The organism is Hymenobacter glacieicola, from assembly GCF_014640315.1.
Taxonomy (GTDB): Bacteria; Bacteroidota; Bacteroidia; order Cytophagales; family Hymenobacteraceae; genus Hymenobacter; species Hymenobacter glacieicola.
The window spans coordinates 402463-515883 of the sequence record NZ_BMGS01000001.1 but is presented as its reverse complement, the minus strand read 5'-3'; the positions used below and the strand labels follow the sequence as shown (position 1 = coordinate 515883).

Genomic DNA, 113421 nt, shown 5'->3' with positions numbered 1-113421 from the left:
CCCGTGGGGGCGTGCGCGTGCGAGTTAGTGTAACGGCCGAGATGGAAGTACCCCAGCTGCGCTTTGCCGTGCAGGATACCGGCATTGGCATTGCCGCGGATAAGCTGGACGCCATTTTCGAGGATTTCTCCCAGGCCAACGCCAGCACTACCCGGCAGTATGGCGGCACGGGGCTGGGCCTGAGCATTGCCCGCAACCTAGTGCACCTGCACGGGGGCCGGGTGTGGGTGGAAAGTGCGGAAGGCCAGGGCTCCACCTTCTGGTTTGAAATTCCCTGCCTGCCCGCCGATGAAGCCAGCGTCCGACCCGAAGCGTCGGCTTCGCTGGCTCCCTTCGAGCCGGCCCTGCGGGTGTTGGTGGCCGAGGACAACGACCTGAACCAGCTGGTGGCCCGCAAAACCCTGGAAGCCTGGAACGTACGGGTAACCATTGCCGCCAATGGCCGCCTAGCCGTGGCCGCTGCCCAGCAGCAGCCCTTCGATGCCGTGCTGCTCGATGTGCAGATGCCGGAAATGGACGGTTACGAAGCGGCCCGCCAACTGCGCATGCTTTTCCCCAACGCCGAGCGCCTACCCCTTATTGGCCTTACGGCCTCGGCCCTACCCGAAGACCGGGCCCTGGCCCTGGCCGCCGGCATGAACGATACGCTGGCCAAGCCCTTCGACCCGGCCGTGCTTTACGCCCGCCTCGCCTACTTCACGGGCCGCACCGAAGTCCCCAACCCGGCCCCTACTTCCCTACCCCCCGCCCCAGCTTCAAGTTCGCGGCCCTCGGTGCCAGCTACCCAGCCGCCCGATTGGAGCTTGCTGGAAGAGCTAGCCGGCGGAAATGAGGCCTTCGTGCAGCAAATTGTTCGGACGTTTTTAACCCAGGCACCAGACCTGCTGGCGCAGCTGCATGTAGCGGCTTCGGGAGCAGAGGTAGCTGCGCTGGCGCACAAACTGCGGGGGCAGGTTGCGTATTTTGGTGTCGAGGGCCTAGCTCAACAGTTAGAGCAGCTGGAGCACCAAGGCCGGGCGGGCAGCGGGCCCGGTGTTCTGTCGGAGCCAGTGAAGGATATTGAGCAGCAGCTCACCAGCTTATATCCGCAGCTGCAGCGGCGTTTGTCACAAAGTATAGGGTAAGTTGCCTACACTTTTTCCGGGGCGCCTTGTACCTTTGACGTTATGGCCGAAACTGTTCCCCCTCTCCGCTGTCTGGTTGTTGACGACGACCCGCTTGCTCTGCAGATCGTTGAAAACTGCGTGGCAACTACGCCTTTCCTGGTGCACGCGGGCAGCTGTTCCAGCGCCATTGCCGCCGCCGAAGTGCTGCGCACGGAGCCCATCGACCTGGTATTTCTCGACGTGGAAATGCCCCTGATGTCGGGCCTGGATTTGCTGCGCACCCTGCAGCACCCGCCGCTGGTCATCCTCATCACCAGCAGCAAAAGCTACGCCGTGGAGGCGTTTGAGCACGAAGTGCTCGACTACGTAGTGAAGCCCATCAGCTACGCCCGTTTCCTGCAGGCCGCCCAGAAAGCCCTGGCCGCCCACGAAGCCCATCTGAACCCCGCCCTCGACGCCATTGCTGCGCCCACCAACACCCAGTTCACCTTTGTGAAGGTAGACAGCAAGCTGCTGAAGGTGTTGTTTGATGAGGTCCGCTACGTGGAGGCCCTGGGCGACTACGTGCACATCGTGACGGCCAAGAGCAAGCTGATTGTGTACAGCACGATGCGCGCAGTGGAGGAAAAATTTCCCGCTTCCCTGTTTGTGCGGGTTCACCGCTCCTTTATTGTCAACCTGAAGCGGGTGCAGACCATTGAAGATAATACGGTAGTCATCGACGAAAAGCATATTCCTATTGGCCAGACGTATCAGCGTGAAGTTTTTCAGCGTCTCAATAAGTTTTAGCCCGTTGGTGCTGCCGGCGCTCCACTTCTTGACCTCTTGCTCCCGAAGCCGCCGGTGGTTGCTACGCTGCTGCCTGCTGGTGTGTGGCGTGTTACTTGCGCTGCCAGCGGCCCGTGCTCAGCAGGCCGGCGACACGCTCAGTGCGGCCTGCCCCGCGCCCAGGGTAGTGGAGCTGTGCGTGGAGCTGGATGCCAGCCGAGCCGTGGACCCCGGCGCCGGCCCCCTAACGTTTCGCTGGGACATGGGCGACGGCACCCAGCTGACCGGCCCTATCGTGGCGCACTGCTACCAGGCCCGCAAGCAATACACCGTGCAGCTAGACGTAGTGGAGGAAGCCACCGGCGAAGTCCGGCGCGCCGAAAAGCTCATTCCCGTCGATTTTACCCAGGAAATTGTGCTCAACTTCCGCGCTGGCCCTACTGATACCGTACGGGTAGGCCAGCCCGTCGTGTTCGATGCTCTGGATTCACAGCTACCTCTGTGCCAGAACGTGGTAGTGCTCTGGGACTTTCGGGATGGATTCGTGACTAACGGGCGACGGGTGCAGCACGCCTTCCGGCGGCCGGGCCAGTACCCGGTCCGCATGAGCCTGCGCGGCAACGGCCCCGACTCCTGCCCCACCAGCCACTGCGTGAGCCGCACGCTGGTAGTAGTGCCGTAACGCCTTCTGTTAGCGTACTAATCACTACCTCTTTGTCCGTAGTGGGATTTCCGGGTTGCTTACAGAACCCGGCTCCGGTCGGCGTGTTCGGCAGCCGTTTGGTCAGCGGCTAGCTGCTTAAGAATGCCCAAGGTTAGCTCCCAGAGGTCTTCGTAGGGAATAATCTCAATTTCCCCGAAGGCCTCGCCGGGTTGCGGAGCCGCTTTCAGCCGCTCCAGCAGCGGCGCGGCTTTTTTCTGGCAGGTTTCCAGCGCGAAGTTTTCTTTCACCGTCATCAGCAGCATGCGGAAGAACAGCTGACTGCGCAGGGTAGCCGGGTCGCGGAGGTGGCGCTGTTCGTATTTGCGCAGTCCTTCTAGGCGAGCCAGCAGCCCTTCAATGTCGCGGCGGCGCAGAAAGTACAGGAACTGCAAAATCAGGATGGCCACGTTGTAGCCTTGCTTATCCCGGCTGTAGTCCGGGACGGTTTGCACGAACTGCGTGAAATGCCGCATTTTCAGGGGCGAAGGCTCCGGCCGGATGAATTGCAAGTAAGCCTCATACAGCTCCCAGCGCTGCTGAGCGGCGGAGCGCTGTTTGCGATGGTAAGGGTTTTTGCGGGCCTGCTGCAGCAGCTCGTAGGCTTGCCCGTACTGGCCGGCGTGCATGGCCAGCAGTAAGTACGTCTCAAGGTAATAAAACCAGTTGCCCGAGGAGTAGTGGAAATCCTTGAAATATTCTTCGGCCAGCACCAAGCCTTTTTTGGCTTGGCGGGTTTGCAAGTGCGCGTACACACTCATGTAGTTGTTAAAGCGCTTATCGAAGCGCATTTCATTGATTTTACCCTGCTTACGGGCCTTTTCCGTGGCGGCCGTGAGCCGGATAATTTCTTCGTAGTTGCCGCTCAGCTCCTCCTGCGACATTTTGGTCACGTACAGGTAGTGAAAGGTATTATAGCTTTTGGCCTTCTTGTGAAGGGCCTCCAACCGCTCTAACTGGGCCGGCAGCTGCTTGAGCAAGCCTTGCCGCCAGCGCACTTTGTGCTGTAAAAACACTTTCATCTCGTAGTACAGCTCCTCGGCCTCATCCTCCAGAGCCAGCAGTTTTTGTAGCTCCGCTAGCTTTTTGCTCATGGCCTTAAACCGCGGCTGGTTCCGGGTTTCCGCGTACAAAATGCGGAGCATACGGGCGCACACCACCGCGTACTGGGTAAGCTCGGCCTCGCAGGCGACGGTTAGCGCCTTGCGGTAAAGGCGCTCGGCCAGCTTGTATTCCGATTCGCCGCTGAGAATTTTGGCCTGATGTAGGAGCCCGAGGCAATGCTGCTCGTGGCGCCGGGACACAATGTGCCGGACATCGGTATGGTCCAGGAAGTACAGGTGGTTGAGCAGCTTCTGCTGCACCCGGGACTTGAGCTTACGAAAGGCCGTTTGATTTTTTTCTTCGGCGCCCCCATACAGGGATTTAACCAGTTTGTTCTGCGTCACGTTCGGATCGGCCTCCAGCAGCCGAACCAGTTGCAGGTCCTTATTTGACCCATTGCGGGCGGAAAAATCCAGAAAGGGCAGAACGGCTAGCCGTCTATCAGTCACAATCTTTACTAAAGTAACCAGTTCATCCATGAGTATATAGGTGCTAATGCGCTATTAACGCTAATTAACGCAATGTTTTTGACTAGAAATGCGCGTCACAAAAATTCCTGATTTAGCCTTTCCCCTATTACTCTTTGTCTAAACCTTTGTACGAGGTGTAGTAAATCTTTTTTATTTTAATTAAGTCACAGATAGATTACTAATGTCCCTAAAAAACTTCGATTAATCTTACCTAATCCTTCTTTCAGGCCTCATCGGAGGCCTTTATTATGCAGGCTGATGACGCGTTTTTCGCGTCACATTTACCGCTCATCTTTCCTTTACGCGGGCTGGTTTGGAGTCCACCTTTGTGTCATTCAATTACTTGAACCACAAATAATTCCAAATCATGTTGAAGTCTTTAGCCCTCGCCCTCCTGCAGATTTCCAGCCTCGCATTTGTAGCATCTGCGCCGGTTTCAACCCCTACCGTTAGCACCTGCGCCGTTGGGCATGGCACCGGCGGCTGGGGCGACGGCTACTTGGCCGCTGAACACGGCACTGGCGGCTGGGGCGACGGCTACCTGGCAGCAACTGTTCACGGCACTGGTGGCTGGGGTGATGGCTACTTAGCAGCAGTTGGACACGGTACCGGAGGCTGGGGTGATGGATACCTGGCTGTGGAACATGGCACCGGCGGCTGGGGCGACGGCTACTTGGCCGCTGAACACGGCACTGGTGGTTGGGGCGACGGCTACCTGGTACTAGAGCACGGCACCGGCGGCTGGGGTGATGGCTACAAGCATTTTGCTTCCGCAAACAGCGTGTGCTAATATCTCCTCTTAAAACGTGGTAACTTGCCGAGCCTAACACTCCGCGCGGTTATCCGTTCATGAAGCAACTTCTTCCCGGTCTGATTTTGCTGTTGTGGGCCAGCCTTTGCTCCTCCTGCTCCCCCACTCCCGCCGAGACCTCCTCTACTATCCGTATCCGCTGGGCCCGGGACCCCGAGAATCTAGATCCGCTTATCGTCGATAATCCCAGCGCTAACGAGACAATTAATCTTCTGCATTGCAGCTTATTACAAGCCAGCGAGGCAGCCCGCGGCTACACTCCCTGGCTGGCGGCCGCAATGCCTACTACCCAGGCCCTAAACGACTCTCTGCTGCTGATTACTTACCAGATACGGCCTGAGGCAACCTGGGATAATGGCTCGCCGGTACTAGCACGTGATGTTGCCTTCACCTTGAAGGTCATGAACTGCCCGGGGCTACCTATTGAAATAGCCCAGGCGCATTACGGAGTTATTCGCGACATTCGCCTGGACCCCCAGGATTCCCGCCGGTTTACGCTGGTATGCGTCGGTCAGGATGTAGGCACTTCCGGCGACTACGCCATTCTTCCTGAATACGCCCTTGATCCGCAGGGGAAACTGCGTACGGTTTCCGTGCCGGAGCTGCGCCGACAGCAGCAACCGGCGCTGGCCGCTGAGTTTGCGCGGCGGTACCAATCGTTGGAGCTAGCCCGCCATCCGGAACGCGCACCCGGCTGCGGCCCTTACCGGCTGGTAAAGTGGCAAAATGGCCGCTCCCTGACGTTGCAACGAAAAACCAGTTGGTGGGCCGATAAGCTCTCAGCTCCGCCCGCCGTGCTACAGGCTTTTCCCGAGCGCCTGACGTTTCAGGTAATCCCGGATGCGGCTACCGCTACCCTGGCCCTCCGGCGCGGAGAGCTGGATTTGTACTCGCTGATGCCGGCCGGCGAATTTGCCCGCTTGCAACAGTCGGCTACCGACACCCAGCGTTTGCAGTTTCACACCATCGACTCCTATCAATTCCTGACGGCCAGCTTTAACGTGCGCCGGCCCGCCCTCCAGAACCGGCTTACCCGGCAGGCTCTGACGCATCTTTTCAATGTTCCCGCTCTTATCCAGGCCTCTCAGCAGGGTGCTGCCTACCCCAGCGTGAGCCTTATCAGCCCGCGGCTGAAACCTTACTACAACGACAGCCTGCCCCTGCCCGATTTCAACCCGGCCCAGGCCGTTCAGCTACTGCAGCAAGCTGGCTGGCAGCGCTCGGCTACGGGCAGCTGGCTGCGCGGCACCACCGCGCAGCCCGTGCTGCTTAAGCTTAGCGTGAGCTACCGGGCCGGGGAGCCTAGTTTTGAAACTGCGGCCTTGCAATTCAGAGCCGCCGCTACTGCCTTAGGCATTCCTGTTGAGTTGCGCCCTACGGAACCTTCCCTGCTGAGCCGGCAAGTGCGGGCCGGCGAGACGGATATTCTTATCAATAACTTATCGGGGCAGCCGTTTTCCTACGACTTCACTTCCCTGCTGCATTCCTCGAGCGTAGGCGTGAGCAACTTCACAGGCTTTTCCAACCCCGCTGCCGATAACCTGATTGAGCAGTTGGTGGCAACGCAGCAGCCCGCGCGCAAAATCATTCTGTTGCGCCGGTTTCAGCGCCTGTTGGCTCAGGAGCGCCCATTCACGGTGCTTTATTTTCTGAAATACCGGATAGCAGCCACCCGGCGCCTGGGGCACATTCCCGTTACGGGTTTAAAGCCGGGCTACGAAGCCGCCCGCATCCGACCCCTACCCCTGCCGGTTCAGTAGAAGCGTTATGGCAGGGTGGCCTTTGCTGCGCTATACCGCCCGGACGCTGCTTGCGGCCTGGTTTATTCTATCCGGTTTGTTTCTGCTCAGCCGAGCCCATACGGACCGGAACACGTTCCTGCAAAATTCAACGGAAGGAAACGGCCGCCGGCTATCCGCCTCCGACCAAGCCCATACCACCCAACAGTTGCTGCAACGGTACGGACTGGATGTGCCCCTGTTCTACGTGACGCTGGGTTCAGCGGCGGCCACGGGCCACATATCCTGGCGCTGGCATGGCTCCCGCAATCAGTATCATCAGTGGTTTCGGCAGCTGCTGGCGGGCGACTTAGGCACGTCCTACCGCGACGGCGCCCCGGTAACGGAGGTGCTAAGCCAGTCCTTGTCGTACACCTTACCTCTGACGCTACTTGCGGCCCTGGGGAGCATGGGCCTTACCCTGGCGCTTGTGCTCTGGCTGAGCCACCGCCCCCGATGGCGTAGCGCCTGGCTGAGTGGACTGCATGTTCTGCGGGCGCTTCCGCTGTTTTTACTGGCTACGTGCTTGTTGTTGCTGCTGGCCAACCCCGACGTGCTGGCGTGGTTTCCTACCTTTGGGCTCGGGCTGGAAGTGGAAGAAGTGGCGTGGTGGCAGCAGCCGGGCCGTTTGCTGTACTTTTTAACACTGCCCACGCTTAGTCTGGTGCTGGTTACGGTGCCGGGGCTGGTGGTACAGCTAAACGGGGCCCTGCAGCACGAGCTTGAACAGCCTTACATTGCTACGGCCCGCGCCAAAGGAGCCAGTTCCATCCGAGTAGTCCGCCACCACGCCCTGCGCAATGCCCTGCTGCCTACCGTGGCCCTGCTGTCGGAGCTGCTTCCCAATTTGGTGGCGGGGGCTACCGTAGTGGAAGTGCTATTTGCCCTGCCAGGAATGGGCCGCTTGCTGGCTGAGTCCGCTGCCGCCCAGGATTACCCAGTGCTGCTAGGGGCCGTGGGCTTGGTTGCGCTGGTGCGGGTAGCCGCTCAGGTTTTAGCCGACGGGCTGTACCGGGTGCTTGACCCCCGAATCCGGACGCACGCATGAGCAGAGTTCGGGTTGCAGGATTCGGGAAACGAAAAGTGTTGGCCAGCGGCTGGTTGGCGGGCATTCTAGTTGCCGCCTTTCTGGCCCCCACCTCGATTCCCACCCCCGATTTACTGCATACTACCCAAGCGCCGTTCCAGGCGGGCCATTGGCTAGGAACCGATCCGCAGGGCCTCGATGTGGGCGTATCCCTATTGCAGGGCAGCCGCACCGTCGTACTCAGCAGTGTACCGGCCGCTATTCTTACCTTGTTGCTGGGAGCCGTGCTGGGTAGCGCCGCCGGCTTTTGGCGCAACCGAGCTCTAACCACCGTGGCTCGGGTAGCCGTGGCGGTTCTCGTGGCCGGGCTGGGTCTGCTTTTTTTACCCCAGCTATTGGCGTTTCCACTCTTGGGCAGTATGCTGCTGGTGGCGGCGGGCGCACTGATGTACTGGCCGCTGCGGCGTGCAGCCTGGGCGCAGCGCTCGGTTGCCGTGCCCCTTGACTCCCTGCTGATGGGGGCCGTCAATCTACTAGATTCTATTCCTATTCTGATTCTGGTGATTGGGGTAGCGGCCATGCAGCGCCCCTCGGCCACCGGAACAATAGCCTTACTGGCGCTAACCTGCTGGACCACGGCGGCTCGTATTATGCGGACGACTACGCTTCAAATAGCCGCTCGGCCCTACGTGGAAGCGGCTCGTATGGTGGGGCTTACCAATTTTCAGTTGCTCCGGCGTCACATTTGGCCTAACACGTGGCCACTGCTGGCCCTCCAGCTGCCGCTTACCGTTGCGGCACTGATTGGTTTGGAAACCACCTTGTCCTTTTTGGGTGTGGGCTTCTCCCCCGATATTCCGAGCTGGGGAAAGCTGTTATCTACTGTGCGCCAAGCACCTACGGCGTGGTGGCTGGCCTTGTGGCCCGGCTTGGCATTGGCCGGTACCATCGTCAGTCTGCATAGCTTGGCTGGGTTGGGGGCAAACCGATCCGATGTCACAAAATAGCTCATTAAAGCCAATCTATTAGCACCGGCTATCCGTTACTCATTTACTCAATTGCCTCTTTATCAGAGCGCATGCAACGTATCCAAAGGCTCCGATAGACGTTAGAACCTATTTTGTATTCCTTGAATACAAGTCACAGCTTGTACGGAAGTGTCCTTTACATACGCTAGTGTAGGCTATTAATATTGTCATGTGGAACAGGCGGAACGATAGGTACTGCTCGCTTTCATCCGCTAGAATAATCAGGACAGCATACCCAAAGTTGTGCGGGCCGCTACAGCTGGTAGCAGCACCGTTCCGGCGAAAACACGCGGTTACGGCCCTGTTTTTCGCTTTGGGTTACTAATAATTACAGTAGGCTGCGCTTACATCTGCTCGTGATGCGCGGCACTACTTCAGGTTGTTGCAATAGGTGTGTGAAAATCCCGCAGGCGTTGTCTGCGGGTTTTTTGCGTTTACAACGTCACTGATTCACCTCAACTGTGGCCAGCAGTCAATGCGCACCGGGTTGTAGGCCGGCTCGTCCCGCCTTTGCTTTCTATTAAGCAGCCGGTTCGGTCTGGCGTGCGAGCAAGGCAATACCTTCCCGGAAAGTATGCGGCCGGAACCCGAGCTGCTGCTCCGCCTTGGTGATGATAAACCCTGTGCGCAACGGCCGGGTAGCGGGTTGGGAAAACGTACTTGCGTCGACTTTTACCAGTAAACCGGCATCAAGCTGGTAAAAAGCGGCTACCTGCTGGGCCAGCTGATAGGGCGTGAACAGCTCGCGGCTGCTGATGTGGTAAATACCCGTGGCCCTTAGTTTAGCGGTCAGCCAGCAGCCCTGGGCCAAGTCCTCGGCCAGGGTGGGCGTCCGGAACTGGTCGTTTACCACCTTGATTTCTTTGCCCGCCCGCAGGGAGTCGCGCACCCAGAGCACAATGTTGGTGCGGCCATACTCATGGGCTACCCCGTACACGAGCGCCGTACGCAGGATAGCCCAGGGAGTGCGGCAGGCTTGCACGAGCTGCTCGGCGGCCAGCTTACTTTCCCCGTAGAAATTAACGGGCGCTGGCTCTGCATCCTCCGCCAACGGCCCCTCAGCCCCGCTGAAAACAAAGTCGGTGCTCACGTGCACCAAGTGAACTTGGTGTTGCTCGCAGGCCTCCACCAAGTGGGCTACAGCCGTCACGTTCAGCGCCCAGCACGCCGCCTGGTGTAGCTCACACTCATCCACATTGGTCAGGGCGGCCGTGTGAATGATGTGAGTTGGTTTTTCCCGCTCAAGCACTGTGAGCACCTGCTCCCGAACGGTTACATCCAGCGGGGCAAACCGAACCTGCGGGTACACCGTGGCCAGTTTGTTGGCCCCTCGTGAGGTAGCTATTACTTCTACTCCGGGCTGCTGCTGAAGCAACTCAACCAATTTTTGCCCCAGCAGCCCATTAGAGCCCGTAATCAGAATTTTCATTTGCGTGAGGAATTCGTTTTCAGGGCCTCGAGGCTAGATAAAGAGACAGAAAAAGCGGAAAAACTTTGGGCGCAGGCTTAGTACTGGTAGCCGTAGAGCTCCGTAATTTTCTTCTTTCTAAGTTTTTCCACCTTCACCGTCATTTTGATATCGGTGACGGGGCGGTTCCGGTCGGCGGTGGGCTGCTGGGCTATCTTATCCACAACGTCCTGTCCGCTAATCACTTGACCGAACACGGTGTACTGCCCGTTCAGGTGAGGCGTGCCCTGCGGGTTTTGCACAATGTAGAACTGGGAAGCGCTGCTCTGGCGCTGCGGGTTTACAAAGTCGGGGGTGCGGGCGGCGGCTACGGCTCCGCGCTTGTGCGTAAACTCCGGGCGGATTTCGGCCGGAATCATCTTCTCATCGGGCGCGCCGCTACCGTCGTTGGTTGGGTCTGAGTCTTTGGAGCTAGGGTCGCCGCCCTGCACCATAAAATTGGGAATGACGCGGTGAAACGTAGTGCCGTTGTAGAACCCGCTTTGGGCCAGCTTCAGGAAGTTGGTTTTGTGCAGGGGCGTCTCGTTGAAGAGAATCAGGCGGATGTCGCCCTGGGGCGTGCTGATGGTAACCACCTCATCCTTTTTGCTTTTGCGCGGGCCTTTGGCGGCCTTCACCACGGGAGCCCCCAGCCCAACTAGTAGGCCCACCAGAAGCGTGTAACGAAAAAAAGATTTCATAGCGAAAGACAGATGCAGAACATGGGAGCAAAACTACGGGGTTTACGCTAGCTCAACGACAAATTGTGGTGCCCACATTTCCGTACACGGCTGAATCAAGTAACTCGTTGTGGCCCCACCAACGTTGTGCCGCAAGCTACCGGCGGGCCCAAAAGGGCAAGCCGGCGGGCAAGATATAGTATCGGGCGAAACACAGCTAAAACCTGGCTGAGCCGTAAGGGTTGGCAAACTCGTCTTTCGCACCCCAGCTTTATGCACGCAACCCCTACCCCTCTGCCCTCGTCCTGGTTTCCAAAATTGCTGCTGGTTTTGTACCTGGTGGAGTTTGTAGCCCTGGGCCTCCAGCCGGCCGACCGGGCTACCTGGTGGGCCGAAAACCTCCCCATTTTCCTGATTGTGGTGGCCTTGGTAGTACTTTACGTGCGGGGCGTGCGGTTCTCGAATCTGGCGTACGGCCTGATGAGCGTGCTGATTTTTATGCACACCATAGGCGGCCATTACACCTTCGAGAAAGTGCCCTTCGCCTGGTTTAACGACCTGTTTGGCTTTAAGCGCAACATGTACGACCGGGTAGCGCACTTTTCGGTTGGATTCTACGCCTACGCCCTTCTGGAGTACACCGACCAGCGCGACCTTATCCGCAGCCGCGTGATTAGCTACCTGTTTCCGCTCTGCGTTATCGGGACGGTGGCCATGAGCTATGAGCTGATCGAGTGGGTGTACGCCGAGCTAGCCGGGGGCGACGCCGGGGCCGCGTTCCTGGGCAGCCAGGGCGACATTTGGGACGCCCAAAAGGACATGCTCGCCGATACCAGCGGCGCTATTCTGGCGCTGGTGCTCTACGCGCTGTTTGGCCGGGGCCAGCAAAGATCTAGCGCAGAAAAATATCAAGCGTAGCCCAGGAAAAAGGCCGCCCCACTACGGAGCGGCCTTTTTCCTGGACTAGCGGCGAAGGAAGCTGTTTACACCTCGCTCCGCTCCCGCCGGATGCTATCCAGAATTTGCCGGCCGCCGCGGGCGAGTACCGCTTCAGCCAGACGGATACCCAGTGCTTCTCCTTCCGCTACGGGGGCAGCCTGTATTTCATCAATAAACTCCTGCCCGTCGAGGCTGATAAGGCCGCCGTGCAGCTGCACCTGTTGCCCGTCGGCGGAGAGGGTAGCCAGGGCGAAGGACGGGATGCTGCAGCCGCCCTCCATGGTGCGCAGGAAGGCCCGCTCCGTGGCCAGGCAGGCGTGAGTAGCCGGGTGGTCGAGGCTCCGACGGAGCTCTGCTTTCAGTTCCGGGTCCAGGCTGCGGGCGCACTCAATGGCCACGCTGCCCTGACCGGTAGCCGGCACGTACTGGGTTTCGGGCAGCACGTAGCGAATCAAATTGTCGTACTCCATGCGGTGGACGCCGGCGTACGCCAGCACGAGGCCGTGGTACTGGCCTTCTTCCAGCTTCCGCAGGCGGGTTTGCAGGTTGCCGCGGGCCTCGGCGGTAGTAGCATGGGGCAGAAAGCGGCGCAACATAGCCTTGCGGCGGGTGCTGCTGGTGCCTAGTACCAGGTCGGGGCGCTGCAGGTCCAGGTCAGGGTCGAAGCTCACGATAACGTCATTGACCTGCTCCCGCTCCATAAAGGCCAGCAACTCCAGATCGGCCGGGATGCTGCTTTGCACGTCTTTGGCGCTGTGCACGGCAATATCAACGTAGCCCGTACGCAGGCCTTCCTCCAGCTCCTCCGTGAACACGCCTTTGGCCCCGATTTTATCCAGGGAGCGGTCCAGCACCACGTCACCTTTGGTCGTAATGATGACGATTTCCGGCGTCAGGCCGGCGGCGCTGAGTTGGTCGGCTACGTGGTGGGCCTGCCACAGGGCCAGCTTGCTGCCGCGGGTACCAATGCGAATGAACGTTTTCAAAATCAGAATACAGATAGTGCGGATGTACAACGCAAGTCCTTTCTTTGCCCGCCGCCGCTACCAATGCGGAAGCAGAACAAGACGTTGCGCTAGCCTAAAAGCCACCGGCAAAGATACGCCGACCAACAACGACAACGCTGGCTATAGCTCGTTTAACAGGTACTATAGCTTTTTAGCAAGCTGTATTTTCTGGGTTTACAGCTTGGAAAGGCCTTTTTTTAGTCACGGGCTTGTTCTTCGCTAAGCGGCCCGCAGTAGTTCGGCAACGCGCAGAGAAGCGTCCACGAAAACCATTCGGGGGTTAGCGTTGCGCTCCACGTGGTAGTGCGCCTCGTTGATTTCCTGCGCAATGGGCTCAGCGTTGCGCGCCGTCACGAAGCGGCTGAAGCCCTGCACGAACTGCTGCTCCTGAGCCGGCAGGTGGGGCACCAGTTGCGGGTCGAGGCCGAACAGCAGCACCTTGCGCAGGAGCGTGAGGGCATACTGCAGAAACTCCTTCTGGTTTTCGCGGCCCAGCTTCTGGAATTCGTCGGCCTTTTCCAGCATCTCCATCACCTTGTTGCCGTAGCAGGTGCGCATCCACTTGGCAAACAAGTCGAAGTAATCGGTGTCGGCGGGGCCAGCCGCCTGGGCCGCCAGCGCCGCCCCAATGTTGCCTTCGGTCAGCTGGGCCAGCTGCCGGGCCTTTACTTCGGGCACGTGCTGCTCATCGCGCAGCCAGGCCGTCAGCTCATCCTCGGCAAGCGCCCGCACGACTACCGGCTGCACCCGGCTGATGATGGTGGGCAGCAGCTGTTCGGGCGCGTAGCTGACCAGCAGAAACACGGTGGCGGGTGGCGGCTCCTCCAAGAGCTTCAGCACGGCGTTGGCCGCCGAGGGGTGCATCAGTTCTGGCAGCCAGATGATGACAAGCTTGAACTGAGCTTCAAAGGCTTTCAAAGAAACCAGCTTGAGCAGGTGCAGGCTTTCGTCCTTGGAAATGCTACCCTGCTTGTTTTCAGCCCCAATGTGCTGCATCCAGTCGTTGAGGCCCTGGTAGGGATTCTCCAGTACGAAGGCGCGCCACTCCGCCGCGAACTTGCTGCTGATGGCATCCTTGGTCACGGTTTTGGTGGTCGTGACGGGCAGGATGAAGTTCAGATCGGGGTGGATGAGCTTGTCGGTTTTCTGGCAGCTCGGGCAGCGCCCGCACGAGTCCTCGGCCTCGGGCGTGCGGTTTTCGCAGTTCAGGAAGGTAGCGTAAGCCAGCGCCAGCGCCAGTGCCGCCGAGCCCTCCGCCCCGCGAAACAGCTGGGCGTGGGCCACGTGGTTGCGCCGCACGCTCCGAACAAGCACCTCCTTTACCGGCTGCTGACCAGGAATTTCAGAAAAACGCATCTATATCTGTCGTGAATGAGGAATGGATAGCACAAAGGCACATACAGGAGCAGCTCGCGCTTATGCACCTGCTTTGAGCGGACGATGAAGTTTCCCCATTCCTCATTCCCAACTCCTCATTCCTAATTAGCCCGCTCCCACACCCGGTCCTGGCCCGTGGCATCGTACACGTGGCGCATGATGGCCTGCTCGGTTGCATCGTACTCCAGCTGACGGCGGGCCATGACGCGCTCGGCTACCTCGTTCACCTTTGGAAGCTTAAAGGTTTCAAAACCAGCCGCCCCGCCCCAGCTAAAGCTCGGAATGAAGGTGCGCGGGAAGCCGGCCCCGAAGATGTTGGCCCCTACCCCCACCACCGTGCCGGTGTTGAACATGGTGTTGATGCCACACTTGCTATGGTCACCCATCATCAGCCCGCAGAACTGCTGGCCGGTGTTCACGAACCGGCCCGCCGAGTGACTCCAGATTTTTACCGCAGCGTAGTTATTCTTCAGGTTCGAGGTGTTGGTATCGGCCCCGAGGTTGCACCACTCGCCAATGACGGAGTTGCCCAGGTAGCCGTCGTGGCCTTTGTTGCTGTAGCCCAGCAGGATGCTGTTGCCTACCTCGCCGCCAACCTTAGAATATGGCCCCACGGTATTGTCGCCGCGCATTTTGGCGCCCGCGTTGATGTGGCTGCCCTCGCACAAGGCTAAGGGCCCGCTGATAATGGCGCCTTCGTGCACCTGGGAGTTTTTGCCGAGGTAAATGGGCCCGTTCTCAGCGTTCAGAATGGCGGCCCGAATCTTCACGCCCGGCTCAATGAAGACGTTTTCCGGAGCGTACACGATGGTGTGCGCGTCGCCTACCGGCGCCGACTCCCTACCCTTGGTTAGCAGGTCAAAGTCGCGGCGGATTTCGGCGCCGTTGCGCAGAAACAAGTGCCACACTTCCTGAATGACCGTGACGGGCTCGGCTACTTCGCGGCTTTTCTGGAAGCCGTCCTGAATCAGCTCCGCTACCTGGCTGGCATCGGCCAGGTGGGCAGCAACGAGCATTTCCTCATCAAACAAGGCCTCGCCGGGGGCCAGGGCCTGCACCTGCTGGGCCAGCAAATCGTCGGGGCACACCGCGCCGTTGATTACCAGGGCCGGGCCCTGGGTATTGCCGGCCGGAAACTTGGCCTGCAGGTACTCTTGGGTGAGGTAGCCTACGCGGTCGGCCTGCAGGCGGTGCTGCCATTTTTCGGCCAGCGTCAGGATGCCGCAGCGCAGGGCCGCCACCGGGCGCGTGAAGGTGAAGGGCAGCAGATGGGGACGGATGGCCGGGTCGTCGAAGAGCAGAATATGCATGGCAGAAAGTAGCGAGTAAGAGAGGCGGTACCCCAGGGCGCCGGTGCAAAGAAGCGGGCCAGGTCAGCCCAACCGGATTGCAAAGAAAAACTCCTGCCGACGAATGCCAGCAGGAGCTTCTATTAAAAAGTATTTCAGTCCGGCGCCAGCGCAACGCTTGCGGCCAGAAAGCGAAATTACTTTTTCTTGTAGCGGTTCATGAACTTCTCTACGCGGCCAGCAGTGTCGAGCAGTACGTTTTTGCCGGTGTAGAAGGGGTGCGACTCCGAGCTAACTTCCACCTTGATAACAGGGTAGGTTTTGCCGTCTTCCATCGTGATGGTCTCGTTGGAGCCCATCGTCGAGCGGGTTACAAATTTGAAGCCGCTGGAAGTGTCCTGAAACACGACTTCGCGATACTCGGGGTGGATGTCTTTTTTCATGGTCTGATGCCGTTTGTACCTTGTTGCCTGCCGATTTTGCGGAAGGGACTGCAAAAGTACACGTTACGCCCGGATTTCAAAAGCTCTTTTTATCTTTTCGCCCCAGCTACGCCGGCTTGGCTGCCAGCCCCTTATGTTTCCCGCTAGCGTTGGTTATACTTACCCCGTCAATTTCTTTTTTGCCCCTGCTCTTACCTTACCCTTACCTTATGTTACGCATCATTAGCTTCTTATTTCTAGTCCTAATTGGCGTCGCGCTGGCCTATGGCACCTACCGGGCGCTACCTGAACCAGCCGCTCACCCGGGCCGCCCCCCGGGAGCCGCCGCCCACCCCGACCAGCCGGGCCGCCTGCTGGCGCACTCCTGGCAAACAGTTAAAACTATGTTCCGCTGAGTTGCGCCAACTCGTCTGCTTTCTCGCTGAGCAAAGTATTCTTCGGTTGTTTTGCCGCGCGCTGATTTGCTGCCTCCTGGTGGTTTAGCCGCTTTTTGTTTCACTGCTTACCTGACTACCTGCCCGCATGCGCCTTTGCTTCGCCTCCAATAATGCCCACAAACTGGATGAGATTCGTCCGCTTTTGCCAGCTTCCGTTGAGCTTCTGAGCCTGGCGGATATCGGCTGCCAGCAGGAGCTGCCCGAAACCCAGGCCACGCTCGAGGGCAACGCCCGCCAGAAGGCCCAGTACGTGTGGGACCATTTCGGGGTAGCCTGTTTTGCCGATGATACCGGCCTGGAAGTAGCAGCCCTTAACGGGGAGCCCGGCGTGTACTCTGCCCGCTACGCCGGCCCCCAGCGCCGGGCCGCCGACAACGTAGCCAAGTTGCTGCACGAGCTGCAAGGCCAGCCCAACCGCGCCGCGCAGTTCCGAACGGTGGTGGCCCTGGTACTACCCGGCGGTGAAGTACACGAGTTTGCCGGCGCCGTCGATGGCCTGATTACCGAGCAGGTGCGCGGCCAGGACGGGTTTGGCTACGACCCCGTCTTCCAGCCAACGGAAGGCGACGGCCGCACTTTCGCCCAGATGAGCCTCGCAGAAAAAAACGCCATCAGCCACCGTGCCCGCGCTGTTGCCGGGTTGGTGCAGTTTCTGAATGGTGAAACGGTGATTCGGTGAGCTAAAGAAGGTAGTGAGCTGTCCTAGCAAGAAGGCACGATGACATCGTCTTTCCTTTCTTCTGTGACCAGCCTATAAACCTGACAAGCCCCTACTTCCGTGGTGGAGGCAGGGGCTTGTCAGGCTTCAGAAGGGTAGCACTCGGTAAAGCACGCATGGCTTCGTTCTGCTTCCTAGTCGTGACAGCACGGGTAGAGAACCGGCAAGGCGAAATCGCGCAATCACTACCTTACCGAACCACCGTTTTACTATTTCACCGCCGCCCCTCCGCTACATTTCGTACTTTTGCAGGGTTGGCCCCGCCGGTACGGGCCTATTCCCACCTCCATGCAACACCCTTTCATCGTCGGAATTACGGGCGGCAGCGCCTCTGGCAAAACGACCTTTCTGCGCCGGCTGCTGGCCTCGTTTCCCGAAGAAGAAATCTGCCTGATTTCGCAGGACAACTACTACCATCCGCGGGAAAGTCAGCAAGTTGACGCCCAGGGCGTCACGAACTTCGACCTGCCCAGCAGCATCGACTCCCAGGCGTACGCGGCCGATGTGCTGCGCATCAGCCAGGGCCTGGAGGTGCGCCGCCAGGAGTACACCTTCAACAACCCCAATGTGGTGCCCGCCGAGCTGGTGTTCCGGCCCGCGCCGATTGTGGTGGTGGAAGGCATTTTCGTGTTTTACTTCGAAGAGGTAGCCAAGCTGCTCGACCTGAAAGTGTACATCGATGCCCGGGAGCATGTGAAGCTGCAGCGCCGCATTGTGCGCGACCGGGACGAGCGGGGCTATGATTTGGAGGACGTACTCTACCGCTACACCAACCACGTGGCGCCTACCTACGAGAAGTACATCAAGCCCTTCAAGCACGACGCCGACATCATCATTCCCAACAACCGCCACTTCGACAAGGGCCTGGACGTGCTAGTGTCCTTCCTGCGCAGCCGGGTAGTAGCCGGCCGCTCGGTGCAGTAACTCTTCCTACCCCCGCTCATGTACAGCAAAGCTGAAGCCGCCCACTTGCGCCACGCCTTCTGGACCACGTTTGGGCAGTACATGGCCCCGGTGCCCTCGGCTGAAGGCGAACCAGTGAACTGGATTAATTACCGCACCGGCCTGAAGCACGTGCAGCTGCGCATGCGCACCGAGGACCGCCGCGCCTCCGTGGGCCTGGAGCTGCTCCACCCCGACGCCGACATTCGGGCCCTGCAGTTTGAGCAGCTGCAGGCCTTGCACAAGCTATTGCCCGCCATTCCGGGCCAGGACTGGGAGTGGCAGGCAGAAGCCGAGGAAAACGCGCAGCCGCTGAGCCGGGTGCAGCAAGAGCTCCGGGGCGTGAGCCCCCTGAACCGGGAGGACTGGCCCGCCCTGATTTCCTTTTTCAAGCCCCGCCTCATTGCCCTCGACGAGTTCTGGAGCCAGGCCCGCTACCCCCTGGAAGACCTGCAATAATCACGGATTTAAACGGATTGGACGGATTACACGGATTCTGGGTGCGTCGCCGAAGACTGGTTGTTGAAGCCGCGTAGGAAACGTTGATCTGTTCCCCTGTCATCCTGAGCATTGCGCGCTCCGGTTTACTCGGCCCTGTAGTTGGTAGCAGATCTTTCTCCTGCGCTTTTCGGAGAAAGTCCACGCGTGCAGATACTTTTTGGGCTCCGGAGGCAAAAAGCTATATTTGTAGCTCTTACCCCGAACTCGTTGCTTTCCTTCTCCGCCCTTTTACCTCGTCTGCGTTTCGCCCTCATCACAGCCACCGTGCTGATGGTGCTGGGGCTGAACCACCAGGCTGTGGCTACGCTGCGGGTGCTGCCTACGGGCGGTACTACCCGGGTAGCGGCCGGCCCGCGGGCGGCGGTGGTCAAGCAGCGCGTTACACTCGAAGCAACTTCGCCGCTTGGGCTACTGGTAGCTCCGGCGGCCGATATGTGGCTGCCGCAGCCCCTGGAGCTCCCCGTAGCCCTGTGGTTGCCAGCCTGCCCCGCGGGGCCGCGCCCTTGCCCTAGCGCCGTGCCGGACTGGTTCCGGGTGCGGCTGTTGGTAGCGGCTCTCTCGCCCCAGGCTCCCTAGCGGCTGGGGCCCTTTGTGTTGTTGTAGTTGACGGGCTGGGTATGCTGTTGCTGATGCAGCCCTAGTCCTGGCAGGCCACCGAGCGGCTGTTTCCTCACTACTTTCTTCCGGGCCCAGCTTCCGGGCATCAGCCCTTTCCTTCCTAGGACATCAACTACTTATTTCATGCGTAATAAAGGACTCATCATTACGCTGACGCTTCTGGTGTCGGCGTTGTGCATCTACTTCCTCTCGCTGACCCTCGTGTCGCGCGGGGTGCAGAAGGATGCGGCGCGCTACGCCTCGCGTAGCGGCCAGATCAACGAAAAAGCCCGTCAGCACTACCTCGATTCGGTGTGGCGCGCGCCCGTATTTGGGCCGCTTACCTATAAAGACGTGCGCCAATCGGAGCTGGGCTTGGGCCTGGACTTGAACGGCGGCATGCACGTAACGCTGGAGGTTTCGCCGGTGGAAATTGTGCGCGCCATGAGCGGCAACTCCAAGGACCCCGTGTTCAACAAGGCCATCGACCAGGCCCAGGAACTGCGCAAGACCAACCCCTCGACGCCGTTCACCACCCTGTTTGCCCAGGCCTTCCGCGACGTAGCACCCAACGACAAGCTGGCCCGCGTGTTTGCCAACACCACGAACAAGAGCCGCGGCATCGACATCAACTCGACCAACGAGAAGGTAATCGGCGAAATCAACAAGGAAGTAGAGGAAGCCATTGACCGCTCCTTCAACATCCTGCGCACCCGCATCGACAAATTCGGCACCAGCCAGCCCAACATTCAGCGGGTGAAGGGCACGGGCCGCATCCAGATTGAGCTGCCCGGCGTGGACAACCCCGACCGGGTGCGTAAGCTGGTGCAGGGCCAGGCCAAGCTGGAGTTCTGGGAAGTATGGCGTCAGGACGAATTCGCGCCCTACCTCAACCAGCTCAACCAGGTGTTGAGCGCCAAGGAAACAGCCGCCGCCACCACGGCCGCCGCTACCCCTGCTACTGCCGCCAGCACTGATACTACCGCCACGGCCGCCGCTACCGTCCCCGGCGACACCACTTCGCTGGCCAGCCAACTGGCCAAGAAAAACACCGCCGCCACGGCTAAGGCCGACTCGGCTGCTCCCCAGAAAAACGTGCTGGGTAGCCTGTTTACCATGCCCGGCACCTTGGGCGCCAACATCCGCGACACGGCCCGCGTGAATGCCGTGCTGCGTAGCCCCGACACCCGCGCCGTACTACCTTCCAACCTCACTTTCATGTGGGGCGTGAAGCCCGACGTAATTGAGGGCCAGGAATACCTGCAACTCTACGCCATCCGCAAGAGCCGCGACGTGGAAGCCCCGATTGGCGGCGAGGTAATCAGCGACGCCCGCGGTGACTTCGACCAGATGAGCGGCCGCGCCGAGGTGTCGATGCAAATGAACCCCGGCGGGGCCCGCAAGTGGCAGCGCCTCACGGCGGCCAACATTGGCCGGCAGGTAGCCATTGTGCTCGACGATAACGTGTACTCGGCGCCGGTGGTGCAGGCGGAAATTGCCGGTGGCAACTCCAGCATTTCGGGCAACTTCACCATTGAAGAAGCGCAGGACCTGGCTAACATTCTGAAGGCTGGTAAGCTGCCTGCTCCTACCCGCATCGTGGAAGAAGCTATTGTAGGTCCTTCCTTGGGCCGCGAAGCTACCAACCAAGGGTTGTTCTCGGTGATTGGCGGCCTGGCTATTATCATGCTGTTCATGGCTGTGTACTATGGCCGGGCCGGTCTGGTAGCCGATGCCGTGCTGCTGTTCAACCTGTTCCTGATTATGGGTGTGCTGGCCCAGTTGTCCTTTGCCCTGACCCTGCCGGGCATTGCGGGCCTGCTGCTGGTAATTGCCGCCTCCGTGGATGCCAACGTACTGATTTTCGAGCGAATCCGGGAAGAGCTGGACCACGGTTTGCAGCCCACGGACGCCATCAACAAAGGCTACTCGCGCGCTACTACCGCCATCTTCGACTCCAACGTAACCCAGCTGATTATTGCCCTGATTCTGGGCTTCTTCGGCACGGGTCCGGTCCAGAACTTCGCCATTACCCTGGGTATCGGCGTGTTTACTTCCTTCCTGGCGGCCGTGTACGTGTCGCGCCTCATTATTGAGCGCATGGTGAAGAACGGCAACACCAGCCTAAGCTTCAGCACCTCCATTTCGCGCAACCTGTTCAAGAACATCAACTTCGACATCGTAGGTAAGCGCAAGATTGCCTACGCCTTCTCGACGGTGTTTATCATCATCGGCTTTGTGCTGATGTATCTGCAGGGTGGCCCCAACCTGGGCGTTGACTTCCGCGGTGGCCGCGAATACATTGTTGATTTCAACAAGCCGGTAGTAGCTTCTGATGTGCGTGACTTGCTCACTAACCAGTACTTTGGGGGCGCGGGCACGGAAGCCAAAACATTTGGCTCAGAAAGCCGCCTGCGCATCACGACGGGCTACCTGGCCAGCGACGAAAGCGTGGAGGCTGATAACAAGGTGCAGTCGGCGCTGCTGACGGGCCTAAAGGCTAAGTACGGCGCCGAAAACCCGACTATCAAGAGTTCCTCGAAGGTAGGCGCTACCATTGCCGACGACATCAAGCGCACTTCGGTACTGAGCCTGGGCCTGACCCTGCTGGCCATTTTCGTGTACGTGCTGTTGCGCTTTGAGAAGTGGCAGTACTCGATGGCAGCCGTGGTGGCCCTGTTCCACGACGCCCTGATTGTCATTGCCTCCTTCCCGATTGCGCGGGCCCTGGGCTTGAACTACGAGATGGACCAGGTGTTCGTGGCGGCCGTGCTAACTACCATCGGTTTCTCCATGAACGACACCATCGTTATCTACGACCGAATCAGGGAATACCTGCGCGAAAACAAGCACCTCACCTTCGCCCAGGTGGTAAACCCGGCCCTGAACAGCACGTTCTCCCGCACCATGATTACGTTCACGACGGTATTCCTGGTAATGGTGGTACTCTACATCTTCGGCGGCGAAACGCTTCGTTCGTTCTCCTTCGCCATGATTATCGGTATCATCTTCGGTACGTATTCCTCGCTGTTCATTGCCGCGCCGCTTATCCTGGACACCTACGGCCGCAAGGAAAAGGAGCGCCTGAACACCTCCACCGACGCCGACGCACCCAAGCTGAGCACGGCGCAGGTGTAGTTTCATTAGCTGTTGGCCAGTGGCTGACAGTTTCTCTACCCACAAAAAAGCCCGACCATGTGGTCGGGCTTTTTTGTGGGTAATTAAGCAGAGGCCGCCCAGCCCCCAACGGCCCGCAAGTTTTGGCCTAGAGTGGAGGTAGTAAAGAAGAACGTCATTCCGAGCGGAGCGAGGAATCTGGCGTGCTGATGTTGCAATGGTAATCCAACATCAGCACGCCAGATTCCTCGCTCCGCTCGGAATGACGTTTGTTTTTTGTTATCTGTCCACCCAGCCTAGCGCAGTGCGTGCGCTTGCTGGGTGGACTATTAGACGCACAAAAGCCCCACCAGATGGCGGGGCTTTTGTGTATGGAATCGACTGCAACAATTCGTGCAAGCCGCTGCAGCCGTGATGTTAGAAGCTAGCGGTTACGCCCTCGGCAACTACCTCTTTCACCTCGGGTACCATGCGCTTGAGCAGGTTTTCGATGCCGGACTTCAGGGTAACGGTGGCGGAGGGGCAGCCGGAGCACGAACCTTGCAGGTTCACGGTCACGATGCCCTCGTGGTAGCTTTTGAAGGTGATGTTACCCCCATCCTGCTCCACGGCGGGGCGCACGTAGTTATCAAGCAGGTCGATGATTTTCTGGCTGGTTTGCTGGTCAGCCTCCGAAGCGTCGCCGGTGTTGGCGGCGGCCTGCTGGGCAGCGCGCTGCTCAGCGGCGGGGTCCACGGTGAAAATGGGTCCGCCAGCCTCTACGTACGACTTCAGGAAGGTGCGCAGCTCCGGGATTAGCTGGGCCCACTGGTGCTCCGTGGTTTTGGTGATGGTCACGAAGTTCTGGGCGATAAACACCCGGCCCACGTAATCGAAGTTGAATAGCTCCTGGGCCAGCGGCGAGTTGGCGGCGGCTTCCAGGTTCGGATAGTCCACGCTCACCCCATCTGCCAGCAGCTGGGTATTGAGCACGAACTTCATGGATTCGGGGTTGGGGCTGGCTTCGGCGTAGATAGAAACCGGCGCAGCGGGGGCAGTGAGTTGTTCAGCCATGTTTGAAAGACTTGGAGACAAGCGAAGGGAAAGTCGGCCGAATATGATCGACCGGACCAGATAAACCGCCTTGGGCGGCAATGGTTACAAAGGTAACCGAATGTAGGAACAAGAGTTGCCAGTTAGAAGTGCCGTTTTCGGATGCCCACTTGGCTTTGGCAAATCTCGCGCGGGGTAGGCGCGGCGGCCAGTAACCTACGTACTGCTGCTCGGAGTGTGCTAAACTGCCAGATGCTACTGCGGCACCAAACGCCGGTTGCCCGTAGATTTACCCGCGCCTATGACCTATCCATTCCTGCTGCTTACTGCTGCCACGCCGCCTGCCTGGCCCCTACTCCTGCCTTTTTTTGGTTTGCTGGCCCTAATTGCCGCCGGGCCGCTGCTGTTTCCGCACTTTTGGGAGCGGTGGTACGCCCACGTGGCCGTGGGGCTGGGCCTGCTGATGCTGGGCTACTACGGCTTGGTCCGGCACGACTGGCACACGGCCGTAGAAACCCTGGCGGAGTACACTTCTTTCGTGGTGCTGCTCGCGGCGCTGTTTGTGGTGGGTGGCACCTTGTACCTGAACCTCAACGTACCGGGCACGCCGACCCGCAACGTGCTGCTGCTGGCCGGGGGGGCCGTGCTGGCATCGGTGGTGGGCACTACGGGGGCTTCTCTGATGCTGATTCGGCCCTTTATCCGGCTGAACGACCAGCGGATTCGGCCCTACCACATCGTGTTCTTTATCTTTATTGTAAGCAACGCGGGCGGCCTGCTCACGCCCCTCGGCGACCCCCCTTTGTTTATCGGTTACCTGCGCGGGGTGCCTTTTTTCTGGACTGCCCAGCATCTGTTTGCTCCGTGGCTGCTGGCTAATGGACTGTTGCTGCTGCTGTTCTGGCTGCTGGATCGGCGCACGGCTTACCCCGCGCCGTTGTCCCGCAGTGAGCGACGCCGGGCCCACGCTAAAAAAGGCTTACCCCTCTACGATTTCAATGGCCGCTACAATTTGCTGTGGCTGCTGCTGGTGCTGGGCGCCGTTTTTCTGAGTCCGAGCCAACTGCCCTGGTTGCCCACGCTGCCCGTAGCCGGGCTGAAAATTTCCTTTGTGCGCGAAGCCATTCAGCTGCTGGCGGCCTGGGGCTGCTACCGCACGGCTCACCCGAAGGCGTTGGCGGCAAATCACTTCACCTTTGGCCCTATTCGGGAGGTAGCGTTTCTTTTCTTCGGCATCTTCCTGACCATGATACCGGCCCTGCAAACGGCGGCCCACGTAGCCGCCGATCCGGCCGTGGCAAGTCGGCTTACCCCGGCCGCGCTGTACTGGCTGACGGGCGTGCTTTCGGCCTTTCTGGATAATGCGCCCACCTACGCCTCCTTTCTGGGGCTGAGCTTGGCGGGGCACCAGCTCGACTTCGCCCAGACCAGCGCCGTGCAGCACTTTGCCGCCAACGCAACAACCCAGCCGTTGCTACGGGCCATTTCCAGCGGCGCCGTGCTGTTCGGGGCACTAACCTACATCGGCAACGGGCCTAACTTTCTGGTGCGCGCCATTGCCGAAAAGGAAGGCGTGCCCATGCCCAGCTTCTTCGGTTACATAGGCTGCTACGCCTTGCCTTATCTGCTGCCGGTGCTCGGCATTATCAGCGGCTGGCTGCTGTGGGGCTCGTAAGGAGAGCAATCCGCAGCCGTGGAACGCGCGTATGGCAGGTGCTATGGTTGCTCGCTTGAAATCTGCCCTTTTTCGGCCCGTTGATATTGCTTGGCTGGTGTACTTCCGGTTGGGCGCTGGCTTCCTGATGGCCCTGGAGCACGCCGGCGGCTTGGTCATTGGCCGGGTACGCAACTACACCGAGCCGCAGTTCCACTTCCGCTATATCGGCTGGGAATGGCTGCCCGCTCCGCCCCCGGCGGGCATATACGCCGTGTACGGGCTGGTACTAGGGGCCGGGCTGGCCGTGGCTGCCGGCTGGCACTACCGCCTGATGGCCGGGCTGCTGAGCCTGGGCTACGGGGCCTTGCTGCTGCTGGAGGAAACGGAGTACATCAACCACTTCTACCTCTACGCCCTGCTGGCGGCCGTGCTGGTCTGCCTCCCGGCCCACCACGCGGCCTCCGCCGATGTGCGCGCCGGGCGGGTACGGCCGGCCGCCACTACCCCCGCCTGGACGCGAAGCCTGGTGCTGTTTCAGGTGGGGTTGGTGTACGTGTTTGCGGCCCTGGCCAAGCTCAACCCCGACTGGCTGGCGGCCCGCCCTTTGGGCATTTGGTTGGCGGCCAGAGCGCACTACCCCGTGCTGGGGCCGGTGCTGGCCGCTGCTCCTACCGCCTGGCTGATGAGCTACGGCGGCCTGCTGTTCGATGCCCTGGTAGTGCCCCTGCTGCTCATCCGCCGGACCCGACCGTGGGCATTTGGCCTGGCCGCCGCTTTCCACCTGATGAATGTGGTAGTATTTGGGCTGGGTACGTTTCCGTGGTTTTCCCTGCTGCTGACCAGCCTGTTTTTCGCTCCTGATTTTCCGCGCCGCCTGCCAGGGTTTGTAGGCCGTTGGTTTCGGCAGCGCCTCCCCCTTGCTGACGTGGCATCAGCAGACGCAGCGGAGCAGGTTCCACCGCATGCTACCCCTTTCCAACGCTGGATACTGGCGGGGCTGGGCGCTTACCTGCTCGTACAGCTAACCTTGCCACTGCGCTACCTGCTCTACCCCGGCCAGGTGCACTGGACCGAGGAAGGCCACCGCTTCAGCTGGCACCTGATGCTGCGCACGAAATCCGGGTCGGCTGTTTTCCGGGTGCGCCTACCCGGTGGCCGCGAGGAGATAGTACAGCCCGCTACCTATCTGACCCGCAACCAAGTAAACAAGCTGGTGAATAGCCCCGACCTTATCCTGCAGTTTGCCCATCTGCTGGCCCGGGACTATCAGCGGCGCGGCCTTCGTCCGGTTGCCATCCACTGCGACTCATGGCTAAGCCTGAACGGGCACCCACCCCAGCCCTTGGTGAGCCCAAAGCTGAATTTGTTAACTCTAAAGCGTAGCCTCTCTCCTTACCCCTGGATTGAGCCCGCTTACACGCAAAGCAAGTAGTGCGCGGTAGCAGCTAAAGCTGGTGCATTATTATGAGGTCGTTATCCTCCAATCCACTCGGCGTGAGAGCCTTTAAGCGAACTGTTAGCAACTCCCAGCACGAGTGTCATTCCGACTGTAAGGAGGAATCTGGGTTCACCATGTCACGGCTTGACACTACTACGATTCAACTCAAATTCTCCCTGTGCCGGAATGACGCGGTAGTCTTCTCAACTATTCTTACTGAGCAGGTTACGCGCGGTTGGCGCGGGCGCGCAGCAGCATGTCAGCTAGCACGAGGCTGGTCATGGCATCTACAATGGGCACGGCGCGGGGTAGCACGCAAGGGTCGTGGCGGCCGCGGCCGGCGAGGCTGATGGCTTCGCCCTGGTCGTTGATGGTAGCCTGGGGCTGCAGAATGGTAGCCACCGGCTTAAAGGCGACGCGGAAGTAAATGTCCTGGCCGTTGCTGATGCCACCCTGAATACCGCCGCTGTGGTTGGTACGGGTGCGCACCTGCCCAGCCTCATCGGTATAAAACGCGTCGTTGTGCTCAGAGCCGAACAGGTGTACGCCCGCGAAGCCCGAGCCGTACTCGAAGCCCTTCACGGCGTTGATGCTAAGCATGGCCCGGCCCAACTCGCTGTGCAGCTTGTCGAACACCGGCTCGCCGAGGCCGGCCGGCACGCCCCGCACTACCCCCGTCACCAGGCCGCCTACCGTGTCGTGCCGGTCGCGGGTCTGGCGGATGAGCTCGGCCATGCGCGCGGCCGTTTCGGGGTGGGGGCAGCGCACGGGGTTGCTTTCAATCAGGCCCAGGTCCAGCTGCTCGTAGCCCACGGGCACGGCCACCGCGCCCACCTGCGACACGTAGCTGCTCACCTGAATGCCGTGTTGCGCCAGCAGCTTCTGGGCTACGGCGCCGGCGGCCACGCGCGCGGCGGTTTCGCGGGCCGAGCTGCGGCCGCCGCCCCGGTAGTCGCGCCGGCCGTACTTCTGGTCGTAGGTATAGTCGGCGTGGGAAGGACGGTAAGCGTGCTCGATGTGGGAGTAGTCGTGGCTGTGCTGGTCCTGGTTGCGAATGAACAGGCTGATGGGCGTGCCGGTGGTATAGCCCTCGAAAATGCCCGACTGCATCTCGACCTGATCGGCCTCCTTGCGCGGGGTCGTCAGGTCGCTCTGGCCGGGCCGGCGCCGGTCCAGGGCCGCCTGAATATCGGCCGCTGTGAGGGCCAGCCCCGCCGGGCACCCATCTACTACTACCCCAATACCCGGCCCGTGCGATTCTCCGAAGGTAGTGATGCGAAACAGGGTGCCGAAGGTGTTCATCAGGTGAAATAGTGAGATGGTGAGATGGGAAGCTTGTCGTTCAAACTGCGCCACCGGTGCAAGTAGCACAGCAAACTCCCCATTTCACAATTTCATCCCCTTACCTTCTGGCCCGCCACCACCCAACGCCGGCCATCAGCAGCAGGACCACCACCACCACGTTGGCGTACCGGCGCACATCCCGGTAGGTGTCGCGCGGATGCAGGGTAGCATCCGCCTCGGGCAGGGCAGTGCGGTAAAACGGGTCATCTAGCCGCGCCCGAAAGGTAGAAGTAGTACGCACCGGCCCCCGCACCACCGGCTGCAAACCGGCCCGCAGTGTATCGTAGCGCGCGGTTGCGGGATTAAACACAACCACCCGAAACAGCGTGTCGAGGGCCACGGGACCGGGCCGGCGCGCCACCAGCCGGAACTGAAAGCTTTTGCGCCCCCCTACCCTTCCGCCCTCACGCGTAAGTTCCTGCTGCACCTCCGGGCCGTACACTTCCACGGCCTCCGAAGCAGGCAGCGCCTCCAGGTTAATAGCCGCCAAGTTGCCTTCGCCTTCCACGCTGAAGGTGTACGTAAAGGCTTTGCCCGTTCGAAAAGTAGTCCGGTCGATGGCTTCCTTTACCCGGTAGCTACCCACCGGCACTTGGTCGCGGAGCGGATGCGGAGGCAGGGCCTTCACTGGAATAGTACGGGCGTTGGCGTAATAGATTTTATATCCTGCCAGGCGGTTGTCGAGGCCCGGGGCTGGTTTTTTGGCCACTTTGTATTTCACCATCTGCAGGGCCACGGCCGGAAACGTCAGGGGCTGGGTGTTCAGCGGGTACAGCTCGGCCTCCCAGAGCCGGTAACGCAGGAAGGGCTTGCCCCCGACGATTACGTTTTCGGGCAGTACTTCCTGCTCATCGAAGCTTTCCTCCCACACGGTGCGCTGCCGGAGCTGGCGGATAATGCCAGGGAGCTGCTGGGCAAAATTGTAGAAGTTCAGCACGGCCTGGTCTTGGGGCGCCAGGTAGAAATACAGCCCCACGTGTACTCCCTGCCCCACAAACACGCTGGTTTTATCGGGTACTACGGCCAGGAATGCCTGATCCTGAGGCTCCACGTATTCCTGGGGTTTGGGCTTTCCAAACAGCTTATCCAGCAACCCAATGCCTTGCAAGGGGCTGGCCCCCGGTGCAGGCCCGGGCGCGGGTGGCGTAGCAGTAGCCTGCTGTGGATTAACGCGCAAGGCTGCTCCCTCCGAGCGAATTGTGAGACCATTGACGGTCATGCTGAAAGGTTTCACCGCGAAGGTGCCCGGGTCAAAAGCCGCATAGCGTTGGGTGATGGTCAGTTCCGTAGAGCTCTGGCCGTTAACCGTGCGTGTGGTAGTGGTACTAGACTTGCCACTTTTTTTGAAGCCCTCAATTTCTGGAAAGGCCGAATAGCGCTCCAGCGGGGCGCCCCGCAGCCGGAAGCTAATGGTATAGTACTCATTAATAGGAAATGTTGACTTGCCCAGTACAATGTCAGCCGTTGGTGGCTGCTTCTGCCCGGCAACTATTCCGCACCCTACCCATAGCACGCCCAGAAGAACAAAGAAAAAGCGCATCAGCTATTCACAACAAGTCAACCCGTCAAAGCTATAGAAAACCGGCGTCAGTGCTAACCAAGCAGCATTGACTACCCAGATTCACTCCTACCTCTTACGCAGTTACATAACCTGACTTATAAGATTTTGGCTTTTTTAAATCCATAGCTGAGCCCAGGTCGTAATTCCCCTCAAAACCACCCCCCAGCTTCTGGTTAACCCAAATTTATGGGGTTTTAAAAGAACCGCTTGGTAGCGGGTGGCTCCGTATTGCCTTCACTTTTTTTCACCCAACCCATCCTTGCTATGTCCAACATCACGCAAAAAGGCAGCGACGAAGCGGAATTCGCCAAGCCGCTGTATACGCCCATCAAGCGTCGCTCCTTCTTCATGTATGCCGGCGCTACTGCCGGTGCTACCGCTCTACTGCTCTCGGGCTGCGATGACGATGAAGGCGACGTATCCAACCCAACGACTACCGGCACAGTAAACTTAGGTTCCGGTGACGTAGGTGTGCTGAACTACGCTTACGCGCTGGAACAACTGGAAGCAGCTTTCTACGCTCAAGTAATAGCCAACTTCGCATCCGGGTTTAGTGCCGATGAGCGCACTGCCCTAACGGCTATTGCCCGGCACGAAGCTATTCACCGGGACTTCTTTAAAACTGCCATCACGGGGGCGGCTGCTTCGCAGATCATTCCTGGCCTGACGCCTAACTTCAGTGCCGTTAACTTCTCCGACCGTGGCTCGGTACTGGCCACAGCCAAAACGTTCGAAGATTTGGGCGTAGCTGCCTACAACGGCGCTGGTGCTCTTATCCAGAACCCGGCTTACCTCGGTATTGCTGGCAAAATCGTATCGGTAGAGGCGCGCCACGCTGCTTATATCCGTGACTTGATCAGCAATGGCACATTCGCCGACAACACGACGGTTGATTCTAATGGCTTAGATAAAGCCATGACGGTAGCTCAAGTACTTACTGCTGCCCAGCCGTTCATCCGCGAAACCATCAACGGCAGCAACGTCGGTAAATAACCTTCTCCACTCACATCTGACCACTGAATCATATGAACCTGTTTCAAATAATTACCGAGCTAGAGAAGGTTGATCCAGAAATTGCGGATCGTCTTACCCACCGTCGTAGCGCCCTGAGCGCGCTAGGTAGCTTCGGAAAAAAAGCAGCATTGGCTGCTGCTCCTATTGCCATTGGATCTGCCTTCAACAAGGCCGTTGGCCAGAACACGCTAACCGCCGTTAATGATGTGCTGAACTATGCGCTGCTGCTGGAGCGGCTAGAGTATGCTTTCTACGACCAGGCACTAAGGGCTCCTGCCTTGGCTGCTAACCTGACGAGCGGCTCGGCTGCTCGTGGAGCCATCGAAACCATCCGGACTCACGAGTTGGCGCACGTAAACCTGTTGACAGCTGCCCTGGGCTCTGCTGCTGCTGCTGCTCCTACCTTTGATTTTGGTACGACTGCCTTCAGCAACTACGCATCGTTCCTGACGTTTGCTCAGGCTTTTGAAGACACCGGAGTGCGGGCCTACAAAGGCCAGGCTGGCAATATCCCCCGCACATTGAACCCCACCGTAGGTGGCACGCAGGTAAACTTGCTGACGGTAGCGTTGCAGATCCACTCGGTGGAAGCCCGCCACGCAGCCCACATCCGCTACATGCGTCGTGGGGCAGCAGCTGGTGCTCAAACTACCATCATGCCGTGGATTGTAGGCGCCGAGGCTAATATGGCTCCTGCTGCGGTTTATGGTGCTGGGGTTCCAGCCGCTAACTTCCCGGCAGAAAACAACCTCGTACAAGCTGGCATTACCCTCACCACGGGTATCGGTGCCACGTACACTGAAGCCGATGTAAGCGCAGCCTTCGATGAGCCACTCGACAACACGACGGTAACTAACATTGCACGGTCGGTAGCTAAGTTCTAATACTTACCGCTTGCGCCTAATTAAGGACGGTCCTTCCGGGGCCGTCCTTTTTTGTGTTTTTTGCTTGCACGCAACCTTTCCGCACGACCGTAGCTCTCATAGCTGGTGCATCCCGGTTAATCGGAGTACCTTTGTTAATCGGGAAGTTGCGGCCTGCGTTGGGCTGCTCCCCGCCGAGTTACTACCGCATGTCTGACTCTGCTTTCTCCTTTTTAGGCCGTACGCTGCGCCGCCGCTCTTTTCTTCGCGTAGCAGGTGCTACTGTCGCTTCCTCGGCCCTCGTGCTAGCTGGCTGTGACAGCAACGACGATACGGAAACCCCAGCCCCTACCACCGCTTCCCTCACTTTCTCCAACGATAACTTTGGTTTGCTCAACTACGTGTACCTGCTTGAGCAACTGGAAGCAGCGTTTTATCAGAAGGTAGTGAGCAGTTTTCCGTCCGATTTTACTGCCGCGGACCGGGCCGCTTTCACGGATCTGCGTGACCACGAAGTCATCCATCGGGAAACGCTGAAGTATGCGCTGGGCTCAAACGCATACGATGCCAACGCCGGCACGAACGGCATGGTATTCGACTTTTCATCCTTTGCTCTTACTAGCCGGACGGGAGTGTATACGGCGGCGCGGACCCTGGAAGATGTGGGCGTGGCGGCCTACAACGGCGTTGCTAAGCTATTGCAGGTCGTCACCGACGGTAGCCACCTTACCTACCTGAAGCTACTAGTAAAGCTAGCTTCGGTGGAGGCGCGCCACGCCGCCTTCGTGCGCGACCAGTTGCAGGCCTCTTCCTTTGCTGATACCGACATAGTGACGGCCGCCGGCGACTTAGCCGGTCTGGATACCGTAAAAACGCCCGTGGAAGTAACTGCCCTCATTGCCAAATACGTGCCCGTAACGATAGTGGCCACGTCATTGCCTACTACCTAAGTTGCGCTTGCGCCTGCCGTTATGGATTTTCTGACTCTCCTGGCCCGAATTGCCGACCTTTCTCCTGCTACTACCTTTCCCAGCGACGTTTCGGCGCGGCGCACGGCGCTTACCCGCTTGGGTCAGGCAGGAGCTGCCGTACTGCCGCCGGTGTTAGCAGCTTTGCCTTCCCTAGCTGATGCCAAGGTGCTGAATAACAGCACTATCCTGGATGCAATTAAGCTGGCGCTTACCCTGGAATACTTGGAAAGCGAATTTTACACCCGGGCACTGGCCTTGCCGAATGCCACTACCTTTTTCGGCTCGGCTGAGAATAGAAACGCTATTCAAACCATTGCCACCCACGAAAATCAGCACGTAGCGCTGTTGCAACGGCTGCTCACCGAAGCTGGCGCGGTAATTCCCGCCAAACCTAATTTTGACTTTACCGGCAGCAAGAACGGCGCCCAGTCGGCGTTGTACCCGGATGTATTTACCAACCTAGATACCTTCCTGAAGGTAGCCCAGTTGCTGGAAGATGCGGGGGTGCGGGCTTATAAAGGGCAGGTTGAGTTTCTGGTGTCGGATAATTATCTGCTCGAGGCCTTCGTGCGCACGCACTCCACGGAGGCCCGCCATGCTTCCCATATCCGTACCATGCGCCGGCAGCGCGGGGCTGTGGTTAAAAGCTGGGTAAGCCCCTCCGATGCGGCCATTACCACTGCCGGGTCAACTCCTGATAAGGCATACGCTGGAGAAGCTACTACCGCGCAGTATACGCCCGGCCCCCGCGTGGTTCCGTTCGAAACTACGCTCCCCATTAATGTGGGCGACCCGCTCCTGAACCGGGAGGCCTTGCTAGCCAAAGTAGCTGAAGCTTTTGATGAGCCCGTTGATGCTGCTACGGCAACTGAGCTGGCGCAATTATTTATTTATTAATAAGCAGTAGAAAACCGCTTTAATATTCTGTTTTCTGCATGTAGCTTATCAAGGGACGCTGATGCGTCCCTTTTTTTATGGCTCTTGGAACCGAATTCAATGAGCGGCTGTCTCGCACTTGCACTCAGGTTTTATTTTTTTGTATCTTTCGACAAAAGACGCAAAAGCACTCCGGTACAGTTAAGCCTTTTTTAACTGCTTTCGTACACTGCCCCGACCCACCTAATGAACCGCTCTTTTACCACTTAGTGAAAACCAACTTCACCCATGCTTGAGTACGCTAAAACCATTCTGCTCAAAGTGAGCTTCGACAAGATTCTCTTCGAGAAGGAGCTACGTAAAGCCCTCCGCACCTTAGTGCCGGCAGAGCTTTCGGAGTTGAAAGCTTGGTGTTACCAGCAGTTCTCCGCCTTGTACCGTCGCATTCTGAACCGCGTGTTCACCCAGCCGACGGTCGCCGCCTAACTGACCTTTTCTTTCCACACACCGGAGCCGGAAGTCGCTTGCCTACAGGCAGGCCTGCTTCCGGCTCCGGTGTGTTTGGCCCCAACTGGTAGTCTTACATCTTTGGCTCAGTTGCATCGGTAGCGGCCGCAGGCGTTATGGGGTCTGGTTCCTCCCCCAGCACAAACTGAATATTGCGCTGCAACCCTGCGTAGCCCGTGCGCTTCACCGCCGACTGCCGGAACAACTCCGAAAACAACTCGTGGGTGATTTCCTGCCAGTCGCCGGGCGTGAGGTCTTTCAGGCTAGGGTGGGCATTGAACTGGGGCTCCTGGTGAGGCTTCGAGAAGCGGTTCCAGGGGCACACGTCCTGGCAGATGTCGCAGCCGAAAACCCAGTTGCCAAACTTGCCTTCTACCTCCCGCGGAATTTGGTCCTTGAGTTCAATGGTGAAGTAGCTGATGCACTTGCTGCCGTCTACCACGTAGGGCTCCGTAATGGCCTGGGTAGGGCAGGCATCCACACATTTGGTACAGGTGCCACAGTAGTCTTTGATGGGGCCGTCGTAGTCCAATTCTATATCCACAATCAGCTCGGCAATGAAGAAGAAGCTGCCCGTGCCCGGCCGGATAAGGTTGGTGTTTTTTCCTACCCACCCCAAGCCGCTCTTCTTGGCCCAGGCCTTGTCCATCACGGGGGCGGAGTCCACGAAGCAACGGCCGCCTACTTCTCCTATTTCCGCCTGCATATCCTGCAGCAGGGTTTTGAGCTTGTCTTTAATGACGAAGTGGTAGTCGCGCCCGTAAGCGTACTTACTGACTTTAAGCGTGTCGTCGGGCTGTTGGGCTTCCTCGGGGGGGTAGTAATTCAGCAGCAGGGAAATGACGGATTTGGCCCCGTCCACGAGCAGGCGCGGGTCGAGGCGCTTATCGAAGTGATTGGCCATGTAGGCCATCTGCCCGTGCATCTGGCGGTTCAGCCAATTTTCCAGCCGCGGGGCTTCCTCTTCCAGAAACTCAGCCTTGGAAATGCCACAGTACATAAAGCCCAGCTCCGCCGCCCGGCGTTTAATAAAGGCAGTATAGTGGGCGGTGGGAAGCATGGTTTGACATGATGGATTACAAAGCTACGGCATTCTGATGCGGATTACTTTTTCGGCTAGTAACCCGTAACCGACCTGTTCATGCCGGTTTCACGGATTGGCTCGCCCAACAAACCGGCCCTTCCCTAGCAAAAAGTCGACCGCCCTCTGCACGGCCCGGGCACGGCTTTCATCAGCTTTCAACCGAGTGATGTAGCGGATTATTTCCTGCTGTCGAGAGGAAGTTAGCCGGTCAAACACCAGTTGTGCTTCCCTCGTTTCGCTTAGCGCTTCGGCTAGTTGCGGATGCATGGGCAACGTCCGTTCCTGCGGGTCAAATGCTATGGTTATCTGAATAGTTTCGCCAATCCGCTTAGGTGAGTTCTTGAGCATCGACAGGTTGATGTAGAGCCGCCACGCGCCGCTAAACTTCACCAACGTTTGCTGATATGGCAGTTGATTAACGGTCCCCCGTACTGGAATAGGCCCCTTGGACTTTCCGGCCTGTCCGAAAAGAAAGGTCAGTACTTCCAGTGGCACATCTACGAATGGATTGACACCTATCAGCTTAAGCTCGGCCGAAAATTCTCTGCTACTCATCTAGTAAACACTAAATGTTGATTTCAAACGGTAACTGATTCTAAACACCTAGTCCGTTGCACAGAAAAGCGGCGGAAAACTACCTTAAACTGGTGCTTTCCGCCGCTTGGCAATACGTGCTGAATCTTAGCTAAACAGCTCCCCCGGGGTACCGGTGTTTCCACGCAAATGCTGGGGCATTTGGCGGCCCAGGTGCTGGTAGGCCAGCTCGGTGGCCTCGCGGCCGCGGGAAGTGCGCTTGATAAAGCCTTCCTGGATGAGGAAGGGCTCGTACACTTCCTCAATGGTTTCGGCTTCGTCGCCGCAGGCGGTGGCAATGGTGCCGAGGCCTACGGGGCCGCCCTTGAATTTGTCGATGATGGTGCTCAGGATGCGGATGTCCATTTCGTCGAGGCCGTTCTGGTCTACGTCGAGGGCGTTCAGGGCAAACTGGGCAATTTCGCGGGTAATGGTGCCGGTGCCTTTGATCTGGGCGAAGTCACGGGTACGGCGCAGCAGGTTGTTGGCAATCCGCGGGGTGCCGCGCGAGCGGCGGGCAATTTCAAAGGCCGCATCCTCGTAGATGGGCGTACCCAGGATTTCGGCCGAGCGCTGCACAATGGTCGTTAGCAGGGCCGAATCGTAGTACTCTAGGCGGGCGCTGATGCCAAAACGGGCCCGCAGCGGCGAGGTGAGCATACCCGAGCGAGTGGTAGCCCCAATTAGGGTAAAGGGCGACAAAGAAATCTGCACCGACCGCGCATTCGGGCCCGAATCGAGCATGATGTCGATGCGGTAGTCCTCCATGGCCGAGTACAAGTACTCCTCCACCACCGGGTTCAGGCGGTGAATCTCGTCGATGAAGAGCACGTCATTCGGCTCCAGGTTAGTGAGCAAACCGGCCAAGTCAGAGGGCTTGTCTAGTACCGGCCCGCTCGTCATCTTGATGCCCGATTCCAGCTCGTTGGCAATGATGTGCGAGAGGGTGGTTTTGCCCAGACCGGGCGGGCCGTGCAACAGCACGTGGTCAAGGGCTTCGCCGCGGTGCTTGGCAGCGGCCACGAATACTTTCAGGTTTTCGACTACCTTGCCCTGGCCAGTGAAATCATCGAAGGAAAGGGGCCGCAGGGCCTTGTCGATGTCCTTTTCAGTGGCATCCATGTGGTCGTTGCCACCAGTCATATACGGTTCGCGCATAAGCGTACAATGTAGTTCAGCGTGTGGAAAGGTAACAGTTGGTAAGCTGGGTTGGTGCCTTTTTTAGCAAAAAATATCCTATTTACTCTATTTAACTAATACCGTTAGCAAAATCTTGATGACGGATTTGTCCGTACTCCTTTCCAGGTTCTCCCTGACCCGTAACTTGCCGCCTCACCCGCGCCGCTTCTTATGTCCGCTGCTTCCTGGCTTGATGCCCTTCCTACTGACTTCTACGACCAGCTGGCCCACTGCCTCAGCCTACACGGCATGGCAGCGGCGGAGCTGCTCAGCCAGCCGGAAACGCAGCGCTTAACGGCGCTTACGACCTTGGATGGCCCCAAGGTACAGCAGCTAAACCAGATTCAGAACCACCAGCAGCTACTGGCCAGCCTACACGCAGAACCGCTGGATTTATACCATTTGCTTCTATTGGGCCGGCTCACGCTGGAAACGTCTCTGGCTACCCCCGTGCTGGCCTACGTGCAGGAGCAGATGCAAATTGACGAGGCCCAGCTAGAATACCTAAAAACCTACTGCCTGGAGCTGAGCGCTGCCTTCTTGAACACGTTGGAAGAGCACGTAGCGGCGCCCGTTGGCACGGCCTCCCTGGGCCTGCACCGGCTCCAGATTGAAGAAGCTTTCACCAAGCTGCTGGCAGCCCAGCCCACTCCTACCCCGCCAGCAGCCAACCTACGCCTGTCGGAGCCCCAGCTGCAGATGCTGCGGCTAGCCCTGCTGCTGGTACACAGCCTGCCGGCCACAGCCGACCATCCGTTTCTGCGGGCTGTGGGGAAGCTACCGCACTTGCAACCATCAGCCCTGGAACCTCTTATTGAGCACCTCAGCCGCGTGCGGGCGCGGGAGCAGCTTACCCTTACCATGCCGGAGCTGGTGCAGCTTTACCAAGGTATGCAGGTGTGCGGGATGATTTTTGTCTCGGATGTAATGAGCCGGCTGGGGCTGGAAGACGCCTTCCCAACCCTATCCGAGGCCGAGGCCGCTACCATTGACACGGAACCCGTCAGCAACCGGCAGGCCGTCGGTGAAATGGTCAGTGGCTTTACGCTGTGGGTGCAGCAAACCTTCCCTGAGTCGTCGGAAATTCAGCAGGCCCGCCAGGAAATCCTGGCCCTGGCCGACACGCTGTAGCTGGCTACGCGCTGGGTGTATTCAGTAACACCTCAATCTCCAGGTGCAGCCAGTCGTCTTCCCAGGCTTTGTGGGTTAAGCGGGCACTGAGGGGGTAGCCGGCGTCGAGCAGGCGGGCCACAGTTTCGTTCCGACCTTCGGGCAAATAGCCCAGCCAAAAAGAGTCAATTCCGGTGGTTAGTACGCGTACGGCCCAGTCGTCGTACACACTATCAGCCTCGCGAACCAGGGCGAGTTGCTGACCAAGTTGCAGGCGCGGCTCATACTCAGGCAGACCTTCGCGGTGAGTAGTACCGGCCACAAGGCATTCAAGCAAAACCAGCGGTTGGGAAGCAGTTGACATGGTGAAAAGTGGAATGTAGCAGCGTAAACATACGCGCTGAAACCGGTTTGAGCCAGCTACGGCCTGAACTTGCCCGGCCCACCACCCGGCCTCACGCACCACCCCGGCCCCGGCCGAGATTATTCCCTGCTCAATAGGTGAGACTGGCTGCAGGAATTTGCCAAACACCAGTTAGTGTCTACTGCTGTACTTTGCCTGGCAAGTATGTACTTTACGGCCCAGCTTTTCTCTTTATTCTTTTTACTCTTTTACCTCTGATGAAAACTCGTATACTCTTAACAGCTCTTGTTCTGAGCACCTGCTCCCTAGGTTCTGTCTTCGCGGCGGCGCCTACTCTGCCCGCTTCTTCCCTGGTTGCTCCCGGCGGGTACATGATGATTATTTCGCGGGTTTCGTTGGGGTTCAATGCCCAAGCCAGCATTGTGACTGTATCTCCTGAGGGCAAAGAGCAAGTCAAAGAAATTGACTTCAGCCGCTTTAGTGCCAAGCAAATGGCCGGCAACATGACGGAGGTTCACAAAGCCGCCATGGCCACGGTAAACCAGTATGCTGCTGATGGCTGGCGGCTGGTAAGCGTAGTGCCCAGCGACGTGGCCGGCGGCGGCAACACCGTGTTTAGCCAAACGATTTACTACCTGGAAAAAAAATAGGTCTAGTAACCGCCTTCGGCTACCGCCACCCGTTGCGTGGTTGGGCTAGCTTTCGACCGCGAACCACCATAAGAAAAGCGCCGCCTTCTACTGCAGAGGGCGGCTCTTTTGGTATTGGGCGGCATCCCCTTACCCACCTAGCGGCACGTTGGCAGTACCGGCGGGCCTATTCGGTTCTGCCTCAAGCGACGCGAACTACTACCCATGAGGTGGGGCTAGAAGTGCGGCAGGTAGCTCCGGCCAGTTACCTATGCTTCGCGGTCTGGAATAGCAACCTTGAAGTAGTCCTCAACTTGGACCATAAGCCCAACGGCATCAAGTTCCAGAACTCACCAAAAAGGTAAACGGCCGTTCTGCTTCCAGAACGGCCGTTGTACTCTATTCGGAAGGAAGATCTACTTAAACGCCTGAATGCCGGTAATATCAGCGCCGGTGATGAGCAGGTGAATGTCGTGGGTGCCCTCGTAGGTTACTACCGACTCCAGGTTCATCATGTGGCGCATAATGGGGTACTCGCCCGTAATGCCCATGCCGCCGTGGATCTGACGGGCTTCACGGGCAATTTCCAGGGCAATTTCTACGGAGTTGCGCTTGGCCATAGAAATCTGAGCCGAAGTGGCTTTGCCTTCGTTTTTGAGCGTACCCAGACGCCACACCATCAGCTGGGCCTTGGTGATTTCGGTAATCATTTCGGCCAGCTTTTTCTGCTGCAGCTGGAAGGAAGCAATGGGTTTACCGAACTGCTCGCGCTGCAACGAGTACTTCAGGGCCGACTCGTAGCAGTCAATGGCGGCCCCGAGCGCGCCCCAGGCTATACCGTAGCGGGCCGAGTCGAGGCAGGAGAGCGGACCTTTCAGGCCGTCGATGTTGGGCAGAATATTTTCCTTGGGGATTTTCACGTCCTCGAACACCAGCTCGCCGGTGATGCTAGCGCGCAGGCTCCACTTGTTGTGGATTTCGGGGGTAGTAAAGCCTTCCATGCCCCGCTCCACTATGACTCCGCGGATGCGGCCGTTGTCGTCCTTGGCCCACACCACGGCCACCTGGCACTCAGGCGAGTTGGAAATCCAGAGCTTGGCGCCGTTGAGCAGGTAGTAGTCCCCCATGTCCTTGATGGTGGTTACCATGCCGCCGGGGTTAGAGCCGTGGTCGGGCTCCGTGAGGCCGAAGCAGCCGAGCCATTCGCCGGAGGCCAGCTTGGGCAGAAACTTGCGGCGCTGCTCCTCCGAGCCGTACTGGTAAATGGGGTACATCACCAAGGAGCCCTGCACTGAGGCCGTGGAGCGCATGCCGGAGTCGCCGCGCTCAATTTCCTGCATAATCAGGCCGTAGCTGATGTAGTCCAGCCCGCCCCCGCCGTACTCCGTAGGAATGGTGGGCCCGAAGGCGCCTACCTCCCCAAACTTGCGCACAATTTCCGAGGGGAAGTGCGCCTGCTGGGCCCACTGCTCCACGTTGGGCGAAATTTCCTTTTTCACGAAGTCGCGGATGCTCTGGCGGATGAGCTTGTGCTCCTCGGTCAGCAGCCCGTCGATGTCGTAATAATCCGTGAAACCGGCGGCATTGAGCGAGCCTTTGTTGCGCTGCACCTGGGCCTTGGTCGAGAGAACGTCAGCTTGGGAAGACATAGTAGAAAGGGGTGGGTTTACTGCCAAAGATAGACATTTCGGCACGGACCGCCGGGCGGTTTCTGGGACGGCCAGCCTATAAAAAACCCTGACCAGATAGGGGACTGGTCAGGGTTTTGGGGTGCCGGGAGGCGAGGTTGGGAATGCCAAAGACCCACCCCAACTCAGGCACCGAAAAACGACCAGGAGGCAGATTCCTGATCGGGAAATTCACTACCTTGCTTGGTGCAAAGCCTGTGCCGAAAATATGAAAATTGATCTATATAACAGCGTTTTTTACCAGACTTTTGCGAGTCAATCAGCATCCCTACTGTTCAGTTTGGCTAGAACTTTAACCCTATCGAGGCCAGAACGTTACGAGTAGCTTGGGGGAAGTACCAGTTAAACGTTTGCTGCTGCCCATCAGCGCCAGGGTAGCCGTAGGTGTAGCCGTTGGTCACGTAGCGACGGTTGAGCACATTGTTGAGCAGCAGGCCCAGCTCAATTTCCTTCATGAACTGCGGCCGGATGGTATAGCGGGCCCGGAAATCCAGCACCTGGTAGGGCTTGATGCGGCGGTTTTCACTGGTGGAGTTATCGAGGTACTGGCGGCTCACGGTTTTGTAGAGCAGCGCCAGCCGCAGCCCCCGCACCGGCTGCCCCTCCAGGGTGTGCGCCGACACCACGGAGGGTGAGTAGGAAATGGTGGTCGTGCGGCCTTCGGCGGCCGTAATGGGGTTGTAGTTGGCGTCGTAGGTTACCTCGCGGAAGTCCTGGATGCGGTTGCGGCTGAGCGTGAGGGTGCTGCTGAGGCTGAGCTGGTCAGCGGCGGAGGCAAAGCCCGTTAGTTCCAAGCCGGTGCGGTAGCTGCGCGGGGCGTTGGTGCGCAGGGCTGTGCCTACGTCGTTGAGCTGGCCGGTAGCTACCAGCTGGTTACGGTACTTCATGTAGAAGTAGTTGGCTTCGAAACGCAAGGCCGTAACCGGACCGGCTAGAGCGGTAGCCGGCAGCGTAAGCCGGTAGCCGCCTTCGAAATCCTGCAGGTGCTCGGCTTTGGCGCTCTGGTCGCCGGCGGGCCGATCGGTGAAGTCGGAACGGACGGGCTCCCGCTGGCCCACGGCGTAGCTAGCGTAGAGTTGCTGCCCCGCGGCCAGGGTAAGGGTAGCACCTAGCTTGGGGTTAAAGAACAGGTAGTTGGCGCGGGTAGTAACGTCGTTCTGGTCGTCTTCTACCCCGTCAATGGTATACCGGATGCGGCGCACCTGCATATCACCGTACACCCCTAATATGGGCAGCACCTGCCAGGTAGCACGGGCGTAGGCGTTGTAGTCGGTCTTAACGGCATCGTTGAAGTAGTAACGCTGGCGGATGCTGCCGTTGGACGCGTACTGGGCCCAGATAACCTCGCCGTAGTGGTCGTTGGTGAAGCGGTTCCAGGCTCCGCCTAGAGTAGCCTGCAGCTTGCCTTCGCGGGGCTGATAGTTCAGGGCGAAAGTGCCGCCGTAGAAGTAGTTATCCAGCCACTTGCGGTCTATCAGGTTGCTGCGTTTGATGGTGGTATCGCCCAGCACCACGTTTTGCAGGCCATAGTCAACCAGCTTGCGGTTGGCGCGGTAGCTTTCGTAGTAGCCAAAGCCGCGCGTCAGGTGCAGGGCCGCGCCCAGGTTCCAGTCTTGGCCCAGGCCCTGGGAAAGGTGCAGCTGGTAGTGGTTCTGCTGGTAATTATCGGTTTGGTTGTCGTAGGTGTAGTAGCTGTAGCGGCGGCCTTCGCGCAGGGCGCGGTCGGCATCGGCGGCACTCAGCTCCCCGTTATCAATATACTGCTGCAGCAGGGTCCGGTCGCCGGTAATGGCGGGCTCGGGCACCCCGTTCCAGGCCTGGTAGGTTTTCTCGCGGCCCGAGAAGGTAATGAACTTCAGCAGCGTATTCTGGCCCTGGTAGCCGGCCGCGAGGTAGTAAGACTTCATGTCGGAGGCGCCGCGCTTCACGTAGCCATCGGAGGCGATGCGCGAGAGGCGGCCATCGACGGTGAAATGCCCGCCCAGCAGGCCCGTCCCGAAGGAAACGTTATTGCGCCAGGTGTTGAAGGAACCGTAGGTGTTCTGGGTTTCGCCGTAGGCTTCGCGGCGGTTTTCCAGGGTCGAGATGTTGAGGCTGGCCCCGAAAGCCGCCCCGCCGTTCTGGCTGGTGCCTACCCCCCGCTGCACCTGGATACTGCTGATGGACGAGGCCAGATCCGGCAGGTTCACCAGAAACGAGCCGTGCGATTCGGCATCGTTCAGGGGCACGCCGTTGATGGTCATGTTGATGCCCGTATTGCTGGTGCCCCGGATGCGGATGTCGGTGTAGCCTACCCCGGCGCCGGCGTCGGAGGTTACGACTACCGAGGGCGTCTGATCCAGCAAGTAGGGTAAATCCTGCCCGAAATTGCGCTTCTGCAGGTCCTGGCGGCCCAGGTTGGTGTAGGCGGTGGCGGTGCGGTCGTTAGCGCGGGAGGCCGTTACCAGGGCCTCACCAATGGCAACGCCCCCCGGCTGCAGGGCCGGCGTGAGGCGCTGCTCAGCCGCTTGCCCCTGGATGGGTTGCACCAGCACCTCGTAGCCCAGGTAGGTTACGCGCAGCTCGTGGGGGCCGGCGGGCACGGCGGGTAGGGTAAAGGTGCCGGCCGCAGTGGTAGCGGCGCTAGGGGTGCCATCCAGCAGGATGGTGGCGCCGGGCAGGGGCGTGCCGGTGCGTGCATCCGTAACGGTGCCGGACACGGGGCCTTGCGCCCATGCCGTACCGGACAGCGCCAGCAGCGCGGTTCCGGTGAGTAGGTTTTTTTTCAACGGTGAAAAAATGGAAAAAAATGGAACGGACCCGGTGCCAGGGGTCGGCACCTCAGGTTTTTCGTTCGCGGATCGTTTGTTCCCTTCGCCGGCATTACCCGGGCAGGTTCAATGGGTATGATCTCAGCCGCGCGCTACTGGCGTGGCACCCCTAAAACTTCTGGGCCAAAGGTACACCGGAAGTTTTGGGTTTTGCACTACCCTAGGATAATCGGGTTATAAATCGGGAACGAAACGTTGCTTTATCTCTTGACAATCAAGTAAATTAGGTGGTAACATAAGGGGGCTCATAAAATGATGACTTGGGAAAACAACCCGCCCCGCCCCGCCGTTTCTGTAGTAGCTGCTGCCCTTTTCGTGAGTCCCGTTGTTGAACTTTTGCTCTCTCCGCCATGACCATCACCAGCCTTCTTTACTTGCTCGTGGTACTTGTGTTCACCGGGCTCTTGTTGGTATTACCGCGCCGCCGCACTCGCCAGCCCCCAGCCCCCGACAACGACGATGACGGCGGCGAACCGCTCGACGACGGGCTACCCGATTTCGACTTGCCTCCCGGAATTTCCCGCCCCATCAATGACTGGGAACCCGACTACAACCGCCCCCGAGTACCCTTGGAGTTCTAGTTAGCGGGCCATACAACAACAGCCGGGCCCCGTGACGCAAGTTGGTCACGGGGCCCGGCTGTTGTAGAATCACTAGGCGGCTACAAGCTCTTGGCCATGCGCACGTAGGGAATGGTGCCGCGGTAGAAACGGTTGCCTTCAGGCTCCAGGCCAAAGGCCCGGTAGAAGTTCTCGTTCACGGCGCGGGCGTCGCACCAGATGCGCTGGGCGCCTTTCTCGCGGGCCTCTTCCAGCACGCGGCGCAGCAGCTGGGAGCCGATGCCCTGGCCCTGGCAGTCGGGGCGGGTAGCAAACTTGCGGAAACGGGCCACGTTGCCGTCAATGAACAGGGAAATAACGGAAACCAGCTTGCCGTTGCAGAAGGCCCCGTAATGGTGGCCCTGCTCGTCCTGGTTCAGCTTTACGTAGTCGATGGACTCTTGGGGCCACAGTACGGCGTGGCGGAGGGGGTAGGTATCGGCCGCCTGAATGGAGCGGATGGTAACTTCGGAGGTCATGCTTGGGTTACTCAACGGTGATGCTATAGGAGGTTGAAAACTGCTGGCCGGGTTGCAAAGTCAGAATGCCCTCTTTATCGGCCAGCTCGGGGGAGCCGGTAGTGGAGCTGGCAATACCCTGCCAGGGCTCGATGCATACGAAGGGGGCCCCGGGGCCTTTGGTCCAGAGGCCCAGGTAGGGAAACCCATCGAAGCGGACCCGCACAGCGCGGCCGGAACGGCGACTACGCAGGGTAAGGTGGGTGAAATCGAAGTGCTTGAGCACCAGCGCGTCCTGGGCAAAGAGGTGGTAGCTAAGCGGCAGCACCTGCTGATTGCGCAGCAGCGGCTCGCTCTGCCCCGTTAGCAGGCCTCCGTCCAACAGGTAGCGCGCGGCGGTGGTCGGCTGGTCGAAAACGAAGTCGTAATCCTCGAAGCTCTCCCCTGCCACCAATGGGCAGCGGAAGGCCGGGTGCGCCCCAATGCTGAAAAGCATTTCCTCCTGGCCCGGATTTTCCACTTCCCAGCCCACGGTAAGCTGAGAGCCGGCCAGCCGGTAGGTGATGCGCAGCACAAAATCGAAGGGGAAGCGCGTTTTGCTTTCCTCGGTAGCGCGCAGCTCAAAGGCAATGGCCGTGCCCGAGTGCTGCTGCACCTGAAACTCTTGGTCGCGGGCGAAACCGTGCTGGCTTAGGCTATAGCGGTTACCGTGGTGGGTGTACTCGTCCTGGGGCAAGCGCCCGACGATGGGGAAAAGCACCGGGGCGTGGCGGTTCCAGAAGGCCGGATCGGCAGGCCAGATGTACTCCAGATTCGCCAGATCTTTCCGAACAAAGCTGCTGAGCTCGGCGCCGTGGGCGTTTAGGCCCACGCGGCACTGCTCGTTTTCAAGGTAATACGTCATGCAAATACGAATCGCGGGGTACCGGTAAGGGAACGAGGTAGCACAACGAAATTTTCACAGAAAGGGTATCGTTCCGTCGGGTGGCGGGCCGGCGAGGTAGGCCGGACCCGCCCCGGCCGGTCGGGGCTGGGCCAGCAGCGCATCGACGTGGAAACAGGCCGCCTCCAGCCGCTGACTGGGGGTACCGCTGATTTCCGCAAAGTTCGAAAATTGCTCCCGGAGTTCCCGCTGGTACAGGTCGTAGAAGTACTGGCGGTGGTTGGGGTGCTCCCGCAGCGGGTCCGGTTCCCAGGGCAAATCAACGCCCAGCAACAGCACCAGGCTGTACTGCTGCACTTGCACCTGCCGCCGAATCCAGTCGGGGCAGTGGCCAAACGCGTGTTCTGACCAGATTTTTATGACTAGCAGGTCGGTGTCGCAAAAGAGTATGGGCCGGCCCAGGCGAGCGGCGGCGGCGGCAGCAGTTGCCTCAGCTTCCAGTTGGCCGCGGGCTATTTCCTCTAAATCAGCCAGGGTGTAGTTGGGCCCGCGCTCTTCCAGGTAGTGGCGGGCGTACTCGGGGGCCCACACTGTGTGGTAGTGTTCCGCCAGCAGGCGGCTGAGGGTAGTTTTTCCCGTCGATTCAGGGCCGGTAAGCGCAACTCGGAGCATGGTCAGGCCGCTTGAAGTTCGGTGGCCTGCTGCCGCTGGTAGGCGCGGCGCCACTGCAGGTAGCCGTACACGGCTAGCCCCAGGTACAGCGCGTACAGGGCGCTGGTGGGGTAGAGCTGCTTGGCCCACAGAATGGGTACGTAGATACTATCTACTACCACCCACAACCACCAGTTTTCCAGCCGCTTGCGCATGAGCAAGAACTGCGCGGCCAAACTACCGGCCGTTGTCAGGCTGTCCCAGTACGGCACGGAGTCTTGGGTGTAGTGCGCCAGGTAGTAGCCGAAGCCGGCGGTGAAAGCCGGAATGAACACGGCGCACAGCAGCCATTCGGGCCGGGTAGTGCGCGAAACGTGCAGTTCGGTGCGGCTGCGGCCGCCGTAGAGCCACTCGTACCACCCGTATATGCTCAGCCCGATGAACATGATTTGCAGCAGGCTGTCGGCGTACAGATCCTGGCGGTAGTACACCACAATGTAGAGTGCGCAGCTGAAGATGGCCACGGGAAAATTCCAGATAACCTCCCGGGCGGCCAGCCACACGCAGGCAAAGCCCGTTACCACGGCAACCCATTCCAGGGGGCTACCGCCGGCCGCGGCGGTCCAGAACTCGTACAGGGGCTCCAACACAGAAAGACAACGGAAAGAAGAGGTTACGGCGGGGCCAGGCAAGCACCCAACGGAAAAGGCCAAAGCTAACGAGCATTAAGGTAATTTTGTGGACTACCAAGCATTTTCTCTCCTTACTCTCGCTTGTTATGCTGCCCGAAATTACCCCCGAAGACCTACAGGCCCGCCTTCAGGGCGGCGAGGATGTGCAGCTGATTGATGTGCGCCAGCCCGAGGAATTTACTTACTGCCGCATTGAAGGTAGCCTGCTCATTCCGCTGGGCGAGCTGGCCAGCCGAGCCGAGGAAATTGACCCCGACCGGCCTACCGTGCTGATTTGCCACCACGGCGTGCGCTCCATGCAGGCTCTGGCCTACCTGCAGCACCGCCACGAGCTAACGAACCTGCTGAACTTGCGCGGCGGCATTCACGCCTGGAGCCTGCGGGTAGACCCAACGGTGGCCGTGTATTAACTATTCGTCGCTTAACGCCCCTGCCTGCCGTGCACTTCCCTGCCCTGCCCATCCTCGATGCCTTGCCCGAGCTGCTGCGCACCCTCGACAGCGCCAGCGTAGCCGTACTGCAAGCCCCACCCGGAGCCGGCAAAACCACCATTGTTCCCCTGGCTTTGTTGGAGGCCGCGTGGCGCGAAGGCGGGCGCATCCTGGTGCTGGAGCCGCGGCGGCTGGCCGCCCGGGCCGCCGCTACCCGCATGGCCCAGCTGCTGGGCGAGCCGGTGGGCCAGACGGTGGGCTACCGCATGCGGCTGGAAAGTAAGGTGTCGGCTAACACCCGGATTGAGGTAGTAACGGAAGTGATTCTCACGCGCCAGCTCCAGGACGACCCGGCCCTGGAAGGCGTGGCGGCGGTGCTGTTTGATGAGTTCCACGAGCGAAGCTTGCAGGCCGACCTGGGGCTGGCCCTGGCCCTGGATGCACAGAGTGTGCTGCGCCCGGATCTGCGGATTCTGGTGATGTCGGCCACCCTGGATGCCGACCGGCTGGGCTCCTGGCTGGGGGCGCCGGTAGTGCGCAGCCTGGGCCGCATGTTCCCGGTGGAAACCCACTACCTCAGCCCCCAACGTGCGGCCACCGTTTCGCGCCGCCCCCACGAAAAGCTCCAGGACCTCGCCCCCGCCATTATCCGGGAAGCCCTGCATGAGCACGCCACCGGCGACGTGCTCGTGTTTCTGCCCGGCCTGGCCGACCAGCGCCGGGTAGCCGACAAGCTGGCTTCCTTGCCCGAGCACATTGATGTGCACGTGCTGCACGGCGAGCTGCCCGCTGAGCAGCAAGACGCGGCCCTGCGCCCCGCCCCCACCGGCCGGCGCAAAGTAGTGCTGGCCACCAGCATTGCCGAAACCAGCCTGACCATTGAGGGCGTCACGATTGTGGTGGATGGCGGATACGCCCGAGTGCCCCGCTTCGAGCCGCGCACCGGCCTGACTACCCTGGGCACCGAGCCCGTAAGTCAGGCCGCCGCCGACCAACGCCGGGGCCGGGCCGGCCGCTTGAGCCCCGGCACCTGTTACCGCCTCTGGACCGAAGCCGAGTACCGGGAGCTACCCCACCACCTGGCCCCCGAAATCCTGACCGCCGACCTCAGTCCCCTGGCCCTGGAGCTGGCCCTTTGGGGTACCCGCGACGCCACGGCCCTGCGCTGGCTCGATGCTCCGCCCGCGCCGGCCCTGGCCCAAGCCCGCGAGCTGCTGGTGCGCTTGCAAGCTTTAACTCCTGAAGGCCTCCCCACGACCCACGGTCGCGCGCTGGCAGGCTTGGGGCTGGCGCCACGCCTGGCTCACTTGGTGGTTCGAGGACAGGAAACCGGGCACGGGGCTACGGCCTGCGCCCTGGCAGCCCTGCTTACTGAACGTGACATTCTGCGGCCCGCCGACGGCACATTTGGTCCCCCTGATTTACGGCTGCGCCTCGAGGCGCTGGCCACCGGGCGGGCCCCGTTGCCGGGCCTGACCCCAGATGCGGCGGCCGTGCGCCGGGTGCGGGAAGCGGCGACCGTGCTGCGCCACCGGGCCGGGGCCAAGGGCGAAATTCAGCCCGATGCGGCCGGGCTGCTGGCCGCCTTTGCCTACCCTGACCGCCTGGCCCAGCGCGAAACGCCTGAGCGGGTACGCCTGATTAGTGGGCAGCGAACCACCCTACCCGCCGAGTTTTTTGGGCAGCAAGACGTGTTTTTTGCCGTGGCCGCCCTTGATGGGGTAGCCGCTCAACCCCGGGCCAGCCTGGCCGCGCCCCTGAGCCGGGCCGAGCTGGAGCAGTATTTCGAGCCACAGATTGACACCCGCGACGAAGTCCGCTGGGACGAGGCGGCGGGCCGCGTTACGGCGCGACGGTTGCGGCGACTGGGGGCCCTGGTACTGGCTGATACCAACCTCCCCAACCCCGACCCGGAGCTGCTTACGGCGGCTTTGCTGGGCGCCATCCGGGAAGGGGGTGCGGGGCGCCTGCCCTGGAGCGAAGCCGCCGCCCAGCTGCGGGAGCGGCTGGCCTTTCTGCACCACATCCTCCCTGAAAACTGGCCCGACGTTTCGGATACAGCCTTGCTGCACAACTTGGAGGAGTGGCTAGGGCCTTACCTGACCGGAGTGAAAAGCTGGACGGAGCTAAGCCGGATTGATTTCGCGGAGGCGCTGCTGGGTTTGCTGCCCGGCGGCTGGGGCCAGCGCCAAGAGCTGGACCGGCTGGCTCCGGCCCACCTAGAAGTGCCCACCGGCTCGCGCATCCGCCTGGACTATGCCGACCCTGCCGCCCCGGTCCTGGCCGTGCGCCTGCAGGAGGTATTTGGCCTGCTGGACACGCCCACCGTGGCGGGCGGGCGCGTACCGCTGACCCTGCACCTGCTTTCCCCCGGCTACCGGCCCGCCCAGGTCACGCGCGACCTGCGCAGTTTCTGGACCAGCAGCTACTTTGAGGTGCGCAAGGAGCTGCGCGGCCGCTACCCCAAGCACTACTGGCCCGAAAACCCGCTGGAAGCCCAGGCCATTCGGGGCACGAAAAAGCAAAACGGGCTGTAGGCCAAGCGTTCCGGTGTGCCTGAAAGTGGGCTGGGCCTTGAGTCGAAGCACCCACCGCTGCGCTGCTAGCTGGCAATGCCTTATTTATCCGGGGCCCGATTAAGGGATGTGGCGCATGGGGTTGTCTTGTGGGCACGGGCCTTCGAGGCAGGTTCTTACGTAGCCACCCCTTCTTTTTATAGCATGCAGAAAAAATTTACCCTGGCTTCCCTGAGCGCCCTGGCTTGTTTATCGGCCCATGTGGGCGTGGCCCAGGATACGGCCAGTTGGCGGGTGTACCTGGAGGCCGGTCCTAAAATCACGCAGTTCCGCGCCATGTCGTACTCCGGCACGGAAGAAAGCCTGCCCCAGGTGCGGGATACCTACTCCGGTTTTGCCGATGTAAAAGCGTTTAAGCCGCTTTCCAACCGGGTAGTGCTGTCGGGCACCGTAGGCGTGGATATGCAGCTACTGAATTTCAAGACCGGCTACACCGAAAGCTTTCCCGCCCCCGGCATTACCAGCTACTCCCGGGAGCATATCAGCCGCCTACTCACCCGGGCCCGCCTCGACTGGGGTATTCACTACCAGTTCAACCTGGGCGAGTCGGGCCACCTGATGCCGGGCGTTTCCTTCGGCCAGATGATCAACCTCAGCAAAAAAGGCTACAGCTACAGCTTTATCCAGCCCGGCCTCTATTACACCACCGACCGGCTGCTGCTGTCCTTTACTGCCTCCGACACGCCCTACAACGTCCTGATTCCGGAAGCCTCTAAGTTCGAGAGCACCTACCGGGGTAGGGCCATCAGCAGCGAATCGGAGTTCCGGGTGCGGGAGCTGCAGCTCAGCGTGGGGGCCAAGTTCTAACCGACTCCTACCCGTCTGCCTACTACGAAAAAGCCGGTTACCCTGGGGTAACCGGCTTTTTCGTACTTAAACTATAACTGAGCTTCTACTCGCCGGCCGGGAAATCAGCGGATTCGCCTAGGTCGGCAACCTGTTCCAGCTCTTTCACCAGGCTCGTGAATTTGTCGCGGGCCCCTTTGACGGCGGCTTTGCCCAGGGGCAAGTGCAGGGGCGGGTTTTCCTGGCGTACGAGGTCGAACATGATACGGGCGGCGCGCTGGGGGTCGCCGGGCTGGCGGCCGCTGTAGCTCTGAATGCCTTTCAGGTTCTCGCCTACCGTGGCGCGGTAGTCCTCAATGGCCGTGTCCACGAAGGAGGCGGAGCGGCCGGCCCAGTCGGTACGGAAGCCGCTGGGCTCGATGTTGGTGACGTGAATACCCAACGGGCCGACCTGCTGGGCCAGGCTTTCGCCCAGGGCTTCGAGGGCAAACTTGCTGGCGTTGTAGACGCCTACCCCCGGAAAGGTTTTCAACCCGCCAATGCTGGTGATGTTGAGGATATGGCCGCTTTTCCGCTCGCGCAGATGGGGTAGCACGGCCCGCAGCACCCGCAGGGGCCCGAATACGTTAACCTCAAACTGCCGCTGTACCTCGGCATCGTCAATTTCTTCGATGCTGCCCAGCGAGCCGTAGCCCGCATTGTTTACCACCACATCAAGCTGGCCGAAGTGCTGAATAGCGGCCTGCACGGCCTGCTGCACCTGCGGCTCGTTTACCACGTCGCAGACGAAGCCACGGCCATTTTCGCCGGCTTTTTGGGTGAATTCATCGGCCTGCTCCTGCTGGCGGAAGGTAGCGGCTACGTTGTCGCCCTGGCTGAGGCAGTATTCAGCCAGCTCTTTGCCGAAACCGGTGCTGACGCCGGTAATAAACCAGGTTTTGGGGGTTGCCATGGATGGAGGGGAAAGGTGAAGGATGCCCGCCCCGAAACAAGGCGGCTGGCAGCAGTAACCGGGAAAGGGGCCGTGGGGTTTTGCGGGGGTCCGTTATTGCCCGGCTGGCGTTGCGCCGGAAACGGAACTTAACAGAACGGCAACAGGAAAAGAGCGGGTAAAAACCGGAAACTCAATTATTCGCCGTAATTTTACCCGGCAATAAGCGGAACCTAACCTTCTTGTTGCCATGGCCGACTACGCTGCCAAAATTGCCTTCGAGGCGCTTACCTACGACGACGTCCTGCTCCTGCCCGGGTATTCCGAAACCCTGCCCCGCGACGCCGACCCCAGCTCCCAGCTTACCCGCAACATCCGCCTGAAACTGCCGTTCGTTTCGGCGGCCATGGACACCGTGACTGAAGCCGAAATGGCCATTGCTATGGCCCAGGAAGGTGGTATCGGCATGATTCACAAGAACATGAGCATCAAGGCCCAGGCCGAGCTGGTGCGCCGTGTGAAGCGTTCCGAGAGCGGCATGATCCTGGACCCGTTCACGCTGCAGGAAACGGCTACCCTGGCCGACGCCAAGCAGCTGATGCGCCACAACAACATCGGGGGCATTCCGATTGTGGACGACCAGCGGCGGCTGAAGGGCATCCTGACCAACCGCGACCTGCGCTTCGAGAAAGACATGACCCGCTCGGTTTCCGAGGTTATGACCCGCGACAACCTGGTAACGGCCAACGCTGGCACCGACCAGGCCCTGGCTGAGGACATTCTGCAGGACTCGAAAGTAGAAAAGCTGCCGGTGGTAGATACCGAAGGTCGTCTGGTGGGTCTTATTACCTATAAAGACATCCGGAAGCGCCGCCGCACGCCCAATGCCTGCAAGGACGAGTTCGGCCGCCTGCGCGTGGGCGCGGCCGTGGGCGTGACGCCAGATCTGCTGGACCGCATTGCCGCCCTCGTAGAAGCCGGCGTGGACGTGGTAAGCGTGGATACGGCCCACGGCCACAGCAAGGGCGTACTGGATGCCGTGCGCAAGATCAAGCAGCAATTTCCGAAGCTAGAGGTTATTGCCGGCAACGTGGCTACCGCCGAAGGAGCCCGCGCCTTGGCCGACGCCGGCGCCGACGCCGTGAAGGTAGGCGTGGGACCCGGCTCCATTTGCACCACCCGCATTATTGCCGGCATTGGCGTACCCCAGCTCTCAGCCGTGCTGGAAGCGGCCCGCGGCCTGGAAGGCACCGGCGTTCCGCTCATTGCCGACGGGGGCATTAAGTACTCCGGCGACGTAGTAAAGGCCCTGGCCGCCGGGGCCGGCACCATCATGATTGGCTCTCTGCTGGCCGGCACCGAGGAAGCTCCCGGCGAGGTAACCTTGTTCGAAGGCCGCAAATACAAGAGCTACCGCGGCATGGGCTCAGTAGAAGCCATGGAAGAAGGCTCCAAGGACCGGTACTTTCAGGATGCCGAGGACGACGTGAAAAAGCTGGTGCCCGAAGGCATTGTAGGCCGGGTACCGTACAAAGGCCTGGCGGCCGAAGTACTGTACCAGCTGGCCGGTGGCCTGCGCGCTGGCATGGGCTACTGCGGTGCTGCCACCATTGAAGCCTTGCAAACCGCCCGCTTCGTGCGCATTACCGGGGCCGGCCTGCGCGAGTCGCACCCCCACGACGTGCAGATCACCCGCGAGGCACCCAACTACAGCAGCCGGTAGGTTTTTCCAGTGCCAATACCTTTAGAATAGTGCAAAAAAAGCCGACCACTACCAGAAGGTCGGCTTTTTTTGCGCTTTCACGTATGAGGCCCCATCGGTCAAATACTGCGGGCACGCGTATCTTTTCGTGCGCACCGCGTATCTTGGGCATCCATTTGTCGTCCTCTCCGGCCTCTGAATACCAGTACTCCCATTTACATGTCGTTTGCCCGGAAGCTGAACTCTCTTCTGCTACCCTTTTCTATTCTGAGCTGGCTAGGGCTATTAGCTTGCGCGCTGCTGTACGCGCATCCGACCTTGTTTGGGCAGGCAGTGGCGCTACCGGGTTGGCTACTGCTGCTGCTGCAAGCCATTTTCACGACTGCCGTTTTCCTGCAGGAGCGGGTAGTATCGGACCGGCTGCGGGGCCTTGACTTTATTGGCTTATTGCGCCGCTTGGTGCTGGGCCCGGGCCTGCTGGCTACGGCCTGCGTGGGCTTGCACTTGCTGCAGCAGCTTATTCGCCAGAACCTGGCCAACACTAGCTCCCTGGCCTTTACGGCCATATATACCGTGAACGTGGGGCTGTTCGTGGTACTGCTGGCCCGCACCACTTACGTGTGGCGCTCCTTGGTGCTGTTCCGCTCCTCGGCCCGGCTTCGGAAGCTCTGGAACTGGTTTGAAGTGTTGCTGGGAGTTACGCTGCTGCTGCGGCTTTTCACCTGGTCGCCACCCTTCGGGCTGGGTACTGCCCTGCTGGGCGTGCTGGCCGCGTTTGGCGCCTACATCAGTAGCCATCAGAAGTGGGTAGCCTACCTCAGCCGCCGCCAGAAGCTGGAAGCTGTGCTGCTGCAGCTAGCCGTCATTCTGAGCATGGCCGTGTTTGTGTTTTACTTTCTGCATACTTCACAGGGGCCGCAGCTACTGGCACCCGGCACCCAGCACGACTTTCTGATTCTCAATGCCTTTTCGGCCAGCTTTTTTGCCATTATGGGCTTGCTGGTTACGTTTTTCAACCTGCCCACGGCGGGAGTTTTTGAGCAGAAGCGGGAAGAAATCCTGAGTCTGCAGCGTCTTACCCAGCTTATTCAGCGCGGGCAGAACGCGGAGGAAGTGTACCGCATGTTCTTCGATTCGGCCATTCAGACGGTGGAGGCCGATGCCGCGTGGCTGGAGCTGGATAGCACCGAGGACGAGTACGTGGGCCAGCACTACCACATTGCCCCCGAGCAGGCCCTGGCCATTCGCCACCTGCTCACCGACTACAACCTGGGCCACATCGAGTACCTCAACAATGACCTGCCCAATAGTAGCGGCTTCCGGAATCTGGAGCTGCCCTTCGGTTCCCTTATTGTGATGCCCCTGCGCTCCAGCAAGCGGCAGTACGGCTCCTTGTACATGCTGAAGTCCTCTACCCAGGGCTTCGACCGGGAAAACCAGAGCATTCTGCAAACCTTCGCCAGCCAAACCGTGCTCAGCATCGAGAACCTGCAGCTGGTGCAGGCTTCCCTGGATACCCAACGGGTGCAGGACGAGCTGAAGATTGCCTCAGCCGTGCAGGACAGCCTGATTCCGAAGAATCTGCCGATTGACAACTGGTTTGAAATCAGCTCCCACGCCCTGGCCGCCACGGAAGTAGGCGGCGACTTCTATGACTTTCTGCACTTGCCCGGGCGGCGCCTGGCCGTGCTCATCGGCGACGTATCCGGTAAAGGCGTAACGGCAGCCTTCCACGTGGCCCAGATGAAAGGGATTTTCCACGCCCTGATGCAGGAAAACCCCTTGGCCCGCAATGAGCGGGAAAAATTCCCAGTGCCGAGCAAGTTCATGGCGCAAGCCAACAACGCCCTGGCCCGCTGCCTGGAAAAGGCGGCCTTCATTACGGCGTCGCTCTACATCATTGATTATGAGCACGGCGGCTTTGTATTCGCGCGGGCCGGGCACTGCCATACGCTGTACTATCATTCCATTAAAGAAGAAGTTTCCTACTTCCGCACGGCGGGGCTGGGCCTGGGTATTATCCGCCACGATGGGTATGAGAAGTACATCAAAAACCAGTTTTACGACTATAACCCCGGCGACGTAATGGTGATTTACACCGACGGGATTGTGGAAGCCCGGGGTGCCGACCAGGAGGAGTACGGGGAAGAGCGCCTGCAGCAGATGCTGGAGCGCACCTACTACCTGGATGCCGACCAGATTAAGGAGCAGATTCTGGCTGACCTGAACGAGTTCAGCCGGGGTCAGCCCATGCACGATGACCAGACTTTACTGGTCATTAAGTTCAAAGCGTCCCAACCCGAACCTAGCCTTTAACGTAGCACGGAGGTATGAAAATAACTCAACAATCAACCGAAAATACTCTTACCCTGAGCCTGGATGGGGAGCTGGATGCCAGCTCGTCCGTAGTTCTTGATACTGAGCTTAATAAGGCTGAGATTCTTGACAACCAGAAAGTACTGATTGACTGCCGGCGGCTGAACTACATTTCTTCGGCCGGCTTAGGGGTATTCATTTCGCATTTGCAGCGCTTTCAGGATGCGGGCGTGAAGCTGGTTTTTTTCAACATGCAAGAGAAAGTGCACAACGTTTTTGAGATTTTGGGACTTGACTCGCTGATGACGATTGTACCGTCGGAGGCAGAAGCTACTGCTATTTAGTCGCTCATCTGAGCAATCGAGGGGAATGGAACACGCAATCCGAATCAGCTGCACACGCCGCAACCTTAAGGTGGTGCGTGATTTCGTGAGCGACTTTTTACTACGTTACCATCTCTCTGACTTGCTGGTCAACCAGATCATTCTAGCCGTGGATGAGGTAGTAGCCAACCTGATTATTCACGGCAACGGTGAGGACGAGTCGCAGTTTTTGGACGTACGCGTTGCGGTAGTAAATAAAGAGTTTGGCATCGAAATCGAGGACACAAATCTAACGTCGTACTCGCCCGCCAGTTACCACGAGCCCGATTTACAGGAGTACGTGCGCATCGGCAAAAAAGGCGGGGTAGGCATGATGCTGGTTAACCGCATCATGGACCGGGTAGAGTTCACGACCCACGCCGGCCACAATCTGTGCCGGCTGTATAAGAAACTTGGCTAGCTGCTCGTTAGCGTCTGGTAATCAGAAAAGCACTCCGTGCGCGGGGTGCTTTTTTTATGGCCCGTCCGGGGGCTAGGGTTCGGCTAGATTCCGCTCCGGCTACGCGAAAAAATCCGTAAAATTGCAACAGTAGCTTTTCCCTACCCGGGCCATTCCCGGCCGGATTACCCGCTTTGCCGATTCCTTATTCTCTGTATGCATAAACGCATTTTGTTTGCCAGCACCGCTGCGGCCGCTCTCCTCCTGGCCGGGTGCCAGGCCTCCAAACCAACTACTGCGGCCAAGTCGCCGACCCTGGAAACACTGGGCAACACGGAAGTTCCCGCTTCGGAATTTGCCTACGTCTACCGCAAAAACAACAGCTCGGCTCCGGAGTACGGCACCAAAGCCAGCGTACAGGAATACCTCGACCTCTACACCAACTTTAAACTGAAAGTGCTGGCCGCCGAGCAGAAAGGCCTGGACACTACTCAGGCGTTTAAGCGGGAGCTGGAGGGCTACAAGCAGCAGCTGGCCCAGCCCTACCTCACGGAAAAAAGCGTAACTGACAAGCTGGTGCGCGAGGCCTACGACCGCCTCAGCAAGGAAGTAAACGCCGCCCACATTCTGGTGCGCGTGCAGCCCGACGCCGCCCCCAAGGACACGCTGGCGGCCTACCAGAAAATTACGGCCCTGCGCCAGCGCGTGACCGGCGGCGAAGACTTCGGCAAGGTAGCGCGCGAAACCTCCGAAGACCCTTCGGCCCGCGAGAACGGGGGCAAGCTCGGCTACTTTACGGCCATGCAAATGGTGTATCCGTTTGAGTCGGTGGCCTACGCTACACCCGCCGGCCAGGTGTCGCAGCCAGTGCGCACGCGCTTTGGCTACCACATCATTAAGGTACATGACGTGCGCCCGGCCCAGGGCGAAATCAAGGTGGCTCACCTGATGATTCGGGCTACCCCGGGCATGCCCGCCGCTGATTCGGCTACGGCTCGTAAGAAGGTGGATGAGCTGTACAACCGCTTGGCGCGCCGGGGCGAAAACTGGGAAAAGCTGGTGGGGCAGTTCTCGGAAGATGCCGGCTCGGCCGCCAATGGCGGGGAGTTGCCGCCCTTCGGGACGGGCCGCATGATTCCGAGCTTTGAGGAGGTAGCCTTTAAGCTGCAGAAGCCCGGCGACATTTCCCAGCCCGTGCAAACGCCCTACGGCTGGCACATCATCAAGCTGATTGAAAAGCAGCCCGTGCCGTCCTTTGAGGCTATGGAGCCCACGCTGAAAAGCAAGGTTGCCAAGGACTCTCGCTCGGAACTGAACCGCACGGCCTTCCTGAAGCGCGTGCGCACGGAAAACAACTTCACCGAAAATCAGGCCGGCAAAGACTACGCCTTCGCTAAGGCCGATACCGCCCTGGTAGCGGGCCGCTTCCAGTACACTGCCCCGGCCCCTACCCCCGCCAAGGGCAAAAAGACCGTCGGCGATGCCCAGACGCTGTTCACCATCGGTGGCAAGCCCTACCTGGTATCGGACTTCCTGACGTATGCCCAGCAAAACCAGAAGCCGCGCGCCGGGGCCGATGCCCGCTTTGCCATGCAGCAGCTTTATGACCAGTACGTGGACCAGAGCCTGACCGAGTACGAAAAGGCCAATCTGGAAACCAAGTACGAGGACTACCGCATGCTGGTGAAGGAGTACCGCGACGGTATTCTGCTGTTCCAGCTCATGGACGAGAAAGTGTGGAGCAAGGCCATTGAGGACACTGTAGGGCTGCAGAAGTTCTTCACGGAAAACCAGGCCAAGTATCAGTGGGAACCCCGGGTGCAGGCTACCGTCATCAGCGCGGCCAGCCCGGAGCTGCTGGCCAAAGCCCAGCAGTACCAGAAAACAGGCCGTTATCAGCTGAAAAACGCACTGCCGGCCCCGGTTGCCTTCCGCGCCAACTCGGCGGAGTTGCCGGTAGTTGTACCCGCCCTGGACGACGTAGCGGCTCGAATTACTGCTGACCCGACGCTGAGCGTGAACGTAGTAGGCCGGGTGAAGCGTGGCGAAACGGCTGCCTTAGCTCGCCGCCGCGCCGACCGGGTAGCAGCTTACCTGCGGGGCAAAGGTGTAACGGCCGAGCGCCTGCGCACTACGGCCGAAAGCAAGCCCGCTGCCGCTCAGGTGGCCTTTGAACTGACGACAACTAACCCCGCAGCGCTGGAGGAGATGATGAACTCCCAAAACCCGCTAGCCGTGCAGGTGCAGCAGCGCAGCTTCCAGAAGGGCGACAACAAGGCGGTAGACCAATTCCTGACCAGCGCCCCCGGCACCTACACCACCCAGCAGGACGGCCGCTACTACGCCATCATGGTGGAGAAGCAACTGCCGGCCGGACCCAAAACCCTGGCTGAAGCCCGCGGCCAGGCCACTTCCGACTACCAGAACTACCTGGAGAAAGAGTGGCTCAACCAGCTTCGTGCCCAGTACCCTGTGAAGGTTAACCAAGCCGAAGTAGACAAACTGGTTACCAAATAAGGCCTACCGCCCGCCAAGAAGTCATCCTGAATCGAGCCGAGGACTTTCCCGCATCGGAACGAGTATCGTAGCAACGGCTCGTTCTAACGTGAGAAGGTCCTCGGCTCGATTCAGGATGACGTTTTTTAGGCACTTAAGCTAAGGGCACTGCCCCTTATGCAACCTCCGCAGCCAAAGCCCGCTCTCTGGGTTGTGGCCGCACGAAAAGGGCCTACGCGTTGTTTTTGCCGGAGAAAGGATTTATGATGAAATTTACGGGCGGCTTTTGGCGTTTTGCCTGCTGTCTGGCCTTTGAGTGCGTTAGGTTACGCCCGGGGCATTACGGAACTACTCCATGATTCATTTTTTGCAAGTATCGGCCCGGAAGGCGCTGCTCAGCGCGGCCCTGCTAGCCGCTTCTGCTACGGCCAGCTACGCCCAATTGGGCATCGGCCGCCCGGTAGGACTACGCGTAGTAGACGGCATCATTGCTAAAGTCGATAACCAGATTGTGCTCCGCTCCGACCTCGACGCCATTTACGCGCAGGAAGAAGCCCGCGCCGAAGGCAAGCCCCTGCCGCCGGATACCAAATGCCGCATTCTGCAGAGCCTGGCCCTGAACAAGCTGCTGCTGGCCAAAGCCGAAACCGACTCGGTGGTGGTGGAAGACGCGCAGGTGAAAGGCGAGCTGGACCGTCGGATGGCCTACTTCATTCAGCAGATCGGCTCGGAGAAAAAGCTCGAAGAGTACTACAATAAGCCCGTGAAGCAGCTCAAGGAAGAGCTGCGCACGCAGGTAAGGGAGCAATTGATCCAGCAGAAAATGCAGGAGCAGATTGCCGGCAAAGTGTCGGTAACGCCGCGGGAGGTACGCCAGTTTTTCAGCCGCATGCCCAAGGACAGCCTTCCTTATTACTCCACGGAAGTAGAGATAGGCCAGATTGTGAAGCTGGCGAAAACCAATTCCAAAGCCAAGCAGCAAGCCCAAGCCAAGCTTAATGAGCTGCGCGCCCGCATTGTGGCCGGTGAGGACTTTGCTACCCTGGCCAAGCAATTCTCCCAGGACCCCGGCTCGGCGGTCGAAGGCGGCTACCTCGGCTTCTTTAAGCGCCGGGAGCTGGTGCCCGAATACGAAGCCGCGGCCTTGCGCCTGGAACCCGGCGGCTTGTCGCCCATCGTGGAGTCGCAGTTCGGCTTTCACCTGATTCAGCTGATTGAGCGCAAGGGTGACTCGTTCAGCACCCGGCACATCCTGCTCAAGCCTGAAACCGGCGCCGCCGACACCAACGAAGCGGCCCAGGAGCTGGCCAAATTGCGCCGCCGTATTCTCGGCGACACCATCACCTTCGCCAAAGCCGCCAAGGACCACTCCGACGACAAGCTGACCAGCGGCAACGGGGGCCTGCTCCAGAACCGCCGCGACGCCAGCACCTACTTGCCCCTGGACCAGGTTGACCCGGCCATCTTCTTCACCATTGACACGATGAAGGTGGGTAGCATCACGCCGCCCCTGCCCTACCGTACCGACGATGGCAAGGAAGCCGTGCGGATTCTGTGGCTGAAATCGAACACGCCCCCGCATCAGGCCAACCTCACCGACGACTACCAGAAGATTGCCGCCGCGGCCCTCAACGAAAAGAAAAACAAAGCCCTGGACGCCTGGTTTGCCCAGAACCGCGGCACGGTGTACCTCGAAGTTGATCCGGAGTATTCCGGCTGCCAGCTGCTAAACTCTTCCCTGTAGAAGCTAGAAGTGAGAAGCCAGGAGCGAGAATTATTATTCTCTAACTCCTGGCTTCTGGCTCGTATTTTATTCTGGCTCCTAACTTCTGACTTCTAGTTTCTTTTCCCATATGACATTCGCCTCCGATAAAGAAGCCGCCGACGCGCTGGCCCGGTCCTACCAGAAGCTGCGCCAGGAAATCGGCAAGGTCATTATCGGGCAGGAAGAGGTAGTAGAGCTGGTGCTGACGGCAGTTTTCTCCCAGGGTCACTGCCTGCTGGTGGGCGTGCCGGGCCTGGCCAAAACCCTGCTCATCCAAACCATTGCCGATTCGCTGGACCTCTCCTTTAACCGGGTGCAGTTTACGCCGGACCTAATGCCTTCCGACATTGTGGGCTCGGAAACGCTCAACCAGCAGCGCGACTTCCACTTTGTGCCGGGGCCTATCTTCGCCAACATCGTACTGGCCGACGAAATCAACCGGACGCCACCCAAAACCCAAGCGGCTCTGCTGGAAAGCATGCAGGAATACGCCGTAACGGTAGCCGGTAAGCGCTACCCGCTGCAACGCCCGTTCTTCGTGCTGGCCACCCAGAACCCCATTGAGCAGGAAGGCACCTACCCCTTGCCCGAAGCCCAGCTGGACCGCTTTATGTTCAACATTGAGTTGGGCTACCCCAGTTATGAGGCCGAGCTGCAGATCGTAAAAAACACGACTTCCGACACCAAGCCCACGGTCAGCAAAATTCTGCACGCTGCCGAAATTCAGGCCTACCAGCAGCTGGTGCGGCGCGTACCCGTAGCCGACAACGTGGTGGAGTACGCCGTGAGTCTGGTGCACAAAACCCGCCCGAACACGGGCCGGGCGGCGGCGCGGGCTTCGCAGTTGCTGGAGTGGGGCGCCGGCCCCCGGGCCTCCCAGCACCTGATTGTTGGCGCCAAGTGCCACGCCCTGCTCCACGGCAAATACTCCCCCGACATTGAGGACGTGAAAGCCGTAGCCCTGCCCATCCTACGCCACCGCTTGGTGCGCAACTTCAAAGCCGAGGCCGAAGGCGTTACCGTTGAGCAGATCGTAAAAGAACTCCTTTGATTACTTACTACTTAAGAAGTAGCAAGTAAGGGTTATGCTTTCAGCACATGAAGCGGGGAGCGTTAATTCTTCTTTCACTACTTATTAATTCTCACAGAAATGGAAGCAGCCGGGTACTACCAGCAATTTGAGCGCAACCTCGAAATCATTTTGAGCGGCCTGGAGGCTGGCCTGGATATTCGCCCGACGGCGCTTGGCACCTCGTTGCCGCTGGAGGTCTACGTGCTGAGCGAGGTGCTGAACCAGGGCGGCGGCCAGTTTCGCCTGACTACGGAAAGCGCCTTGGAGCGCCTGCGCGAGTTCTACACCCAGTTCCGCCAGAACGAAGCCGGCACGGAAGCCCTCATGCAGCACATTCTGGCCGACAAGAAAGCCATGATGCGCACGCCGGAAGGCCGTTTGCTCACCAAGGAAATGCTGATTCGCCGGCTAGAGTATTTCAATGAAGCCGCCCGCCAGGTAAACGTCATGCGCAACCAGCACGCCCTGGGCAGCCCGCCCCAATCCCGCTCGGGCGTAGGCGCTGAGCTGCAGAAATAGTAATAGCACGGATTTTTCGGATTACGCGGATTCCGTTCTGCTTTCTTTCAGGCTGTAGCTAGGCCTGTATCACAAAAACAAAAAAGACGCTCCTTGACGGGAACGTCTTTTTTGTTTAGCGGGCAACTACTGCTGTAAATGAAGATGGTAGAACGGAATCCGTGTAATCCGACAAATCCGTCTCAATCCGTGATTCAGGTCATCGAGGCCATTGCTTCCTTCCGAACTTTGGTGTTGCCGTCTTTCGAGTGCTTGAGGTTAAGCTCACCGGCCGGTTCTTGCTTTAAGTGGCTGGGCACCTCGTCGCCGTGCGGGCCTTTGGAAATCGTAACGCCTCCATCGACATAGTAGGTAGCGCCGGTTACGAAGCTGGCTTCATCGGAGGCCAGGAACAGGTACACGTTGGCCACTTCCTCAGGGGTGCCGCGGCGGCCGAGGGGTACGCCCTGCACTGTTAGCTTCTCCATTTTGGCGTTCATCGGGCCGGTTTCCTTGTGGGTCCAGGCCGTGTCAATGGGACCGGGGCCCACAATGTTGGAGCGCACCCCAAACTTGGCTTGCTCAACGGCCACGCCCCGCTGGAAAGCGTGCACAAAGCCCTTGGTGCCGCCGTAAGGTGTGTTCTGAGGCTCGCCCATGTGCCCCGCCTCCGAACCCGCCGACACGATAGTACCGTGAGTCTTTTGGAGGTAGGGAATGGCCGCCCGGGTCATCATGAAATTGGAATAAATATTATTCTTAATCATGTACTCGAAGGCCTCCGTGGGGTACTTGTCGATGGTGGAGACGGTAGGAAAGGCGCCAGCGTTGTTGATTAGAATGTCCAGCTTGCCAAACTCCTCCACGGCCGCTTTCACGCAGGATTTGGCGGTTTCTTCGTAGGAAATGTCGCCAAGGTAGCCAATGGCCCGGCCACCTTCGGCCAGGATTTCGTCCACCACGTCGCGCACCGGGTCGTCGCCGAGGCCTACTACCACAACGGCCGCGCCCTCGCGGGCAAATTTCTTGCTGATGGCTTCGCCGATGCCCGCGCCGCCGCCCGTTACAATGGCTACCTTATTTGCGAGTCTGCCTAACATAGAGAGAAGATGAAAAGGTTGAAAAATAGAATGCAGGTACCTGCCTGAGCTGCAGTAGTTCATTTGCAGGCAGTTAGGTTGCATTTTGAACGACAGACAGGCCCTGGGGTTACCGTGGCCAGTTCGCAAGCGGGGGTAGTTTGGCCTTTGCTAGGCTGTCCGTCGTATTGCTTCCGGCCGTATTGCCCCAAATCATGTACGACGCTGCCCCGCCCCTGCCCAGCCCTGCCGGCGCGCCCTTACTGGCAGCGCGACTAACGCTGCGCCCCTACCTCCCCGCCGATGCTGCGGACTTTTTCCACCTAATTCAGGACAACAGGCTCCGCCTGCGGCCGGCCTTTCCGGCCCGCGAGGCCAGCGTGCAAACGCCCGCCGATGCCGAGCAGGTGCTGGCGCAGTTCCGGCAGGACTGGGCTGCCGGCCGCCTCTACGTGCTGGGCATCTGGCACACCACTACCGGTCAGTACCTGGGCGACATTAGCTTAAAACCCAACTGGACCGCTCCCGTCACGCTGGAAATTGGCTACTACCTCGCCGCCGCCGCCGAAGGCCACGGCTACGCCCGTGAGGCGCTGGCAACGGTCGTGGAATTCGGCTTTGGCTCCCTGCGGGCGGCTCGGCTGCTTATCCGCTGCCGCACCAATAACCCCCGCAGCTGCGCCGTGGCCGAGGCCGTAGGGTTTCAGCAGTTGGCCCCGCGCCCCCGGCCCTGGCCGTTGCGGTCCTTGGCGCCCTCCGATATTCGGTACTACCACCTCAGGCGCGAGTAAAGTAATAAGGCCGGAAGCTGACGGCGGTAGTTGGGCTCAACTTGTTCAGCGGTTCAGCTAGTCTTCCCGCTTGAGCGTTGTGAGCAGGAAGCTTTGGTTGAAGTTCAGGTACAGGGCAAAGGAGAAGTCAAACAGCCCGTTGTTCAGGTCATAGAGCGGCTCGAAACGCGTCGTCAGGATAACATTGCCCGGTAGGCGGTAGTCGCGCAGCACCCGCAGAATCAGTAGCTGCCGCTGCTTTTCGGTGTAGTCGGGGTCCGCCACGGATACGGACACGGATTGGTAGAGCCGTCCGCCAATGGGGGAAATGTAGCCGCTGCCCTGCCAGTAGGCCAGCTGCAGGTTGGAGAGGCGCGTATCAAGGCCCGCGTTCAGGTACAAGCCTGTACCGCGGGCGAAAGGCAGCACCCGGGTAAAAGAGTAATCAGTAAAGTACGTGACGTAGCCATCGAAATGCGCGGCCTGCACTAGGTGGTAAGCCAACGCTCGGCGGACTCGCACCCCGGTTGCTACGTTGAACAGGGTTTGCAGGGGCTTGTCAATGGTATCCAGCTGGCCGCCGCGGTGGGTAGCCGTGAACTGAAACGGCAGCTTCAGCAGCCAGCCGGCTGAGTCAGCGAGCAGGGCGTGCTCGGCGCTGAGGCCGCCGGCTACCTCCTCCTGAAAGTTGCTGAACCGGTACTGCTGCCGCTGCCAATTCACCCAGGCATCCAGGCGGGAGCGAGGGGCTTGGTACAGGTACTGCACGCCTTCCTCTAAGCGGTTGGTAATGACCCGCTCAAAGTCAAACATCGGCTCGATGTAGCCGTGGTTCAGATGCCCTTCCAGGTTACCGAAAAGGATGTTGTGGTAGCCCTGCCGGTACTTCAGCGTGAACAGGGGCCGTACTTGCTGAAACCGGGGAGTCCCGTAATCTTTCCAGAGGAACACCCCGGCCTCCAACCGCAGGTTGGCCGATGGAAAATAGACCAGCCGGGGTGCTAGCTGAGCCCCGAAATACGTGAGGCCCGGATCAATTTTGTTGAAGTACTCGTTGTCCTTATTAAATAAAAACCCTTGCACATCTAGGCGCAGCTGCCGCTCGTAAGCGGGGCCCAGCGGCAACGGGTACTGGAATGCTCGGTTATCGAGCTGAGCCAAGCTCACGGATATGTTACCGAGTCCGGCTACCAACGTCAGTATCAGGAAGGTAGAAAAACGGGTGTTTCCCAAAAATTTTAGCACAGGAAAATCATCCTAAACTCAACGAATTTTTTTAGCATTGCGGGCACAAAATATAGCCCAGCCGCGTTACTACTAGCCGACCCGAAAAGGGCCCGGCACTGTAGCCTGAGCCGGTCGGCTACCCACGTATGGGAGCCGACCAAAAAGGGCTACATTCACCAAACCTAAGCATTTCCAAACAACCCCTCCTATAGTATGGCTGCAACCACTGACAAGGCCGTCAACGCCAATGCCGAGAAAATGAAAGCCCTCCAGCTGACCCTGGATAAGCTAGACAAGAACTACGGCAAAGGCACCGTAATGAAGCTCAGCGACAACAAGGTGATGGACGTCGAGGTCATCAGCACCGGTTCGCTAGGCTTGGATATTGCCCTGGGTGTAGGTGGCTTGCCCAAAGGCCGCGTAATTGAAATCTACGGCCCGGAATCGTCGGGTAAGACCACGCTGACGATGCATGCCATTGCCGAAGCCCAGAAAAAGGGTGGCATTGCGGCCTTCATCGACGCCGAGCACGCCTTCGACCCGCTGTACGCCAAGAAGCTCGGCATCGACACCGAAAACCTGCTCATCGCGCAGCCCGATAATGGCGAGCAAGCTCTGGAAATTGCCGACCAGCTGATTTCCTCGGGTGCCATCGACATCATTGTAATTGACTCCGTTGCTGCCCTGGTGCCGAAAGGCGAACTGGAAGGCGACATGGGTGACTCCAAGGTGGGCCTGCACGCTCGCTTAATGTCGCAGGCGCTGCGTAAGCTCACCGGTACCATCAACAAAACCGGCTGCTGCTGCATCTTCATCAACCAGCTGCGTGAGAAAATCGGGGTTATGTTCGGCTCGCCCGAAACGACTACCGGTGGTAACGCCCTGAAGTTCTACGCTTCGGTTCGCCTCGACATCCGTCGGATCGGCCAGATCAAAGAAGATAAGGACAACGTGACGGGTAACCGCACCAAGGTGAAGGTGGTGAAGAACAAGGTAGCGCCGCCCTTCAAGGTGATTGAGTTCGACATTATCTACAACGAAGGCATTTCCAAAGTAGGCGAGATTCTGGACTTGGGCGTTGACATGGGCATCATTGCCAAGTCAGGCTCCTGGTTCTCCTACGATGGCAACCGCCTGGGCCAGGGCCGCGAAGGAGTGAAAACCATCCTGCAGGACAACCCTGACCTGGCCGACAAAATCGAAGCTCAAATCCGGGCTATGGTGAAAGGTGAGCCGGAAGCTGCTTTGGCCGCTATTCCGGAAGACCGCTCCACGGATGAGGACGATGATGCCGCTGACCTGTAAGACTTTCTGAAGTCTGTTGCTAAAAAGCCCCGCCAGAAATGGCGGGGCTTTTTTATTACCTGGCAGTCAGGGGACTAAGCTAGGCCGTAACACAGCCATGAGGTCGGCGAAAGCAAAGCCGGCGGCTGCCTACTCAGGGGGCTACTGTTTTCAGGCTGGCTATTTCTTGTGCTGTTATAATCCGATTATCTTTGCTGGCACCCCATTTGAGTAGGCACCGGCTACACCCTCATTTTGCCGCTTTTACATGATTCGCCGCTGGCTTCTGTTTCCTGTACTTGCGCTGCCGCTGGCAGCGGTCCTCACTGCTTTTGGCCCTTCCGCTGAACCCACGCGCAACGTCCCGAACTCCAGCTTTGAGCGCGGCGAAGTGCTTCAGTACAAAGTCCACTACGGACTCATCAACGCTGCCGAGGCCACCATTGAGGTAGATGACGCCGTGCACCGCATCAATGAGCGACCTTGCTACCGAGCCACCGTCACGGGCCGAACCTTAGGTTCTTTCGATTATTTCCTCCGGATTCGGGACACCTGGCGCTCTTACATTGACACCACCAGCATCCTACCCCAGCGCTTCTTCCGCAACATTGAGGAAAAGAGCTACCGCAAGCGCGAGACGATAGACTTCGACCACCAGCGCGACATTGCCAGCGTGGAAAGTCATAAGAAAGACAAGAACGACGTAAAAAAGGGCACGTTTAAAACGCCCAATAACGTGCAGGACTTAGTCAGCGGCTTTTATTTCCTGCGCACCCTTAACTACGACCAGCGCCGGCCCGGCGAGGTCATCAAGGTTCAGGGCTTCTTCGACAACGACGTCTTTAACATGGACGTGATATACAAGGGCCGGGAAACGGTGGAAACCAAAGCGGGCGTCATCCGCGCCATTCGCCTGGTCCCGAAAATGCCCAGTAATAAGCTCTTTAAAGGAGAAAACGCCATTTCGGTGTACCTCTCCGACGACCGGAACAAAGTGCCGGTACTGATTCAGGCGGAAATGTTCGTGGGCTCCGTAAAGGTGGACATGTACAAGTACAAAGGCCTCCGAAACCGACTGAATCTGGTGGCAACAAATTGATGCTTTTGTGAAGCGGCTCCCGTTGGGGGCCGCTTTTCTTTTTAGTGCTATTCTCAGTCCGACTCCTTTCTACCTGATGCAGACTACCTTAGCTTCTCGACGTCGCCCTGTCTTGTTACCGCCACGGCCGGTAGCTACCCCGGTCAGCCCCAAGCCGGCGGGTTCTCTGGTCGACTTCGTGTGGCCAATTCCACTGCCGGCGCCTACCTCACCCCGGGCCGCTGGTAATGAAAACGTAATACGCCGGGCCCGGCGGCCCGCGGTACTTTTGTCTTCGCGCATTCTGTTTTACCCCAAACCACCTCGTCCTGTGCAGCCAACCGCCACCCCTAATGCGTACAAAATCCTGGTAGTCGATGACGATCCGGACATCGTGGAACTGCTGGAGTACAACCTGCGCAAGGAAGGCTACGAGGTAGCCAGCGCCCCCGACGGCCGCAAGGCCCTGGAAGTAGCCCCGCAATTCGGCCCCGACATCATCCTGCTCGATGTGATGATGCCCCACCTCGACGGCATTGCCGCCTGCCGCCAACTGCGGGAGCTACCCCGCTTCAAGGATACCTACATCATCTTCCTGACGGCCCGGGCCGAGGAGTTTTCGGAGGTAGCCGCCTTTGAGGCCGGCGCCGACGACTTCATTGCCAAGCCCATCAAGCCCCGGGCCCTGCTCAGCCGCCTAGCCGCCTTCGTGCGCCGCGACAAAGACCCGCAGGTACAGCTGGACACCATCGAAATTAACGGGCTCAAAATTGACCGCACGGGCTTTGCCGTGTATCAGGAGGGCCGCAAAATTTCGCTGCCTAAAAAGGAGTTTGAGCTGCTGGCGTTCCTGGCCGCTTCCCCCCACAAAGTATTCGGTCGCGACGAGCTACTCCAAAATATCTGGGGCAACGACGTGTTCGTGCTGGCCCGCACCGTGGATGTGCACGTGCGCAAAGTGCGGGAGAAAGTCGGCGACCATCACATCCAAACCATCAAAGGCGTCGGCTACAAATTCAACACGGACAACTAAGTGAGCTGGTGAAATGGTGAAATGGTGAGTTTGATGTTCCGCTAGCCCACTTGCGCAGTGTGCGCAGGTAGAACATCAAACTCACCATTTCACCAGCTCACTCGCTCACCACTTCACCCCATGCGGTTTACCATTTCCTCGCGCGCTATTGCCGTTATCCTGTCCTTGCTGGTAGCGGCTGTGCTGACCACCTTGGTGTGGGTGGCTCCTACCTTGCCCATGCGCGAAGGAGTTTTGGCCGCTGGCATTACCATAGCGGCGTGTTTTCTGCTGTTGTACCTGATGTTTGAGGCCCTGATTTTCCGCGAAATCAATACCCTCTACGAAGGCCTGGAGCACATCAAGCGGAAGGAGTTTCGGCGCATGTCAAACAAGTTTCTGTTTCGACCGGAGCCGCTGAAGCGGATGCGCGACGAAATTCTGGACATGGCCCAGCGCAAGCAGCAGGAAATTGACGAGCTCAAGCGCCTGCAGGTGCTGCGGCGGGAGTTTCTGGCCGATGTATCGCACGAATTGAAAACCCCGATTTTCGCGGCCCAGGGCTTTGTGCATACTATTCTTGACGACGAGGACATTGACGAGCACACCCGCAAGAAATTTCTGCAGAAAGCCGCTACCAGCCTCGACGCCCTAGATTCCCTGGTGCAGGACTTGGTTACCATCTCCCAGCTCGAAAAAGGGGTAGTGCGTATGCGCCGCCAGGTGTTTGATATTACCCAGCTCGTGCTCGACATTTTTGAGCAGCTGGAGCTAAAGGCCGCCCGCCGCAACGTGACGCTGGCACTGGCCCCGCCGCCGCAGCCAAACACGGGCCTGCGCGTACTGGCCGACCGCAACCGCATCCGGCAAGTGCTGATCAACCTGATTGACAACGCCATCAAGTACGGCCGCGAAAATGGGCACGTAACGGTAGCCGTGGCAGAAAGCGGCAAGGGAGTACGCATCAGTGTGCAAGACGACGGGGAAGGAATTCCGAAGCAGCACCAGAACCGCATTTTTGAGCGTTTCTACCGCATTGATAAAAGCCGCAGCCGTGAGTCGCGGGAGGCCGGCGGCTCGGGCCTGGGTTTGGCCATCAGCAAGCACATTGTGGAGGCGCACCGCTCCACTATTCGGGTGCACAGCGAGGTAGGCCAAGGCACGACTCTGGAGTTCAAGCTGCCCAAGCCCCGGGCGGCGGCCACGGCGCTGGCTGCAAATGCCACGTAAGAAGTGAGTACCTTTGCAGCTCTTTATGAAGCTGCCCAATTTCACCGACCTGATTCTGTTTGAGGACGAGGACTTCGTCATCATCAACAAGCCTCCTTTCTTGGCCACGCTCGACGAGCGGTTTGGCGGGGCCGTCAACATTCTGCGCCTGGCGCGGGAACACTACGACGATATTCAGGCCTGCCACCGCCTCGACAAGGAAACCAGCGGCGCTTTGGCCCTGGCCAAAAACCCGGCGGCCTACCGCCACCTGGCCATGCAGTTCGAGAACCGCGAGGTAAAGAAGGTATACCACGCCGTAGCCTGGGGCGTGCACGACTACGATGGCTTGCGCGTGGACCGCAGCATTGAAACCACTACCAAGGGCAAGGCCCGCCTGGCCTTCAAGGGCAAACCAGCCGTAACGCTGGTGCGCACGCTGGAAGCCTACGCCCGCCACACCCTGCTGGAGTGCCAGCCCATTACCGGCCGCATGCACCAGATCCGGCTGCACCTGGCGTACCTGCAAGCGCCCATCGTGGGCGACGGCATGTACGGCGGGGAGGACTTTTTCCTCTCAACGCTCAAGAAGAAGTTTAACATGAAGCAGGGCGAGGAGGAGCAGCCGTTTATCAAGCGGTTTGCCTTGCACGCGGCCCAGCTCACCTTCGCGAAGATGGATGGCGAGCAAGTAACCATTGAAGCCCCCTACCCCAAGGATTTTCGCGTACTGGTTGATACGCTACGGCAGTATCGGTAGGTGCGGTAGTTACGCATAAAAAGGGCGACTCCTGACCGGGAGCCGCCCTTTTTGCTGAACAGGTTACAGCTTCTGGAAGATGGCAATACGCACGGAGTCGGCGGTGGGCTTGCGGCGGTTGCGGGGCATGGCGGCCAGCCACCGCAGCCGGTACTGGGGGTCCTTGCGCAACACGTCAAACGGCACTTGGCCTTCCATTACGGCGTACCAATCGTCCCAGAAGATTAGCGTGCCGCTGGGCAGCGGCCAGCTCTGCTCGCGCACGGCGGGCATCAGGCTGTGCCGCGCCCCGAATGGGTCAGTTTGTAAAGGCAGGGCCAGGTAGGGATGCTGGAACACAACGTGGGGCAGAGCGCCCTGGCGCAGGGCCCAGCGGGCCGCGGCGTCGGCCAGCAACTGGTCGGAGGGGCGGCCAAAGTCCCGCTCCCACCGGAACGCCGCCCGGGCCCCGCAGAACAGAAAGCCAATAACGGCTACGACCAGGCCCACCCGAATCCGGCGCCGCACTACCTCGGTGCGCCCTATTCCAGTGATAACGCCTACCCCGCGCAAGGCAATCAAACTTACCAAGGGCACCACGCAGCACAGCACCCGGGTAAGCCCAAACGACCCGAAGATGCCGAAGGTCCAGAAGATGGTATGGGCTCCGATGAAAACAACCACGCTGCCGTACACCAGCAGCAGCTCGGCCGTAAACTTCTCGGGCCGCAACCGAGCCGCTGGCTTAGCCCATTCCCAGAGCATGCGCAAACCTCCTATCCAGAACAGGCCGTACAGTACCCAGCCCACCGTATGGGGCAGGCTGATAATAAAATGGGACCATTGCCCCTGACCGTAGCTTTCATTCCGGACGGGGTAGGCGTTGTGGGTAAACACCCACAGAAAGTCCTGATACACAAACAGCCCGGCCACCCCATACGCCCCAAAGCCCAGTCCCAGCCAGGGCAGCGCCCGCCAGTTTCGGGTTATCAGCAAATAGAAGCCATACACGCCCAGGAGAATAAAGCCCTCGGAGCGGGCGAATGGCAGCAGGGAAATAACGGCCGCTCCTAATCGGGCTTGGCCCTGTAACGCCAGGGTCACGCTGGCTATCAGCACGAGGCTGAAAAGTGGCTCAGTCAGCCCCGAAAACTGAATGCGGAAGTAATCGGGGGAAGCGTAGCAGAACAGAATAGCCAGCCAGGGCCAGGGCAGCCGCAAGGTGCGGGCGGCCCCATACGCAAACCAAGCCGCCGCCGCTACCAACAGACATTGGAGTACCATTACCCCGCGTAGCCCCCAGTGGGCCGGAACCGCCATCAGCTCCACTACCAGCGGCTTGGACCACGACTCCAGAAAGTTGATAGGATGCTGAAAGGCGTAGCGGGCGTAGAGGTAATGGTTGATACTGTCGCCGGAATCGTAGGTGCCTTCCGTAACAAAGACCGTAAGCAGCGACACCAGCAGCAAGGCCAACAGCAGCGCGTAGGCTGGCCGATCGTTTGGGGGTGGGGCAACAGCCGCTGCCGGAGATGAAGTAGACGGTAGCATAGTGGGCGCAAAAGTACGCAGCGGCAATGGGCAGGCCACTCTGCAAGTGTTTCAGAGACAATAATTAGCCCCCCGCTTGAATATTCGGGGAAAGACGGTAACTTTGTGTCCGTTTTCCCCGAACCCTGTTCGGCTTCTTCTTCATTTTCAAACGCTTATCCTCCTCCCCAATGGATCATCTGAGCTTCAAGACGGTATCCGTCAACAAAGCCAACGCCAACAAGGGCTGGGTTGTGGTTGACGCCGCCGACGCTACCCTGGGTCGTCTGGCCAGCCAAATTGCCAACATGTTGCGTGGCAAGCACAAGCCCTCCTTCACGCCCAACTCGGATTGTGGCGACAACGTCATCGTCATCAACGCCGACAACCTCCGCGTGACTGGCAAAAAGATGACCGACAAAATCTACATCACCCACTCGGGCTACCCCGGCGGTCAGAAGCGCATTAACCTGCGCGACAAGAAAGCCAAGGACTCGACCCGTGTGATTGAGCACGCCGTTCGGGGCATGCTGCAGGGCAACAAGCTGGGCGCGGAGCAGTTCCGCAACCTGTTCGTGTACGCCGGCACTAGCCACCCCCACGAAGCTCAGCAGCCCAAAGCTGTTTCTTTCACGAATCTCTAAGCCGATTTCGGCCTCTCTTAACTTCTTCACTTAATGGAAATCTCCAATACCTCTGGTAGAAGAAAAACCTCGGTGGCCCGCATTTACATGCAGGCCGGGCAAGGGAATATCACTATCAACGGCCGGGACATCAAGGCGTACTTCGCCAATGAGCTCCTGGAAAACATCGTGAACCAGCCCTTGGCGACGGTCGAGCAAGTCGGCCAGTACGACATCAAGGTAAACGTGCGCGGTGGTGGCATTTCGGCGCAGGCCGAGGCTATCCGTCTGGCCATCTCGAAAGCCCTGGTGGGCGACAACGCGGAGGTTCGCCCCGCGCTGAAGAAAGAAGGCTTCCTGACCCGTGACCCGCGCATGGTGGAACGTAAGAAATTCGGCAAGCGCAAAGCGCGTCGCTCGTTCCAGTTCTCGAAACGCTAATCCCAGAGGAAATCTATCATGGCTCAGTCCACCACATATAAAGAACTGCTTGATGCCGGTGCCCACTTTGGTCACCTTACGCGCAAGTGGGACCCGAAAATGGCGCCGTACATCTTCATGGAGAAGAACGGCATCCATATCATTGACCTGAACAAAACCCTGGTTTCGCTGGAGCAGGCTTCGGCCGCCATCCGTAACATTGCCAAGAGCGGCCGCAAGGTGATGTTCGTGGCAACGAAGAAGCAGGCGCAGGAAATTGTAACGGAAGAGGCCAAGCGCCTGAAAATGCCTTTCGTAACGGACCGGTGGTTGGGCGGCATGCTCACCAACTTCACTACCGTTCGCAAGTCGCTGAAGAAAATGAGCACCATCGACAAGATGGTAAAGGAAAATACCGCTTACGCTGCTCTTGCAAAGCGCGAGCGTCTCATGCTGTCGCGTGAGCGGGAGAAGCTGGAGCGTGTTCTGGGTGGCATCGCCGACCTGAGCCGCCTGCCCGCTGCTCTGTTCGTAGTAGACGTGAAGCGCGAGCACATTGCCGTGAAAGAAGCCCAGAAACTGGGTATTCCGGTATTTGCTATCTGCGATACGAACTCGAACCCCGAGCTGGTTCAGTTCCCTATCCCGGCTAACGATGACGCTTCGAAGTCGATCCAGCTCATCGTGAGCGTAATGGGTAAGGCTATCGAGGATGGTCTGTCGGAGCGGAAAGTCGACAAGGAAGACGCCGACAAGAAGCAAGCCGAAGAAGAAGGCATCCAGGAGAAGCAGAACGCCGACGAATAGTCTTGGAGGAAGTAGAAGCTAGGAGCTAGAAGTTAGAATCTGTGATGCCGGCCACTTGCCCATTCAGTTCTGACTTTTGGCTCCTAGCTTCTTTACGTTCCTTCCTAACCCTCTCATTTCATTCTAACTACTAGCTTCTAGCTACTAACTCCCAAAGAAATGGCAGCAATTACCGCCGCAGACGTAAACAAGCTGCGCACCATGACGGGTGCGGGCATGATGGATTGCAAAAAAGCACTGACCGAAGCCGATGGCGACTTCGAGGCTGCTCGTGACATTCTGCGCAAGCAGGGCCAGAAAATTGCTGATAAGCGTTCGGAAAACGCTACCTCGGAAGGCCTTGTGCTGGCTGCGGTAAGCGAAGATGGCACCAACGGCAAACTGGTAGCACTGGCTTGCGAAACGGAGCCCGTTGCCAAAGTAGAAGACTTCAAAAACCTGGCTCAGCAGATTCTGGCTACGGCCGTGAAAAGCAATGCTTCCTCGAAAGAAGAGCTGCTGGCTTCGGCCCAGGAAGATGGCCGTTCCCTGCAGGAGCACATCACCGACCTGATGGGCAAAATCGGGGAGAAGCTGGACGTAGTGGCTTACGAGAACGTAACGGCCGAGAAGGTCGCTTCCTATATCCACTCAGATAACAAGAAGGGCGTTCTGGTAGCTATGAAGAACGTGGGTGGCGCCGACGTGGCGGCCGTAGGCCGCGACGTCGCCATGCAAATCGTGGCCATGCGTCCGGTTGCTCTTGACAAAGATGGCGTTGACGCTGCTACCATTGAGCGCGAAATCGAAATCGGCAAAGAGCAGGCTCGTTCGGAAGGCAAGCCCGAGGCGATGCTGGAGAAAATTGCTCAGGGCAAGCTGAACAAGTTCTACAAGGAGAACACCCTGCTCAACCAGGAGTTCGTGAAGGACAACTCGGTGACCATCGCCCAGCTGCTCGACAAGACGCAGAAAGGCCTGACCATCTCGGACTTCAAGCGCGTAGCCATTGTAGGCTAAGCTCTGCGCAAGCTCTAAATCATAAAAAGCCCCGTCGGTTAATTCCGGCGGGGCTTTCTGTTGTTCCATATATTACTCATGCTACCCTCCGTGCATGAGCATACGGTAGGCCCGCACGCGCGCCTCGGCGTTCTGGCGGATGTTATAGTAGAACAGAGAGTAATCAGCAATATGGAAGGAGTGCCGCAGTTCGGAGCGGCCGGGCAGCAGGAAGCGGGGGTAGCCGGGGCGCACGGTCGGGTGAATCCAGACGAGGCCGTTGTGAACTTTGGCATCGACTACGCGCTTGTCGACCCCACTGAAGGTATAGGGTACGCCGCCGAGATTTAGACGGGCGGGGGCGGTAGCCGTATCCCGGGTCCAGGTGAGCGGGTTTACGGCCACGCCGCCCTGGAAGGGGGGGTACTCGTGGCCCCACTCCACGGTGTTCCAGCCCACATAGCAGCCGGTTTGGGTAGAGTCATCGCAGGGGCGCAGGACTTGGTATTCCTCGGGCTTTACTTTGAAGCCAATGAGGTAGGCGGCCACTAATTGCTTGCGCAGCTTGGGATTCTGGTCGAAAAACTCCCGTAGCAGCCGCGTGGCGTGAAAGGTGCCCTGGCTGTGGCCGGCAATGATAACGGGGCGACCCTGGTTGTAATGGTCGAGGTAGTATTGAAAAGCCGTTTTTACGTCGCTATACGCCAGGTCCAGGGCCTCCTTGCCGTTCGTGCTTTTCTCATCGAAAAAGGAAAATAGCGTGGCCTGCCGGTAGCGCGGGGCGTACACGCGGGCCGTGCTGTTAAATACAGAGGCCTGCTTACGAATGGTGCTGGCGTCGGTGAAGCGGTTTACGCGCGCATCGGTTAGGCTGGCGTTCCACTGGGCCCGGCTGTAGTAAGTGGTAGGGTGCACGAAGAACACGTCCACGGGCGCGTCGCGCTGTTGGTTGCGCAGCAAGGTGTGGCGCGGCACTAGGTCGGCGGAGTCGCGGCGGTCAGGCAGCGCGGCCCAGTTATCCTCCATACGGTAATCAGGGGCTTCCGGCTCGGGCTTGCGGGCAAAGTCTTTCCCGGGCTTAAGTACCGTAATACAAGAAGCGAACGTCAGCAGAACGGCTAGCGTGGGTAAACGAAACAGAGGGGTAAGCATTAGGTAACAAGAGAATCCGGGCGGTAAAAACACCAACGCGCGCTTCTCGTTGCAGGAAGCGCGCGTTGGGGAGGCAAAAATAAGCAGGAAAAGCCGCTAGGCTAGATGACTTCCGCCGCGGGACTTGGGGGCAGCTATTCGCTAAAGGTGTTTTCCAGCAGCCGCTCCTGGCGCAGGTACACGATTTTAAAGTTTTTGTCGAAGCGTACCCGCACCTGCGCCGTGGTTTGCTGGCGCTTCTGCAGAGACTGACGCAGGGCTGAGCTTTTTTCGACAAAGGTTACTACCCGGGAGCCGTCGTTTACGGGCGGGCTCACCTTTAAACTGCCCGGTTCGATGGTTGTCTGCCCCTCCAGAAACTCCGGGAAGTGCGACTTTTCCAGCTCAGCGGTAATGGCAGCGGGGCTTGTGTTTTGCTGCAAGTAAAAACGCTCTACCCGGGGCGCAAAATAGGTAGCAGCCGAAAAGGGCGCGGCCTGCAAATCGGCGTAATAGTTCTGCAATACCGACTCAATGCGCGCCTGGGCGGCACTTTCATCCACAGCCGGGGCGGCAGGAGGCGCAGTTTGCTCCGTGGGGGTACCGGCGGGCTGCGCTACTGAATCGGTAGCGGGGCTAGTAACGGGCGGGGCCACGGGAGCCACCCGAATGGTTTCGGGCGCGGCGGCCGGAGGCAAGTCAATCTGCTCCGACTGAGGGCCTTCTTCGGGCCGAGTTGCTAACGAATCGGCGGCCGTTAGCGTCGTGCTGGTTAGGCGCTCCGAGTCCTGTTTGCCCAGCATCAGGTAGGCCACCAGGGCGAGCAAGGCCAGAATGCCTCCCACAATCAGGATGGTACCGAGCGGACTTTTGGGCGGGGCTACGTACGGCTCATCTTCTACCACCTCGCCCTCCCCTACTGCCGGAATGGGAGGCACGAAGGCGTCGTCGCGGGTAGGAGATGAACCGGGGCGGCCAGCCTCCAAGGGGTGCGACAAACCGGGAGTAGTCGTTGGAGGCGCGGGCGGCTCGGCCACGTAAGCGGTGTGCAAGGGCCGCGAGGTGGTAACGGGCGGCAGCAGCGGATCTTCCACGGGGCCGCTACCCGTAGTAAACGGCGGCACGTGCGGGGCGGCCCCCGCTGGGGGTGTCATGGGCACGGGTTGGCTATACGGAGCAGTTGGGGGCGGCGAGGCCAGCGGAGAAGCCGGGGTAGGAACCGGGGGCACGGGCGCTGCGGGTGTCATGGGTACTACCGGGGCCGTGGGGGTAGCCGGCGGGATGGAGGGGACCGGTGGAGCGGCCGGGGTGGCAGTAGCCCCCGCCGACTCACTGAACAGCAGCTTCTTTTTCAGCGTTTCAAACTCCTGGGGCGTGATGGTGCCCGCATCGAGCCACTCCTTGAGCTGGCGCAGGGTATCGAGGGGAGAAGGGTCTTTTTCCATGGCAGAAGAGAGGTAGCAGGCGGCAGAAAAGGCCCCTATTTCCGGTCGAGGTTAGTGAGACGGGCGCGACGGCGCTCCAACTGCGCTTTACGCAATTCAGTGAGCCGAGCGTTGTCGAGGAGCTTTACGGAGTCCTCGGCCGACTTGAGCTTGTTGTCAGCATTTTGCTTTTTGAGCTGCTCAATCTTCTCCAGGTTCGACTTGGTGTTGTTGGCCAGGCTCGTACGCTCTTTCTCGAGCTTTTCCTTTTCCTTCTCGGCGGCGGTCAGCTGCTTTTCCGCTTCGGCAATTTGCTCGCGGTAGGCTTTGGTGCGCGCGGCAGCCGCAAAGCTCTGGGTAATGGTGCGCAGGGAGCTGAACTCGGAGGGAGTGCCGGAAGCCGACAGAAAGGAGTCGGGGCCCATGGCGGCCCATACGGACAGCTCCGATACCGTGTCGGAGGGTGAGGTAACGGTGGAATACAGGTCGAGCAGCTTGCCCGTAACGCTGGACATGGGCACTTGTTTGGCCTCAAGCACGTCTTTCTTGCCTACCCCGAACACGCCGGAGCCTTTCAACTTGATGTTGTACGTATCCTTAAGCCAGGCCTGCCAGTAGTCGCGGGTCCATTGGGCGGTGCCTTCCACCTGCACCTTCACCGCGTCCCGCTCCCGCTTGTCGTAGTTTACGCTACTGGTGCGCGCATCGTAAAGCTGGGCGTGGGTAGCGGCCGGGGCCAGCAGCACCGCCAGCAGGAAGCAAAAGCCGAAAAATCGTTTCATAGAAAGCAAGGCAAGGGGTAGAGAAGAGAACTAACAAACGACGGAATTACCCGTCAGGGGGCCGGTTATCAGATACCGTGCCGGTCGAAGGCAGCCTGCAAATCCTGCTGCATGGCCCCGAAGCGCTGCACGGCGGCCTGAATAAAGTCCTGGTCGAGCAGCAGGTGGATATCCTCCTCGCCGGTCAGGTCCAGCTCACTCACCTTATAAGTTTGCTCCAGCGGGCCTTTTTCCAGCTTGATCAGGTACTTCCCATTCCAGCTGAAGAGCGTGATTTTAACCTCGGGGTGCGGAATAATGGCGAGCTGGCGCATGGCAAACAATACGTAAATGGGCGGCACGAAGATAGGTAGGGGCCAGTAACCCGGGGCAGTAGCTCAGCATAACCCGGCCTTAGCCGGCGCGTATAGTTTGGCAGCAGCCTCAGCCTAATCATCTCACCCTCAAGATACTTGCATCATGCCACAAGGAGATAAATCGGCCTACACCGACAAGCAAAAGCGGAAGGCAGAGCACATCGAAGAAAGCTACGAGAAGCGCGGCCTTTCGGAGGAGGAAGCCGAAAAGCGCGCCTGGGCCACCGTAAATAAGCAGGATGGCGGGGGCAAAAAAAGCGGCTCCGGTCGCAAAAAGTCCGGCGAGTAGCTCTTCAGCAGCCCATACGGCAGCGGCCCGACTTCCAGTGAAGTCGGGCCGCTGCGGTGTTGCGCCGGCTGGGCCAAGTTGCTTTAGCGGTGCAGAATCACGTAGAGCGAGGCCGTAGAGATGAGCAGCCAAAGCGCCACGCCGAGTACAAAGGGCTTGGGACCCACTGCTTTCACCGCCTGCATCGACAGCCCGGCCCCAATGAAAAACAGCGTCACCGTCAGGCCCATTTTAGCAAGTTGCACCAGCAGCGGCCCGACTTCCTGCCAGGCTCCACCAGCTTGCAGCGCGGGCAGGTAGGTATTGAGCAACATGGCCCCAATAAACCCCAGGATAAAGTAGGGCACTTTGATTTTGACGCCTTTCTGCTTGAACAGCAAGGCCGTCCCAATAGAGACGGGAATAATCCAGAGGGCGCGGGCCAGCTTCACGGTGGTAGCCACTTGCAGGGCCTGGTCGCCGTAGGCGGTGGCGGCGCCTACCACCGAGCTGGTATCATGAATGGCAATGGCGCACCAGAGGCCGAACTGGTTCTGGGTCATGGCCAGGGCATGACCGATGGCCGGGAAGGCAAACAAAGCCAGGGCATTGAGCACGAATACCGTCGCCAACGCCACGGACATTTCTTCTTCCTTGGCCCGCAACACCGGGCCCACGGCCGCAATAGCCGAGCCCCCGCAAATAGCCGTGCCGCAGGATATCAGGTGGGTGACGTGACGACCCAGGCCCAGCCAGCGCCCCAGCCCGTAGCCCAGTATCAGCGTACCAGCAATGGAGGCCACCGTGAACAGCACGCCTTCCTGCCCGGCTTGCACTGCCGCGTGGGCGTTCATGCCGAAACCCAGTCCGATAACCGAGTACTGTAGCAGCTTGGCCGTGAGCTTGCGGGTGTGGGCCGGAAATGGGTTGCCTACCGTTTGGGCCAGCCCCAACCCCAGGGCCAGGGCCAGGGGCGGGGAGGCCCAAGGCGTCAGGCAGAAGATGAGCAGCAGCCCAAATACCGCGCGGGCTACCCCTACCGAACCGGTTTTCTCTTGAAGTAGGCTAGGTGCGGGAGGCAAAGGCGCACTTGCCGGAGTGCGCACTTTAGCGGCCCGGGGATGGGGCTCGGGCGCATCGACCAGCGCGGAAGGAGCGGCAACGGGTGGGGTGGCTTTCATGGGTGGGAAGCGGGCAATTAACTGCCCAAAAGTACGCCGGCCCCTACCTTACCGATAATCTTAAAAGGTTATCAGTAATAACTATACGTTATACTGACGCTGAGCGTAGCGCAGGAATCGTTCCGCCGGGCGGGACAAGGGCTGCCCCTGCACCCACAGGGCCTCAAAGTTGCGCGGCAGCTGCAGGTGCTGCACCGGCACAATTTCCAGCAAGCCGGCGGCCAACTCCCGCGTCAAGGCCCGGCGCGAAACGAAGCCCAGAGCTTCGGGAGCCGCTTCGAGGTAGCTCTTGATGGCCTCGGTGTTATCGAAGTAGAATGCCACTTGTAAGTCAGTAAGCTTGACTTTTTGCTCCCGCAGGGCAAACTCCAGCACTTCTAGCGTACCGGAGCCCCGCTCGCGCAGCACCAACGGGTGGGTTAGCGCTTCGGTTAACAACATGGGCTCGGGGGGCGGCCCGGCAGATGTGGCCCGGCGCACGGCTACCAGCTCATCGGCCAACAGGGGCTCGTAGTGCAGGTCGCGGTTTTTGGCGCGGCCTTCCACGAAGCCCAGGTCGAGCTGCCCGCTGAGAATGGCCTCGGCAATCTGCTCGGAGTTGCCGTTGAGCAAGGTCAGCTCCACCTGGGGGTAGCGCTTCTGAAAGCCGGGCAGGATGCCGGGCAGCACGTACTGGGTAAGGGTAGTGCTGGCCCCCAGGCGCAGCCGGCCGGCCGCTTCGCCGTGCAGGTTGTGCAGCTGCTCGGTTAGCTCCTGGTGAAGCTGGGCTACGGCATCGGCGTGGGTTAGCAGCAGGGTGCCGGCCGGCGTGAGGCTGACCCGGTTGCCGCGCCGCTCAAACAAACGCTGCCCGTAGCTGTGCTCCAGCTCCCGAATGTGCTTGGTAATGGCGGGCTGACTGATGTAAAGCTCCTGTGCGGCCTTGGTGAAGCTCAGGTGGCGGGCTACGGATTGAAAAACGCGCAAACGAAAATCGGGCATGACGCAAGGTACGCGGCGGTCGGATGCTAAAAAATGGGGAGAGCAGTACTCTAAAGCCCGCCATACGGCCAACGGGAGAACCTTGCCCCGCGCTCAGCGGCGTGGACACACAGGTTCTAATTAGACCAAGCCCGTCAGGCAGCGGCGCAGCCGAAGCATCTCGCGCAAATCGTTGAGTTACTACCACAACCTCAGCCCGCGAGATGCTTCGCTACGCTCGGCCTGACGGGCTTTTTTGTCTCAAGAGTTTCTACCATCTACACAGCTGACGTGACAAAGTTCTTGCTCCGGCCGGATGATGGGCTTTAGGACCGACTTATTTCAGCAAACTCAGCACGAATTTCGAGGTGGGCGCGCTACGGCAGCTTGCTTAAGGAGCTGGATCTGGGCTCGTTTCTCTAAGCCACTTCTCCCTAACTTGCTCTTCCCTTTTTGCTACCCCTACCCGATGAAAAGAACTCTTCTGACCGCGCTGGCCCTGGTCCCGCTGGCCGCTGCCGCCCAACAAAACCTCTACACCCCCGAGCTGCTCTGGAAGCTGGGCCGCCTGGGCGAAATGCAGGTATCGCCGGACCGCAAAACGGTAGCCTACACCGTCACCCGCTACAACCTCGGCGAGAACAAAGGCAACACCGACATTTGGGTGGTGCCCGTGGCGGGCGGCGCGGCCCGGCAGCTGACCAACACGCCCGCTTCCGAAAGCACCCTGAACTGGCGGCCCGACGGCAAACTCACCTTTCTTTCCGGCGAAGGCGGCACCGAGCAGCTCTACGTGATAAATCTCGACGGCTCGGGCAAGCAAAAGCTTAGCGAGTTTGCCGACGAAGGGCTGGCCAACCTGAAATACGCCCCAAAAGGCAATTTCATCCTGTATACCCAGGACGTGAAAACCGGTAAATCGGTGCAGGACTGGTACCCGGATTTGCCCAAGGCCGACGCCAAGCTGATTGATGATTTAAACTACCGCCACTGGAACACCTGGGACGACTTCAAGTCCAGCCACGTGTTTTTCCAGCCAGTGGGGGATGATGGCCGGCCCACCGGCTACGGCAAAGACGTAATGCCCGGCGAGAAATTCGACGCGCCCCTGGCCCCGCTGGGCGGCTCGGAGCAGCTGGCTTTTTCGCCCGATGGCTACCGCCTGGCCTACACCTCGCGCAAGCTCTACGGCAAGGCCGAAGCCGAAAGCACCAACTCCGACATCTACCTCTACGACATCCGGGAGGGCAAAACCCAGAACCTCTCGGAAGGGCTGGGCGGCTACGACACGGAGCCCAGCTTCTCGCCCGACGGCTCGAAAGTAGCCTGGCTGAGCATGGCCACCCCTGGGTTTGAGTCGGACCGCAACGGCATTGTGGTCTACGACTTCAAGACCAAGAAGCGGGAGGATATCACCAAAGGCTCGGAGCAGGCGGCGGCCAACATCCGCTGGAGCCCCGATGGCAAGACCATCTACTTTGTGAGCGTGTTGGAAGGCACTGAGCAGCTGTTTTCCATCCCGAGCAAGGGCGGCAACATCCGGCAGCTAACCAAGGGCGCCCAGAACTACAACTCCTTTGAGCTGGCCGGCCCAGGCGTGGCCATTGCCAACAAAACCACCCAGGCCCAGCCCGCCGACCTGGTGCGCATCGATCTGAAAACCGGCCGCGAAACCCCACTGACCCGCATCAATGAGCAGGAACTGGCCGGCGTGAAAACGGGCAAAACCGAGGCCCGCTGGGTGAAAACCACCGACGGCAAGCAAATGCAGGTTTACGTCATCTACCCGCCCGACTTCGATCCCGGCCGGAAGTACCCTACCCTGCTCTACTGCCAGGGCGGCCCGCAAAGTCCCATCACCCAGAGCTTCTCCTACCGCTGGAATTTCCAGCTGCTGGCCGCCAACGGCTACATCGTGGTGGCCCCCAACCGCCGCGGCCTGCCTGGCTTTGGCACCGAGTGGAACAACAGCATTTCCGGCGACTGGGGCGGGCAGCCCATCCGCGACTACCTCTCGGCCATTGACGCCGTGAGCCAGGAGCCCTACGTGGACAAGGACCGCCGCGGCTGCGTGGGCGCCTCCTACGGCGGGTACTCCGTGTACCAACTGGCGGGCAAGCATGAGGGCCGCTTCAAGACCTTCATTGCCCACGCCGGCCTCTACAACCTCACCAGCTGGTACCCCAGCACCGAGGAAATGTTCTTTGCCCAGCACGACATGGGCGGCGCGCCCTGGGACGCTACCCTGCACAAAAGCTACACCGATTTCAACCCCCAGCTTTTCGCCAAAAACTGGGATACGCCTATCCTCGTCATTCACGGCGGCAAGGACTTCCGGGTGCCGGAGGGCCAGGGCATGGAAGCCTTCGGCACGGCCCAGCTGCGCGGCATCCCCAGCCGCTTCCTCTACTTCCCCAACGAAGGCCACTGGATCAGCAAGCCCCAGAACTCGGTGCTCTGGAACCGCGTGTTCTTCGACTGGCTGGCCCGCACGCTCAAGCCCGAAGCGCAGGCCGCCAAGTAACCTACTTCCCTGATTTTACCAGCCGGAATATTCCAGTCGTTAGCAGTCGGCTGGGGTATCCCGGTTTTTTTGGGGTAGGGAATTGGGTAGTAGCACACTGTAGAGACGCAACATCTTGCGTCTCATCGTTGAACAACTGGCCTAGGCTGTGTGGACAGTAACAGCTTTTAGTTCAGGAAAGACGGTCATGCCGAGCGGGAGCGCAGCATCTCGCGTGGCTGACGACTGCAATGACACCACGCGAGATGCTTCGCTGCGCTCGGCATGACGGCCTGTTAAGTTACTGTCCACACACCCTAGCAGGTTTCCGGGTAAACAACCTCCGCAAGAACGAGACGCAACAGCTTGCGTCTCTACAACCGGGCAACGATTCGAGCGGGATGTCTCGCGGGGCTCGACATGACCGTTCTAAAAGCAGTAGTGACTGCGCCCAGATAAATTACCGGGCGGGCTGTCATTTCCAGGCGGCTTTCCTAATCTTTAGCGGCCTTTCGGCGTCCGTTCTTCCGACCTACCTCCTACCCCATCCGACCCTTTCTATGCTTTCACGAAACCTGATGCCGACGCTGGCGGCCGTGCTGCTGCTGGCCGGTCTCCTCATCGGCCGGCCGCTCCGGGCCCAGACCAGCCTGCTGCAGAATGCGCCCGCCCGGCAGGTGCTGAGTTTGAACGGGAGCTGGAACTACATCATCGACCCCTACGAAAACGGTTTCTACGACTACCGCCGCCAGGCTTTCGACCAGTCGGCCACGGGCCGGGGCGGCTACTACGACAACCAGAAGCCCAGCTCCCGCCAGGAAACCGAGCTGATTGAGTACGACTTCGACAAATCGGCTACCCTGCAGGTGCCCGGCGACTGGAACTCCCAGGACCCCAAGCTGCTCTACTACGAGGGCACTATCTGGTACAAAAAGAGCTTTACCCTTGCGCCCCAAGCCGGCCGGCGCTACTTCCTCTACTTCGGGGCCATCAACTACGAGGCGCACATCTACCTGAACGGCCGGAAGCTGGGCCGGCACCAGGGCGGCTTCACCCCCATTCAGTACGACATCACCCCCTTGCTCAGCCCCACCGGCGAGAACTTCGTGGTGGTGAAGGCCGACAATACCCGCCGCCCCGACGCCGTGCCCACCATCAACACCGACTGGTGGAACTACGGCGGCATCACGCGCGACGTGTTCATTGCCGAAACGCCCGCTACCTTCATCAGCGACTATAAAGTGCAGCTGGCCCCGAACGACCCCAACACCCTGGCGGGCTACGTGCGGCTTGAAGGCGAAGGTAAAGCTGGCCAGCCGGTGGCGCTGACCATTGCCGAAGCCGGCATCAAGCACACTGTAAAAACCGACGCCCAAGGCCGGGCCACTTTCCGGCTGCCGGCCCGCAAGCTCCGGCTTTGGTCGCCGCAGAGCCCCACGCTGTATGCCGTGCGCCTGAGCAGCGGCTCCGACGTGGTGCAGGACCGAATTGGCCTCCGCACCATTGCCACCCGGGGGCAGGACATCCTGCTCAACGGCCGGAGCACCTACCTGCGCGGCATTTCCCTGCACGACGAGAACCCGCTGATTCCGGGCCGGGCCCGGGGCGCCGGCGACCTGCGCATGCTGCTGACCTGGGCCAAGGAGCTGGGTTGCAACTACGTGCGCCTGGCCCACTACCCCCACAACGAAACCATGCTCCGGCTGGCCGACGAAATGGGCCTGCTGGTGTGGGCCGAGGTGCCGGTGTACTGGACCATTGCCTGGGAAAACCTCGCTACCTACCAGAACGCCGAAGCCCAGCTCTCCGACCTGATTGCGACGGGGAAAAACCGCGCCAGCGTGGTCGTCTGGTCGGTGGGCAACGAGACGCCGCCCGGGGAGGCGCGGCTGAAGTTCATGACCAGCCTGGTCCGGAAAGCCCGCGCCCTCGACGACACCCGTCTGATTTCCGCCGCCCTGGAGCTGCACCGCGACGGGTACCAGGTAACCGTGGACGACCCATTGGGCGCCGAGCTGGACCTGACCAGCTTCAACGAGTACATGGGCTGGTACGTGGGCGGGAAGCCGAGCGAAATCACCCAGTACACCTTCGCCATCAAGTACAATAAGCCCGTCATCATCAGTGAGTTTGGCGGCGATGCGCTGGCCGGCTACCACGCCGACGCCGACACCCGCTGGAGCGAGGAATACCAGGAGGCGCTCTACCAGAACCAGCTCAAGATGCTGAGCGCCATTGCGGGCCTGCGCGGCATGACGCCCTGGATTCTGGCCGACTTCCGCGCCACCCGCCGCCAGCACCCGGTGTACCAGAACGGCTTCAACCGCAAAGGGCTCATATCCAGCAGCGGCGTTAAGAAAAAAGCCTTCTTCGTGCTCCAGGAGTACTACCGTCAGATGGCCCGGCAGTACGAGGGCAAGTAAACAAGGAGGCTGCCGCTGGGCCAAGGTCACATCCGCTCTTCGCCAGCGGCAGCCCCCTGTTATGCACCTTCCCTGACACCCCCAACCCTCGCCCGCCCGCCTGAGCCCCGCGAAGAATCTTCTCACGCGCCGGGACGACTCGCAACAGAACGATAAACCCGGAGCATTTTTAGGGTCGGGGTACGGGGGATTGTTCTGTAGGACCACAACTCCCTCCCCAGAAAAGCCGAAGGAACCGACCGTGCACTGCTGACTGCTGCCAATAAGTTGTTGCTCCGTCAGAAGGTTCTTCGCAAGGCTCAGGCGGGCTTAAGGCGTAGCAAGCGGGAAGCACCCGTCAAGCTTTTTGTTGCCTAACAACCTTCTGGGCTGCCTCTTGCGCCGGGGCAGCAGTTGAACTCCTTTCCCGGCGCTGCAAAAACCACAAGCCAAGCACTACCACCGCGCACAACAGCCCCAGCACCGGTGCCGACATAAAGCGTAGCGCCCAGCCCGTCAGGAAAGAGCCGCTTACGCCGCACAGGTTTACCAGGGCCATGTAGGTAGTGAATTGGGAGCCTTCGATGCGGGGGCGGCACAGGGCCATGAGGAGCGGCAGCGCGACTACGCTCAGGCTAGGGTCGGCCATATTCCAGACCAGCAAGCCCAGGGTTGCCACCGGCTCGTGGTGCCACAGAAAGCTCAGGCTGCAGAAAACGAGCAGAAACAACCCCAGCACCAGCATAACCCAGCTTTGCAGTCGAGCCGCCCCCATGCGGTCGGCCAGCACGCCGCCGGCCACAATCAGGCACAAAGTAGCGGCGCTGCCCCAGCTGCCCTGCAGGATGGAAACGGCGCTATCGGCCCAGTGCAGCTCCTGAATCAGGTGGTAGGAATAGGCCCAGCCAAACGCGCCAAAACACAGGTAGGTAAGGGCAATGATGCCGAACAGGCGCAGGGTGCGCGGCTCCGTTATGGCGCGGAACAGCTCCCGAAACAGCCACCCTACCGGCGGATTATCGGCGTTGCGGCGGGCGGTAGCGGGCACAGCGCCGAAGCGCGGCAGCAGCCGGTCGGTGCGCTCCAGGCGAATGAAAAACGTGAGCGCCGTTAGCGCCAGCAGAACTACCGACTGCGCCAGCGCCGCCGAAAAAAAGCCGTAGCGGTGCAGCATCCACGACAGACCAGCGGCCCCCAGCGCGGAGCCCAGCAAGAAGCCCCCGCGCATAAAAGCGTTGGCCCGGCCCCGCTCGGCCTCGGGCACCACCGCAATGGCAATGGCATCGACACTGGCGTCCTGAATGGAAGCAAACACGCTGTGCACCACAAACGCCAGCAGGGTCAGCTTAAGTTGGGAAGCCGGGTCGCGGACCAGCAGCAGCACCAGGGAGGCCAGGGCCGCCACCAGCTGCGTAAGCACCACCCATTGCTTGCGTTGCCCCAGCACCGATTCTTGGTACTTGTCAATCAGCGGCCCCCACACGAATTGCAGGGTCCAGGGCAGCCCAATGGCCGCCGAGAAAGAAGCCACCGTAGTAGCATCCAGCCCCCGCCCGGTCAGGTAGTTAACCACCGCCGTCAGGCCGAAGCCCGCCGGAATCCCCTGCATGACATAGAGGTAGAAAAAGGTAAAGTACCGCAGGCCGGTACTCTCGCGCAAGACAAGATGGGTCACGGGGCTGATGGTAAGCAGGATACCTGAACAAGGTAATCGAATACGCTTATACAGCGGAGCTATTCTCGGCCCGGCCGGGGTGCATACCGCAATTTCTAGTGGTTCGGGTAAGAAAAGGCGTTGGGGTTAGATTCGAATCAGGAACGTCATTCCGAGCCCAAGCGAGGAATCTCGCGTGCTGATGTTGTAGTGGTAACTCAGCCGTCAGCACGCGAGATTCCTCGCTTGGGCTCGGAATGACGTTCACTTTCCTACTTGTCCACATACCTTCCCACCTATCCACGTCTCCTTCTGTTCACATACCCTAAACCAAGCCGCCAAAAACCTAGCGCTGTCATTCCGAGCGCAGCGAGGAATCTGGGGCAAGCCTTCCAACGATTTCACCCAGATTCCTCGCTTGGGCTCGGAATGACAGGTAGGAGACCGGCAGTAATGACCCTATGACCCCCGTGCGGGCACATTTCTAAAGCGGCGTAAGCGCGGGGTGAAGCCGCTGCCAGGTGCTGGTTCTTATTTGAGCACCGCCTCCGTCACCTTGCTAATGTCGCTGCTGACTTTGTGAATGAACTCCAGCTGCTCGTGTAGCTGGGCATCGGGCGCGGCGGCGGCGGTAGTGGATGTCGGCGCCGTCGGCTCCCAAGCCACCGCTTCCGGTTCCTTGGGGTCGAGGCGGCGGAGGCTGCGGTGCAGGGCCTGCTGGGCTTGGCGCAGGGCTTTAAGGCTGGCGGAGGGCAGGCCGGGGCGCATTTCGCCGGCCAGAATGGCCGAGGTAATGGCGGCTACATTCGAGGAGAGGATGTGGCTGAGTACCACAAACTCGTGCACCTCGGTGGGCCGGTGCTGCTTGGCCCGGGGCTCCGACATCATGCGCTGAAAGGCCGCGCCCAGGTTGGCCGAGCTAACGTACACATCCTTGCGGGCCAGCTTGTAGTCGACCAGGGCCACGGGCGAGCCGAGCAGGGCTTCCTGCAAGGTGCGCAGGTAGTGCAGATTAGCGCGTAGCACCGCCTTAAGGTAGTCGTGCAGCTGGCCCGATTCCCAGTTGGGAAACAGCAGGTAGCCGGTGGAAAAGGCAATCAAACAGCCCAGCACCGTGTCAAACACCCGCTCCTCTACCACCTGCACGTAGCCCAGCCCCAGAAAGCTGAACAGAATTAGAATAAAGGGCGTCATGAACGTGACGGTGACCAGGTAGTTGATGCGCACAAAGCAGAAGGAAACCAGCATACACAGCACCATGAGTACCAGCAGCACCGTGCGGTCGGGAATCAGCCAGAGCACCAGGGCCCCCAGCACGCCGCCGGCCAGCGTGCCCAGCACGCGCTGTACGTTGCGCTCCTTGGTTAGGCTAAAGGCCGGCTTGAGCATGTAGGTGATGGTCATAATCACCCAGTAGCTGTGGTGGCCGGGCAGCACTTTGGTTACCAGGTAGCCCACCAGACAGGCCACGAACATGCGCGCCGAGTGGCGAAAAATGCTGGACTGCAACGTCAGATGGTCGCGCAGCTGCTTGAAATCGAAGTTTTGGTGGGCCACGAAGCGGCCAAACTCCAGCTCGCGGCCGGAAGGCGCGGGGGCGTTGGCATCGAAGTAAGCCAGAATATCCTGGAGGCGCTGGCTGAGGTTGCGCAGATTCACCAGAATCTTCTTGAGCATGAGGGTGTGGCCGGGCCGGGCGGGGTCGTCGAGGGCGTCGATGCGGGCCTTGAGCTTCTCCAGCCCCGCCAAGAGGTTGCGCTGGGCCGTGTAGCCGTGGTTGGCCTGAATGGCAAACCCGATGTTTTCCAGCTCGGCGGCGTGCTCCTCAATCTCGCGGGCAATGTCGTCGAGCACGCCCGTAGCCTCGAAGCGCTGGTGCAGGGCCGCGTAGTCGTGGTAGGTAATGGTAATCTGCTCGTAGAGGTCGATGACGTCCACGAAGGTGAGCACGAGGCGGCGGCCGGTGCCGGTGGTTTCTTTCACCAGCTGCCGGGTTTTGAACAGCAGCTCCCGCACGGCGTCCTGCTTTTCACTGACCGTCACTTGCTGGGCTACCAGGCGGCGGTAGTCGGCCTCCAGGTTGGTGCCGGTGCGGTAGAATTCGGCCTTGAGGCGCAGAAAATCAGCAATAGCCCGGATACAGTCGCCGAGGGCCTGCTGGGCCGGCCGGTAGGGGCGCAGGGTGTAGAGCAGCATCGTAACGCTCAGGTACCACAGGCCGCCGGCCACTACCATGCCGGCGTAGGGCACTACCTCAGCCGGCTTCAGGGGCCGGTCCAGCATCAGAATAATAATCAGCAGCCCGGCCGTGCCCACGCCACCGGCCCGGTTGCCGTACACCAGCAGCATCGTAAACAGAAAGCTGCACACTACTACCTCTACCCCCAGCAAAGCCGGAACGGAGTGCAGAAACCCCGTTATCAGGGCCATAATCCCAATCAGGCCCGTGGCGGCCAGCATGCCGTTGCGCTTGTGCAGCATGGGGCCCGGCGTATCCGTGAGGCTCACGCACACAGCCCCCAGCGACACAGTCAGCCCGTCAACCAGGTCACCGTACAGGCCCAGCACCAGGCCGGGCAACAGAATGGAGAGCGTGGTCCGCAGACCATCCGAGAATTCCTGACTGGTAAAGAAGTATTGAAAGGAACGGACCCGTTCGTTCATGGTGGCTGCCCCGAAAGTTAGACCTGGTTTATACGCACCAGCTTCGGCTCGGGGGTGCAAGGTACGACGCGGCCCCTACTCCACCGGCGCCAAATCGGAATTAGCCGGGCCGGCCATGAGCTTGCCGTAGGCGTCGAAGCGGGAGCCGTGGCAGGGACAGTCCCAGCTCTTTTCCAGCCCGTTCCAGTGGACAATGCAGTGCAGGTGCGGGCACACGGCCGAGCACTCGTGCACCTGGCCCTGGGGGTCTTTGTACACGGCTACTTTCAGGGGGCCGCGGCCAATTACGGCGCCAGTACCGGGGGCTACCTCCTCGGCCGTGTTCACGTCGCCGCCGGTGAGCAAGTCGGTGTACTCAGCTGCCACGTTGATGTTTTCCTTCACGTACTCCTTCACCGACTCAAACTTCACGGTCACGCGGGCCGGGTCGTAGAGCGTGGCCCAGGGATTCTCGCGGCCCAGAATCAGGTCGGTAATAATCATGGGCCCGAGGGTGCCGTGGGTCATGCCGTGGCCCGAGTCGCCGGTGATGATGTAGACGTTGTCATCGTCGAGCGGATTGTGGCCGGCGTAGGCCAGCCCGTCCACCGGCTCCATCACCTGCCCCGACCAGCGGTAGTCGATTTGGCCGGCGGTGGGGAAGTTGGCTTTGGTCCAGAACTCCAGGCTGCGCAAATGCTCCTCGGGGTCGGGTTCCTGGCCGGTTTTGTGGTCCTCGCCGCCCACAATCAGCAGGTCATAGTCCTCGTTTTCCACTTCCTGCAGGCGGATGTAGTGGTAGGGGTCGGCCGTGTCCCAGTACAGGGCCTTCGTAACGGAGCCCTTGGGCACCCGCGCCCCGATGACGTAGGTGCGGTAAGGGTGTTGCTTGGTGTGCATCACCACCCGGTCGTTGAACGGCGTATTGGTAGCAATGACAATGGCCTGGGCGCGCACTTCCCGCCCGCCGGTGGTAACTACTCGGGCCTCGGCGCCCCCGTGCACTTCCGTCACGTGGGTGCGGGTAAAGATGCGTCCGCCCTGGCGCTGGACGGCCTCGGCTACCCCGCGCAGGTATTTCAAGATGTGAAACTGGCCCTGGTTGGGGAACACCAGGCACTCGCCGGTCTGGAAGCCCTGGGCCCCGGCGTCGGGGAGGCGATGCACATCGGTGAGGCCGGCGCGGTGAGCTGCCTCCAGCTCCTGGTCCAGCTCTTTCGGGGTGCCGCTCTGGGGCAGGAACAGATAGCCAGGTAAGCGGCTGAAGTCACAGTCAATCTTTTCCTTATTGACAATCTGCTCGATGCGGTCCACGGCGGAGCGGTGGCTATCGGCGGCCCGGCGGGCGCCATCTTTGCCGAACAGCTCTTCCAGGGTCGTGTACCGGTCGTCGAGGGCGAAGCTGAGGTGGGCGGTGGTCCGGCCGGTTTCGCCGCTGGCCAATTCCCCGTCTTCCAGGAGCACTACCTTTTTGCCTTCCAGCCCGAGCAGATAGGCCTGAGTAAGGCCGGCAATGCCGCCGCCCACTACCACTACATCGGCCGTCAGGTTTTCGCGCAGGGGCTCAAACGAGGGCAAGGGCGCGGCCGTACCAAACCACGAGGAAATAGTAGTACCGGAAGTCTGGGTAGGGTTGGGCGTAGGCATAGCGGCGTGGGGGCTGGTTCAGGATGGAAGTCTTCAACAGGTACGCCGGGGCTTGGGCTGGGGTTAAGGTCAGGGGAAATAAAAACGTGTCATTCCGAGCGGGACAAGGAATCTAGAGCTACCGTGCAACGGCTTAACTCAGACTCCTCGCGCCACTCGGAATGACACGGGCACGATACTCTTAGTACAGAATATCCTCTACTGGCTCCAGCTTGGCGGGCACTTCGGTTTCGCCGAGCATCTGGCGCAAATCAATTTCGATGGAGCGGCAGATGGCCGTCATCGGCACGTCGTTCATGTTGTTTTCGAAGGGGTTTTCGCTGTTGTGGCCCACCGTTTCGATGGTAGCGAATACCCAGGACACCAGCACCGAGAAGGGTACCGTCAGCCAGATATGGTCGGGGCCGAGCTTGGCGAATTCCATGACCAGGCCCAGCGGCATCAGGGCCGTGAACAGGTACACGAACACCATACTAAAATAGGCGTATTGGCGCGGAAACGGCGTATTCTTGATTCGTTCGCAGCCGCCTTGCAGGTTGTAGAGGGTTTCCAGCGTGTTCATCATGGTCACATGCTGGAAGTCGTTGAGCAGGCCCCGATCCTCGCGCAGGCGCCGCAGCTCAGCGGCCTGCTGGCGCACAATTTGGGCGGGCGGATTGGCCGTAGCGCGCAGGTATTCCGACTCCTGTTCTTCCAGAAACGGAGCTACTCCGGTGTCCCACTGCTCGGGCTGGCGGCGCAGATGAATGCGCAGGGCGTTGCACCAGGCAATCTGGCGGTACACCATGCGGCGGTGGCGACTGGTCAGCTCCTCGGCCGAGGCGGGGGGCATGCTCGAGCCGGGCGCATCTACCACGGAGGTAATGAACTCCAGAATCTGGACGGCCGCGGTGCGGCTGCTGTTCACGATGCCGCCCCAGAGCTGGCGCCCCTCCCAGAAACGGTCGTAGGAGCCATTGTTTTTAAAGCCGATGTAAAAGGCTACGGCCGTACCGAGGGTAGCTACGGGCTGCCACGGAATGGCTACGGAGTGAAACCCCAAGGGCCCGTAAATGACGCAGACCAACAGGCTGTACACGGTAAAAACCGTGACCGGCTTCCAGCCAAGCTTCCAGATAATATGCCAGCGGAGGTTTTCGCGAATGTACACGCAGAAGAAATTAGGATGCTAACGCAAATGAAAACGAAGGTAGACGCGCAGTATTAAACTGATATTAAACCCGCAGCCTTGGTCCCTTCTACGAATTCATGCGGCCTAACAGCTAACTGCAACTCGACTATTTGCCCCTAGCTAGTCCAGCACGATGCCCATCAGGCGCATCAGCTGACTGGCATTAAAGGAGCGGCACACGCCGGGCGTAAGGCGGTAGTCGAAATATAGGGTGCCGTCGGGGTTCAGGAAGCTGTTGAAGCTCACGTTGCGCACGTGGGCCGGCAGCTCCTCTTCCAGGGCCGCTAGCTCCAGGTCGTGGGTGCTGATAAGACCACTGGCGGCGCGCTGCTGCAGTTGGTGCACCAGGGCGCGGGCCCCACGGTGGCGGTCCTCGGAGTTGGTACCCTTCAGAATCTCATCCAGGAGGTAGAAAACCGGCAGTCCGCCCGCCTCCGATGCCTGGGCCTGGGCGGCGGGGGTAGTCAGGTCCAGCAGCAGACGCAGGCGCTTGAGCTCGGCGTAGAACGAGGAGGTGCTTTCCGCCAGGTTGTCGTTGGTGCGCATGGCGGTGTACACTTGGGCGGGTCCGCAGGTAAAAGCCGCCGCGGGCACCACGGCCCCGGCCTGGGCCAGCACCAGGTTCAGGCCCACCGTGCGCAAAAATGTACTCTTGCCCGCCATGTTGGAGCCCGTCACGACTACCGTCTGGCCCGCGCCTTCCGTCTGAAAATCATTGCGCACCCCGGTTTCGGCCAGCAGCAGCGGGTGCCCCATGGCTTCGGCAACTACCGTCAGGGGCGCGGCTGTTACCTCGGGCTGGGCAAAAGTAGGGTTAGCGGCCCGGAAAGCGGCCAGGCTCACGAGGGCATCCAGCTCGGCAGCGGCTTCCAGCAAGGGCTCCAAGCCGTGCTGCAGCTGCCGCTTCCAGCGCTCCAGCTGCCACATGCCCCACAAATCCCAGAGCAGCACCGTGTTCAGCAGGCCCGCCACCGCCGGATTCTGCCGGGCTGAAAACCAGCCCGCCACCCCCGACAGCCGCTCCAGCAGCCGGGCCGCCGCTACCCCACCCGTATTGTGCAAAGTGCGGTGCAAGCGGCGCAGGGCCGGGCTTTGCCACTGCCCGGCCTCAAACAGAGACAGTTGGTCGTGGGCCGCGCGCAGGGCGTCGCGCATGGTGGTTACGTGCTGGTAGTACTCGGCCCTCACGCCGCTGAAACGTGCGTTCAGGGCGCTAGTCAGCAGTAAAATCACTAGCGGCCAGGTGCCAAAGCCATTGAGGGCGGCCACAAGAGCGGCTACGGCGGCAACTGGTAGCAGCACCAACAAAGGCAGCAGCCAGCTTTTGTCCGCGAAGAAATCCGGCTCCCGCAGCCAAGCCGCAAACTGTCGCGGGTCCGACTCCTGACGGGGGTAATGCCGGGCGCGGGCCTGCCACTCCTGCTGCCAGGCTACATCAGGCGCCAGCTCGGCCGTGGCCTGCTGCCGCTCCCTCAGCGCCGCCACCGGGCTAGGGGCCAGCAGCCAGCCGGCCAGCCAGTCCTGCCCCAGGCGGGAGGTGCTGCGGTTCAGGAGCTGAAACAGGGAGTGCGCCCCGAACACGTCCAGGTCGGCGGCGTAGGCGTGCTGGGCATCAAGGTAGCGCAGGCCGGGGTCGAAGCCGGAAAGCTGGCCTGCCAGCCGCGCCAGCTCGTCGCGGTTGAGCTGGGCCAGCAGGCGCTGGTGCTCCCGCTGGTAGCCCACGGTGTTGTGCCAGCGCACCAGCCCCAAAAACACCAGATAGGCCACTAGAATGACCACAAAGCCAGCGGCTACCTCGCCCTGACTAAACAACCGCCACACGCCCGCAGCGGCCCCGCCAAACACCAGCAGCCGCACCAAGGCTACTAGCCGGTGCCGGCCGGCAAAGTAGGTTTCTCGCTCGGTGTAATGGGTCAGGTTTTCCTGAAATAGCTCGGCGGGCGCGATGGAAAGCGGACGGAAGGCAGTAGAAGCAGGCACGGCAGCAGAAACGGGTGAGGCCACGAAGGTACGCAGGCCCGGGGAGGTAGAACTACCGTTTCAGCAGGCGCCGCAAGGGGCTCTCGGGCTTCAGAAAGGGCGCCAGCTCGGCAAAGCTGAAAGCCAACCGAAACTCGTATTCCATGTCTCTACGCACGAAATGGGTCATACCTTCGTAATCCACCACGTGATGAAAGGTCACGCTGTCCGGGGTTACGTGCAGGTCGGTTGGCGGGTGCTGCGCATCAACGTGCTGGCTGCGCAGCCCGGCTACATCGGTTGAGTCTTGGGGGTTTTCGTGCAGGTAGCGGCTGATTGCTCGTTGCAGCTTCCGCTCACAGATGGCCAGGAAAGCCGCCTGTTTGGTAGGGTCAATTTCATCGGTTAGCTGCTCGCCCGTTCGCAGGTCCAGCACCACCGACCACATCTGGGCAAACAGCTGTCCGCCGCCCGTTATTCGCTCACTTCGAAGCCACACGCTCAGCAGGCCCCGGTCGTTGTAAGTTACTTGTGCCTCGGTGCCTTGGTAGCCGCGCGTTTCCCCTTCCCTGCGCGCTTTTGCCTCTTCCTGCAGCTCCGCCCAGGTCATGCCGGCTATTTCGGCCACGTCAAACGCAGCCCACAACTTCTCGGACACGCGAAAATCGGGTACGGTAAACACCGGTTTGGTGTACTCCCCGAAATAGGTTTGCTCTGCTACGTGCGCTTTATCGGCGAAACCAGTGCTGCGGTAGCTGGTCAGTTGGGCGGGCAACTGCCGCTCTGATTTGGCCGCCCGCCAAGTTCCCGCCAACGTACCCGCAGCCGTCCGACGCAAACGGAAATACGCAAACGGCTGCCGAGGCTGGCGGCTGCCGTCCCAATGCTTCGTTAGCGCGGGCCGCTCCGGGTGTACCTCACCCAGCCACAGGTCGCCGGTGGGCGTCACGTACCCTTTCAGCCAAATGGGCTTTTGTTGGCTGAGGTAGTAGTAACAGCCCGTTACCTGCGCATTAGCTGCCTGCTCGTGGATGGTTAGCCGGAACAGATACTTGCCCCCGATGGAGCCTTCGTAGTCGCCCGCCACTAATGTTGCGGCCGCCCGAACCGGCGGTTTTGCCACCAACTCCGCCCCGGAGCTTGGCTGCGTAACGGCTGTTTTGGCCACTAGCATCAGCGCTAGAAAGGCCATGTTGCAGTAGTTATTCACGTCAATCAGATACTGTAGTGAAGCTCCTCAGAGCCCTACCCCGCCACCACGGCAATGCACTTCAGCTCAATGGCAATGGGCGTGGGCAGGCGGTTGACCTCCACGGTAGTGCGGCAGGGCTGGTTGGTCTGGAAATACTCGGCGTAGAGGCGGTTGTAGGTAGCGAAATCGGCCGGCATGTTGGTCAGGAACACGGTGACGTCCACCAGGTCTTCCCAGCGGGCACCGGCTTCTTCCAGGATGTAGCGCACGTTCTGGAACACGGCGTGGCACTGGCGCTCGAAGTCGTAGCGCCGGATGGTGCCGTCCGGGTTTAGCTCCACGCCGGGCACCTGCGCCTGGCCGCGCTGGCGCGGGCCTACCCCCGACAAGAACAGCAGGTTGCCGGCGCGGCGGGCGTGCGGGTAAAGGCCCACCGGCTCGGGGGCGCGCCGGGAGTTGTGCGGGGCGGAAGTTGGGTCAGAGGCCATCGGGCCAAAGCTACCGAAAAGCGGCGCTTCTCGTAGATAGCGGAAACTCCGCCTTAGGCTGGTGCGGTTGTTGTGTCAGCTTGGCTTCTGTTCCTTTGTTTCCCTCTATGAGACACGCTTTTCGTCCCTTCCTGCTAGCTGGTTTGTTGGCTGTTACTGCCCCAGCTGTTGCTCAGCAGAAATTAAAATACCCGAAGCAGCCCGCCGCCAACGAAATCTATGATGCCGTAGCGCAGCCGGCCGTGCCCCTGGGCGGGCTGGAAGCCTACGCGCAGTACTTGGCCGACAAGCAGCAGTACCCCACGGCGGCCCTGCAGGCCGGCGTGCAGGGCACGGTTACGGTAACGTTCGTAGTGGAAAAAACCGGCTCGATTTCCAACGTTGTCGTTGCCCAACCCGTTAACCCGGCCCTGGATGCCGAGGCTATCCGGCTGATTAAGGGCGGTCCGCGCTGGACGCCGGCCCAGCACCGCGGGGGCGTGGTGCGCCAGCGGGTTTCGGTGCCCATCAGCTTCCAGATTCCCGGTGATGCTGGTGCCGGAGCGGCTACTGCGGCGGGGGGCGCGCCCGCCCCGGCTGGCGCTACCACCGTCGTATCCCCCGATTCGCCGGCCCGGCCCGTGGGAGGCACCGACGCCTTTTTTGAGTGGATTCAGCAAAACCAGAAGTACCCGGCCCTGGCCCGCCAGCGCAAAGTACAAGGGCGCGTAATGATGGAGTTCATCGTGGAAAAAGACGGCTCCCTAACGGACATCAAACCCGTCAAGCGCCTGGGCTCGGGCCTCGATGAAGAAGCCATCCGGCTGCTTAAAGCCGCCCCCAAATGGCAGCCCGCTTCCTACAAAGGTCAGCCTCTGAAACAGAAAATGGTGCTTCCGGTAGTATTCACGCTTTAAGCGTTGGGGTAGCAGCTGAGAAACGTACTGAGCAGGGGTCCGAAAAACATTTACCCCCTAGCCAATGGGTAGTAAATCTGACTTTGCATAGCGCCCTTTGTTGGCCTGAAAAGAGTATTACCAACGCAGCCCGGAACATAAAACAACAGCCAACACGCCCGTGTCATGCTTCGACAAGCGCAGCATAATACGGGCGATTTGTGTTGAATGCTGCCTTATGCGCTTACCATTCACCGCGCTTGTTGTCGGTATTACCCAAACAGCGTGGTGCAGGTGGCCCTGACCAGAAAGGAAAGCATTTCGGGCCTACGGTGGTTATACCGACTGGATGAAGCTAGCTTTTCCGCAAAACTCCTGCGGGTTACTGCCCTTGGAGTGCTTGGGGCTTCCTGAGCCTACCCCTCTAACGGGCTGTGGGAACTCTATTTCCAATCCTTTGGCAGAATATATCCCGCCCGCGGCTCGTTGGCGGGCAACGTTGGGGCTGTTTTTGGTCTCTTTAAAGTAGTTTGTCTTCGTGTGCGTCAGCCTACAGTACCTAGGCCGGCGAGTTCTGGCTCCGGCTTAGAACTGACTTCCTTCCTTTGTTATGCTTTCCCCCCTGCCGCTCCTTTCCGCCCCACCCGTTGCCTTTGGCACGCCGCTACCCTTACCTGCCAGCTTTTCAATCTGGCCCTATCAAACGCGCTTCCGGCAGGCCGCGCAAACCATAGCGCAGGGGATATTCGATGCCCTCGACGAAGACCTGGCCCCTTACGTCATGCTGCTGGCCCTGCCGGCCGAGGGTGAGGAGGCCGTGGAAGCCGTACCGGTGTGTCTGGAGCCCATCGACTGCGGCTTGGACACGGAGGCGTTTGCCGAGGCCCAGGCCCGCGGCCGGTACTACCGCTACCTGCAGCCCTGGAACTCGCCCGACCGGGAGCTGATGAGCGAGGAAATGATTCAGCGCAAGCAAACGGCCCTGGGCCTGCGCCAAGCTGTGCAGGAGGTGCTGGATGAGCTGGCCAACGGCTCCCGCCACCTGTACTTTGCCGGGGCGCCCGTGCCCATCAACCAGCACTCCGTGGTGCCCGTGCTGCGCCTGAACCGCAAGGCCATGCAGGCCTACCCCACCCTCCAGAAAAACCGCTACTACACCGATGGCCGCCTGCTTTCGCACTCCCTGTTGATGGCCGCGGTGCTGCGCTTCCACGAGGAATGCCTGAAATCGTTGACCGAGCCCGAGCCCGGCTCCGGCCTACTAGTGCGCCCCCGCGACACCGACGAAATTATCCGCTCCGCCGGCAAGCTGTTCATGGATACGCCGGCCCAGGACCTGGGCACCAACCCGGCCGCGGCCAAGCTATTTACCACCTGCAACACCATTTCCTCGTTGCGTTACGAGGGCGCCGAAGGCGTGGGCAAGGTGGTGCTGGCCCGGCGCGGCCACCCCAACCTATCGGAAGTATTTGCCCTGACCTGCCCTACCCCGCTCACCGACTACCGGGCCGTGCGCAAGCTGCTGGAGATGACGACCTCCGACGTAAGCCTGCTGGCCGACGGCGAGAACGTGTACGCCCTGGGCCGGCAGGTGGGCCAGTACGATGCCAGCCGGGAAGACCTGTTCGTTATCAACTTCGTGAACCACTACGCCTGGGAGTTTCAGCACGGGGGGCAGGTGCTCATGCGCGCCCACTACGGCCTGCCCAGCCTGCCGCGCACCCGCCTGCACCGGGCCCGTTTCCGCCGCGACCTGAAGCACACGTTTCAACTCACTGACCCAGCTAAAATCGAGCGGCTCTGGGACGTGGTGGTGGAAGCCAGCCGCCAGAAGCACGGCACCCTGCTGGTCATCACCACCGAAGCCCTGGCCGAAGCCGACCGCCTCAAGCTGCAGTGTACCCTCATTGAGCCCGTGCCGCTGACGCCGCTTATCACGCGCTTGGTCACGGCCATCGACGGGGCCGTGCTGCTCGACCCGGACAGCTACTGCTACTCCATCGGTGTGATTCTGGACGGCAAGGCCTCCGGCCACGGTACCAGCACCCGCGGGGCCCGCTATAACTCCGCCATCCGCTACGTCGACAGCTCCCCCTACCCCTGCCTGGCCATCGTAGTCAGCGAAGATGGCCTGGTTGACGTTATTACGAAGGAAAGTCTGCGGGAAGAATAAAGCGGAGCTTAGCCAGACTGGGCCAGCTTTTTCAGTTGCCGAAGTTCGGTGCGCGAGACATGCTTCAGGCGTTGCCCCCGGTTGCAGGAGCTCGTAGCGAAGTACGGCGTGACCGGAACGGGCGGGCCACCGGTCAAGGAGCCTGTTTCGCTGACTTGAAAAGCATACACCAGGTACTTAGCGCCCACTTTGAACTCCCGACCGCAGGAAGCGCTCTGCGATTCAGTAAACACCTGAACCCTAGACTCGTTAAGTGGCCTTTTGAACCGTTGCAAAACGGCGAAGGTGTATCGCAACGACTCATGCCGGATAAGGCGGATGCGTTGCTCCATCGGACCCGTGTCGGCAACCTGCACCGTGTCCGTCGTTACAATGGTTTCGACGCCCGTTACGCGTCCCACAAATACCAGCGCATCCTGTCGGTAGGCAGCTGCAATCTGTTGTTTCTCGGAGCCGGTTCCGCTTACGCAGGAGCACGCCAGCGCCCCGAAAGATGGCAGCAGCAGGGCAAGAACCACTAGAATACTTTTCATTCGATGCTCCTGGATAACTATAAGTAGGAAAAAATAGCTGAGCTGCCTTATTTCGCTTTCGCCCGGAACGACCAGGTAATGCGGAAGATGGCTACCACGTCGCCGGCTTGGTCTATTCCGGTGCTCGTGCACAGTACCGTTCGGCCCTGACCGGTAGCGCGGCTCTCGGCAATGGCCCGGCCGATGGCAGCCCCGTCTTGGCTGGTAAAGCGGATTAGGCCCACGGCCTTCTTGTTGAATTCCGCCTCCAGCCCTACTACCAGCATGGAAACCGGCGAACCGCTTTGCACGTGCATCATGGCCAGCAGTCCGCTGGCCATTTCGGCGGCCATACTTAGGCAGGCGAAGTAGATGCTACGGAACGGATTCTGAGTGAGATACTTGTACGGCACCGTAACGGTAGCCTGCCCGTCTGTCAGGGCCGCTACCCGTAGTCCGGCCAGGTAGGCCATGGGCAGGCGCCGCAGCATGAAGAGCCGCAGCTTCAGCGGATTGCTGATGTCGCGGCGAAATTTTTCCATCCTGACGGTGTCGGATGTCGCGGTGGGCTGGGTGGTCATGGCGTTGAGGAAGGATCAGGCGGAAGTTAGGGCCTTTTAGGAGAAGGCTTAGCCTTTCGGCCGGCCTTGGGAGCCGGGTATACGGTTAGCTCTCGGTAGCCGTAGGTGGGGTCTGGCTCGCGGCGGAAATCCAGTTCGGGCAGTTCACCAATAACCAGCTCCGCGGTGGTATACACAAGGCTACCGTTTAGCAGATGCCCGCCAATAGTGCGGCCCGTGGAATCGGCAACGGCCAGGTGGAGGTGGCTGCCATTAACGGACAAGGTGCCCACTAGGGATACAATTTCGAAGTGCCCATGATACTGCGTAGGCCCTTCTTGGTTGGCTAGCCGCAGGGTGGTAGTAGTTAGGCTGCCCACGCAGGTAAGCACCGCCGCCGCCCGCAGCTGGTGCTGCGCGGCAAAGGCCAGCAGCTCCTGGTGCAAGTCCTGCCCCGGCTTGAGGCGCAGGGCATAGTTTCGGAGCGAGGAGGTGGGCGTAGAGGGCTTGGGCAAACCAGGGGAGGCGGGCGGCATGGCAGCAGGTACAGACTGGGCGGAGCCGGTAGCCGAAACTAGCAGCCCCAGCATTATAAGGAACGGAAGGCGCATCAGGGGCAAAGAAACGCACAAAAGCCAGGAGGCGAACAGTGAATTTTTCTACCGTTCGCCTCCTGGCTTTTGGGCCTCGTTTTCAACTAGGAGCTAGCGCCGGAAGCTCACGTTACCGTAGCGCACCTTAATGTTGACGTTGCCGGCCTTGCGGGTTTGCACGGCCCCGAAGCTCCCTTGCATATCCGTGGTAGACGGGCTGCTTTCCTCGGAATTAACCCGCACCAGCCGCTTGTCTACCAGCAGCTTGCCGTGGTCGGTATTCACATCGAAGTTGAAGCCTGCCCCATCCGGAAAATTAAGCAGAATGGTGCTGTAGCCCCCATCCACGTTAATCTGCCGAAAATTCTTGCCGGTGCTACGCACTTCAAAGCTGGGGCAGTATTGCAGCTTCATGTCCAGCTGGTTGCTAAGCTTGTCGATGCTGAACTTGGAGAAGCCGGAGCTGCCCCGCAGGTTACGCACCGTGCCCAGCACCACGTCGCCGTACTTGCTGTGCACCGTCAGGTCCTGCACCGAGCCAATGTCGATATCGGAGTAGTTATTGCGCAGCTCTACGGTGCCACCTTCCGTCAGGCGCAGCTTGGAGTAGGAGGCGTCTACGGTAGCGCGGCGGGCGTAGGGCACCGTGCACTGAGCATTGCAGACGCGCACAGAGTTGCGGGGCCCTTCCAGGCGGGCCGTGCGCAAGCTACCGTACTCAATGGCTAGCTCCGTGGCGCCGGTTAGGTCACTGGTTAGGCTGATTTCGCCGAACGTATTATGCAGGGCCAAGGGAGTATCCTTGGGCACCCACACCGTGTAGTTTACCTCATACAGCTTGGTGCGGCTCCAGCACTCCCGCGGCATGGCCCCGAAGCGGGAACGAGCCGTAATACCGCCGGTGGCGGGGTCCTGATCCTGAAGCTGCACCTGAATCATATCCTGCAGCTGCTGGGCTTTTTCCTCGGTTTCGGCGCGAGTAATGATGTCCACATCAGTCCGGATTTCGGGCCGGTTCCACACGTTCACCTGCACCCGGCCATAGCGGGTATCGAGGGTGTAAAGCTTGGTGGCGCTGGCCGGAAACGTCCGGCTGATTTTACGCACTTTCTCAACCGCTGGAGTAGGCTGCGCCTCATCCTGGGGCCCTTGCCCACTACCTTCCCGCGCATCCAGAGGACTGCCCTGTTCGGGAGTGCTGAGCGGAGCTGTTACGGGCTGTTCGTAATGTACCGTGGTATTGTCGGGGGCCGTCGATAGCTGAGCCCAGGCCGGTTTGCTGGTCGTGCCCAGCAGCCCGGTGAGGGCCACCACACACCCTACGTGGCCAGCGGAAAGCAGAGAACGGCGCATAACCTAAGGAGTCCGGCGGCTTTCCGTCGCCATAAAGGGTTGAGAGTGATAATCACGGATTTGCTCCCGGGTGCGCAGCTGCTGATTCAACAAATCCAGCCGAATCTGCAGGTTGCGGTCCATGGCATCCAGCACCACTTCCGGCTCCGGATTGCGGTACAGCTCGGCGCGTAGCTGTTGATACGTGGAATCGAGGCCCTTGAGCTCCTGCTGCCAATCGGCGTGCGGGGCCGCGGCCGGCGCTTCCTGGTCCAGGGCCCGCAGCTCCTGCTGGCGCTCCGTGATTTGCGTGGCGTAGTACGTTTCCATGCGGTGCACGGCGCCGGCCAGCCGCTGCTCGGGCCCGGCCGTGGCTGGCGTAGCCAATATTGGGGAAGAGGAAGTGGCTAGGGGCTGACTTTCGGTAGTCGCCGACGCCGTAGCGGAGCCGGCTACCGCAGCCTGGCCGTTGCGTGTCCAGTAGGTAGCCTCGGAGCTGTGCTGCCAAAACCAGCCGCCTACCATCAGCAGAGCCGCTACCGCGGCAGCAATTCCGTAGGGGCGGGCCGAGCGCACGGCCGTATCCGGCGCGGGCGACGCAGCAGTAGTTTCGGCCAGTTCGGGGCCGTACAGGGGTACAATTTTCAGGGGAGTTGCTTGCGCAGCAGCTTCTGGCAGGGTTAGTTCCAGCTCAATGTCGTCCCACAGATTCGGGCGCGGCTCGAACACATCGAAGTCGGCGCGGTGGCGCGCAACAAAGGCTTCCAGTCCGGTTTTCTTCTCGTTCATGTCAGGTGGTAATGGGCAGGCTGCTTTTTGGCGCGGCGAGCTGGTCTTGAATTGGGGTGGGCCAGCGCGACCAACACTAGTGGCAGCATCAGGTCGGGGATAAATCGGGATGCTGGTACTACAAGCCGTGCTGGCGAGCAAGCTCCAGGAGCTTTTTGCGGGCGCGGCTGTACTGCGACTTCGAAGTGGATTCGGTGATGTTAAGAATGCCCGCAATTTCGGCGTGGTCGTAGCCTTCCAGCAGATACAGAGAAAGCACTACCCGGTAGCCATCCGGCAGCTCCTGCACGCAGCGTCGCACGATGTCGGCGCGCCAGCCCAGGTCTTCCATGTCAGGACCGTGGTCGTCATGGTCAGGAGCGGCCCCGTCGTGCTGGTCGCCCAGGGGCACCAGTTGCAGGCGCCGGTTGCGCAGGCAGTTGATGCTTTTGTTGATGACGATGCGCTTCAGCCAGGAGCCAAACGACGAGTCGCCTTTGTAGCTGTGCAGCTCCCGGAAGGCGCTCAGAAACGACTCCTGCAGCACGTCCTCCGCCTCGGCATAGTCGCCGGTGATGCGCAGGGAGGCGTTGAACATAGCTTTGGAGTAGCGCTTGTAAATTTCGGCCTGCGCACGCCGGTCGCCCAGGCGGCACCGCTCGACTAGCGGGGCGTTGATGTCGGTATACGAAAATGCCTCCATAGGGTGCGGCTGGGTTGGCGGGAGTTCGGAAACGGAAGAATCGTAAATATCCAACTTTCCGGGCAAAAACGACAGGTGCTCTTCGGGTAAGCAAGTGAAAGACAGGCCGCCCGCAACGGGGTTGCACCGCCCACTAGTATCTCAACACCCAAGCCGTACTTTCGTGCCCGATTGCGTGTTATTTACTCTTTTCACCCTGTGCATTGGTCATATGCGAGCCTTCATCTAATGCTCTTACTCTCATTTTCAGCAGCGGGTACGAAAAGCAGCTTCGCCTCTTTCTGGTTATAGAGGACCCATAGCTGGAGGCCGCTACGACATCGAAATAGCGAGTTAAGGAGTACACCTGTTCAGTGTGCGGCGCAGTTTTCGTTACTATTTATTACATGACCCTACTTCCCCGAGTTTATTACCCATTTCAACTGCCCGCTATTCGCTGGGGTGGCTTGCTGGCGGTTGCTCTGCTGCTGCTCGCGCGGCCTGCGGCCCGAGGGCAACGCTACCCATCGGGCGTAAATCTGCGCAACTACCACGTGGTATTTGAAGATGACTTCCGGTACCCTACCGTTGACTCCATGCTGAGTAAGCACACGGGTAAGTGGAGCCCTGAACAAATCTGGGGCAATGCCCACTGGGACAGCAAAGCCGAGTGCCAAAACTATGGCCCCGAGAGCTACGCCTACCGCCCCGAGGACATCCGGCTGGTGCCTAACCCCACCAACACCCGCGACGGCATGGTGGCCCTGGACTTTACTTACCACCCGACCCCCCTGCGAAAAATCACCTCGGCCCAGGGCACGGTCACGGAAGGCGAATTCTACAAAACCAGTGGCCTGCTGCGGGCCCTGTATACCGACGACACTAGTTGTGGGGAGCCGGGCTTCCGTTACGGCATTTTCGAAATTCGGGCCAAGCTACCGGCCACCGATGGCTTGCAGGCCGCTTTCTGGCTGTGGGGTGGCTACGGAGTTCCTAACTGCGAAGGCAGCATCAACCCCAATTGGCAGACGGGCGACACCTGGGAGCTGGACATGTTCGAGTCGTTTATGGGGCCGCCAACTCCGGAGGGGCAGCCGGGCAAGCGCACGTTTTTCAGCTCCCTACAACGCAACCCCTACTCCGGCCACGAAAGCAAGGTCACGCACTTAAGTTGGCTCAAGAATAATCCGGCCACGTCCTTTCACGTGTACACACTGGTATGGGCACCCACGGAAATGGTGTGGTTGATTGACGGGCAGGTAATTCAGCGCATTCAGGGCGAAAAAGCTATCCTCCCCCGCGAAATGAACCTGATGATCAGTAGCCACTACCAGTGGGACTGCAAAAAAAACCAACACTGCCCCACAGCCCCCGACGGCGTCACGGCCACCGACCAGCACTGCCCTTCTCCCAACGACTCCTTTCTGATTGACTACATTCGGGTGTATCGCCCAAACCAGGCGGCGCTGGGCCCGCAAGGCCAGTGGCCCGCCTTCCTGCGGAAACAGCCTAAACAGTCAGCTTTTTCATTTCCGTAGCTTCAAGCGAAGTAGGCTACATACAGTACGCAACAGGCCCGCTCGGTGTACCAAGCGGGCCTGTTGTTTTTGCGCGGAGACGGCGCTATCTACACGTCGAACTTGATGCCCTGGGCCAGGGGTAGCTGCGTGCTGTAGTTGATGGTGTTGGTTTGCCGGCGCATGTAGATGCGCCAGGCATCGGAGCCAGACTCGCGGCCGCCGCCGGTTTCCTTTTCGCCCCCGAAAGCGCCCCCGATTTCGGCCCCGCTGGTACCAATGTTGACGTTGGCAATGCCGCAGTCGGAGCCGGCGTGGCTAAGGTACGTTTCGGTTTCGCGCATGTTCAGGGAGAAGATGCTGGAGGACAGCCCCTGGCGCACCCCGTTCTGGATGGCAATAGCCTCTTCTACCCCGCCGCTGTACTTAATCAGGTACAGAATCGGGGCGAAGGTCTCTTCCTGGACCGTGTGGTACTCGTTGCGGGCTTCTACCAGCGCGGGCTTCACGTAGGTACCGGTTTCATAGCCAGCTCCTTCCAGCACCTCGCCACCCAGCAGCAGCGTGCCGCCTTCCTGCTGCACGGCGGTTAGCGCGTTACGGAATGAGTCCACGGCCGCCTTGTCAATCAGCGGGCCTACCAGGTTGCCCTCCTGCAAGGGGTGGCCGATGGGCAGGTTGGGGTAAATCTTGAGCAGGCGCGCTTTTACGTCTTCGAAAATGCCTTCGTGGATGATGAGGCGGCGGGTGGTGGTGCAGCGCTGCCCGGCCGTGCCCACGGCGCCAAATACCACGGCCCGCATGGCCATGTCCAGGTCGGCGTGCTCGGTGAGGATGATGGCGTTGTTGCCGCCCAACTCCAGCAGCGCGCGGCCCAGTCGGCCACCCACCACTTCGCCTACCTTCTTGCCCATGCGGGTACTGCCCGTGGCCGATACCAGGGGCACGCGGGTATCGGCGGCCATGGCGGCCCCAATTTCCGCATCCCCAATGATGAGGTTAAACACGCCCTCGGGCAGCTCATTTTCCCGGAGTACATCGTTGAGAATATGCTGCACGGCTACGGCTACCAGCGGGGTTTTCTCGGAGGGCTTCCAGATGCTCACGTCACCGCACACGGCGGCCAGCATGGCGTTCCAACTCCACACGGCCACCGGAAAGTTGAAGGCCGAAATAATGCCGACTACCCCCAGCGGATGATACTGCTCATACATGCGGTGGGCAGGCCGCTCTGAGTGCATGGTAAAGCCATGCAGCTGGCGCGAAAGGCCCACGGCAAAGTCACAGATGTCAATCATTTCCTGCACTTCACCCAGGCCCTCCTGCAGGATTTTGCCCATTTCGTAGCTGACCAGCTTGCCCAGGGCTTCCTTGTTTTCGCGCAGCTTGTTACCAATTTGCCGCACAATTTCTCCGCGCTTGGGAGCGGGCACCAGGCGCCAGGTGGTAAAGGCTTCCTGGGCCTGCTCTACCACTGTGTTGTAGTCTTGCGCAGTAGCAAAGGCCACAGTTCCAATTGGGTGGCCGTCGGTGGGCGAGTGAATGGTGCGGGTGTGCTCGTTGCCGGCGCCGCCCCACTGCAGGCCCGTGCTCCAGGCCGCATTGCGGGCTTCCACGCCCAGTTCGCGCAGGACGTGCTGAATACCGTGCGGGTCGTGCTCCTGCACATCGGTGCCGGTAGCCAGGGCTTCTTCGAGGGCTTGTTTCATGGAGGATAGTAAGAAATGGGTTGGGTGGGATGTTGCGGTAAAAGAAACTGACGCTTGGCGTGGGCTCAATAGGCAGCTATTGGCCTACCCGCAGCAGCATGGTTTACAAAACAAGGTATAAAACTAACACGCGCGGTGCTCAACTGCTGGCGCCGGCCGGGCGCGCTGGTACCCAAGGTCCCGGCGCGGCTGGCTACCGCTATAACCGGGCAGTATGTATTTTTGAGCCACGCTACTTTGCCCGCCCTTCATGTCTGCCCCGTATTCCGAGTATTTACAGCTTGCGCATCGCCCCGACTTACAACTTCTTACGTTGCGCTGGCTGCGCGACGCTACTCTGCCGGAAGTTCAGGTAGGCTGCCAGGCCGCGCTGGAGTTGGCCCGGCAGCAGGGCACAACGCACTGGCTGGTGGATGTGCGCCGGCGCGTGGCCGTGCAGGCCGAAAACTCCGCCTGGATGATTGATACGTTTTTGCCCGCAGCTGCTACGGCCCTGGAGCCTTCCCTTCTGCTGGTGGCCTACTTAATTTCCCCAACTCGCCTGGAGGCTATTAACTTGGAGCCAGCGGCTAAAAATGCGGCTATCATTCGCTCTCAGGACCCTGCGCAACCCTATCGGCTACGGGTTTTTCTAAACGAAGCCGATGCTATTCAGTGGCTACAACCTTGTTAATCAGCCGTATTCATGCTGCCGTTCGGCCATAGGTAGCCCATCTTCCGCGTATGTCTACCACCGTCTGTACCATTACCCCGCGCCCCGACTTGGGCATTTTGGTGGCTCGCTGGGCCGCCGATGCCTCGCCCGCACAACTGCAAGCCGACTACTACGCCGTTCTGGCTGCGGCAACCCAGCATCAGCTTGGGCGGTGGTTGCTGGATGTGCGCCGCCGCGACCAGCTCGACCCCGAAATCGGGCAGTGGACTACCCACACGTTCTACCCGCAAGCCGCTGACCAACTGGCCCCACAGCCCTTGCGCATTGCCGTGCTTTGCTCACCGGCCCGGCTCAGCGTGTACGAAACCGACCCTACCCAGCAGCAGTTTCTGGCCTTTGGCTTGGCCGCTGAGCGCACTTACCAGCTGCGGCTGTTCATCGACGAGGGCCAGGCTATAGCTTGGGCAAGAGCGTAAGCATAACTGCCCTGGCAGAGTAGCCAGCACGGCTGTTTCAGGAGCTTGTCAAAAAGAAAAAGCCCCTCCGCTGCACAGCGGAGGGGCTTTTTCTGAATGGTTACGGCAACTTATTGCGCCTGACCAATGGGGTAGTAGGCTTTGCGGCCGTCGGGATATACGCCTTCTACCAGAGCGCCATCCGTTTCCTTGGCGGCTTCGAGGTAGCGTTGTACGTCTTGGGGCTTCGATACTTTGTTTTTATCAATGCGGGTGATGATGAAGCCATCGGCAATGCCGGTTTCCCGGAAGTTGGAGCCTTTCACCCCGTTGATTTTGGCGCCGCCATCAATGCCCAGCTTGCTTTGCTCCTGGCGGGTTACGGGAGCCAGAGTGGCTCCTTCGTACTTCAGCGCCGTGGCTACCTCTTCCCGCACAATGTCGGTGGTGCCGGTGGAGTTGCGCAGCGTGGCGGTAGCTACGCGGGCATCAGTACCGCGCAAGTAGCTAACCTTGATTTTGTCGCCGGGCCGGAAGCGGGCTACCTGCTCCTGCAGCTGCGAGGAGGTGTTCACCTTCACCCCGTTGATTTCCGTGATAATGTCGCCTTCCTGCAAGCCAGCGGCGGCGGCCGAGCTGTTCTTGCCCAGGCCCATTACGTACACGCCGTTCAAGGAAGCCAGCTTCTTCTCGGAAGCCAACTGGGCATCCACTTCCCGGATTTGGACGCCGAGCAGGGCCCGCTGCACCGTTTTGTACTTCAGCAAGTCGTCTACCACCTTGCTCACAATGGAGCTGGGTACGGCAAACGAGTAGCCTTCAAACGAGCCCGTGTGCGAGGCAATGGCGGAGTTAATGCCGATCAGGTCGCCATTGAGGTTGACCAAGGCGCCACCCGAGTTACCAGGGTTAACTACGGCATCCGTTTGCAGGAACGACTCAATGCCCATGTTATCCTCGCGGCGCAGGATGTTGATGTTCCGGCCCTTGGCCGAGATAATGCCGGCCGTAACGGTGGAGTTCAGGTTGAAGGGGTTGCCCACGGCCAACACCCACTCCCCTACCTTCACGTTATCGGAGTTACCGTAGCGCACGAAGGGGAGGTTATCGGCCTTTACTTTTAGCAGGGCCAGATCGGTATTGGGGTCAGCGCCTACCAGCTCAGCCTGGAACTTGCGCTTGTCGTCCATTACCACCTCAATCTTATCGGCCTTCTCAATTACGTGGTTGTTCGTGACGATGTAGCCGTTGGCGGCAATTATAACGCCCGAGCCCGAGCCTTGCTGTGGCCCTTGCTGGCGGCCACGACCTTGATATTGTTCCAGATCATCGCCGAAGAACTGCCGCAGGAACGGGTCCATGCGCGACATATCACCCTGGCTGGAAGCCTTGGGGGCATACTCCGTCATGACGTGCACGACGGCCGGCGTCACGGAAGCCGCCGCGGCGGTAAAGTTTAGGCCCTCGGGTACCGTGTACGTGCTGTTGCGCAACTCGCTGGTATAGCGAACGTTCGGGTCGGCGGCTACGGCCTGGGGCGCAAGGCCACGCTCCGGCTCCAGCAGCTTGTACCCACCCACAGCCACGCCCCCACCCAAAATGGCGGAACCGAGCAGACCGAGCATCATTTGTTTTGCTTGCATGGGTAAGAAAGAGGTGAGATGAAAGATGTCGAGTTGAAAATACAACAGATTTGTGAGCGAACCATACACTCGCCCTGCTATATGAAGGCTGAAATCTGTGGCTGCTACGTAACGCTAGATGCCCGGCAGATGGTGTCCGGTTGCACGGCTGTTAAAGGAGAAAAACGGCCCGTTGGTAGATTATTTTCTGCCGTAGCAGGCAGCTACCGGCGGGCGGTTAGGGTAACAACACCCGAGACAAGAAAAAAGGCACCGTTGTGCGGTGCCTTTTTTCTTGTTGCCGCGGTTAGCGAACTTCAATCTGGTGCTTGGTCACCTTTTTGCTGTCGAAGGGGATGGTCAGGCGCAACACTCCGTCCTGCAGCTGGGCCTCAATGGCGGTTACGTCGACTGTATCAGGCAGGCGGAAGGTGCGGGTAAAGGTACCGTAGCCCGACTCAACGCGGCGGAATTTGGGGCCGGTTTCGGTGGCTTCGGGGGCTTTCCGCTCACCCGTTACGGTCAGCTTGCCATCCTGAAAGTCGATTTTCACGTTTTCCTTTGCTACGCCGGGCAGCATCAGGTGCAATTCAAAGCCCTGCTCCGACTCTACGATATCGGCCTGAGGAATAAAGCTCTGGGAAGGGGCCGCTTGCGTAGGCAGCGTATCGCGCAGCATTTCATTAAGTACCGAGCTGATAGCACGGGTAGGACGCAAAGCGGGCAGATTGTTATACAGAAGCGTTGCCATGGGTAAGTACAAGTTAGTAGGTAGTAGGACTATGTTACCGTGTCCCGTCAGACACACCCTACTTCTATAAAATCTGTACCAAACGTCCGAAGCAAGTTTAATAAGACAAATTGTCATCTATTGTCATAAGAGCAAATGACAATCTTTTTCTTCGACTTGCATAAATCTACACCATTTCACCCAAAACAAGTTTATCAGATGATATCATGAATGACTTTTTGGCATTATCAATAATTACTTGCTCATAAGGACGCAGCCGCTTACTCCTATTTTAGGGTTAGACCTTGACTTCTTATGGCCTATCGGTTAACGCTGCACCTGCTACGGTTCGTGCTTCGTGCGCGGGATAAGTCAATATTCAGGCGGCCACTCAAAAGCACTACTCATGCTGAGCGCAGTTCAGCATGAGTAGTGCTTTTGAGTGGCCGCCTGAATATTGACTTACTACTTGTCTGCTCAGGTAGGGACTGACCGGTCCGGTGCTACTTTTCGGCTAGTTCGCGCAGGGCGAGCCAAGCCATCAGGCCAGGACCGGTTTCCAGCGCCTGCGGGTCAATATCAAAGGTGGGCGTGTGTACCGAAGAGGTGTAGCGGCTGCTACCATCGGCGGCGGCCGTGCCGAGGCGGTAGAAACAGGCGCTAGTGACTTGGCTGAAGTACGCGAAATCCTCGGCGGCCATCCACTGGTCCAGCTCCACCACATTCTCGCGGCCCAGATACTCTACGGCGGCCTGCTCAGTACGGGCCGTCAGGGCCGGCTCGTTTTCCAGGTAAGGGTAGCCCCGACGGATTTCCAACTCGCAGCTGGCGCCCATGCTTTCGGCCAGCCCTTCGCAGAGGCGGCGCAGATGCTCGTGGGCCTCGTTGCGCCACTCCTCATTCAGCGTCCGGAAAGTGCCTTCCAGGTACACTTCGTTAGGAATAACGTTGGTAGCGCCCTGGGCAATTACCTTCCCAAACGACAGCACCGAGGGCAGCTTGGGGTTGGCGCGGCGACTTACAATCTGCTGGGCCGCCACAATAAGGTGGGCCGCTACCAGCACCGGGTCAATGTTTTGTTCCGGCATGGCGCCGTGGCCGCCTTTGCCGCGCACGGTCAGGTACAGCTCGTCGGTGCTGGCCATGTAGCGGCCGGCGCGCAAGCCAATTTTGCCGGCCGGCAGGCGCGGAAATACGTGCTGCCCCAGCACGCTGGCGGGCCGCGGGTTTTCCAGCACGCCCTCCTGAATCATGAGGGAGGCGCCGCCGGGTAGCACTTCCTCACCGGGCTGAAACAAGAGTTTCACCGTGCCCTCGAACTCCTCGCGGAGCTGCACCAGAATGCGGGCTACCCCCAGCAGGGACGAGGTATGTACATCGTGGCCGCAGGCGTGCATCACGCCCGGGTTCTTTGATTTGTAGGCTACCTCATTCTGTTCCGTGATGGGTAGGGCGTCCATATCGGCGCGCAGGGCCACGGTGCGGGAGCCCGGGTTGCGCCCCTCCAGCAAGGCCACTACCCCCGTGTTGGCAACGGGCTGGGTGGGCAGGCCCAACTTCTGCAGCTGCTCCGTCACGAAAGCTACCGTCTGGTGCTCCTGAAACGACAGCTCCGGGTGGGCGTGCAGGTGCTCCCGCAGGCCAACGGTTTCGGCCGCCATTTCGGCCGCCAGGGTTTTGATGCGCGGAATCAGGTGCTGCATATGCCAGGGAAGTGAAACAGGTCTATTCAAATAAAACGCTCAGGTGCGGGCGCACCGTCAGGAGCATGGAACGACCCACGGTGTTGGGGTTGAACGCGGCTTCATCCTGCTCCACAGAAAAAGAAATGCGGCTCACCAGCACGCAGTCGGGAAACTCTAGGTACCGGCCGCGCTGGTCATTGTTGTAGCGGATTCGTCCGCGCACGGCCACTGTAAAGTCCAGCAGCACGGCTTGAGTACTCACTTGCAGCAGCGTCACGTCCACTACCCCGGCCTGGGGCCAGAGCGTGACCAGCAGGCGCAATCCGTCGTGCTCAACCCGGGAGTGAATGCCGCCTCCGCTGCCTTCCGTGGGCACTACCTCAAGCCCTTGCAGCAGGTCCAGTTCGTCCCAGTGCAGCTCCCGAACCAGGGCCACGGCTAAAAAGTGGTTTTGTTGATAATCACCTGGGCCGATTCCAGCTCGGCCTTGGGAGCCAGCGGCCGGATGCGCAGCAGGGCCTGTTCGGCTTCCAGGCGGGTGAGGTAGTCGCCAATCCAGAGGCGGAAAATGGGCTGCTTATAGCCCAGGTAATCGGTTTCCTCGGGGTAGCGGCTGATGACGGCCCGGCGCACGGCCATGGCCTGTTCTTTCTGCAAACCCACGTAGGCCAGAATACGGTAGCCCTGGGCGTACTTCACGTTCTGGTTGGTGAAGGCCTGGTCGCGCAGGCGCTGCTCAATTTGGGGGTTTACGTGGTTGGTAGGCGCTACCACGCGGGCGGGCCCGGTGGGCGCAGCAACCGGCGCTTTCGGGGCCGCGAAAACCGACCGGTAGCGGCTCAGGTCTTCTGCCGGACCAGTAGGGCCCTGAGCGGCGCTGGTAGGAACCCGGCGCGTGGTATCCGCCGCGCCGGCGCCGGCGGGTGCGCTAGGGCCGGAGGAAGCACAGGCTCCTAGGGAAAATAAAGCAGACAGCAGCAACACGTTACGTAGCGGATGTTTCATGGGAGTTTTCTTGCAGCAAAGTCAGGCTGTTAGACGAGCCAATCCGGTCGGCGCCGGCGGCCAGCAGGGCCAGGGCAGCCGTGCGGGTGCGGATGCCGCCCGAGGCCTTGATGCGGATGCTGCCGGGCAGGGAGCGGCGCATCAGCATAATATCAGCAACGGAGGCGCCGCGGCTGGCAAAGCCGGTGGAGGTTTTTACGAAGTCGGCGCCCGCTTCCTGGCAGAGCTGGCAGGCCGTTACAATTTCATCCTCGGTGAGCAGGGCCGTTTCAATAATCACCTTCAGAATGGCCCCGCGCAGGTGGCACAGCTCCGCCAGCTGCCCGATTTCCTCTTCCACCTCTGCCAACCGACCAGCCTTGAGCGCGCCTACATTGATGACCATATCCAGCTCGGTAGCGCCTTCCGCCAAGGCTTGGTGCGCCTC

The 113421-nt window shown here is 59.9% G+C and carries 103 protein-coding genes and 1 riboswitch (2 of these 104 cut by a window edge); of the genes, 53 read left to right on the top strand and 50 right to left on the bottom strand.

Features of this window, described 5'->3' with window-relative positions:
- The 3 genes from IEW18_RS02245 to IEW18_RS21590 all read left to right on the top strand — a co-directional run.
- Positions 1–1124, top strand: partial view of a hybrid sensor histidine kinase/response regulator gene (locus IEW18_RS02245; RefSeq protein WP_188556174.1) — the 3' end only. Its footprint begins 2509 nt before the window's first position; the window shows 1124 of its 3633 coding nt (coding positions 2510–3633); its start codon lies off the left edge, out of view; its stop codon occupies positions 1122–1124.
- A 42-nt stretch (positions 1125–1166) separates the two neighbouring features.
- Positions 1167–1895 carry a LytR/AlgR family response regulator transcription factor gene (locus IEW18_RS02240; RefSeq protein ID WP_188556173.1) on the top strand — a complete coding sequence of 243 codons (729 nt, stop codon included), beginning with the start codon at positions 1167–1169 and terminating at the stop codon, positions 1893–1895.
- Positions 1896–1983: 88 nt separating this feature from the next.
- The gene (locus tag IEW18_RS21590) at positions 1984–2556 is read left to right on the top strand and encodes a PKD domain-containing protein (protein ID WP_229728562.1); all 573 of its coding nucleotides are present in this window, start codon (positions 1984–1986) and stop codon (positions 2554–2556) included.
- A 59-nt stretch (positions 2557–2615) separates the two neighbouring features.
- Here IEW18_RS21590 and IEW18_RS02230 read toward each other — a convergent pair whose 3' ends face one another.
- A complete protein-coding gene (locus IEW18_RS02230; protein ID WP_188556172.1) occupies positions 2616–4127 on the bottom strand; it encodes a hypothetical protein in 1512 nt (503 codons plus the stop codon).
- A 388-nt stretch (positions 4128–4515) separates the two neighbouring features.
- Here IEW18_RS02230 and IEW18_RS02225 point away from each other — a divergent pair, with 388 nt between their 5' ends.
- The 4 genes from IEW18_RS02225 to IEW18_RS02210 are packed head-to-tail and all read left to right on the top strand — an operon-like array spanning position 4516 to position 8771.
- Complete coding sequence (locus IEW18_RS02225; protein WP_188556171.1) at positions 4516–4938, top strand: hypothetical protein; 423 nt, start codon at positions 4516–4518, stop codon at positions 4936–4938.
- A gap of 59 nt (positions 4939–4997) precedes the next feature.
- Positions 4998–6719 carry an ABC transporter substrate-binding protein gene (locus IEW18_RS02220; protein ID WP_188556170.1) on the top strand — a complete coding sequence of 574 codons (1722 nt, stop codon included), beginning with the start codon at positions 4998–5000 and terminating at the stop codon, positions 6717–6719.
- A 7-nt stretch (positions 6720–6726) separates the two neighbouring features.
- Positions 6727–7785, top strand: a complete 1059-nt coding sequence (locus IEW18_RS02215) for an ABC transporter permease (RefSeq protein ID WP_188556169.1) — start codon at positions 6727–6729, stop codon at positions 7783–7785.
- Positions 7782–8771 (top strand): ABC transporter permease, encoded by a 990-nt coding sequence (locus tag IEW18_RS02210; protein WP_188556168.1) that lies wholly within the window; start codon positions 7782–7784, stop codon positions 8769–8771. The genes IEW18_RS02215 and IEW18_RS02210 overlap by 4 nt, the downstream gene beginning before the upstream one ends.
- Before the next feature lie 541 nt (positions 8772–9312).
- Here the strand turns inward: IEW18_RS02210 and IEW18_RS02205 are convergent.
- Together IEW18_RS02205 and IEW18_RS02200 are read right to left on the bottom strand one after the other, a co-directional pair.
- The gene (locus tag IEW18_RS02205) at positions 9313–10221 is read right to left on the bottom strand and encodes an SDR family oxidoreductase (RefSeq protein ID WP_188556167.1); all 909 of its coding nucleotides are present in this window, start codon (positions 10219–10221) and stop codon (positions 9313–9315) included.
- Between the two features lie 77 nt (positions 10222–10298).
- The gene (locus IEW18_RS02200; protein ID WP_188556166.1) at positions 10299–10940 is read right to left on the bottom strand and encodes a peptidylprolyl isomerase; all 642 of its coding nucleotides are present in this window, start codon (positions 10938–10940) and stop codon (positions 10299–10301) included.
- Between the two features lie 252 nt (positions 10941–11192).
- Between IEW18_RS02200 and IEW18_RS02195 the strand changes: the two genes are divergently transcribed.
- A complete protein-coding gene (locus IEW18_RS02195) occupies positions 11193–11837 on the top strand; it encodes a DUF2238 domain-containing protein (protein ID WP_188556165.1) in 645 nt (214 codons plus the stop codon).
- Between the two features lie 65 nt (positions 11838–11902).
- Here the strand turns inward: IEW18_RS02195 and hemC are convergent, their stop codons facing one another.
- The 4 genes from hemC to IEW18_RS02175 form a co-directional block, all read right to left on the bottom strand.
- Complete coding sequence (hemC, locus tag IEW18_RS02190) at positions 11903–12844, bottom strand: hydroxymethylbilane synthase (protein WP_188556164.1); 942 nt, start codon at positions 12842–12844, stop codon at positions 11903–11905.
- Between the two features lie 240 nt (positions 12845–13084).
- Positions 13085–14221 carry a DNA polymerase III subunit gene (locus IEW18_RS02185; protein ID WP_188556163.1) on the bottom strand — a complete coding sequence of 379 codons (1137 nt, stop codon included), beginning with the start codon at positions 14219–14221 and terminating at the stop codon, positions 13085–13087.
- Between the two features lie 122 nt (positions 14222–14343).
- Positions 14344–15552 (bottom strand): GlmU family protein, encoded by a 1209-nt coding sequence (locus tag IEW18_RS02180; protein WP_188556162.1) that lies wholly within the window; start codon positions 15550–15552, stop codon positions 14344–14346.
- Between the two features lie 176 nt (positions 15553–15728).
- On the bottom strand, positions 15729–15974 hold the full coding sequence (locus IEW18_RS02175; RefSeq protein ID WP_188556161.1) for a type B 50S ribosomal protein L31: 246 nt from the start codon (positions 15972–15974) through the stop codon (positions 15729–15731).
- 209 nt (positions 15975–16183) lie between these two features.
- Here IEW18_RS02175 and IEW18_RS02170 point away from each other — a divergent pair, with 209 nt between their 5' ends.
- The 6 genes from IEW18_RS02170 (at position 16184) to secDF (ending at position 22307) form a co-directional block, all read left to right on the top strand.
- Complete coding sequence (locus IEW18_RS02170) at positions 16184–16369, top strand: hypothetical protein (RefSeq protein ID WP_188556160.1); 186 nt, start codon at positions 16184–16186, stop codon at positions 16367–16369.
- Between the two features lie 127 nt (positions 16370–16496).
- The gene (gene rdgB, locus IEW18_RS02165; protein WP_188556159.1) at positions 16497–17090 is read left to right on the top strand and encodes an RdgB/HAM1 family non-canonical purine NTP pyrophosphatase; all 594 of its coding nucleotides are present in this window, start codon (positions 16497–16499) and stop codon (positions 17088–17090) included.
- A 327-nt stretch (positions 17091–17417) separates the two neighbouring features.
- Positions 17418–18053, top strand: coding sequence for a uridine kinase family protein (locus IEW18_RS02160; RefSeq protein WP_188556158.1), 636 nt, complete (start codon positions 17418–17420; stop codon positions 18051–18053).
- A gap of 18 nt (positions 18054–18071) precedes the next feature.
- On the top strand, positions 18072–18530 hold the full coding sequence (locus IEW18_RS02155; protein WP_188556157.1) for a DUF4268 domain-containing protein: 459 nt from the start codon (positions 18072–18074) through the stop codon (positions 18528–18530).
- Positions 18531–18779: 249 nt separating this feature from the next.
- On the top strand, positions 18780–19148 hold the full coding sequence (locus IEW18_RS02150) for a hypothetical protein (RefSeq protein WP_188556156.1): 369 nt from the start codon (positions 18780–18782) through the stop codon (positions 19146–19148).
- Positions 19149–19313: 165 nt separating this feature from the next.
- Positions 19314–22307, top strand: coding sequence for a protein translocase subunit SecDF (gene secDF, locus IEW18_RS02145; protein ID WP_188556155.1), 2994 nt, complete (start codon positions 19314–19316; stop codon positions 22305–22307).
- A 396-nt stretch (positions 22308–22703) separates the two neighbouring features.
- Here secDF and IEW18_RS02140 read toward each other — a convergent pair whose 3' ends face one another.
- A complete protein-coding gene (locus IEW18_RS02140; protein ID WP_188556154.1) occupies positions 22704–23339 on the bottom strand; it encodes a NifU family protein in 636 nt (211 codons plus the stop codon).
- A gap of 280 nt (positions 23340–23619) precedes the next feature.
- Between IEW18_RS02140 and IEW18_RS02135 the strand changes: the two genes are divergently transcribed.
- Both IEW18_RS02135 and IEW18_RS02130 read left to right on the top strand, forming a co-directional pair.
- Positions 23620–24993 (top strand): sodium:proton antiporter, encoded by a 1374-nt coding sequence (locus IEW18_RS02135; RefSeq protein WP_188556153.1) that lies wholly within the window; start codon positions 23620–23622, stop codon positions 24991–24993.
- A gap of 55 nt (positions 24994–25048) precedes the next feature.
- On the top strand, positions 25049–26407 hold the full coding sequence (locus IEW18_RS02130; protein ID WP_188556152.1) for an HTTM domain-containing protein: 1359 nt from the start codon (positions 25049–25051) through the stop codon (positions 26405–26407).
- Positions 26408–26638: 231 nt separating this feature from the next.
- Here the strand turns inward: IEW18_RS02130 and aroC are convergent, their stop codons facing one another.
- Positions 26639–27718 carry a chorismate synthase gene (aroC, locus tag IEW18_RS02125; RefSeq protein ID WP_188556348.1) on the bottom strand — a complete coding sequence of 360 codons (1080 nt, stop codon included), beginning with the start codon at positions 27716–27718 and terminating at the stop codon, positions 26639–26641.
- Between the two features lie 97 nt (positions 27719–27815).
- Positions 27816–29297 carry a BatD family protein gene (locus IEW18_RS02120; RefSeq protein ID WP_188556151.1) on the bottom strand — a complete coding sequence of 494 codons (1482 nt, stop codon included), beginning with the start codon at positions 29295–29297 and terminating at the stop codon, positions 27816–27818.
- A gap of 285 nt (positions 29298–29582) precedes the next feature.
- Here IEW18_RS02120 and IEW18_RS02115 point away from each other — a divergent pair, with 285 nt between their 5' ends.
- From IEW18_RS02115 to IEW18_RS02095, 5 genes are all read left to right on the top strand, one after another.
- Complete coding sequence (locus IEW18_RS02115; RefSeq protein ID WP_188556150.1) at positions 29583–30311, top strand: ferritin-like domain-containing protein; 729 nt, start codon at positions 29583–29585, stop codon at positions 30309–30311.
- A gap of 32 nt (positions 30312–30343) precedes the next feature.
- Positions 30344–31216, top strand: coding sequence for a ferritin-like domain-containing protein (locus IEW18_RS02110; RefSeq protein ID WP_188556149.1), 873 nt, complete (start codon positions 30344–30346; stop codon positions 31214–31216).
- A gap of 188 nt (positions 31217–31404) precedes the next feature.
- Entirely contained in the window at positions 31405–32145 is a 741-nt protein-coding gene (locus IEW18_RS02105) for a ferritin-like domain-containing protein (RefSeq protein WP_188556148.1), read from the top strand.
- 21 nt (positions 32146–32166) lie between these two features.
- Positions 32167–33063: a ferritin-like domain-containing protein gene (locus IEW18_RS02100; RefSeq protein WP_188556147.1), complete on the top strand. Its 897-nt coding sequence runs from the start codon at positions 32167–32169 to the stop codon at positions 33061–33063.
- A gap of 267 nt (positions 33064–33330) precedes the next feature.
- On the top strand, positions 33331–33528 hold the full coding sequence (locus IEW18_RS02095) for a hypothetical protein (RefSeq protein WP_188556146.1): 198 nt from the start codon (positions 33331–33333) through the stop codon (positions 33526–33528).
- A gap of 94 nt (positions 33529–33622) precedes the next feature.
- On the opposite strand, the gene queG is transcribed toward IEW18_RS02095, so the two are convergent.
- The 3 genes from queG to ruvB all read right to left on the bottom strand — a co-directional run bounded on the left by queG (position 33623) and on the right by ruvB (position 36364).
- A complete protein-coding gene (gene queG, locus IEW18_RS02090; RefSeq protein ID WP_188556145.1) occupies positions 33623–34609 on the bottom strand; it encodes a tRNA epoxyqueuosine(34) reductase QueG in 987 nt (328 codons plus the stop codon).
- Positions 34610–34699: 90 nt separating this feature from the next.
- Complete coding sequence (locus tag IEW18_RS02085; RefSeq protein WP_188556144.1) at positions 34700–35188, bottom strand: YdeI/OmpD-associated family protein; 489 nt, start codon at positions 35186–35188, stop codon at positions 34700–34702.
- A 126-nt stretch (positions 35189–35314) separates the two neighbouring features.
- Positions 35315–36364 (bottom strand): Holliday junction branch migration DNA helicase RuvB, encoded by a 1050-nt coding sequence (gene ruvB, locus IEW18_RS02080; protein WP_188556143.1) that lies wholly within the window; start codon positions 36362–36364, stop codon positions 35315–35317.
- Between the two features lie 192 nt (positions 36365–36556).
- On the opposite strand from ruvB, the gene IEW18_RS02075 reads away from it, so the two are divergent.
- On the top strand, positions 36557–37516 hold the full coding sequence (locus tag IEW18_RS02075) for a hypothetical protein (RefSeq protein WP_188556142.1): 960 nt from the start codon (positions 36557–36559) through the stop codon (positions 37514–37516).
- A gap of 4 nt (positions 37517–37520) precedes the next feature.
- On the opposite strand, the gene IEW18_RS02070 is transcribed toward IEW18_RS02075, so the two are convergent.
- Entirely contained in the window at positions 37521–37859 is a 339-nt protein-coding gene (locus tag IEW18_RS02070; protein WP_188556141.1) for an HIRAN domain-containing protein, read from the bottom strand.
- Between the two features lie 257 nt (positions 37860–38116).
- Between IEW18_RS02070 and IEW18_RS02065 the strand changes: the two genes are divergently transcribed.
- A complete protein-coding gene (locus IEW18_RS02065; protein ID WP_188556140.1) occupies positions 38117–38509 on the top strand; it encodes a DUF4177 domain-containing protein in 393 nt (130 codons plus the stop codon).
- Positions 38510–38904: 395 nt separating this feature from the next.
- Here IEW18_RS02065 and IEW18_RS02060 read toward each other — a convergent pair whose 3' ends face one another.
- Both IEW18_RS02060 and IEW18_RS02055 read right to left on the bottom strand, forming a co-directional pair.
- The gene (locus tag IEW18_RS02060) at positions 38905–40137 is read right to left on the bottom strand and encodes an acyl-CoA dehydrogenase family protein (protein ID WP_229728561.1); all 1233 of its coding nucleotides are present in this window, start codon (positions 40135–40137) and stop codon (positions 38905–38907) included.
- Positions 40138–40460: 323 nt separating this feature from the next.
- Positions 40461–42944 (bottom strand): TonB-dependent receptor, encoded by a 2484-nt coding sequence (locus IEW18_RS02055; protein ID WP_188556139.1) that lies wholly within the window; start codon positions 42942–42944, stop codon positions 40461–40463.
- A 62-nt stretch (positions 42945–43006) separates the two neighbouring features.
- A riboswitch (TPP riboswitch) is annotated at positions 43007–43107 on the bottom strand.
- Between the two features lie 229 nt (positions 43108–43336).
- Between IEW18_RS02055 and IEW18_RS02050 the strand changes: the two genes are divergently transcribed.
- Positions 43337–43567 (top strand): hypothetical protein, encoded by a 231-nt coding sequence (locus IEW18_RS02050; RefSeq protein ID WP_188556138.1) that lies wholly within the window; start codon positions 43337–43339, stop codon positions 43565–43567.
- A gap of 80 nt (positions 43568–43647) precedes the next feature.
- Here IEW18_RS02050 and IEW18_RS02045 read toward each other — a convergent pair whose 3' ends face one another.
- From IEW18_RS02045 to pnuC, 4 genes are read right to left on the bottom strand one after another with little or no spacing between them, the layout of a single operon-like run.
- A complete protein-coding gene (locus IEW18_RS02045) occupies positions 43648–44064 on the bottom strand; it encodes a GNAT family N-acetyltransferase (RefSeq protein WP_188556137.1) in 417 nt (138 codons plus the stop codon).
- 7 nt (positions 44065–44071) lie between these two features.
- Positions 44072–44947: an aldose 1-epimerase family protein gene (locus tag IEW18_RS02040; RefSeq protein ID WP_188556136.1), complete on the bottom strand. Its 876-nt coding sequence runs from the start codon at positions 44945–44947 to the stop codon at positions 44072–44074.
- A gap of 54 nt (positions 44948–45001) precedes the next feature.
- Entirely contained in the window at positions 45002–45598 is a 597-nt protein-coding gene (locus IEW18_RS02035) for an AAA family ATPase (protein WP_188556135.1), read from the bottom strand.
- Between the two features lie 2 nt (positions 45599–45600).
- On the bottom strand, positions 45601–46227 hold the full coding sequence (gene pnuC / locus IEW18_RS02030; protein ID WP_188556134.1) for a nicotinamide riboside transporter PnuC: 627 nt from the start codon (positions 46225–46227) through the stop codon (positions 45601–45603).
- 128 nt (positions 46228–46355) lie between these two features.
- Between pnuC and IEW18_RS02025 the strand changes: the two genes are divergently transcribed.
- From IEW18_RS02025 to IEW18_RS02015, 3 genes are all read left to right on the top strand, one after another.
- Complete coding sequence (locus IEW18_RS02025) at positions 46356–46679, top strand: rhodanese-like domain-containing protein (RefSeq protein ID WP_188556133.1); 324 nt, start codon at positions 46356–46358, stop codon at positions 46677–46679.
- A 29-nt stretch (positions 46680–46708) separates the two neighbouring features.
- Positions 46709–49237, top strand: a complete 2529-nt coding sequence (gene hrpB, locus IEW18_RS02020; RefSeq protein WP_188556132.1) for an ATP-dependent helicase HrpB — start codon at positions 46709–46711, stop codon at positions 49235–49237.
- Between the two features lie 183 nt (positions 49238–49420).
- A complete protein-coding gene (locus tag IEW18_RS02015) occupies positions 49421–50083 on the top strand; it encodes a hypothetical protein (protein WP_188556131.1) in 663 nt (220 codons plus the stop codon).
- An 85-nt stretch (positions 50084–50168) separates the two neighbouring features.
- Here IEW18_RS02015 and IEW18_RS02010 read toward each other — a convergent pair whose 3' ends face one another.
- Positions 50169–51014 (bottom strand): oxidoreductase, encoded by an 846-nt coding sequence (locus tag IEW18_RS02010; RefSeq protein WP_188556130.1) that lies wholly within the window; start codon positions 51012–51014, stop codon positions 50169–50171.
- A 229-nt stretch (positions 51015–51243) separates the two neighbouring features.
- On the opposite strand from IEW18_RS02010, the gene guaB reads away from it, so the two are divergent.
- The 8 genes from guaB (at position 51244) to IEW18_RS01970 (ending at position 61625) form a co-directional block, all read left to right on the top strand.
- Complete coding sequence (gene guaB, locus IEW18_RS02005) at positions 51244–52716, top strand: IMP dehydrogenase (RefSeq protein WP_188556129.1); 1473 nt, start codon at positions 51244–51246, stop codon at positions 52714–52716.
- A gap of 198 nt (positions 52717–52914) precedes the next feature.
- Positions 52915–55011: a PP2C family protein-serine/threonine phosphatase gene (locus tag IEW18_RS02000; protein ID WP_188556128.1), complete on the top strand. Its 2097-nt coding sequence runs from the start codon at positions 52915–52917 to the stop codon at positions 55009–55011.
- 14 nt (positions 55012–55025) lie between these two features.
- A complete protein-coding gene (locus IEW18_RS01995) occupies positions 55026–55355 on the top strand; it encodes an STAS domain-containing protein (RefSeq protein WP_188556127.1) in 330 nt (109 codons plus the stop codon).
- 25 nt (positions 55356–55380) lie between these two features.
- A complete protein-coding gene (locus IEW18_RS01990) occupies positions 55381–55794 on the top strand; it encodes an ATP-binding protein (RefSeq protein WP_188556126.1) in 414 nt (137 codons plus the stop codon).
- A 195-nt stretch (positions 55795–55989) separates the two neighbouring features.
- Entirely contained in the window at positions 55990–58290 is a 2301-nt protein-coding gene (locus IEW18_RS01985) for a peptidylprolyl isomerase (protein ID WP_188556125.1), read from the top strand.
- A gap of 334 nt (positions 58291–58624) precedes the next feature.
- Positions 58625–60013: a peptidylprolyl isomerase gene (locus IEW18_RS01980; RefSeq protein ID WP_229728560.1), complete on the top strand. Its 1389-nt coding sequence runs from the start codon at positions 58625–58627 to the stop codon at positions 60011–60013.
- A 109-nt stretch (positions 60014–60122) separates the two neighbouring features.
- Positions 60123–61085, top strand: a complete 963-nt coding sequence (locus IEW18_RS01975; protein WP_188556124.1) for an AAA family ATPase — start codon at positions 60123–60125, stop codon at positions 61083–61085.
- 99 nt (positions 61086–61184) lie between these two features.
- Complete coding sequence (locus IEW18_RS01970; RefSeq protein ID WP_188556123.1) at positions 61185–61625, top strand: hypothetical protein; 441 nt, start codon at positions 61185–61187, stop codon at positions 61623–61625.
- A gap of 194 nt (positions 61626–61819) precedes the next feature.
- On the opposite strand, the gene IEW18_RS01965 is transcribed toward IEW18_RS01970, so the two are convergent.
- Positions 61820–62704 (bottom strand): SDR family NAD(P)-dependent oxidoreductase, encoded by an 885-nt coding sequence (locus IEW18_RS01965; protein WP_188556122.1) that lies wholly within the window; start codon positions 62702–62704, stop codon positions 61820–61822.
- A 194-nt stretch (positions 62705–62898) separates the two neighbouring features.
- Between IEW18_RS01965 and IEW18_RS01960 the strand changes: the two genes are divergently transcribed.
- Complete coding sequence (locus IEW18_RS01960) at positions 62899–63474, top strand: GNAT family N-acetyltransferase (protein ID WP_188556121.1); 576 nt, start codon at positions 62899–62901, stop codon at positions 63472–63474.
- 57 nt (positions 63475–63531) lie between these two features.
- Here the strand turns inward: IEW18_RS01960 and IEW18_RS01955 are convergent, their stop codons facing one another.
- Entirely contained in the window at positions 63532–64698 is a 1167-nt protein-coding gene (locus IEW18_RS01955; protein WP_229728559.1) for a lipid A deacylase, read from the bottom strand.
- Positions 64699–64893: 195 nt separating this feature from the next.
- Here IEW18_RS01955 and recA point away from each other — a divergent pair, with 195 nt between their 5' ends.
- The 5 genes from recA (at position 64894) to IEW18_RS01930 (ending at position 70023) form a co-directional block, all read left to right on the top strand.
- On the top strand, positions 64894–65985 hold the full coding sequence (gene recA / locus IEW18_RS01950) for a recombinase RecA (protein WP_188556119.1): 1092 nt from the start codon (positions 64894–64896) through the stop codon (positions 65983–65985).
- A gap of 247 nt (positions 65986–66232) precedes the next feature.
- Positions 66233–67063 carry a DUF3108 domain-containing protein gene (locus IEW18_RS01945; protein WP_188556118.1) on the top strand — a complete coding sequence of 277 codons (831 nt, stop codon included), beginning with the start codon at positions 66233–66235 and terminating at the stop codon, positions 67061–67063.
- Between the two features lie 310 nt (positions 67064–67373).
- Complete coding sequence (locus tag IEW18_RS01940; protein ID WP_229728558.1) at positions 67374–68075, top strand: response regulator transcription factor; 702 nt, start codon at positions 67374–67376, stop codon at positions 68073–68075.
- Between the two features lie 120 nt (positions 68076–68195).
- Positions 68196–69284 carry a sensor histidine kinase gene (locus IEW18_RS01935; protein WP_188556116.1) on the top strand — a complete coding sequence of 363 codons (1089 nt, stop codon included), beginning with the start codon at positions 68196–68198 and terminating at the stop codon, positions 69282–69284.
- A 25-nt stretch (positions 69285–69309) separates the two neighbouring features.
- Positions 69310–70023, top strand: coding sequence for an RluA family pseudouridine synthase (locus tag IEW18_RS01930; RefSeq protein WP_188556115.1), 714 nt, complete (start codon positions 69310–69312; stop codon positions 70021–70023).
- Positions 70024–70086: 63 nt separating this feature from the next.
- On the opposite strand, the gene IEW18_RS01925 is transcribed toward IEW18_RS01930, so the two are convergent.
- A complete protein-coding gene (locus tag IEW18_RS01925; RefSeq protein WP_188556114.1) occupies positions 70087–71553 on the bottom strand; it encodes a hypothetical protein in 1467 nt (488 codons plus the stop codon).
- 170 nt (positions 71554–71723) lie between these two features.
- Here IEW18_RS01925 and rplM point away from each other — a divergent pair, with 170 nt between their 5' ends.
- From rplM to tsf, 4 genes are all read left to right on the top strand, one after another.
- Complete coding sequence (rplM, locus tag IEW18_RS01920; protein WP_188556113.1) at positions 71724–72176, top strand: 50S ribosomal protein L13; 453 nt, start codon at positions 71724–71726, stop codon at positions 72174–72176.
- Between the two features lie 33 nt (positions 72177–72209).
- Positions 72210–72596, top strand: coding sequence for a 30S ribosomal protein S9 (gene rpsI / locus IEW18_RS01915; protein WP_188556112.1), 387 nt, complete (start codon positions 72210–72212; stop codon positions 72594–72596).
- Positions 72597–72614: 18 nt separating this feature from the next.
- On the top strand, positions 72615–73382 hold the full coding sequence (gene rpsB, locus IEW18_RS01910) for a 30S ribosomal protein S2 (RefSeq protein ID WP_188556111.1): 768 nt from the start codon (positions 72615–72617) through the stop codon (positions 73380–73382).
- A gap of 159 nt (positions 73383–73541) precedes the next feature.
- A complete protein-coding gene (tsf, locus tag IEW18_RS01905; protein ID WP_188556110.1) occupies positions 73542–74381 on the top strand; it encodes a translation elongation factor Ts in 840 nt (279 codons plus the stop codon).
- Between the two features lie 81 nt (positions 74382–74462).
- Here tsf and IEW18_RS01900 read toward each other — a convergent pair whose 3' ends face one another.
- The 4 genes from IEW18_RS01900 to IEW18_RS01885 all read right to left on the bottom strand — a co-directional run bounded on the left by IEW18_RS01900 (position 74463) and on the right by IEW18_RS01885 (position 78038).
- Positions 74463–75512 carry a DUF3089 domain-containing protein gene (locus IEW18_RS01900; RefSeq protein WP_188556109.1) on the bottom strand — a complete coding sequence of 350 codons (1050 nt, stop codon included), beginning with the start codon at positions 75510–75512 and terminating at the stop codon, positions 74463–74465.
- A gap of 134 nt (positions 75513–75646) precedes the next feature.
- The gene (locus tag IEW18_RS01895) at positions 75647–76936 is read right to left on the bottom strand and encodes an SHOCT domain-containing protein (RefSeq protein WP_188556108.1); all 1290 of its coding nucleotides are present in this window, start codon (positions 76934–76936) and stop codon (positions 75647–75649) included.
- Positions 76937–76971: 35 nt separating this feature from the next.
- Positions 76972–77697 carry a hypothetical protein gene (locus tag IEW18_RS01890; protein ID WP_188556107.1) on the bottom strand — a complete coding sequence of 242 codons (726 nt, stop codon included), beginning with the start codon at positions 77695–77697 and terminating at the stop codon, positions 76972–76974.
- Positions 77698–77765: 68 nt separating this feature from the next.
- Positions 77766–78038, bottom strand: coding sequence for a hypothetical protein (locus tag IEW18_RS01885; protein WP_308428035.1), 273 nt, complete (start codon positions 78036–78038; stop codon positions 77766–77768).
- A 118-nt stretch (positions 78039–78156) separates the two neighbouring features.
- On the opposite strand from IEW18_RS01885, the gene IEW18_RS01880 reads away from it, so the two are divergent.
- Complete coding sequence (locus tag IEW18_RS01880) at positions 78157–78342, top strand: hypothetical protein (RefSeq protein WP_188556105.1); 186 nt, start codon at positions 78157–78159, stop codon at positions 78340–78342.
- Positions 78343–78425: 83 nt separating this feature from the next.
- On the opposite strand, the gene IEW18_RS01875 is transcribed toward IEW18_RS01880, so the two are convergent.
- Positions 78426–79502 carry a YeiH family protein gene (locus IEW18_RS01875; RefSeq protein WP_188556104.1) on the bottom strand — a complete coding sequence of 359 codons (1077 nt, stop codon included), beginning with the start codon at positions 79500–79502 and terminating at the stop codon, positions 78426–78428.
- Positions 79503–79583: 81 nt separating this feature from the next.
- Positions 79584–80483 carry a LysR substrate-binding domain-containing protein gene (locus IEW18_RS01870; RefSeq protein ID WP_188556103.1) on the bottom strand — a complete coding sequence of 300 codons (900 nt, stop codon included), beginning with the start codon at positions 80481–80483 and terminating at the stop codon, positions 79584–79586.
- A gap of 448 nt (positions 80484–80931) precedes the next feature.
- Between IEW18_RS01870 and IEW18_RS01865 the strand changes: the two genes are divergently transcribed.
- Together IEW18_RS01865 and IEW18_RS01860 are read left to right on the top strand one after the other, a co-directional pair.
- Positions 80932–82986, top strand: coding sequence for a S9 family peptidase (locus IEW18_RS01865; RefSeq protein WP_188556102.1), 2055 nt, complete (start codon positions 80932–80934; stop codon positions 82984–82986).
- A gap of 539 nt (positions 82987–83525) precedes the next feature.
- A complete protein-coding gene (locus IEW18_RS01860) occupies positions 83526–85388 on the top strand; it encodes a glycoside hydrolase family 2 protein (RefSeq protein WP_229728557.1) in 1863 nt (620 codons plus the stop codon).
- Positions 85389–85725: 337 nt separating this feature from the next.
- Here the strand turns inward: IEW18_RS01860 and IEW18_RS01855 are convergent, their stop codons facing one another.
- From IEW18_RS01855 to IEW18_RS01825, 7 genes are all read right to left on the bottom strand, one after another.
- Positions 85726–87042 (bottom strand): MFS transporter, encoded by a 1317-nt coding sequence (locus IEW18_RS01855; RefSeq protein ID WP_229728556.1) that lies wholly within the window; start codon positions 87040–87042, stop codon positions 85726–85728.
- 510 nt (positions 87043–87552) lie between these two features.
- Positions 87553–89685: an FUSC family membrane protein gene (locus IEW18_RS01850; protein ID WP_188556101.1), complete on the bottom strand. Its 2133-nt coding sequence runs from the start codon at positions 89683–89685 to the stop codon at positions 87553–87555.
- Between the two features lie 75 nt (positions 89686–89760).
- Positions 89761–91311: an FAD-dependent oxidoreductase gene (locus IEW18_RS01845; RefSeq protein WP_188556100.1), complete on the bottom strand. Its 1551-nt coding sequence runs from the start codon at positions 91309–91311 to the stop codon at positions 89761–89763.
- 181 nt (positions 91312–91492) lie between these two features.
- Positions 91493–92461 (bottom strand): bestrophin family protein, encoded by a 969-nt coding sequence (locus IEW18_RS01840; RefSeq protein WP_188556099.1) that lies wholly within the window; start codon positions 92459–92461, stop codon positions 91493–91495.
- 141 nt (positions 92462–92602) lie between these two features.
- Positions 92603–94462: a MutS-related protein gene (locus tag IEW18_RS01835; RefSeq protein WP_188556098.1), complete on the bottom strand. Its 1860-nt coding sequence runs from the start codon at positions 94460–94462 to the stop codon at positions 92603–92605.
- A gap of 52 nt (positions 94463–94514) precedes the next feature.
- Positions 94515–95633: a hypothetical protein gene (locus tag IEW18_RS01830; protein ID WP_188556097.1), complete on the bottom strand. Its 1119-nt coding sequence runs from the start codon at positions 95631–95633 to the stop codon at positions 94515–94517.
- 53 nt (positions 95634–95686) lie between these two features.
- A complete protein-coding gene (locus IEW18_RS01825) occupies positions 95687–96121 on the bottom strand; it encodes a RidA family protein (RefSeq protein WP_188556096.1) in 435 nt (144 codons plus the stop codon).
- Between the two features lie 107 nt (positions 96122–96228).
- Between IEW18_RS01825 and IEW18_RS01820 the strand changes: the two genes are divergently transcribed.
- Both IEW18_RS01820 and IEW18_RS01815 read left to right on the top strand, forming a co-directional pair.
- Positions 96229–97017 (top strand): energy transducer TonB, encoded by a 789-nt coding sequence (locus IEW18_RS01820; protein ID WP_188556095.1) that lies wholly within the window; start codon positions 96229–96231, stop codon positions 97015–97017.
- A gap of 589 nt (positions 97018–97606) precedes the next feature.
- Positions 97607–99169, top strand: a complete 1563-nt coding sequence (locus IEW18_RS01815; RefSeq protein WP_188556094.1) for a DNA integrity scanning protein DisA nucleotide-binding domain protein — start codon at positions 97607–97609, stop codon at positions 99167–99169.
- An 8-nt stretch (positions 99170–99177) separates the two neighbouring features.
- Here IEW18_RS01815 and IEW18_RS01810 read toward each other — a convergent pair whose 3' ends face one another.
- The 6 genes from IEW18_RS01810 to IEW18_RS01785 form a co-directional block, all read right to left on the bottom strand.
- The gene (locus IEW18_RS01810) at positions 99178–99702 is read right to left on the bottom strand and encodes a hypothetical protein (RefSeq protein ID WP_188556093.1); all 525 of its coding nucleotides are present in this window, start codon (positions 99700–99702) and stop codon (positions 99178–99180) included.
- Positions 99703–99749: 47 nt separating this feature from the next.
- Positions 99750–100262, bottom strand: coding sequence for a PaaI family thioesterase (locus tag IEW18_RS01805; RefSeq protein ID WP_229728555.1), 513 nt, complete (start codon positions 100260–100262; stop codon positions 99750–99752).
- A gap of 26 nt (positions 100263–100288) precedes the next feature.
- On the bottom strand, positions 100289–100852 hold the full coding sequence (locus tag IEW18_RS01800; protein WP_229728553.1) for a PPC domain-containing DNA-binding protein: 564 nt from the start codon (positions 100850–100852) through the stop codon (positions 100289–100291).
- Positions 100853–100945: 93 nt separating this feature from the next.
- Positions 100946–102187, bottom strand: coding sequence for a hypothetical protein (locus tag IEW18_RS01795; protein WP_188556092.1), 1242 nt, complete (start codon positions 102185–102187; stop codon positions 100946–100948).
- A gap of 3 nt (positions 102188–102190) precedes the next feature.
- Entirely contained in the window at positions 102191–102955 is a 765-nt protein-coding gene (locus IEW18_RS01790; protein ID WP_188556091.1) for a hypothetical protein, read from the bottom strand.
- A 118-nt stretch (positions 102956–103073) separates the two neighbouring features.
- Positions 103074–103637 carry an RNA polymerase sigma factor gene (locus IEW18_RS01785; RefSeq protein ID WP_188556090.1) on the bottom strand — a complete coding sequence of 188 codons (564 nt, stop codon included), beginning with the start codon at positions 103635–103637 and terminating at the stop codon, positions 103074–103076.
- Between the two features lie 386 nt (positions 103638–104023).
- On the opposite strand from IEW18_RS01785, the gene IEW18_RS01780 reads away from it, so the two are divergent.
- Entirely contained in the window at positions 104024–105154 is a 1131-nt protein-coding gene (locus IEW18_RS01780) for a glycoside hydrolase family 16 protein (RefSeq protein WP_188556089.1), read from the top strand.
- Positions 105155–105243: 89 nt separating this feature from the next.
- On the opposite strand, the gene amaB is transcribed toward IEW18_RS01780, so the two are convergent.
- Positions 105244–106842, bottom strand: a complete 1599-nt coding sequence (gene amaB, locus IEW18_RS01775) for an L-piperidine-6-carboxylate dehydrogenase (RefSeq protein ID WP_188556088.1) — start codon at positions 106840–106842, stop codon at positions 105244–105246.
- Positions 106843–107092: 250 nt separating this feature from the next.
- Here amaB and IEW18_RS01770 point away from each other — a divergent pair, with 250 nt between their 5' ends.
- Together IEW18_RS01770 and IEW18_RS01765 are read left to right on the top strand one after the other, a co-directional pair.
- Entirely contained in the window at positions 107093–107515 is a 423-nt protein-coding gene (locus IEW18_RS01770; RefSeq protein WP_188556087.1) for a hypothetical protein, read from the top strand.
- 50 nt (positions 107516–107565) lie between these two features.
- Complete coding sequence (locus IEW18_RS01765) at positions 107566–107973, top strand: hypothetical protein (protein WP_188556086.1); 408 nt, start codon at positions 107566–107568, stop codon at positions 107971–107973.
- 110 nt (positions 107974–108083) lie between these two features.
- On the opposite strand, the gene IEW18_RS01760 is transcribed toward IEW18_RS01765, so the two are convergent.
- The 6 genes from IEW18_RS01760 to deoC form a co-directional block, all read right to left on the bottom strand.
- The gene (locus tag IEW18_RS01760; RefSeq protein ID WP_229728552.1) at positions 108084–109595 is read right to left on the bottom strand and encodes a Do family serine endopeptidase; all 1512 of its coding nucleotides are present in this window, start codon (positions 109593–109595) and stop codon (positions 108084–108086) included.
- Positions 109596–109881: 286 nt separating this feature from the next.
- Positions 109882–110325: an Hsp20/alpha crystallin family protein gene (locus tag IEW18_RS01755; protein ID WP_188556085.1), complete on the bottom strand. Its 444-nt coding sequence runs from the start codon at positions 110323–110325 to the stop codon at positions 109882–109884.
- Positions 110326–110807: 482 nt separating this feature from the next.
- The gene (locus IEW18_RS01750; protein ID WP_188556084.1) at positions 110808–112007 is read right to left on the bottom strand and encodes a M20 metallopeptidase family protein; all 1200 of its coding nucleotides are present in this window, start codon (positions 112005–112007) and stop codon (positions 110808–110810) included.
- A gap of 22 nt (positions 112008–112029) precedes the next feature.
- Positions 112030–112425: a hypothetical protein gene (locus IEW18_RS01745; protein ID WP_188556083.1), complete on the bottom strand. Its 396-nt coding sequence runs from the start codon at positions 112423–112425 to the stop codon at positions 112030–112032.
- Between the two features lie 2 nt (positions 112426–112427).
- Positions 112428–112994, bottom strand: a complete 567-nt coding sequence (locus tag IEW18_RS01740) for a sporulation protein (protein ID WP_188556082.1) — start codon at positions 112992–112994, stop codon at positions 112428–112430.
- Positions 112975–113421, bottom strand: the 3' portion of a protein-coding gene (deoC, locus tag IEW18_RS01735; protein ID WP_188556081.1) for a deoxyribose-phosphate aldolase. The gene runs 231 nt beyond the window's last position; 447 of the gene's 678 nt are visible here — the last part of the coding sequence; its start codon lies off the right edge, out of view — the gene reads right to left on this strand; the stop codon is at positions 112975–112977. The genes IEW18_RS01740 and deoC overlap by 20 nt, the downstream gene beginning before the upstream one ends.

What these genes read in the sequence shown, in the direction of transcription:
- queG (WP_188556145.1), bottom strand. Translation starts at nt 34,609, where the DNA reads ATGCTTCCCACCGCCCACTATACTGCCTTTATTAAACGCCGGGCGGCG.
- amaB (WP_188556088.1), bottom strand. Translation starts at nt 106,842, where the DNA reads ATGAAACAAGCCCTCGAAGAAGCCCTGGCTACCGGCACCGATGTGCAG.
- IEW18_RS02095 (WP_188556146.1), top strand. Translation starts at nt 33,331, where the DNA reads ATGCTTGAGTACGCTAAAACCATTCTGCTCAAAGTGAGCTTCGACAAG.
- IEW18_RS01935 (WP_188556116.1), top strand. Translation starts at nt 68,196, where the DNA reads ATGCGGTTTACCATTTCCTCGCGCGCTATTGCCGTTATCCTGTCCTTG.
- IEW18_RS01815 (WP_188556094.1), top strand. Translation starts at nt 97,607, where the DNA reads ATGCTTTCCCCCCTGCCGCTCCTTTCCGCCCCACCCGTTGCCTTTGGC.
- IEW18_RS02000 (WP_188556128.1), top strand. Translation starts at nt 52,915, where the DNA reads ATGTCGTTTGCCCGGAAGCTGAACTCTCTTCTGCTACCCTTTTCTATT.
- IEW18_RS01830 (WP_188556097.1), bottom strand. Translation starts at nt 95,633, where the DNA reads ATGGCCTTTCTAGCGCTGATGCTAGTGGCCAAAACAGCCGTTACGCAG.
- IEW18_RS01990 (WP_188556126.1), top strand. Translation starts at nt 55,381, where the DNA reads ATGGAACACGCAATCCGAATCAGCTGCACACGCCGCAACCTTAAGGTG.
- IEW18_RS01890 (WP_188556107.1), bottom strand. Translation starts at nt 77,697, where the DNA reads ATGAAACGATTTTTCGGCTTTTGCTTCCTGCTGGCGGTGCTGCTGGCC.
- IEW18_RS01755 (WP_188556085.1), bottom strand. Translation starts at nt 110,325, where the DNA reads ATGGCAACGCTTCTGTATAACAATCTGCCCGCTTTGCGTCCTACCCGT.
- IEW18_RS01985 (WP_188556125.1), top strand. Translation starts at nt 55,990, where the DNA reads ATGCATAAACGCATTTTGTTTGCCAGCACCGCTGCGGCCGCTCTCCTC.
- IEW18_RS02100 (WP_188556147.1), top strand. Translation starts at nt 32,167, where the DNA reads ATGGATTTTCTGACTCTCCTGGCCCGAATTGCCGACCTTTCTCCTGCT.
- IEW18_RS01765 (WP_188556086.1), top strand. Translation starts at nt 107,566, where the DNA reads ATGTCTACCACCGTCTGTACCATTACCCCGCGCCCCGACTTGGGCATT.
- IEW18_RS01980 (WP_229728560.1), top strand. Translation starts at nt 58,625, where the DNA reads ATGATTCATTTTTTGCAAGTATCGGCCCGGAAGGCGCTGCTCAGCGCG.
- IEW18_RS02060 (WP_229728561.1), bottom strand. Translation starts at nt 40,137, where the DNA reads ATGTCTTCCCAAGCTGACGTTCTCTCGACCAAGGCCCAGGTGCAGCGC.
- rpsB (WP_188556111.1), top strand. Translation starts at nt 72,615, where the DNA reads ATGGCTCAGTCCACCACATATAAAGAACTGCTTGATGCCGGTGCCCAC.
- ruvB (WP_188556143.1), bottom strand. Translation starts at nt 36,364, where the DNA reads ATGCGCGAACCGTATATGACTGGTGGCAACGACCACATGGATGCCACT.
- secDF (WP_188556155.1), top strand. Translation starts at nt 19,314, where the DNA reads ATGCGTAATAAAGGACTCATCATTACGCTGACGCTTCTGGTGTCGGCG.
- IEW18_RS02070 (WP_188556141.1), bottom strand. Translation starts at nt 37,859, where the DNA reads ATGTCAACTGCTTCCCAACCGCTGGTTTTGCTTGAATGCCTTGTGGCC.
- IEW18_RS01805 (WP_229728555.1), bottom strand. Translation starts at nt 100,262, where the DNA reads ATGACCACCCAGCCCACCGCGACATCCGACACCGTCAGGATGGAAAAA.
- rplM (WP_188556113.1), top strand. Translation starts at nt 71,724, where the DNA reads ATGGATCATCTGAGCTTCAAGACGGTATCCGTCAACAAAGCCAACGCC.
- rpsI (WP_188556112.1), top strand. Translation starts at nt 72,210, where the DNA reads ATGGAAATCTCCAATACCTCTGGTAGAAGAAAAACCTCGGTGGCCCGC.
- IEW18_RS02140 (WP_188556154.1), bottom strand. Translation starts at nt 23,339, where the DNA reads ATGGCTGAACAACTCACTGCCCCCGCTGCGCCGGTTTCTATCTACGCC.
- IEW18_RS01850 (WP_188556101.1), bottom strand. Translation starts at nt 89,685, where the DNA reads ATGAACGAACGGGTCCGTTCCTTTCAATACTTCTTTACCAGTCAGGAA.
- IEW18_RS01820 (WP_188556095.1), top strand. Translation starts at nt 96,229, where the DNA reads ATGAGACACGCTTTTCGTCCCTTCCTGCTAGCTGGTTTGTTGGCTGTT.
- IEW18_RS01740 (WP_188556082.1), bottom strand. Translation starts at nt 112,994, where the DNA reads ATGAAACATCCGCTACGTAACGTGTTGCTGCTGTCTGCTTTATTTTCC.
- IEW18_RS01970 (WP_188556123.1), top strand. Translation starts at nt 61,185, where the DNA reads ATGGAAGCAGCCGGGTACTACCAGCAATTTGAGCGCAACCTCGAAATC.
- IEW18_RS02195 (WP_188556165.1), top strand. Translation starts at nt 11,193, where the DNA reads ATGCACGCAACCCCTACCCCTCTGCCCTCGTCCTGGTTTCCAAAATTG.
- IEW18_RS02120 (WP_188556151.1), bottom strand. Translation starts at nt 29,297, where the DNA reads ATGCGCTTTTTCTTTGTTCTTCTGGGCGTGCTATGGGTAGGGTGCGGA.
- IEW18_RS01860 (WP_229728557.1), top strand. Translation starts at nt 83,526, where the DNA reads ATGCTTTCACGAAACCTGATGCCGACGCTGGCGGCCGTGCTGCTGCTG.
- IEW18_RS01930 (WP_188556115.1), top strand. Translation starts at nt 69,310, where the DNA reads ATGAAGCTGCCCAATTTCACCGACCTGATTCTGTTTGAGGACGAGGAC.
- IEW18_RS02180 (WP_188556162.1), bottom strand. Translation starts at nt 15,552, where the DNA reads ATGCATATTCTGCTCTTCGACGACCCGGCCATCCGTCCCCATCTGCTG.
- IEW18_RS02115 (WP_188556150.1), top strand. Translation starts at nt 29,583, where the DNA reads ATGTCCAACATCACGCAAAAAGGCAGCGACGAAGCGGAATTCGCCAAG.
- IEW18_RS01810 (WP_188556093.1), bottom strand. Translation starts at nt 99,702, where the DNA reads ATGAAAAGTATTCTAGTGGTTCTTGCCCTGCTGCTGCCATCTTTCGGG.
- IEW18_RS01760 (WP_229728552.1), bottom strand. Translation starts at nt 109,595, where the DNA reads ATGCAAGCAAAACAAATGATGCTCGGTCTGCTCGGTTCCGCCATTTTG.
- IEW18_RS02215 (WP_188556169.1), top strand. Translation starts at nt 6,727, where the DNA reads ATGGCAGGGTGGCCTTTGCTGCGCTATACCGCCCGGACGCTGCTTGCG.
- IEW18_RS01825 (WP_188556096.1), bottom strand. Translation starts at nt 96,121, where the DNA reads ATGGCCTCTGACCCAACTTCCGCCCCGCACAACTCCCGGCGCGCCCCC.
- IEW18_RS01945 (WP_188556118.1), top strand. Translation starts at nt 66,233, where the DNA reads ATGATTCGCCGCTGGCTTCTGTTTCCTGTACTTGCGCTGCCGCTGGCA.
- IEW18_RS01960 (WP_188556121.1), top strand. Translation starts at nt 62,899, where the DNA reads ATGTACGACGCTGCCCCGCCCCTGCCCAGCCCTGCCGGCGCGCCCTTA.
- tsf (WP_188556110.1), top strand. Translation starts at nt 73,542, where the DNA reads ATGGCAGCAATTACCGCCGCAGACGTAAACAAGCTGCGCACCATGACG.
- IEW18_RS01770 (WP_188556087.1), top strand. Translation starts at nt 107,093, where the DNA reads ATGTCTGCCCCGTATTCCGAGTATTTACAGCTTGCGCATCGCCCCGAC.
- IEW18_RS02040 (WP_188556136.1), bottom strand. Translation starts at nt 44,947, where the DNA reads ATGACGTATTACCTTGAAAACGAGCAGTGCCGCGTGGGCCTAAACGCC.
- IEW18_RS01880 (WP_188556105.1), top strand. Translation starts at nt 78,157, where the DNA reads ATGCCACAAGGAGATAAATCGGCCTACACCGACAAGCAAAAGCGGAAG.
- IEW18_RS02225 (WP_188556171.1), top strand. Translation starts at nt 4,516, where the DNA reads ATGTTGAAGTCTTTAGCCCTCGCCCTCCTGCAGATTTCCAGCCTCGCA.
- IEW18_RS02015 (WP_188556131.1), top strand. Translation starts at nt 49,421, where the DNA reads ATGCAGAAAAAATTTACCCTGGCTTCCCTGAGCGCCCTGGCTTGTTTA.
- IEW18_RS02210 (WP_188556168.1), top strand. Translation starts at nt 7,782, where the DNA reads ATGAGCAGAGTTCGGGTTGCAGGATTCGGGAAACGAAAAGTGTTGGCC.
- IEW18_RS02085 (WP_188556144.1), bottom strand. Translation starts at nt 35,188, where the DNA reads ATGAGTAGCAGAGAATTTTCGGCCGAGCTTAAGCTGATAGGTGTCAAT.
- IEW18_RS01870 (WP_188556103.1), bottom strand. Translation starts at nt 80,483, where the DNA reads ATGCCCGATTTTCGTTTGCGCGTTTTTCAATCCGTAGCCCGCCACCTG.
- IEW18_RS01975 (WP_188556124.1), top strand. Translation starts at nt 60,123, where the DNA reads ATGACATTCGCCTCCGATAAAGAAGCCGCCGACGCGCTGGCCCGGTCC.
- recA (WP_188556119.1), top strand. Translation starts at nt 64,894, where the DNA reads ATGGCTGCAACCACTGACAAGGCCGTCAACGCCAATGCCGAGAAAATG.
- IEW18_RS01750 (WP_188556084.1), bottom strand. Translation starts at nt 112,007, where the DNA reads ATGCAGCACCTGATTCCGCGCATCAAAACCCTGGCGGCCGAAATGGCG.
- IEW18_RS02105 (WP_188556148.1), top strand. Translation starts at nt 31,405, where the DNA reads ATGTCTGACTCTGCTTTCTCCTTTTTAGGCCGTACGCTGCGCCGCCGC.
- IEW18_RS01875 (WP_188556104.1), bottom strand. Translation starts at nt 79,502, where the DNA reads ATGAAAGCCACCCCACCCGTTGCCGCTCCTTCCGCGCTGGTCGATGCG.
- IEW18_RS02065 (WP_188556140.1), top strand. Translation starts at nt 38,117, where the DNA reads ATGAAAACTCGTATACTCTTAACAGCTCTTGTTCTGAGCACCTGCTCC.
- IEW18_RS02035 (WP_188556135.1), bottom strand. Translation starts at nt 45,598, where the DNA reads ATGCTCCGAGTTGCGCTTACCGGCCCTGAATCGACGGGAAAAACTACC.
- IEW18_RS01845 (WP_188556100.1), bottom strand. Translation starts at nt 91,311, where the DNA reads ATGCCTACGCCCAACCCTACCCAGACTTCCGGTACTACTATTTCCTCG.
- IEW18_RS02155 (WP_188556157.1), top strand. Translation starts at nt 18,072, where the DNA reads ATGTACAGCAAAGCTGAAGCCGCCCACTTGCGCCACGCCTTCTGGACC.
- IEW18_RS01785 (WP_188556090.1), bottom strand. Translation starts at nt 103,637, where the DNA reads ATGGAGGCATTTTCGTATACCGACATCAACGCCCCGCTAGTCGAGCGG.
- IEW18_RS02240 (WP_188556173.1), top strand. Translation starts at nt 1,167, where the DNA reads ATGGCCGAAACTGTTCCCCCTCTCCGCTGTCTGGTTGTTGACGACGAC.
- IEW18_RS02160 (WP_188556158.1), top strand. Translation starts at nt 17,418, where the DNA reads ATGCAACACCCTTTCATCGTCGGAATTACGGGCGGCAGCGCCTCTGGC.
- IEW18_RS02170 (WP_188556160.1), top strand. Translation starts at nt 16,184, where the DNA reads ATGTTACGCATCATTAGCTTCTTATTTCTAGTCCTAATTGGCGTCGCG.
- IEW18_RS02185 (WP_188556163.1), bottom strand. Translation starts at nt 14,221, where the DNA reads ATGCGTTTTTCTGAAATTCCTGGTCAGCAGCCGGTAAAGGAGGTGCTT.
- IEW18_RS02110 (WP_188556149.1), top strand. Translation starts at nt 30,344, where the DNA reads ATGAACCTGTTTCAAATAATTACCGAGCTAGAGAAGGTTGATCCAGAA.
- IEW18_RS01780 (WP_188556089.1), top strand. Translation starts at nt 104,024, where the DNA reads ATGACCCTACTTCCCCGAGTTTATTACCCATTTCAACTGCCCGCTATT.
- IEW18_RS02045 (WP_188556137.1), bottom strand. Translation starts at nt 44,064, where the DNA reads ATGACCTCCGAAGTTACCATCCGCTCCATTCAGGCGGCCGATACCTAC.
- IEW18_RS02220 (WP_188556170.1), top strand. Translation starts at nt 4,998, where the DNA reads ATGAAGCAACTTCTTCCCGGTCTGATTTTGCTGTTGTGGGCCAGCCTT.
- IEW18_RS01900 (WP_188556109.1), bottom strand. Translation starts at nt 75,512, where the DNA reads ATGCTTACCCCTCTGTTTCGTTTACCCACGCTAGCCGTTCTGCTGACG.
- IEW18_RS01795 (WP_188556092.1), bottom strand. Translation starts at nt 102,187, where the DNA reads ATGCGCCGTTCTCTGCTTTCCGCTGGCCACGTAGGGTGTGTGGTGGCC.
- IEW18_RS01995 (WP_188556127.1), top strand. Translation starts at nt 55,026, where the DNA reads ATGAAAATAACTCAACAATCAACCGAAAATACTCTTACCCTGAGCCTG.
- rdgB (WP_188556159.1), top strand. Translation starts at nt 16,497, where the DNA reads ATGCGCCTTTGCTTCGCCTCCAATAATGCCCACAAACTGGATGAGATT.
- IEW18_RS02010 (WP_188556130.1), bottom strand. Translation starts at nt 51,014, where the DNA reads ATGGCAACCCCCAAAACCTGGTTTATTACCGGCGTCAGCACCGGTTTC.
- IEW18_RS02135 (WP_188556153.1), top strand. Translation starts at nt 23,620, where the DNA reads ATGACCTATCCATTCCTGCTGCTTACTGCTGCCACGCCGCCTGCCTGG.
- IEW18_RS02075 (WP_188556142.1), top strand. Translation starts at nt 36,557, where the DNA reads ATGTCCGCTGCTTCCTGGCTTGATGCCCTTCCTACTGACTTCTACGAC.
- IEW18_RS01865 (WP_188556102.1), top strand. Translation starts at nt 80,932, where the DNA reads ATGAAAAGAACTCTTCTGACCGCGCTGGCCCTGGTCCCGCTGGCCGCT.
- guaB (WP_188556129.1), top strand. Translation starts at nt 51,244, where the DNA reads ATGGCCGACTACGCTGCCAAAATTGCCTTCGAGGCGCTTACCTACGAC.
- IEW18_RS02200 (WP_188556166.1), bottom strand. Translation starts at nt 10,940, where the DNA reads ATGAAATCTTTTTTTCGTTACACGCTTCTGGTGGGCCTACTAGTTGGG.
- IEW18_RS01800 (WP_229728553.1), bottom strand. Translation starts at nt 100,852, where the DNA reads ATGCGCCTTCCGTTCCTTATAATGCTGGGGCTGCTAGTTTCGGCTACC.
- IEW18_RS02025 (WP_188556133.1), top strand. Translation starts at nt 46,356, where the DNA reads ATGCTGCCCGAAATTACCCCCGAAGACCTACAGGCCCGCCTTCAGGGC.
- IEW18_RS02050 (WP_188556138.1), top strand. Translation starts at nt 43,337, where the DNA reads ATGACCATCACCAGCCTTCTTTACTTGCTCGTGGTACTTGTGTTCACC.
- IEW18_RS02175 (WP_188556161.1), bottom strand. Translation starts at nt 15,974, where the DNA reads ATGAAAAAAGACATCCACCCCGAGTATCGCGAAGTCGTGTTTCAGGAC.
- IEW18_RS02205 (WP_188556167.1), bottom strand. Translation starts at nt 10,221, where the DNA reads ATGAAAATTCTGATTACGGGCTCTAATGGGCTGCTGGGGCAAAAATTG.
- IEW18_RS01895 (WP_188556108.1), bottom strand. Translation starts at nt 76,936, where the DNA reads ATGGAAAAAGACCCTTCTCCCCTCGATACCCTGCGCCAGCTCAAGGAG.
- IEW18_RS01790 (WP_188556091.1), bottom strand. Translation starts at nt 102,955, where the DNA reads ATGAACGAGAAGAAAACCGGACTGGAAGCCTTTGTTGCGCGCCACCGC.
- IEW18_RS01965 (WP_188556122.1), bottom strand. Translation starts at nt 62,704, where the DNA reads ATGTTAGGCAGACTCGCAAATAAGGTAGCCATTGTAACGGGCGGCGGC.
- IEW18_RS01925 (WP_188556114.1), bottom strand. Translation starts at nt 71,553, where the DNA reads ATGCTACCGTCTACTTCATCTCCGGCAGCGGCTGTTGCCCCACCCCCA.